Source organism: Mesopusillimonas faecipullorum (genome assembly GCF_020539505.1).
GTDB lineage: Bacteria > Pseudomonadota > Gammaproteobacteria > Burkholderiales > Burkholderiaceae_B > Mesopusillimonas > Mesopusillimonas faecipullorum.
In genome coordinates, this window is record NZ_JACDXW010000004.1 from 170288 (window position 1) to 285630 (window position 115343).

The window sequence follows — 115343 nt, forward strand, 5'->3', positions numbered from 1 at the left end:
GCTGGTATTGAAAAAGCCATCCTGCGGGATGGCTTTTTCTTTGTGGCCTAAGAGCCGCGATATGTTGCAATGCTGGCGTATAATTCTGGCGGCGTGAGGGTTTGCCCGTATGTGGCGGCCCGTAAAATGCTACAATCCTACAGTTTCTTTACCGTTGGGCATTTGGCATGAATCTGCAACAGTACTTCCCCGTTTTGCTGTTCATCGTGGTCGCTGTCGTCATTGGTTTTGTGCTGCTTGCCGCTGGGCGCGTGCTGGGCCCCAACCGGCCTGACGAGCAAAAGCTTTCACCGTACGAATGCGGTTTCGAGGCCTTTGACGATTCCCGTATGAAGTTCGATGTGCGCTACTACTTGGTCGCCATCTTGTTCATTCTGTTCGATCTCGAAATTGCTTTCCTGTTCCCGTGGGCCATCGCCAATGACTCCGTTGGTTTGGTCGGTTTCTGGACTGTTATGGTGTTCCTGGCGGTTCTTGCGGCAGGGTTTTTGTACGAATGGAAGAAGGGCGCGCTCGACTGGGAGTAGCTCCCGCAGTTTCCCTTTCACTCATTGGCGCCTGCGTAAGCGCAGAACGCCTGGCGGTCCGTATGCCTCATGCTGCGGATTCCCGGAAGGCTATAAGGCAATATCATGGCGATTGACGGCATTCTTAAAGAAGGCTTCATTACTACCAGTGCGGATAAATTCCTGAACTGGGCCAAGACGGGCTCTCTTTGGCCCATGACGTTTGGGCTGGCCTGTTGTGCGGTCGAGATGATGCATGCCGGTGCGGCACGCTACGATCTCGACCAGTTTGGAATTATTTTTCGCCCAAGCCCTCGCCAGTCCGATCTGATGATCGTGGCGGGTACCTTGTGCAACAAGATGGCGCCCGCTCTGCGCAAGGTTTACGACCAAATGGCCGAGCCGCGTTGGGTGCTGTCCATGGGCTCCTGTGCAAACGGGGGTGGCTATTACCATTACTCCTATTCGGTCGTGCGTGGTTGTGATCGCATTGTGCCGGTAGACGTCTATGTACCGGGCTGTCCGCCCACCGCCGAAGCCTTGGTGTACGGTCTGCTGCAAATGCAGAACAAGATCCGTCTTACCAATACTATTGCGCGATAGGCGGGTGCGCAACATGCTTTTCCTTACTCCGACCCTGGGGCGTGCATCATGACCCAAACCCAGACGCGGCTTGACAGCCTCGCTTCCCAACTTCAGACCCAGTTCGGCGAGCAGGTGCTGCTTACCGAGGCCTTGGGTGAGCTCACCCTAGAAGTGCCCGTGAGTCGCTGGCTTGAAGCCTGTACGGCCTTGCGTGATTCGCCCGAGTTGTCGTTCGAGCAATGCCTGGATCTATGTGGCGTCGATTACCTGGCCTGGGGACAGCCCCTGCGTCAGAATCTACCATCTCCGTTTCCGCATCGTTTTGCCGTCGTCATTCATTTGATGTCGGTGCGCCATAACTGGCGCTTGCGCGTACGAACCTGGGTAGAAAGCGAAGATTTTCCTGTTCTGCCTTCGCTGCTTGACGTTTGGCCGTCCGTTAATTGGTTCGAGCGCGAAGCCTTCGATATGTATGGCATCGTCTTCGAAGGTCACCCAGACCTGCGCCGTATTCTCACTGACTACGGTTTCATCGGCTACCCCTTCCGCAAAGATTTTCCGCTCTCCGGTAACGTCGAGATGCGTTTTGATCCCGAGCAGAAGCGTGTTGTCTATCAGGCTGTCACCATCGAGCCTCGCGAAATTACGCCGCGCATCGTGCGTGAAGAAGGTTACGGAACAGGGCGTTAGACCATGGCAGAAATCAAGAACTACACCCTCAACTTCGGTCCCCAACACCCAGCCGCCCACGGCGTGCTGCGTTTGGTCCTAGAACTCGACGGCGAAGTCATTCAGCGCGCCGACCCGCATATCGGGCTGTTGCATCGCGGCACCGAAAAGCTTGCCGAGCATAAAACCTTCTTGCAGGCTCTGCCTTACATGGATCGTCTGGACTATGTCTCGATGATGTGTAACGAGCACGCCTATGTCATGGCGGTCGAGAAGCTGCTGGGCCTGGAAGTCCCCCTGCGTGCGCAGTATATCCGTGTCATGTTCGACGAAATCACGCGGATTCTGAACCACCTGATGTCCATAGGTTCGCATGCCCTCGACGTAGGCGCCATGGCAGTGTTTCTGTATGCCTTCCGTGAACGCGAAGACTTGATGGACTGCTACGAGGCGGTTTCGGGCGCGCGTTTGCACGCAGCGTACTACCGTCCGGGTGGCGTTTATCGCGACCTGCCAGACACCATGCCGCAGTACGGCCAGTCCAGCCAATATCGTGGCGCAAAAGAAGTGCGCGCCATGAACGATGCGCGCTCCGGTTCGCTGCTGGATTTCATCGAAGACTTCACCAATCGTTTTCCTAAGTGCGTCGACGAATACGAAACCCTGCTCACGGATAACCGTATCTGGAAACAGCGACTGGTAGGGGTAGGCGTGGTCGATCCCGATCGCGCCAAGGCTTTGGGCTTTACCGGCCCGATGCTGAGAGGTTCCGGCGTGGCCTGGGATTTGCGCAAAATGCAGCCCTACGAGGTATACGATCGCGTCGACTTCGATATCCCTGTCGGCAAAGAGGGTGATTGCTACGACCGCTACTTGGTGCGTATCGCCGAAATGCGCGAAAGCAACCGTATCATCCGTCAGTGCGTGGAGTGGCTGCGTAATAATCCCGGCCCTGTCATCGTTGATAACCACAAGGTTGCGCCGCCTCAACGTGAACGTATGAAGCTGGGCATGGAAGAACTCATCCACCACTTCAAACTGTTCAGCGAAGGCATGCACGTGCCGACCGGTGAGGCCTACGCGGCAGTTGAACATCCCAAGGGTGAATTCGGCATTTACATGATTTCCGACGGTGCCAACAAGCCTTACCGCGTCAAGATTCGCGCTCCAGGCTTTGCTCATCTGCAGTCGCTCGACGAATTGTCTCGTGGCCACATGATTGCCGACGCCGTCACCATCATAGGCACGTTGGATATCGTGTTTGGCGAAATCGACCGCTAGACGGATATCTACACAAGCTACTATCGGACCAAACTATGCTGCTTTCCGAACAAGCGTATCGCAAGATAGAGCGGGAACTCGCCAAGTTCCCGGATGACCAGAGGCAGTCCGCGATCATGGCTGCACTGGCCATTGCGCAGGAAGAAAAAGGGTGGGTGTCCACCGAAGTCATCGAAGACGTGGCCGGCTACATTGGTGTGCCGCCCATCGCGGTGCAAGAGGTCGCCACCTTCTACAACATGTTCGACACACGGGCTGTGGGGCGCTTCAAGATCAGCGTTTGCACAAATCTGCCCTGTGCTTTGCGTGATGGCGTCAAAACCGCCGATCACCTCAAAAACAGGCTGGGTATCGGTTTTCGTGAAACCACGCCTGACGGCCTGTTTTCGCTGGTCGAGGGTGAATGCATGGGGGCTTGCGGAGACTCGCCGGTGTTGTTGGTCAACAACCAGCACATGTGCGTGCGCATGCAGCCCGAGCGCATAGACGCCATGCTCGATGAACTGCGTCAGCACGGAGAATCCGCATGAATACGGCAAGCTTGTTGAACCGGTTTTCCCAGGGCCTGGAGCCCGTGCCTGGTGGTGATGCATCGCGCAGCATGGTCTTGCATGGCCGTCATATCGAACCCCAGATCATGGCGGGTGTAAACGGCGAAAACTGGCGTCTTCAGGATTACGTTGCGCGTGGCGGCTACGAAGCCTTGCGCAAGGTCGTAACCACGATGAAGCCCGAAGACGTCATTGCCGAAGTCAAGGCTTCGGCTTTGCGCGGTCGCGGGGGTGCGGGTTTCCCCACCGGCCTGAAATGGAGCTTCATGCCGCGCGGCTTGCCAGGCCAGAAGTACTTGGTCTGCAACTCTGACGAGGGCGAGCCTGGTACTTTCAAAGATCGTGACATCTTGCGTTTTAATCCGCACATTGTCATCGAAGGCATGGCGATTGCAGCCTACGCCATGGGTATTACCGTGGGCTACAACTACATCCACGGTGAAATCTTCGAGGTCTATGACCGTTTCGAAGAAGCACTCGAAGAGGCGCGTCAAGCGGGCTTTTTGGGCGATGGCATCATGGGTTCGGCATTCGACTTCCAGTTGCATGCTTTTCACGGTTATGGCGCTTATATCTGCGGCGAAGAAACGGCTTTGCTGGAATCGTTGGAAGGCAAGAAAGGCCAGCCCCGATTCAAACCTCCTTTTCCCGCTAGCTTTGGCTTGTACGGCAAGCCCACCACCATCAATAACACCGAGACTTTTGCCGCGGTGCCCTGGATCATTCGTAACGGCGGTCCCGCTTACCTAGAGGTTGGCCTGCCCAACAATGGTGGCACGAAGCTGTTTTCGATCTCGGGTGACGTCGAGTTGCCCGGCAACTACGAAATCCCGCTGGGCACGCCGTTCTCCAAATTGCTGGAACTGGCCGGTGGCGTCAAGGGTGGTCGCAAACTCAAGGCAGTGATTCCAGGCGGCTCCAGTGCCCCGGTCCTGCCCGGCGACATCATGATGCAGTGCACGATGGATTACGACAGTATTTCCAAAGCCGGCTCCATGTTGGGTTCCGGGGCGGTCATCGTCATGGACGAAACGCGTTGCATGGTCAAGTCGCTGCTGCGTTTGTCGTATTTCTATTTCGAAGAAAGCTGCGGTCAGTGCACACCGTGCCGAGAAGGCACGGGCTGGTTGTATCGCATGGTTCACCGCATCGAGAACGGCCAAGGTCGTCTCGAAGATCTGGACGTGCTGGACTCGGTTGCATCGAACATCATGGGGCGTACGATTTGCGCGCTGGGCGATGCGGCTGCCATGCCGGTACGTAGTTTCATCAAGCATTTCCGCGACGAGTTCGCACACCACATCGAGCATAAAAGCTGCGTGGTGCCCACCTATCTGTAGGCTCAGGACAAGCGCATGGTCGAATTAACCATAGACGGCAAAAAAGTCGAGGTCCCCGAAGGCAGCGTGGTGATGCAGGCTGCCCATAAGCTGGGCCTGTATGTGCCGCATTTCTGCTATCACAAGAAGCTTTCCATTGCTGCGAACTGCCGCATGTGCCTGGTCGAGGTGGAGAAGGCGCCCAAGGCCATGCCGGCCTGCGCCACGCCTGTTACCCAGGGCATGGTCGTTCACACCGCATCCGAACGGGCTGTGGCCGCCCAGAAAAGCGTCATGGAGTTTCTGCTGATCAATCACCCATTGGATTGCCCCGTGTGCGACCAGGGTGGCGAGTGTCAGTTGCAAGATTTGGCGGTAGGCTACGGAGACTCCGAATCCCGCTACAAAGAAGAAAAGCGGGTCGTGTTCCATAAGCCCATGGGGCCACTGATCTCCGCCGAAGAAATGCAGCGTTGCATTCATTGCACGCGTTGTGTGCGCTTTGGCCAGGAAATCGGCGGCGTCATGGAATTGGGCATGATCAATCGGGGCGAACATTCCGAGATCACCACCTTTGTTGGCCGTGCGGTTGAGTCTGAACTCTCCGGCAACATGATAGATATCTGTCCGGTGGGGGCACTTACCTCCAAGCCTTTCCGTTTCGATGCGCGTACTTGGGAACTAGCCCGTCGTCGCAGCGTCAGCCCGCATGACAGCCTGGGTGCGAATCTGGTCGTGCAGCTCAAAGACGGCAAAGTGCTGCGTGTAGTGCCCTTCGAGAACGAAGCGGTAAACGAATGCTGGATCAGCGACCGCGATCGTTTTTCCTACACCGGCTTGTACACCGAAGACCGTCTGGCTTCGCCCATGGTGCGTGATGCCAATGGTGCTTGGCGTGAAGCCTCTTGGGCCGATGCCTTGCAGGCTGTCGCCAAAGGCTTGCAGCAGGCCAGCGAGAAACACGGCGCGCAGCAAATCGGTGCCATAGGCAGCCCCACCGCCACGGTTGAAGAGCTGGCTTTGTTGGCTCGCGTGGTGCGAGGCTTGGGCTCCGGCAATGTGGATTTCCGCTTGCGTCAGATCGACCCTAACCTCGAAGATGCGGTTGCGGGTGTGCCATGGTTGGGCATGGACATTGCACAACTCAATCATCTGGATCGCGTGCTGGTCGTTGGTTCCGCCCTGCGTGCTGAACACCCCTTGATGGCTCAGCGTCTGCGTCAGGCCTGCAAACGTGGGGCTCAGCTGTCTTTTGTGGGCAGCTTGGCCGAAGATCCCTTGCTTCCTGTCACTGCGCGTTTGAACGTCGCTCCCGATGCCACGCCAGAAGCCTTGGCTCGCGTGCTCGTGGCCGTGCTTCAGCAGGCGCAGAAACCTGTTCCGGCAGCCTTGGCGCAAGTTCAGGTTGACGATGCCGCACGTGCTATCGCCAGCAGTCTGTCCAGTGGCAAGAAATCGGCCATTTTCATCGGCAATATGGCGATGGCTTTGCCCGAAGCCAGTGCCGTTCTGGCCAACGCCCAGGCATTGGCGCGTGAAACCGGCGCAACACTGGGCTTCCTGACCGCCGGCGGCAATACGGTAGGCGGTTATCTTGCGGGTGCTACGCCCGACCAAGGCAGCCTCAGCGCCGAGCAAATGCTGGCACAAGGTCTGAAAGCCTGCATCGTTTTGCATGCCGAACCCGCGCTTGATTCTGATCACGGTCTGCGTGCCGTTCAAACCCTTAAAGCCGCTGAGTTCAGCGTGGCGCTTACGTCGTACTTCTCGGCGGCTGCCGAGTGGGCCGACGTCATGTTGCCCATTGCGCCTTTCACCGAAACCTCGGGCACGTTTATCAACGCCGAGGGTCGTGCGCAAAGCTTCAAGGGCACGGCCATGCCTTACGGCGATAGCCGTCCCGCATGGAAAGTATTGCGTGTGCTTGGCAACCTGTTGCAGCTGCAAGGTTTCGACGAAGAAACCTCGGAAGCCGTGCGAGATTCGGTGTTGACGGGGGATGTGCGTGAGCGCCTTTCCAACGAAGTGCGAGGCGAAGTTCGCGTACCAGCGCGTGTTTCCCAAGGCCTGCAGCGCGTTGGCGATGTTCCCATTTATCGTAGCGACGCACTGGTGCGTCGCGCCGAGCCATTGCAGCAAACCAATGCCTCTCGCGCACCAAGCGCCGGCATGAACGCCGCTACGTTGGCTGGTCTGTCACTCGAGCCCGGTGCAAGCGTCAAGGTTCGAGGCGGCGACGGCGAGGTCATACTCGCGGCCCATCTTGATCCCACCGTCCCTGACGGTGCCGTGCGTGTTTCAACAGCATTTGCCGAAACCCTCCCGCTGGGCAGCGCGTTCGGGCAGCTTTCGGTGGAGCAAGCCTAATGGACTGGTTGAATCAACTCCAAGTGTTCGGGGCAGGGCTGATTGGTGAGACGGCCTGGTATGTGGTCTGGACCATCATCAAGATTATCTGCGTGGCCGTGCCCATCATTTTGTGTGTGGCCTACCTGACATACTGGGAACGCAAGATGATAGGCTTCATGCACGTGCGGCTCGGTCCCACCCGGGTAGGGCCGCGCGGCTTGCTGCAGCCTTTTGCCGACGTCTTCAAGCTGTTGACCAAAGAAGTCATCGTGCCCGCCGAGTCCAACAAGGTGCTGTTTGTGGTTGCACCTTTGGTGATTCTGATGCCGGCATTGGCAGCCTGGGCAGTCATGCCCTTCAGCCCAGAGCTCGTGCTCTCTAACATCAATGCGGGCTTGCTGTACATCATGACGATCACGTCGGTGGGTGTGTATGGCGTCATCATCGCGGGCTGGGCCTCCAACTCCAAGTATGCTTTGCTGGGCGCCATGCGCGCTTCTGCGCAAGTCATCTCTTACGAGTTGGCAGTGGGCTTTGTGCTTGTTACGGTCTTGCTGGTGTCGGGGTCACTGAATCTGAGTGAAATCGTACTGGGGCAGGGCAGAGGCTTGTTTGCTTCTTACGGCGTAAGCTTCATGTCCTGGAACTGGCTGCCGCTGTTGCCGCTGTTCGTTATTTATGTCGTCTCCATCGTAGCCGAAACCGCTCGCCACCCATTCGACGTCGTCGAGGGTGAGTCCGAGATCGTGGCCGGCCACATGGTTGAGTATTCGGGCTCGGGCTTTACGCTCTTCTTCCTGGCCGAATACATGAACATGATCCTGCTGTCCGCCTTGGCGTCCGTCATGTTTCTGGGTGGCTGGCTGCCGCCTCTGGACGTGGCACCGTTCACCTGGGTGCCTGGCTGGATTTGGATGTTCATCAAGACTTTCGTAGTGGTCTCGATGTTCATATGGTTCCGTGCCACTTTTCCGCGTTACCGCTACGACCAGATCATGCGTCTGGGCTGGAAGGTGTTTATTCCCATCACCGGCGTCTGGCTGGTTCTGGTGGCGATCTGGATGCAGACGCCCTGGAACATCTGGCACTAAGCGTCATAGGGGCAAGATATGGAAGCGATCAAAGATTTTTTTGGCAGTCTCATGTTGTCCGAGATGCTTAAGGGCATGCGGCTGACTGGCAAGTACTTTTTCAAGCGCAAGGTTACCCTGCGCTACCCCCACGAGAAAACGCCGACCTCTCCGCGTTTTCGCGGTTTGCATGCTTTGCGTCGTTATCCCAACGGCGAAGAGCGCTGCATTGCGTGCAAGCTGTGCGAGGCTGTATGCCCAGCCATGGCTATCACCATCGAGTCTCACGAGCGCGAAGACGGTACACGTCGTACCACGCGTTACGACATCGATCTGACCAAGTGCATTTTCTGTGGCTTCTGTGAAGAAAGCTGCCCGGTAGACTCCATCGTGGAAACGCATCTTCACGAATACCACGGCGAGAAGCGCGGCGACCTGTACTACACCAAGGATATGCTGCTGGCCGTGGGCGACCATTACGAAGCGGAAATCGCACAGCGCCGTCAAATCGACGCCCCTTACCGCTGATCACCGGGACTTTCATCCATGACTTTCTCGACCGTCCTGTTTTATCTGTTTGCTGTGGTGCTGGTATATGCCGCTGTGCGCGTCATATTTGCACCCAACCCCATTACTGCTGTATTGCACCTGATCCTGGCGTTTTTCACGGCAGCCATGTCGTGGGTGCTTATCGGCGCCGAGTTCCTGGGGCTGCTGTTGGTGCTGGTATACGTAGGCGCCGTGATGGTGCTGTTCCTGTTCGTCGTCATGATGCTGGATGTGCGCATGGAGTCGCTGCGTGGCGGCTTCAAGGCCTATATGGGTCTAGGCGTGGTGGTGGGCGTCATCATGGTGCTGGAAATGGCTTTTGTCATTGCCAACGCCTGGCTGTCCGCCGGCCCGCAGAAACCTCAAGCCGACGATTTCAACAGCACGCGTGCTTTGGGTGAGCTCATGTACACCCAATACGTTTATGCCGTAGAAATCGGTGCCGTGGTGCTGCTGGTTGGCATGGTGGCAGCCATTGCACTCACCTTGCGCCGTCGCGCCGACGTCAAGCGTGTCAACCCCTCCGACCAAGTACGTGTGCGTGCAAGTGACCGTCTACGGATGGTCAGCATGCCAGCCCAAGAAAAAGTGACGCCGCGTCAGTCCGGCGGTAAGGAGTCAGCATGATGGAACTCTCTCTGGCGCATTATCTCGTTCTTGCGGCCATCCTGTTTGTCATCGGTGTGTTCGGTTTCTTCGTGAATCGACGCAACCTCATCATCCTGCTGATGTCCGTCGAACTCATCCTGCTGTCCGCCAATATCAACTTCGTGGCGTTCTCCAGTTGGTTCGGAGACATATCGGGCCAAGTGTTCGTGTTCTTCATTCTTACAGTAGCAGCTGCCGAAGCCGCCATAGGGTTGGCTATCCTGGTTCTGTTGTTCCGTAACCTGAACACAATCAACGTCGAAGAACTGGATCAGCTCAAGGGTTGATGGGAAACTGATTATGGACGCAACCAGTCTTTACCTGCTCATTGCGCTGGCTCCGTTGGCCGGCGCGCTTATCACCGGCTTGTTCGGTACCGGCTTTCTGGGCCGATTCGTATGCCGCCGCTGTGCACATGTCATTACCATCCTGGGCGTATTGATTTCGCTTGTGGGTTCGGTGGTCGTGCTGTTCCAAGTATTGGGCGGCCAGACTTTCGACGGCAACGTCTACACCTGGAATGCCATCGGCAATATCGAGATCTCTATCGGCTTCTTGATTGACCCCTTGTCGGCGTTGATGATGGTGGTGGTCACCTCGGTGTCGCTGATGGTGCACATCTACACCATAGGCTATATGGCCGACGACCCCGGCTACCAGCGCTTCTTCTCTTATATTTCGCTGTTCACGTTCTCCATGCTGATGCTGGTCATGTCCAACAACATGCTCCAGTTGTTCTTCGGCTGGGAGGCTGTCGGCTTGGTTTCCTACCTGCTGATCGGCTTCTGGTACACCAAGCCCACGGCGATCTTCGCCAACATGAAGGCCTTCCTGATCAACCGCGTGGGTGACTTTGGTTTCATTCTGGGCATCGGTCTGTTGTTCGCCTATGTCGGCAGCATGCACTACGGTGACGTCTTCGCTCAGGCCGATAAACTGGGTGGCATGATTTTCCCGGGTACTGACTGGCAATTGCTGACCGTGGCTTGTATTGCGCTGTTCGTGGGTGCCATGGGTAAGTCGGCGCAGGTGCCTTTGCACAGCTGGTTGCCTGACTCCATGGAAGGCCCCACGCCCATTTCCGCTCTGATTCACGCCGCAACCATGGTGACGGCGGGTATTTTCATGGTGGCGCGCTTTTCGCCGCTCTTCGAATTGTCCTCGACGGCGCTGGCTTTCGTGATCGTCATTGGTGCAATCGGCGCGCTGTTCCTGGGTATCCTGGGTATCATCCAAACCGACATCAAGCGCGTCGTGGCTTACTCCACGCTGTCGCAGTTGGGTTATATGACAGTGGCTTTGGGCGCTTCGGCCTATTCGGTGGCCATTTTCCACCTGATGACGCATGCGTTCTTTAAAGCCTTGCTGTTCTTGGCTGCTGGTTCCGTCATCATAGGCATGCATCACGACCAAGACATCCGCAATATGGGTGGGCTGCGCAAGTACATGCCCATTACCTGGATCACCTTCTTGATAGGCACGCTGGCCTTGGTAGGCACCCCGTTCTTCTCGGGCTTCTATTCCAAAGAGATGGTTATCGAGGCGGCTGGTGCGGCTAATGTGTGGGGTGCAAATTTTGCGTATTACTCCACCCTGATCGGTGTGTTCGTCACCTCGCTGTACTCCTTCCGGGTGTACTTCCTGGTGTTCCATGGCAAGCCGCGTTTCGACGAGCATCCTCAGCATGGTCACGATGCGCACGGCCACGACGACCATCATCACGGCGGTACGCCACACGAGTCGCCATGGGTTGTTACCTTGCCGCTGGTCTTGCTGGCAATTCCATCCATCATCGCCGGTGCCTGGCTGGTCAATCCCTTGCTGTTCGGCGATTACTTCAACGGCATCATCACCGTGCTGCCTCAGCATCCGGCCATGGCCGAGCTGGCTTCGCACTGGCATGGCTGGGTTGCCTACGCCCTGCACGGCTTTGTTACCGTCCCGTTCTGGCTGATGGTGGCAGGTTTGGTCGTGGCTTGGTATTGCTACCTTATCAATCCCAAAGTGCCTGCGGCTGTTCAGCGCAGCCTCTCCGGTGTTAATACCGTGCTCGAAAACAAGTACTACGTCGACTGGGTCAACGAGCAGATCATCTGCCGTGCGGCACGCTGCCTGGGCGTTGGCCTCTGGAAGGGCGGTGACCGCGGCTTGATCGACGGTGTGTTGGTTAACGGCAGCGCACGTGTCGTCGGTTGGGTGGCTGCTGTCAGCCGTCACCTGCAGTCCGGCTACATCTACCACTATGCCTTTGCAATGATTCTGGGCATCTTGGCTTTCCTTACCTTTCTCGTGCTGACGGTGTACTGATGGCTAGCGATATGGCGTCTTCAACTTTCCCCTGGCTGACACTGTCCATCTTCGTGCCCATCGTGGCAGGTTTGTTGGTGCTGGTGTTGGGCCGCGACGATAAACCTGGTTTCACACGGGTGCTGGCCTTGGTCGGTTCCATAGCCGGTTTCTTGGTAACCTTGCCGCTGTACATGGGGTTCAATGCCCAGACTGCGGCGATGCAATTCGAAGAAAAGGCTTCTTGGATAGAGAGCCTGTCCGTCAATTACCACCTGGGCATAGACGGCATCTCGTTGTGGTTTGTGCTGCTGACCGCCTTCATCACCATCATCGTGGTGTTGGCCGGCTGGCAGGTCATCACCAAGCGTGTCGCGCAATACATGGCGGCCTTCCTGATTCTATCGGGGTTGATGGTCGGTGTATTTGCGGCGCTTGACGGCTTGCTGTTTTACATATTCTTCGAAGCCACGCTGATACCGATGTATTTGATCATCGGTGTTTGGGGTGGGCCCAACCGTGTTTATGCGGCCTTCAAGTTTTTCTTGTATACGCTGCTGGGCTCTCTGCTTACCCTGATTGCCTTCATCTATCTCTGGAACGCTTCCGGCGGCTCTTTCGATATCCAGACTTGGCACAAACTGCCGCTGGCGTTCGAACCTCAAGTGCTGATCTTCCTGGCGTTGTTTGCAGCTTTTGCCGTGAAGGTGCCCATGTGGCCGGTGCATACCTGGTTGCCGGACGCCCACGTCGAAGCGCCAACCGGAGGCTCGGTGGTGCTGGCAGCCATCATGCTCAAGCTGGGCGCCTATGGCTTCCTGCGTTTCTCCCTGCCTATTGCCCCCGACGCCTCTCATAGTTTGGCCGGCTTGATGATCGCCTTGTCGCTCATCGCCGTCATCTATATCGGCTTGGTCGCGATCATCCAGGAAGACATGAAAAAGCTGGTGGCCTATTCTTCGGTCGCTCACATGGGTTTCGTCACCCTGGGCTTTTTCCTCTTTAACACGGCCGGTCTCGAAGGCGCCATCGTACAGATGGTTTCTCACGGCTTCGTGTCGGGTGCCATGTTTCTGTGTATAGGCGTGCTGTACGACCGTATGCACACCCGCCGCATCGCCGACTATGGTGGCGTGGTTAACGTCATGCCTCGTTTTGTCACCTTCTTTGTGCTGTTCTCTTTGGCCAACAGCGGTTTGCCGGCGACCAGCGGTTTCGTGGGTGAGTTCACGGTCATCATGGGCGCTGTCGAATACAACTTCTGGATTGGTTTGCTGACCGCGACCGCCTTGATTCTGGGCGCTGCTTATTCGCTCTGGATGCTTAAGCGCGTCGCCTTTGGCGATATCCAGAACGAGGAAGTGCGCTCCATGCCCGACCTCAGCTCGCGCGAGTTCTTTATCCTTTCCGTGATGGCGTTGCTGGTGCTGTACATGGGTATCCATCCCAAGCCATTTACCGATGTCATGCACGTCTCGGTCGAGGCTTTGCTGCAACACGTCTCCATCTCGAAACTGTAAGCCGGAAACACTATGCCTAATCCATTCGACTTCGCACTGGCACTGCCCGAGATACTGCTTTTGGTGTTCGCCGTCGGCGTCTTGCTCATCGATGCGTTTTCCGGCACGGCAAACCGTCGCACGACTTTCGGGCTGACGCTGCTGTCTTTGGCTGTGCTGACAGCAGTCAGCCTGTGGCAATGGAGCGAGGGCGTGCAGGGGAGTACCTTCCATGGTCTGTACGTTGCCGATTCGCTGTCTCATTTCCTCAAGATCACCTCGTATATTGCTGTAGCGGTTACCTTGCTTTATGGCCGAGCCTACGCCGAGCAGCGCGACATGCTTGGCAATGGCGGCGAGTTCTACACCTTGGCGCTGTTTGCATTGCTGGGCCAAATGGTAATGATCTCGGCCAACAACCTGTTGTCGGTATACCTGGGCCTCGAACTCATGTCTCTGGCGCTGTATGCGCTGGTGGCGGTGCGCCGCGATCATCTGCCGGCGGTTGAGTCGGCCATGAAGTACTTCGTACTGGGAAGTCTGGCCTCGGGCGTTATGTTGTACGGTGTGTCCATGTTGTATGGCGCATCGGGTACGCTCGACCTTAGCCTAATGGCACAAGCCATAGAGGCCGGTCAAATCAACGGTTTGGCCATGGCCTTCGGCGTCGTGTTTGTGGTGGCCGGCCTGGCGTTCAAATTGGGTGCGGTACCTTTCCACATGTGGGTTCCCGACGTCTATCAGGGCGCTCCCACGGCTGTCACTTTGGTGGTGGCCGCGGCACCCAAGCTGGCAGCGTTCGCCATGATATTGCGTGTGCTTATCGATGGCCTGAACGGCTTGGCGCTCGAGTGGCAACCCATGCTGCTGATCATGGCGGTGTTGTCGCTGGTCATTGGTAACCTGACTGCCATCATGCAAACCAACTTCAAGCGCATGTTGGCTTATTCCACCATCTCCCATACGGGTTTCGTGCTGTTGGGGTTGTTGGCGGGTGTGGTCGAAGGGCAGGCCGCTGTAAACGAGCAAGCCTATGGCGCTGCGATGTTCTACATGGTCATCTATGTACTGACGACGCTGGCTACTTTTGGCTTGATTCTGCTGCTTAGTGCCAAGGGTTTCGAGTGCGACAAGATTTCCGATCTCAAGGGTCTGAATCAGCGTAATCCCGTGTTGGCCGGTGTCGTGCTGCTGTCCATGTTCTCGCTGGCCGGCATTCCACCCTTGGCTGGTTTTTATGCCAAGCTGGCGGTGTTGCAAGCCTTGATAGAGGCAGGTTATCTCTGGATAGCCGTGGTGGCTGTCATGATGTCCCTGATCGGGGCCTTCTACTACCTGCGCGTTGTCAAAGTGGTCTACTTTGACGAGCCCGAGGGTGAGGTTCGCCCATTGGCCATGGGTATTCTGCCCAGCGGTGTGTTGTCTTTGAATGGTCTGCTGCTCTTGGTGCTTGGGATACTGCCCGGTGGCTTGATGGCTTTGTGCATACAGGCCATCCAACAGTCCTTAGGGTTCTAAGTCCGTGGCGCAAACCCAGGCGGTCTGGCTGCTTATTGGCTTGGCTCTGCTTAGCGCAGGCCTGCCTTTCTGGTTGCAGCGGCCACTGGTTTGCATGCCGTGGAGTCATGCGATAGCGCCGGGCAGGCCCGCTTGGCAGCGTGTCTTTGTGTCGGTTTTGCACTGGGCTGTGCTGGCGCTTTGGGCCTGGATGGCGATGGCCTGGATAGGCCATAGTCTTGCCGCTTCCAGCCTTGCCTTGGCTGCGCGTATTTTGTTGTTGCTGTTGATCTTGGCCGGGCTTTTATTGTGGCCGGGTTATCAGTGGCAATGGCGTGCGCATCCAGCCAAGTCGTTTGTCTCCCGACTGCTGGAAACCATAGTCTTGTATTGCCTCGTGGGCGTCTTGGGCGTGGCATTCGAGACACAGTTAGGCAATCCCTTTCCTCAGGGATGGGAGTTCTACGCTATTACGCTGTGCCTGTATCTGGTGTTGGCGTTTCCCGGTTTCGTTTACCGCTATCTGCTCAGGCATCGACCACGCGCCTGAGCTTGCCGCACTATCAAGTAAGCTTGGCTGCCGCCTAGCCACCCAACAAAAAACCCTCTGACTCCCTTTTGGGGAGCAGAGGGTTTTTGCATGGGCTAACAATTAGCCTTGTTCGGCTTCTTGTTGAGCGTCTACGACGGCCAGAGCAGTCATGTTGACGATGCGGCGTACCGTGGCGCTAGTGGTAAGAATGTGCACGGGCCGGGCTGCGCCCAGCAAGATCGGGCCCATGGCTACCCCATTGCTACCCGTCATCTTCAGCATGTTGTAGGTAACGTTACCGGTATCCAGGTTGGGCGTGATCAGCAGATTGGCGGGGCCGCGCAAGCTGGTATCTGGAAACGCCTTGACGCGGATTTTCTCGGACAGGGCAGCGTCGGCGTGCATTTCGCCGTCGACCTCCAGGTGGGGGGCGCGCTGAGAAATGAGTTCTCTTGCTTGAGCCATTTTGCGGGAAGAGGCTGTGCTGCGGCTTCCGAAGTTGGAGTGCGAGAGCAGCGCGATCTTCGGGGTTACACCGAAGCGCATCATTTCTTGTGCCGCTTGTATGGTCATGTCGGCGATCTGATCGGCATCGGGGTCTTCGTTGACGTGCGTATCGCAGATGAAGAGCGTCTGGTTGGGCAGCATCAAGACATTCATGGCGGCATAGGTATGCGCGCCTTCTTTCAGGCCAATCACTTCTTCGACGTACTTGAGCTGGTTGTCGTAGCGGCTGGCGACGCCGCACAACAAAGCGTCGGCATCACCACGTTGCAGCAACATGACGCCGATAAGCGAGTTGTGCTTGCGGACCATGGCCTTGGCAATTTCGGGCGTAATGCCGTGGCGGGCGCGCAATTTGTAATAGCCGCTCCAGGTTTCGTTGAAGCGATCGTCATCTTCGGGGTCGACGATTTCGAAGTCTTTACCGGCCGTCATGCGCAAGCCGGCACGTTGCATACGCATTTCTATGACGGAAGGGCGGCCCACCAGAATGGGGAAGGCAATTTTTTCATCGACTACAGTTTGCGCAGCACGCAGTACCCGTTCGTCTTCGCCATCGGCGTAAATGACTCGCTTGGGCGCCTGCTTGGCCTGTTTGTACAAGGGGCGCATGAGTTGGCCCGAGTGATACACCATGGCCATGAGCTTTTGCCGGTAGGCCTCGAAGTCTTCTATGGGGCGGCTTGCGACGCCTGAATCCATGGCGGCTTGAGCGACGGCGGGTGCGATTTCGAGGATCAGGCGAGGGTCGAAAGGCTTGGGGATGATGTATTCAGGGCCAAAGCTGAGGTCCTGGCCTGCATAGGCATTGGCGACTTCATCATTTTGTTCCGCTTCGGCCAAGGCGGCGATGGCCCTCACGCAAGCCAGCTTCATTTCTTCGTTGATGACGGTGGCACCGACATCCAGCGCACCGCGGAAGATGAAGGGGAAGCACAGAACGTTATTGACTTGGTTGGGGTAGTCGGAACGGCCTGTGGCGATGACGCAGTCTGGGCGGGCTGCCTTGGCGACTTCGGGGCGGATCTCGGGCTCTGGGTTGGCCAGGGCAAGAATCAATGGCTTGGCCGCCATGCTTTTAACCATATCGGCCGAGAGAACGCCGGGGGCCGAGCAGCCCAGGAAAACGTCGGCGTCACGGCATACGTCGGCCAAGGTGCGCGCTTCTGTTTTTTGAGCGTAGTAGGCCTTGGTGGGCTCCATATTGGCTTCACGGCCTTCCCAGATAACGCCGCGCGAGTCGACAACATAAATGCTTTCGCGGGGCATGCCCAGGCTGACCAGCAAGTTAAGGCAGGCGATGGCTGCCGCACCGGCACCCGAGCACACCAATTTGACTTGCTTGATGTCTTTTCCTACGACTTTCAGGCCATTAAGGATGGCTGCTGAAGAAATAATAGCCGTGCCGTGCTGGTCATCATGGAAGACCGGTATTTTCATGCGTTCGCGCAGCTTCTTTTCTATATAGAAGCATTCTGGCGCTTTGATGTCTTCAAGGTTGACACCGCCCAGTGTGGGCTCCAGGGCAGCAATAATGTCTACCAGTTTGTCAGGATCGTTTTCGGCGAGCTCAATGTCGAAAACATCGATGCCGGCGAATTTCTTGAACAGGCAGCCTTTGCCTTCCATGACAGGTTTGGCCGCGAGTGGCCCGATATTGCCTAGACCAAGTACCGCGGTGCCGTTGGTAATGACGCCTACCAAGTTGGCGCGCGAGGTGTACATGGCAGCTGCGCCATCGCCCCCTTCGTAGATCGCCATGCTGGCTACGGCAACCCCTGGGGAGTAAGCAAGCGAGAGGTCGTCTTGATTGGCAAGCGTTTTGGTGGGCGTGACCGAGATCTTGCCGGGCGTTGGCGACGCATGGTAGTCCAGTGCCAGCTTTGAAAGATCGGCGTTGGCGTTCATGATGGAAAAGGCTCCTGAAACAAACGAATGGCGATTAGAAAAACTGAAATAAAAGAAGAGGGCCGGGCTCGCCTGGCCCGGCTTGCGCGGGGTCCCGGACGGTGTTTGGCAATAGCCGTACAAGCCACATAATCGACAAGTGTAATGCGAAGCGGCGATACATGTTGCTTGTGCGATGCAGCAATTTTTTAGTTGGATAGCCGCTGAGGGATCGCACTCCTTGACAGGAGTCCAGTCGTGCAAAGCTAAGGAATAAGCGGGTTTTGAATAGGGTGTCAGGATTCACCCACGCTTTGACGGTTTTTTACTGAGCTGGGCGGGCTTTACCGTTACATGATTTTTTTTTGTGGGTATACTAGTTGGATACGGCTTTTAGTAAGGCGTACGTTGCCTTCTGCTCCGCTATCCGCTAACCGGTCTGGCCGTGTCGCGGAAGGTTGTCCTGCATCAAAACGAGTGAGACACTCGGTAAGGTGAAGCGTAAAAAATATGTCATCAGAAACTGAACTTCTTTCTACCTCCTATCTGTTTGGTAGCAATGCCCCCTACGTAGAGGAACTCTACGAGTCCTACCTCGAGAACCCAGGCTCCATCCCCGAGCGCTGGCGCGATTATTTCGATCAGCTGCAGCATCAGCCGGCAACCGACGGTCAGGAAACCACGCGTGATCAAGCTCACGCTCCCATCATCGAGTCTTTCGCTCAACGCGCCCGCGCCAATGCTTTCGTTGCCCGTGGTGGCAGCCAGCAGGTCGACCTCAGCGTTGCAAGCAAGCAGGTCTCGGTTCAGTCGCTGATCGCCGCCTACCGTTCGCTAGGCGTACGTGTTGCCGACCTCGACCCCTTAAAGCGCCAAGAGCGTCCGGTCATCCCCGAGCTCGATCCCGCTTTCTACGGCCTGACCGAAGCCGACCTTGATCAGGTTTATTCGGCCACCAATACTTATTTCACCAAAGCCGACACCATGAGCATGCGAGACATGCTCAAGGCTTTGCGCGACACTTATTGCCGCAGCGTCGGCGCCGAGTTCATGCATATCTCCGATCCCGCCGCCAAGCGTTGGATCCAAGAGCGTCTTGAGTCCAGCTCCGGTGTGCCGGCATTCTCGCCAGAACGCAAGCGTCACGTGTTGCAGCAACTCACCGAGGCTGAAGGCCTCGAGCGTTTCCTGCACACCAAGTATGTAGGCCAAAAGCGCTTCTCGCTGGAAGGTGGTGAAAGCTTCATCGCTTCCATGGACGAGCTGGTCAACCATGCCGGCGAAAGCGGTGTACAAGAGATCGTCGTGGGCATGGCCCACCGTGGTCGCTTGAATATGTTGGTCAACATCATGGGCAAGATGCCCGCCGACCTGTTCGCCGAGTTCGAAGGCAAGTATGCCCAAACGCTCACCGACGGCGACGTCAAATATCACAACGGCTTCTCTAGCGATCTTTCCACGCGCGGCGGCCCCGTCCACCTGTCGCTGGCTTTCAACCCTTCGCACCTTGAAATCGTCAACCCTGTGGTCGAGGGCAGCGTGCGCGCTCGCCAAGACCGTCGCGGCGACGAAAACGGCACCGAAGTGCTGCCCGTGCTGGTGCACGGCGATGCGGCTTTCGCCGGCCAAGGCGTGGTCATGGAAACCCTCAATCTGGCCCAGACTCGCGGCTACGGTACGGGCGGTACGGTTCACCTCGTCATCAACAACCAAATTGGTTTTACCACCTCCGACCCTCGCGACACGCGTTCCACGCTGTATTGCACCGACGTCGCCAAGATGATCGAGGCACCGGTGTTCCACGTGAATGGCGACGACCCCGAAGCCGTGGTCTACGTCACCCAACTGGCCCTGGATTATCGTCGTGAATTCCACCACGATGTGGTCGTCGATATCGTCTGCTTCCGCAAACTGGGTCACAACGAGCAAGACACCCCTTCGCTGACTCAGCCTCTGATGTACAAGCGCATTGGCCAGCATCCCGGCACGCGCAAGCTGTACGCCGACAAGCTGGTCGCTCAAGGCATTCTGGCCGAAGGCGAGGCCGACGAGCTCGTCAAGGGCTATCGTCAGTTGATGGAAGACGGTCGCCGCACGGTCGAACCCGTGCTCACCGACTACAAGAACAAGTACGCCACCGACTGGAAGCCTTTCCTGAATGCCAAATGGACAGATCATGCTGACACCGGTGTGCCTCTCGCCGAACTCACTCGTATCGGCGAGCGTCTGACCACCGTACCTGAAAGCTTCACCGTGCATCCACTGGTAGAGCGTCTGCTGAACGACCGCCGTAAAATGGCGCGCGGCGAACAGCGTCTCGATTGGGGTATGGGCGAGCACCTGGGTTTTGCCACCCTGGTGGCTTCGGGCTACACCATCCGCATTACGGGTCAAGACTCCGGTCGTGGTACGTTTACCCACCGCCATGCCGTGTTGCACGATCAAAAGCGCGACCGCTGGAACGACGGTACCTACATTCCGCTGCAGAATGTCTCCGACACCCAGGCTCCGTTTACGGTAATCGACTCGGTGCTCTCCGAAGAAGCCGTGCTGGGTTTTGAATACGGTTATGCAACGGCCGAGCCCAACACGCTTACCATTTGGGAAGCTCAGTTCGGCGACTTCGTCAACGGCGCACAAGTGGTCATTGACCAATTCATCTCGGCCGGCGAAGCCAAGTGGGGCCGTCAGTGTGGTTTGGTCATGATGCTGCCGCACGGTTACGAAGGCCAGGGCCCCGAGCACTCATCGGGTCGCATCGAGCGCTTCTTGCAGCTGTGTGCCGATAACAATATGCAAGTGGTTCAGCCTACGAACGCATCGCAGATCTTCCACGTCTTGCGTCGTCAGATGATCCGTCCTTTCCGCAAGCCGCTGGTGATCTTCACACCTAAGTCGCTGTTGCGCCATAAAGATGCCACTTCGCCCTTGCAAGATTTGGCAGATGGCCATTTCGAGCTGGTGATCGGCGAACAGAACGCCGAGATCAATCCCGCCGAAGTCAAGCGCGTACTGGTATGTTCTGGCCGTGTGTATTACGACTTGCTGAATGCCCGCAACGAAGGCCAGCGTGGCGATGTTGCCATCCTGCGCGTCGAGCAGCTCTATCCTTTCGGCCACAAGGCCTTCCAGGCTGAACTGCAAAAATACCCCAACGCCAAGGAAATCATCTGGGTGCAAGATGAACCTCAGAACCAGGGTCCTTGGTTCTACATCCAGCATCACTTGTACGAGAACATGGCCGAAGGGCAGCGTCTGGGTTATGCCGGTCGTCCCGCGTCGGCTTCTCCCGCCGTCGGCTACATGGCCAAGCACCTTGAACAGCTGCGCAATATGCTGGAGCAGGCCTTCGCGCCTAAGTTCAAGGGCTTTACGCTGCTCAAGTAACCCCTATTCATCACGGAAAACAACATGGCAATCATTGAAGTCCTCGTCCCCCAGCTTTCCGAATCCATTTCGGAAGCCACTTTGCTCACCTGGAAAAAGCAGCCTGGCCAGGCTGTGGAAGTTGACGAGATCCTCATCGAGGTCGAAACCGACAAGGTCGTACTCGAAGTGCCGGCACCTTCTGCGGGTGTCTTGACCGAGATCGTTAAGGCTGACGGCAGCACCGTTACCTCCGGCGAAGTCCTGGCCCGTATTGACTCCGCCGCGCAAGCCAGTGCTGCGCCGGCAGCGGCTGCACCGGTAGCTGAAGCAGCACCTGCAGCTGCCGCGGCGCCCGTTAGCGCATCCGCTGCGGGTGTCGCGTCTCCTGCCGCAGCCAAAATTCTGGCTGAGAAAGGCGTAGATCCTTCCTCCGTCGACGGCTCGGGCCGTGGTGGTCGCGTTACCAAGGCTGACGCCCAGGGCGCAAAGGCTGGTGGCGCCGCTGCCAAGCCTGCCGCACCGGTTGCACCTCCTACGCTCTCGCTCGACGGTCGCCCCGAGCAGCGCGTACCCATGAGCCGCTTGCGTGCCCGTGTTGCCGAGCGTCTGTTGCAGTCTCAACAAGAGAACGCCATCCTGACGACCTTCAACGAGGTCAACATGAAGGCGATCATGGATTTGCGCAACGCCTACAAAGACAAGTTCGAGAAAGAGCACGGCGTCAAGCTGGGCTTCACCTCTTTCTTTGTCAAGGCTGCTGTAGCCGCGCTCAAAAAGTATCCCATCGTCAACGCTTCCGTTGATGGCAAGGACATCATCTATCACGGCTACTTCGATATCGGTATTGCCGTGGGTAGCCCGCGTGGCTTGGTTGTGCCCATCCTGCGTAACGCCGATCAGCTTTCCATCGCTGATATCGAGAAGCAGATCGCCGACTTCGGCGCCCGCGCCCGCGACGGTAAGCTGACGCTCGAAGAGCTCACCGGTGGCACGTTCTCCATCTCCAACGGCGGCGTGTTCGGCTCCATGTTGTCCACCCCCATCATCAACCCACCGCAGTCGGCTATTCTCGGCATTCACGCTACCAAAGAGCGTCCTGTCGTCGAGAACGGTCAGATCGTCATCCGCCCGATGAACTATCTGGCCATGTCCTATGACCACCGCATCATCGACGGCCGTGAAGCTGTGCTGGCGCTGGTAGCCATGAAGGAAGCCCTGGAAGATCCTCAGCGTTTGCTGTTGGATCTGTAAACCGACGCGCCGGTGTGGCGCTGCGCTGACGCTTCATCGCGTGCAAGCACGGATGTTCAGGCGCCGCACCGGGCCGCTGTTCATATTGGGGCAGCGGCCTTTTTATTAGAACTTCAGACGGCTGTCTTCTGGCAGTCGCGCTAAAAGAGTACAAAGTCATGGCTAAACAATTTGACGTAGTAGTAATCGGTGCCGGCCCCGGCGGGTACATCGCCGCCATTCGCGCCGCCCAACTGGGTTTCTCGGTTGCGTGCATAGACGCTTGGTCTAACGCAGAAGGCAAGGCTGCCCCGGGCGGCACCTGCACCAACGTGGGTTGCATCCCCTCCAAGGCGCTGCTGCAGTCGTCCGAGCATTACGAGCAAGCCCAGCACCACTTTGCTGAGCACGGCATCGAGGTCAAAGGCCTGGGTCTTAAGCTCGACACGCTCGTGGGCCGCAAAGACACCGTGGTCAAACAAAACAACGACGGCATTCTCTACCTGTTCAAGAAAAACAAGGTCACGTTCTTCCATGGTACGGGTGCCCTGAATGCGCACGTGGATGGCGGTTGGTCGATTTTGGTGTCCGGCGCCAGCGAAGAAGAGCTCATCGCCAAGCACGTCGTCATCGCTACCGGTTCTTCGCCCCGCGAACTGCCCGGCCTGCCGTTCGATGAAAAACGCGTGCTTTCCAACGCCGGCGCACTCAGCCTGAGTGCTGTGCCCAAGAAACTGGGTGTTATCGGTGCTGGCGTGATCGGCCTGGAACTGGGCAGCGTATGGCGCCGTTTGGGTGCTGAAGTGACCGTGCTCGAAGCCATGCCCGATTTCCTGCCGGCAGCCGACCAGCAAGTCGCCAAAGAAGCCCATAAAGCTTTCACCAAGCAAGGCTTGGCGATCCAAACTGGCGTCAAGATTGGCGAAGCCAAGGCTTCGGCCCGTTCCGTCACGGTGCCTTACACCGATGCTAGCGGTGCAGAGCAAAGCCTGGTTGTCGATCACCTTATCGTGTCTATCGGTCGCGTGCCTCACACCGTAGGCCTGGGTGCCGAAAAAGTCGGCCTCAAGCTGGACGAGCGCGGTTTTATCGCCATTGACGACGACTGCCGTACCAACCTGCCCAATGTCTGGGCCGTTGGCGACGTCGTGCGTGGCCCCATGCTGGCTCACAAGGCCGAAGAAGAGGGCGTTGCCGTGGCAGAACGTATTGCCGGCCAGCACGGTCACGTCAACTACGGCACGATCCCCAGCGTCATCTACACCTCGCCCGAAATCGCTTGGGTGGGTCGCAACGAGCAGCAACTCAAGACCGCAGGCGTCGAGTACAAAGCAGGCAGCTTCCCGTTCTTGGCCAATGGCCGTGCACGTGCCTTGGGTGATACCACCGGTTTCGTCAAAGTGCTGGCTGATGCCAAAACCGACGAAGTCCTGGGTGTACATATCGTTGGCCCGCTGGCATCCGAGTTGATCGCCGAAGCCGTCACCATCATGGAGTTCCGTGGTGCGGCCGAAGATATTGCTCGTATTTGCCATGCCCACCCCACGCTGTCCGAGTCCCTGAAAGAAGCCGCTTTGGCTGTCGACAAACGCAGCTTGAACTTCTAATGAAGGCTGAGCCCACCAAGCCTGCCTTAAGCACGGTACGGCCTGGTGGTGCCAATGTGTAGCCGCGCGCAGCCAATGCTAAGCCTGGCGGCATATTGAAAAGATCGGAGTGCGGAAATAAGGGGCTTCGGCCCCTTTTTCCTTTACTGAAGCAATGAGATGAACGTACGCGAATATTACTTGCAGTCCCTGAGTGAAAAAGGCTATCAGGCCGACAAAGCCCAGATGGCAGCCATAGACAGGTTGCAGCGTTTCTATGATGACTGGGTCACTTACAAACAGGCGCGTTCCTCGCCGTTGCGCAAGCTTTTCCGGCGCCCGGCCATACCCCGAGGGGTGTACATGTGGGGCGGGGTGGGTCGAGGCAAAAGTTTCTTGATGGATGCCTTCTATCAAACCGTGCCGCTCAAGCGCAAAGCACGCTTGCACTTCCATGAGTTCATGCAAGGTGTGCACCGCGAGCTCGAGCAGGTGAAGGGGCAGTCCGACCCCTTGGATGCCGTGGCCCTCAAGGTGGCAAAGCGTTATCGCCTGATCTGCTTCGACGAATTTCACGTTTCCGATATTGCCGATGCCATGATTTTGTATAGGCTGTTGCTCAAACTGTTCGAGCACGGCGTGTCATTCGTGATGACTTCCAACTACGAGCCCTCTAAGCTCTATCCTGACGGCCTGCACAGAGACCGCATAGTTCCAGCCATCAAGCTCATACAGAGCCGCATGGACGTGATGAATGTGGATACCGGGGTTGATTACAGGCGGCGCTCGCTTGAGCAGGTAAGAATGTATTTGACGCCTCTGGGCGATCAAACGCAGAGCGAGCTTCAATCGGCTTTTGATCACTTGTCCGACGGCGCTCCGCGCGAACCGGTGTTAACCGTGCAGAACCGAGAGCTGCGTGCAGTGGCTTTAAGTGGAAGCGTGGTCTGGTTTGACTTCGACACCTTGTGCGGCGGGCCGCGTTCGCAGAATGACTACCTGGAGTTGGCCAGCCGCTTCCACACCGTGATTTTGTCGGATGTACCCCGGATGAAGGCGAGTCAGTCATCCGAGGCGCGGCGCTTCACTTGGCTGATAGATGTGTTTTACGACCATAAGGTCAAGTTGATCATCTCTGCCGAATGCGAGGCCGAGCAGCTTTATACCGAAGGCCAGATGTCCAATGAATTCCATCGCACGGTGTCTCGCATACTAGAGATGCAATCCAAGGAATATCTGGAGGCCGAACGACGGGTGGCTTCTACGCTGTAAAGAAGTGTTCTCGTTTCCTTAAGCGCCGCCGGCCTGCAACTGTTTTCTCACGCCAATACTTGCAAAGGCATGAGCTGATGCTTTTTGGTTATTTGTGAAGCCACCGTTTTGCGGTGACAATTATTTGTTTTTGTAGATCTTTAGTCAGGACAGTTGATGTTGCAGCGCTTCCGGTCGTCGCCGGTAGAGGCTTCCGATGGGAGCGGTTTTTTCCCCTTGCTGGCGGGTGCCACGGTGCGTGGCCGTATGCTGGCTTGTTTGGGGGTGCTGGCGGGTATTTCTTGTACCGGTATGCTGTGCGCGTGGCTGGTGGGTAAGTACGATGCGCCTTTGCTGGCGGCGCCGATAGGGGCCTCGGCCTTATTGCTATTTGTCGTGCCCAGCAGCCCCTTGGCCCAACCCTGGCCCATTATTGGGGGCAATGTGTTGTCCGCGCTAGTGGGCTTGATAAGCGTGGTGCTCATCGAAGACCCCAGCCTGCGAGCGGGGGCGGCAGTGGCCAGTGCCATTCTGATCATGTCCTTGACCCGCGCTTTGCATCCGCCCGGCGGTGCTTGTGCGTTAGCGGCTTCCATGACGGCCATCGTCGGAATCAGCCCGGCTACTTATTTGACCGCTGTCGCGCTGAACTCAACGGTCATTGTCCTGATCGGTATTTTCTTTCATAAATTACGCCGGCAACCTTATCCCCAACGTGTGGCTGCGCCCACGCGTTCGAATGCAGCCGTCGGACGTAGCGCAGCCTTTTTACCTCAAGACTTAGATGTCGCTTTGGCCCGTATGAACCAGGTGTTCGACGTTGATAAGCATGATCTTGAGAGGCTTTTGCAAGAGGTCGCCTTGGCGTCGGCCTCGCGCTCTTATGGCGAGGTCGCGGTGACAGACATCATGTCCAGGGAAGTTGTCTGCCTAGCCCCCGAGACCACGGTGGAGGAGGCCAAGCGCGTACTGCTTGAACAGGGTATTCGAGCGTTGCCGGTTGTTGATGCTGACCGTCGTATCCTGGGGGTCATTGGCTTACGAGAGTTGTCTGCCGATGAGCAAGGGGCGGTCTCGGCGAATATGACTTGGGCGCCCCAGGTAACAGAGTTTGCGGCGCTGCGCGATCTGTTACCGGTTCTCGTGAACGATGGCCATCATGCCGTGATGGTGGTGGATGAGTCAGAAAGGCTGCGCGGCATTGTGACGCAAACAGATTTGCTGGCTGTGCTGGGATATAGATTGGTGAGCGGTCACGTCACCTGACCTGACACTTGAAAAGCACGGAACCTATAAGAAACTCGTGGTCGGATTTGCGATTAAGCAAGCCCGGCCACGGGTTTGATACCTAAGCCTTATGCTTCACAAGAGCTTCGAGCGCGCGACCTATAATGGGCTTTGTTTATGGGTGGCTACGCACGCGCTTGGCTGCTGATCCGATTCGAAGGCTTTTGATGCAGGAAGAAAACAGTGCCAAACACGCCAGCAAAAGAGATGCCCAACGAGCTGCCCGCTCGGGGTAGCAAGGCCTCAAAGACTGCATCCAAGCCTTCCGCACGCGGTGCCAAGCATTATGCCGACATCAAGGCAGCGCCCGATGTTTCTACCCCCGAGGGCCGCCTGAACGAAGCGCCCTTGTTGGGGATGCTGGGTTATCAACTGGCGCAGGCTTCTGTGGTTACCGTGGGAAACTACCAAGAGCTGGTTGGCAACCCCTATGGGTTGCGGGCTGCCGAATACACCATGCTTGCCTTGATCGATGCCAACCCAGGCGTATCGCCGGCACAGTTGGCCAAGGCCTTAAGCTTAAGTGCACCCTATGTCACCGCAGGTCTAGACAAGCTATGCCAAAAGGATTGGGTGGTGCGCGAGGTCAGCACCAAAGATGGTCGCAAGCAGCATGTTTCGACTACCGAACAAGGTAAGGCGGTGGCTACAGAATTGACCAATACGGTGCTTGAAAGTGAGCGTGCGCGTTTCAAGAACCTGACTCAAGCAGAAAAAATGATGCTGGCGGAGCTACTGCGTAAGCTGGCCCATTGTCGAACGCTGATAGGCCTTTAAGCTTAAAGCCCCTTGTGGCGGCGATTCCCGGTGCCTTTGTCATGCAAGGGTGACGCTTTTGCGTTATCTTTGCGGATTCCCTTTGCTGTGCCCTTACCCTGTTTCTCGCATTATGACCACTCGCGTACTCACCGGCATCACCACCTCCGGCACCCCCCATCTTGGTAATTATGCCGGGGCCATACGGCCTTCCATTTTGGCTAGTCGTCAGCTCAATGTTGATGCCTTTTTCTTCATGGCCGACTATCACGCCCTGATCAAATGTGACGACCCCGTACGTGTGGCTAGATCCCGCTTAGAGATCGCAGCAACCTGGATTGCCGCCGGGCTGGATACCGATAAAGTCACCTTCTATCGACAGTCGGATATTCCCGAGATCCCCGAGTTGTGCTGGATGCTCAATTGCGTCACGGGCAAGGGGTTGATGAACCGGGCTCATGCTTATAAAGCGGCAGTGGATCAAAACACTGAAAAGGGCATAGAACCCGACGATGGCGTCACCATGGGTTTGTTCTCTTACCCCGTGCTCATGGCCGCCGACATCCTCATGTTCAACGCGCATAAAGTACCCGTTGGGCGCGACCAGGTGCAGCATCTGGAGATGACGCGAGATATCGCCCAACGCTTCAACCATTTATATGGCGCTGACTTCTTCACCCTGCCCGAAGTGCAACTAGACGACGAAGTCGCCTTGTTGCCTGGGCTGGACGGGCGCAAGATGTCCAAAAGCTACGACAACACCATCCCTTTGTTTGAGGGCGGAGCCAAGGCCACCAAGGCTGCCATCATGCGTATCGTCACCGACTCGCGCCAGCCGGGCGAGCCCAAAGATGCGGAAGGCTCGCACCTGTACACCCTCTATCGGGCGTTTGCCACGGCAGAGCAAAGTCAGGCGTTCAAGGCCGCTCTCGAAGGCGGCATGGGCTGGGGCGATGCCAAGCAAGCCTTGGTAGACCAAATAGAGGCCGAATTGGGCCCGATGCGCGATAAGTATGCAGATTTGATGGCGCATCCCGAGCGTATCGAAGAGATTCTGCAGGCCGGGGCGCATAAGGCACGCCAGGTAGCCACGCCGTTCACGCAACGCTTGCGCGAGGCGGTGGGCTTGCGGTTTGTGGCGGCTACGGCAAGTGGCGATAAAAAAGCGGCTAAGACGGAAAGTGCCAAGCCCAAATTTGTCAGCTTCCGCGACGAAGATGGTCGTTTCCGCTTTCGTCTGGCGGCTTCCAGCTCAGAGTCTGTGTTGGTTTCAGTGGCCTTCGATGATCCTAGGGAGGCTGGGCAGTTACAAAAGCTGCTGGCCGCCGGCCAAGGGCAGGTGCGTGATGCCAAGGTGTATATCGACACCCGCTACGTGGCAGATGCTCAAGTAGAGGAAGACCAAGTGAGGGCGGCGCTTGCTGCTTTGGCAGCCGAGTAAGGCGTCTTTCGGTTTTTGTGTAAAAAGGCGGCGTATGGCCGCCTTTTTTCGTGTGCATGACCCGTCTGCACCGGCTAAACAATGGCTCCAAAACTTGGTTTATAGTGGTTGGGCCTGTTGTATATCGGCCTATCACACCGGAGACACCGTAATGAAAAAACTCACTCTTGCCGCCGCCTGCGCGGCTTTGCTTGCAAGCAGTAGCAGCCTCTGGGCGCAAGAAAAAGAAGCCACTCTTGGTGTGCGGGGCATGGATCACGTTGGCTTTACCGTGCCCGATATCGATCAAGGTGTGAGTTTTTTTCGCGATGTAATAGGTTGCGAAGAGGCCATGCGCTTTGGGCCTTTCCGCGACGATGAGGGTACTTTCATGCAAGACCTTGTCAATGTGCATCCGCGTGCTGTTCTGGAACACATCGCCATGATGCGCTGCGGTGACGGCTCTAACATCGAGCTATTCCAATATAGCGCCCCCGACCAAAAAACCGATATGCCGCGCAACAGCGATTACGGCGGCTTTCATATTGGGTTTTACGTTAAAGACATCAAAGCGGCAGTGGACAAGGCCAAAGCTTTGGGCCTGCAAACATTCATGGGCCCATTTGAGCTGAAGGAAGGCCCCGCCGCTGGCCAGTCGATTACTTATGTGCTGACCCCATGGGGAATGCAGCTGGAGCTGATCAGCTACCCCCAAGGCATGGCCTACGAAAAAGACGCGAAGACCAAACTATGGGCGCCTGATTGAGCAGACCCGGCGCCGTGGCGTCGGTCACATCAGTCACCTGAGGTTCGCCCACGGCGTCAGTACACTGACGCCGTGTATTGATTACGACGCCACTTACTTTTTGAGCTTGGCGAACGCGGCAGCCATTGCCCCCGAGGGTTCGGCTTGGCGTGGCGCGCCACCTCGGTTGCCGCCCCGGCTATTGCCAGACCCAGAGGGTCTAGCCCCGCCTTCGGCAGCGCGGCGCTGCAGGGGCGCGTGGTCGTCCAGGCGCATCGTCAGGCTGATGCGTTTGCGGGCGACGTCGACTTCCTGCACCTTCACCTTCACCGTTTGCCCCACACGCACGACGTCGCGAGGGTCGTCCACAAACTTGCTGGAAAGGGCGGAAATGTGGACGAGGCCGTCTTGATGCACGCCCACGTCAACGAAGGCGCCAAAGTTGGCGACGTTGGTGACCACCCCTTCAAGAATCATGCCTTCATGCAGATCCTTGATGTCGTTTACGCCTTCCTGAAATTGTGCGGTCTTGAATTCAGGGCGCGGGTCGCGACCGGGTTTCTCAAGTTCGGAGAAAATGTCCTTGACGGTGGGCAGGCCAAAGCGCTCATCGGTAAAGTCGGCGGGCGAGAGCCCTTTCAGGCTGTCGTGCTGGCCTATGACTTGCTTAACGTCTGCACCGATTTTCTTCAGGATACGTTCTACTACAGGGTAGGCTTCGGGGTGAACCGCAGACGCGTCCAGCGGGTTGTCACCGTTGGGTACCCGCAAAAAGCCCGCAGCTTGCTCGAAGGTCTTGTCGCCGAATCGGGAAACCTCTTTAAGCGCCTTGCGGTTGGGGAATGCCCCGTTTTGATCGCGCCAAGCAACGATGTTGCGCGCCAGCGTGGCATTCAAGCCCGACACACGGCTAAGCAAGGCCACGGAAGCAGTATTCAAGTCCACGCCCACAGCGTTCACGCAATCTTCGACGACGGCATCAAGCGACCGAGCCAGTTCGCGCTGGTTGACGTCGTGCTGATACTGACCCACACCTATGGCCTTGGGCTCTATCTTGACCAGCTCGGCCAGCGGGTCTTGCAAGCGGCGCGCGATGGATACCGCACCACGCAAGCTGACGTCGAGGTCTGGGAACTCTTGGGCGGCCAGCTCAGAGGCCGAATATACCGAAGCACCGGCTTCGGAAACGATGGCTTTGGTAAGCGACAACTGTGGGAAGGCTTGCATCATATCGCCAGCCAGTTTCTCGGTTTCGCGCGAGGCGGTACCGTTGCCTATGGCCAGCAGCGACACCTTGTGTTTGGTAGCCAGGGCCGCCAGTGTGCGAATAGAACCTTCGTAGTCGCGTCGCGGCTCAAAGGGGTAGATCGTAGCGGTGTCCAGCATTTTGCCCGTGCCATCGATAACGGCGACTTTGACGCCGGTACGGATGCCGGGGTCCAGGCCCATGACCGCCTTATGGCCGGCGGGGGCGGCAAGCAGAAGGTCCTTCAGGTTGGCGGCGAAAACGCGGATGGCTTCGGTCTCGGCATCTTCGCGCAGCTTGCTCAGAAGCTCTGACTCGAACGCAGTGAGAAGCTTGACGCGCCAGGTCCAGCGACACACTTCGGCCAGCCAGCGGTTACGCGGGCTGGCGCTTGCCGAGAAATCAGCGTCTATATTCAACTTGCGGGCTATGCGCTCTACGCAAGGGTGGGGTAACAAGGCTTCGCGTTCTTCGTCTAGGCCCAGACGCAGGTCGAGCACCCCTTGTTGCCTGCCGCGCAACAAAGCAAGTATGCGGTGCGAGGGCAGTGTGCGCAGGGCTTCATTGAAATCGAACCAGTCGCGGAAGTTGGCGCCTTCGGTTTCTTTGCCTTCTACCACCTTGGCATATAGCAAGCCCTGTTTCCACAAGAAATCGCGTAAATCCGCCAGCAAGTCTGCATCTTCGGCGTAACGCTCCGCCAAAATGTCGCGCGCGCCATCCAATGCGCCCTTGGTGTCGTTGATGCCGGCTTCGGCGTTTAGGTAGGCCTGGGCCAGATCGCTGGGGTCTGCCGCCCGTTCTGCCAAGATGGCATCGGCTAGCGGTTCCAGGCCGGCTTCACGAGCGATTTGGGCACGGGTGCGACGCTTGGGTTTGTAAGGTGCATAAAGGTCTTCCAAGCGTTGCTTGCTGTCAGCCTGTTGCAGTTGCGCAGCAAGATCAGGGGTCAACTTACCTTGCTGATCTATGGACACCAAGATGGCATGACGACGTGACTCTAGCTCGCGCACGTAGAGCAAGCGTACTTCCAGGTTGCGTAGTACGGTGTCGTCCAGGCCGCCTGTGACTTCTTTGCGGTAGCGTGCAATGAATGGCACAGTGGCGCCGCCGTCCAGCAGTTCAACTGCGGAAGCAATCTGAGCGGGCCGTGCCCCAAGTTCATCAGCCAGCAGCTTGATGATGCGCACGGGATCTTCAGCTTGAATGAGGGGATTGGTGCTAGCCGCGTTGGCCGGTGTCGTCGTCATGGTTCTACAAAGGTAAGCAATACAAGCGGGGCATTTTGCCACATTGCGGTAGAGCCCATCCGTTTCCGACGGTTATCATTCGGTACTAGGTCCATCAACACAATTCGTAAACGAGGTTGCGTCACGTGCAGCAAGAGCTGGCAGAAGTTTTTTCCGAGCATGGGCCGCTGGCACGTGTCGTGGAGCAGTACCGCCCGCGTGCAGCTCAGGCCGAGCTGGCCGAGGCCGTGCGTCAGGCGCTGCAAACGCATGGCACTTTGGTCGCCGAGGCGGGGACGGGCACTGGTAAAACCTGGGCGTATCTGGTGCCTGCTTTGTTGGGGCAAGGTAAGGCGCTGGTGTCTACGGGTACCCGCACCTTGCAAGACCAGTTGTACTGGCGCGATTTGCCGCGTCTACGAGAAGCCCTGGCATTGCCCGTTAGTATTGCCTTGCTCAAAGGGCGTGGCAACTACGTCTGCCATTACCACCTGGAACGCCTGCAAGAAGACGAGCGCGCCTTGAAGTCGCGAGACGAAATGGTGCAGCTACGCCATATCGTTCGCTTTGCCCAGCAATCCAAATCCGGAGACAAAGCCGAGCTTGCCAGCGTCCCTGAAGACGCCGACATTTGGCATCGGGCCACTTCCACGCGCGAGAACTGCTTGGGCCAAGACTGTCCACGCGTGAAAGATTGCTTCGTCCTTAAAGCGCGCCGCCAAGCCCAAGACGCCGATCTTGTCGTCGTCAATCATGCCTTGTTCATGGCTGATTTGGCACTTCGCGAAGAGGGCGTGACAGATCTGCTGCCTGCCACGAATTTGGTGGTGTTCGATGAGGCTCATCAACTTCCTGCAGTCGCCACTCGTTTTCTGGGCAATAGTTTGTCCACCCATCAGTTGTTGGATGCTTCGCGTATGCTGGAAGCTGCGGGCCTGGCGCAAGCGCGTGGCCTTGCCGATTGGACAAAAATTGCCAAAGGCCTGGAGTCAGCCGCCCGCGCGTTGCGACTTTCCGTTGCCGGCCTCGAGAACATGCCGGGGCGACGTGCCACCTTGCTTATGTTGCCAGAACGCAGTGCGTTCGACGAGGCCGCCGAGGCTTTGGCTAGCAGCCTAGAGGAAGCGGTCGAGCAGTTGACCGAAGTACAAGATAAGCACCCCGATCTGGCGGCGGCTCTGGCGCAATGCAAAACCTGTTTTCAAACGCTGGAGCGTTGGCGGCCTGATGCCCCGGCAGCACGACAGGCTGCTGCTCAAGGTTGGGTGCAATGGGTAGAACTGCTCACGCATGCGGTGCGTCTGCATAGTGCGCCGTTGTCTGTGGCCGAGCTGTTTTCACAGCACCGCCAGGAAGGCCAAGCCTGGGTGTTGACCTCGGCGACCCTATCGGTAAACGGGGACTTCCAACATTTTCTGCAGCAGCTAGGGCTGCAAGATGCCCAGACGGCTCGTTGGGATTCGCCTTTCGATTATGCGGCGCAAGGCCTTTTGTTTGTGCCCGAACGTTTGCCCTTGCCCAATCATCCGCGCTTCTACAATGATTTTGTCGCGACTTTGCTGCCGCTGGCCGCCGTCACCGAGGGGGGCGTACTGGTGCTGTGCACCACGCTGCGTGCGGTTGAGAAAGTGGCGCAGCTCTTGCAAGAGGGCTTCAAAAAACAGGGTGTGCAGCGCACGGTTCTGCAGCAGGGCACAGCCGCCCGCAGCGCTTTGCTCGAACAGTTTCGCAGTCAGCGCGGTACGGTATTGGTGGGTAGCGCCAGCTTTTGGGAAGGCATAGACGTGCCCGGCGAGGCGTTGACGCTGGTGGCGATAGATAAGTTGCCGTTTGCGCCGCCTGACGACCCCGTGCTAGAGGCCAGGCTAGAAGCCTGTCGCCGCGAAGGGGGGAACCCTTTCATGGATTACCAATTGCCCGAAGCCGCGATTACCCTCAAGCAAGGCGCTGGTCGTTTGATACGCACCGAAGCGGATTGGGGGGTCTTGATGGTGGGAGACACCCGCCTGGTAGAAAAACCCTATGGGCGGGTGTTGTGGCGGGGGCTGCCGCCGTTTTCCAGAACACGCCAGCTAGAGCTGGCGCTGGATTTCATTGAGGGGCATCGCCTGCAGGCGACGCCCAGCTTAGAGACTTCAGAACCAGTAGACGGGGTTCCACCAGCTACCTGATTTGTCGTGCAGGCCGTCAGTGTAGTACTTGCTATCGGGGAAGTTGGTGTCTAGCACTCGTTGGGTGTCGTCGCGCAGCTGGGGCATGTCGAGCTTGTCGTAAGACAAATACATAATGTAGAGTGCTTTTTCGGCGATGGGTACGCCTTGAAATTCGGTTAGCACGGTTTGCGCGCGGTTGATGGCGGCCAAGTAAGCATGGCGCTCGTAGTAGTACTGAGCAACATGTACCTCGTGTTGCGCAAGGGTGTCTACCAACCAGGCGGCCCGCTTCTTGGCATCTTCGGTGTAACGGCTGTTGGGGTAGCGCTCGATCAGTTCGCTGAAAGCTTGGTAGGATTCGCGCAGACCTTTGGGGTCACGTTCGCTAGGGTCCTGTTGAGTGATGCTGGAGAACATGGCGCTAGGAGGCGTGAAGGTAATTAGGCCTTTCAGGTACAGCATGTAATCGGTGCCGGCATGGTTGGGATACTGCTGCTGGAAACGGTCAATCGCTGCCAGCGCCTGCTCGGGCTGCTCGTCTTTCCAGTTGACGTAGGCCAGGTCCATGAGCGCTTGTTGGGCGTAGCCGCCAAATGGAAAGCGCGATTCGACGGCCTCTAGGTGAGTACGGGCCGGCGTCCAGTTGCGGTCCGACATTTCGGTGCGGGCTTCTTTATAAAGGCGTTCGGCGCTCCAGCCGGCTGTGGGGTCGTCTGGGGTTTTGGTGCTGCTGCATGCAGACACGACCACGACAGCGGACAACACGGCCAGCATGCGGACGGCGCGCAGCAGACGCGTGAAGACGGAAGAGAAAGCGGTATGGTCGGTCACTTAAATACCCTTGGTGTTAGCATTGCACGGGAGATTATATGATTTGTCGCCATGCTTGACACAAACACTGAAGAAGAAAGCTCTGCCGTGCACGAAGCACAGCTGGCTTTCGAGCTGCCCCTTGACAGCCTACCCGAGCGCCTGGATAAGGTCTTGGCGCGCTTGGTGCCCGAACATTCACGCAGTCGGCTGCAGTCCTGGATAGAAGCCGGCCATGTGCTCGTCAATGGTGTGCCGGCTAAAGTGCGTCAATCAGTCGGGCCTGCCGACCAGCTGTTGGTGTTTCCGCAGCCTGGTCCCGCGCAGTTGGCGTTTCAACCCGAAGCCATTGCCCTGGACATCGTCGCGCAAAGCCCCGATTGGGTGGTCCTGAACAAGCCGGCGGGCCTGGTAACGCATCCGGGGGCGGGAAACTGGAGCGGCACCTTGCTCAACGGCCTGCTGCATCACTTTCCCGAGTTGGCTCATGTGGCCAGAGCCGGCATTGTTCACCGCTTGGATAAAGACACCTCAGGTTTGCTGGTAGTGGCCCGCAACGAAGCCGCTCAAACCTCTTTGGTCAGGCAACTGCAGGCTCGCTCGGTAAAGCGCGAGTACTTGGCCATGGTGCATGGCGAAGTACTCGGCCAGGGTACGATAGACCGCCCTATCGGGCGTGACCCCAGAGTGCCGGTACGTATGACGGTCACCCAGCCTATCGCTGCCAAGCCGGCTATGACTCACTATCAGTGTGTTCGTTCGGGGTTTGTCGGACAGGCACACGTTTCCACCGTGCTTTGCCGACTTGAAACGGGGCGCACCCACCAGATACGTGTGCACCTCCAAGCGTTGGGCCACCCTTTGCTTGGCGACGTTTTGTATGGCGGTCAAAAGCTTGCCGGGGCTGAGCGCCAGATGTTGCATGCGCGACGCTTGGCGTTTGATGACATGGCGACGGGTGAACGTGTCGAGTTTCAGGCTGACCCACCCGGGGATTTCGCCGCAGTCAGTACGGAGATCACATGGACGGATTCGGACGAGCGCCCTTTGAGGTAGTGGAGGGCCCTGCATGGCAGGGCATACGTTACTTTTCTACCACACGTCATGGTGGTGTAAGTTTGGCCCCCTACGATACTTTTAATGTGGGTTTGCACGTTGGAGACGACGAGGTGGCAGTACAAGAGAATCGCGCGCGTGTGGCCAGGGCTGTGCCCAGTCAGCCCGTATGGGTCGAACAAGTGCACGGTACTGCCGTTTTCGAAGCGGATAATGAAAAAGGGCAGAGGCCGCAAGCCGACGCACTGCTGACAGCGCAACCCACTCAAGTGCTCGCCATCATGACGGCGGATTGTCTGCCGGTCGTCCTGGGCGATACCCTGGGACGGGTGGTGGCCGTGGCACATGCCGGCTGGCGTGGGCTGGCGGCCGGTGTGCTGGAAGAAACCTTGATGCGTTTGCGGGCTCGCCTCTCGAGCTCCCAGCCGATCTGGCGCGCCTGGATAGGGCCAGGGATAGGGCGCGAGCACTTCGAGGTAGGCGCAGTGGTACGGCAAGCCTTTGTTGCTGAAGACGAGGCGACAGCAAGCTATTTTCAGCCTAAAGCTGAAGCCGATAAATGGATGGCTGACCTTGCCGGTTTGGCTGAATATCGACTCACGCGTATGGGAGTTGCGCAGGTCTGGCAAAGCCGGCTGTGCACGTACCAGCGAGCCGACTTGTTCTTTTCACATAGGCGGCAACAACCTTGTGGGCGCATGGTTACGGTGGCATGGCGAACGTCCGACCCTAGAGACTACCCTGATTGACAGTAGGGTCGTGACCGGAGACTATTCCTTTCAAGGTTTTACGATTAGGTAGCAAAAAATGAAAGCCCCGCAAGATACAGATTGGCCTATGCCGCTTGGCATTCCGCCCGAGGCACTGGTCGAAATTCAGGCACAATTTTCGCGGGGCTGGCAAAAAGTGCTGGCTGCCGCGCGTGATGGTTCATTGGCTAGCCCTTCCGACCGACGCTTCCGTGCGCAAGCCTGGTCCGCTAACCAGGGGGCCATGTTAATGGCCCATGCCTACTTGCTCTCCGCACATGCCATGCAAAGCATGGTCGAATCTGCCCAAATGCCCGAACCCATGCGCGACCGTATGCGCTTTGGCGTGCAGCAATGGCTAGATGCCTGGGCGCCCAGTAATTTTCTGGCTACCAATCCCGACGCGCTTCAAACGCTACTCGACAGCAAGGGCCAGTCGCTGCTAGACGGCCTTAATAACTTCATGCACGATGTGCAGCAGGGGCGCATGTCCCAAACGGATGAGTCAGGGTTCGAGGTCGGCGGGAACTTGGCCATCACTCCTGGTCAGGTTATCTACGAAAATCACTTGATGCAGGTGATTCAGTACGAGCCGCTCACCCCTACCGTGCATCAACGGCCCTTGCTGATGGTTCCGCCTTGCATCAACAAGTACTACATTCTCGATCTTCAACCCGAGAACTCCTTTGTACGTTACGCCTTGGAATCGGGCTTTCGCGTGTTTTTGGTGTCGTGGCGCAACCCTCTGCCCGACGACGATGACGGCATACTCAGTGCAGGCTGGAGCGATTACCTCAAGGAAGGCGTACTGCAGGCCATAGAGGTTGTGCAAGGTGTGACGCGGCAGCCCAAAATCAATGCTTTGGGTTTTTGTGTCGGTGGCACCTTGCTCTCCAGCGCCTTGGCGCTGGCGCATGCCCAGGGCGATGACCCCGTAGCAAGCCTGACTTTGTTGACGACGCTGCTCGACTTCAAAGACCCGGGCATTCTCGAGGTGTTCATCGACGAACTTCATGTACAGACGCGCGAGCGGCAAATGGGCAAGGGCGGTCTCATGACAGCCCGAGAGCTCGCGACCACCTTCTCATTCCTGCGTCCTAACGAACTAGTCTGGAACTACGTAGTCAGCAACTATCTTAAGGGCGAGGTTCCACCCCCCTTCGATTTGCTTTACTGGAACAGCGACGGCACGAACCTGCCTGGTCCTTTCTTTGCTTGGTACTTGCGTAATGCCTACCTTGAAAATCGGCTCAAAGAGCCGGGCGCCATAGAGATCGATGGTCACCGCCTGAACTTTGGCGTGCTCGATATGCCGGCGTATGTTTATGGCTCTCGCGAAGATCACATCGTGCCATGGCGTTCAGCGTATGCCAGCACCGCTTTGCTGAAAGGGCCCCAAAGGTTCGTTCTGGGGGCTTCGGGTCATATCGCAGGCGTCATCAACCCGCCCAAGTCCGGTCGGCGTTCTTATTGGGCGCACGATGAAATCGCTTATGGTTGCGACCAAATACCGGCAGACCCTCAGCAATGGTTAGAGCAGGCTCAAGAGCACCGTGGTAGTTGGTGGCCAGACTGGGCACAGTGGATGGCCAGCCACTCGGGGCCCAAGCGCAAAGCCGTAAAAACTTGTGGAAATGCCAAGTTTTCGCCGATAGAGGCGGCTCCTGGTCGCTATGCGAAGGTGCGCGCTTTATAAAAACAGATTCGCGGTTTTAGCGTTAAGCCTTGCCAGATATTGTCGGTTCTTAATCAGCGGCAATTGCAACAAGGCGTGGTAGTGGTTCACTTCGGCAGGGGTGGTTGATCTAGTCGATTGCAAATTTTTGGTCAGGCTGTGTTCGCGGCATGATTCGCCTAGGAGAGATGTTTATGAGCAGCAAAGTTGCATATGTAACGGGGGGCATGGGGGGTATCGGAACCGCCATTTGCCGTCGATTGGCTAAAGAAGGCTTCACCGTGGTGGCGGGCTGCGGGCCTAGCCGTAACTACCAGCAATGGCTGGATGAGCAAGCTGCTGAAGGGTTTTCGTTTCATGCATCAGTAGGCAATGTCTCCGACTGGCGTTCCACTCTCGAGGCTTTCGAGAAAGTCAAAGCCGATATTGGGCCGATATCGGTGCTGGTCAACAATGCGGGCATTACACGAGACGGCTTGTTTCGCAAGATGTCCCTGGAGGACTGGAGTGCCGTTATGGACACCAACCTGAACAGTCTTTTCAACGTTACCAAGCAGGTTATCGAAGGGATGGTCGAGCAGCAATGGGGGCGCATCATCAATATCAGCTCGGTCAATGGTCAAAAAGGCCAATTTGGCCAAACCAACTACTCCACGGCCAAAGCCGGCATCCATGGTTTCACCATGGCGCTGGCCCAAGAGGTGGCTAGCAAGGGCGTGACGGTGAATACGATCTCCCCGGGTTATATTGGTACGGAAATGGTACGAGCCATGCGCCCGGAAGTACTCGAAAAAATCGTTGCTACCATTCCTGTTCGACGCTTGGGTACGCCCGAAGAGATTGCCTCAATGGCGGCTTGGTTGGCGTCGGATGACGCAGGCTTTGCTACCGGCGCTGATTTTTCGCTTAACGGTGGCCTGCACATGGGTTAAAGGCAGGGCACCAGGGCCTGCGCTCTTGCTGTTTAAGCGCGCAGCCCGTTTTTCAAACCCTGAATTTCTCGACAACATATGACCCAAGCTCATAATCGCGACGACACTTCCCGTCTGATCAAGAAGTACCCCAACCGTCGTCTATACGACACTCGCACGAGTGCCTACATTACCTTGGCCGACATCAAGCAGCTGGTTTTGGACACCGAAGATTTCGAGGTGGTGGATGCCAAGTCAGGCGAGAATCTGACACGCAGTATTTTGTTGCAGATTATTCTCGAAGAGGAAAGCGGCGGGGTGCCGTTGTTTTCTCCTATTGCGCTGCGTCAGATCATCCGCTTCTATGGTCATTCCATGCAGGGGGTGATGGGCTCCTATCTCGAGAAAAACATCCAGACCTTCATGGAAATTCAGGATCGAGTGGCTGAGCAATCCAAAGGCTTGTATGGCAATCAGTTGGGCCCCGATACCTGGGCGCAGTTCATGTCGGTTCAAGCACCGATGATGCAGAACATGATGAACAATTACATAGACCAGAGCAAAAATCTGTTCGTGCAAATGCAAGATCAAATGCAAGATCAAACCCGCTCGATGTTCTCGGTTTTTCCATTTGGCAAGCCGCCCAACGACGATAAAAAATAAAGCCGTTTGGGCGCCTCTGGCCTTCAATCAGCGTCTGCTCTTCTGAAGGGGCTATGCTCTTGCAGGGCATTCATATACTGCCCCACCGCGGTGGTCTCTCGTTGTAGAAAATCTTGAATGGCCTTGGCGTAGGCTGGATGAGCTATCCAGTGCGCGGAATGTGTGCGTATAGGCATCATTCCGCGTGATAGCTTGTGCTCACCCTGGGCACCGCCTTCAAAGCGCAGTAGACCTTGGGATATGCAATACGCAATAGCCTGCATATAACAGGTTTCGAAATGCAGGCCGGGGACAAATTCCGTGCTACCCCAATAGCGGCCGTATAGCGTTTGCTTATCGCGCAGACTTAGCGCGCAAGCGATGGGCTTCTCGTTGCGCCAGGCTTGCACGATAAAGAGTGCTTCGGGCATATCGCGAAGTAAGCGCTGGAAGAAGTCGAGATTCAAGTAGGGGTGCCTACCGCGCACGAGGTAGGTATCGGCATAACAATGATAAAAGAAAGCCAAGTCAGCCTGGTCAATCTGCTTGCCCTCCAGCCACCTGAACGTGACGCCTGCCTGGGCGACTTTCTTGCTGTCTTGACGAAGTTTTTTACGGGTTTTTTGATTCAGTCGAGACAGGAAATCTTCGAAATCGTGATAGCTCTGATTTTGCCAATGAAACTGTATGTCCTCGCGCATCATGAAGCCGGCCTCATCAAGCGCTTGCCTGTCGGATTCGCAGGGAAACAGTACATGCAATGACGACAAGCCTTGTTGCCGAGTCAGATGCGCAGCGTACTTTGCCAGCAACACGCGATCTTCGTGTGTCGAGGCTAATAATCTTGGGCCTGGGACAGGTGAAAAAGGAATGGCGCTGACGAGTTTCGGGTAGTAGGCCAGGCCGTGGCGTTCGAATGCATGGGCCCACCCATGATCGAAAACGTACTCGCCCTGAGAGTGCGTTTTCAAATACATGGGCATGGCACCGGCCAAACGCCCATCGCGGCGTAGTAGCAAATGGCGGCCATGCCACCCTGTGCTAGGCCCTATGCAGGCACTGGATTGCAAAGCCAGCAAAAAGGCATGTTGCGTAAACGGTTGCTGGCCGCTTAAAGCTTGCCACTCGTTAGGGGGGATGCTAGACAGGTCGTCCGTCAGCTCGAAGGCAATAGTCACGGCATAAAGATAAAGCGAACGGAAGACTGTCTTATAGCATGTTGGGGCTGGGGTTACTTAGGAGAGGTCAGTGCTATCCAGCGGCTGAAGGTATCGGCAAATGTTTTAAGGAATGCACGCGTGTCGGGGCTATGCACCTTGCCATTTTCATCTACAACTTCGGCGGCTTTGCCGATGTAGGCTTCGGGCTGCTGTAAAAGTGGCATATTCAGGAAAACCAAAGCTTGGCGTAGGTGGTGGTTGGCACCAAAAGCGCCAATGGCACCTGGCGACACACTCACGATTGCTGCAGGTTTGCCGTTCCAGATGCTATGGCCGTATGGCCGCGAACCTACGTCAAGCGCGTTCTTGAGCGAGGCAGGGAACGAGCGGTTGTATTCGGGTGTGGCAAATAAGACAGCCTCTACCTCGGCCATTTCTGAGCGAAACCTCGTCCACTGTGGCGGGGGTGTATCGGTGTCCAAGTCGGGGTTGTAAAGCGGTAAGTCACCAATTTCCACGAAGCGGGCCTCAAGCTGCCCCGCACTTTCTTCTATGATGGTCTGCGCAATTGCGCGGGTAAATGAACCCTGGCGCAGGCTACCAACGAGTACGGCAATTTTTCTGGACATACTAGGACTCCTGAGAAAAAAGGTGGACACCAAGGAGAGTCGGGGAAGCGCGGCTCAAAAAGCTTATTATGGTCCAAGACGTGGCTCTACATCTTGAGCTTACTGAGTTGTTTTTACGACTTCGTTAGTGGCAAAGCCCTGCGAAGCTGCGTAATCAAGTAAACGTGTTACGACTGCTTGGTCTGCTTGCTTGTCGCGGGACAAAACCCATAGGTATTGGCGGTCGGGGGTACCCACCAAAGAATACTGGTAATCGCCTTCAGTCTTCATGATCCAGTAGTCGCCCCACACCATAGGAATCCAGGACGTCCAGGCCGGAGCGAACCTGACCTCGAGTTTTGCCGGGTCTGGTGGATTGACTGCCTTTGCCAATCTACCTTGGGCTTGAGCCATCTTGGTCTTACCGTCCGGGGTACGGCACTGATTGGTCACGCTTATCGTATTGTCTGCTTGCAGAACGTAGTCGGCTTGAACGTCCCCTGCGCAGTCCTTTTGAAAGCTATTGGGCAGGCGGGCTTGTTCGTACCAGGTTCCGGCGTAATCCTTAAGATTGATATTCGCCTGTGTAGGAAGTTCGCCGCCAGTGCTGGCGCAACCTGCCAAGGCAGTTAAAAGCGTTGCAAGCAATAATTTTTTCACCAGATGACTCCTGTGCATACTGTTGAAAAATCTTAGCAGTAAATATGACGGCGAAGTCGTTAGCGCTTGTATAGGATGCATGGGCATGCAACAGCGCCAGTTTGGCCGGGTTTTTATGTGTGTTTGTGGTGCTGCAGCAACGTATAAGAAGGCTAGGTCGATAGACGGCTAAATAGGCATTGCGTCAATGGTGTAATGCCAGTGCGTTAGCATTGAGAATTCAGCGAGCTGGCTAAGCTACGAAGAGGCTAAGTAGTTTAAAGTTGGCACGCAGCCCCCTGTAAAACAAGAGGCTGCTACTAAGAGAGGGGCTGAAATGAAAACTGGCCGGACCAAGTTAATGGCCGGCCAGTTTGCAAGTGGTTGCGGGGGCAGGATTTGAACCTACGACCTTCGGGTTATGAGCCCGACGAGCTGCCAGACTGCTCCACCCCGCGTCTGTTCGTTCGTAAAAATGTAATATTAACGCATTTCCAACATTCGTGCAAACTAACGAATCCCCAACTGGGCTTCATACTGTATATAATTGTGATGACAGAAGCAGAGATCATACGTGTCCTGGAAACAGCCTTGTTGTGTGCGGATCAGCCCATGCCCATCACCGAGATGCGCAAGCTGTTCGAAACTGAAGATGTTTCCACTGAAGAAATGCGTCGTTGTCTTGGCGTATTACAACAAGATTGGTCAGGGCGTGGCTTGACGCTCGTCAGCCTTGCCAGCGGGTGGCGGTTTCAAAGCCGCCCCGAGATGCAGCGCTACCTAGAGCGCCTCAACCCCGAGAAACCGCCGCGTTATTCACGCGCCGTGCTGGAGACCCTGGCAATCATTGCTTGGCGCCAGCCGGTTACGCGGGGCGATATCGAAGATATCCGGGGGGTAACGGTATCGTCGCAAATCATCAAAGCTCTTGAAGACAGAGGATGGATAGAAGTGCTGGGGCATAGAGACGCGCCTGGGCGGCCTGCGTTGCTGGGTACGACACGGCACTTTCTTGATGACCTCGGGCTCGCGGCTCTAGACGAATTGCCCGATATAGGGCGTCCCGAGGACGGCCTGCAGGCTCTGGAGGGGCTGGATTTGGCATCGTTTACTTCGCAGGAAGGTGCTGGCGATACCGACGTTGCCGCGGTCCCGGAGGCCGAGTCTTCCGTCGGGGGTGGCATTGTCTTGGGTGATCCAAAGGTCGCTGACAGTGCTTCTGAGCAAAAGGTCATGAGTGGGCAAGCTGAAAGTTCTTCGACCCCAGAGGGTTGGGCTGGCTTGCCTGACGGGATAAACAAAGGCGAGGCCCGCAAGGACGGAGATCTCGATAAGAGTTAAATGGAGTATTGATACCAAATGAGCACAAAAGAGCAGGGTGAGACCGCAGTTGCGCAGGCCGAGCGGGAAAAAAAGCCGACCGCCGGCGGTGCGGCGTCTGAAGACCCTCGCCAGACCGCGCCTAAAGGGCGGGGGCGCAAACTGAGGACTCCCTTCCGGCGGCGTCGTGGGGACGCTGCTGAGCGTGCCGAAGGTGAGCGCAACGAGGGTGCCCCTCCCGAGGCTCAGGTCGAGGTCGAGTCGGCATCTGCGCCGGCGCCGGCTGCTGCGCCCGTTGCCCGTAAGCGAGCCCGGGGTGCTAACGCAGGTAGAAGGCAGCCGGCAGCCAAGGGGCCTGGTGGACAGAAAGATTCCGCCGCCAAAGACGCTGGTTCCTCCAAAGAGGCTGACGAGGCTTTGGGCTACCTGAGCAAGACGGATCGGATAGAGCAGCGTTTAAGTAAGTACCTGAACAGCGAGGCTGTCATGCCTAAGCTGCACAAGGTGTTGGCTGAGGCGGGTGTCGGTTCGCGTCGCGAAATGGAAGAGTTGATCGTGGCGGGCCGTGTGTCGGTCAATGGCGAGCCGGCCCATATTGGGCAGCGTGTTAGCCCTAATGATCAAGTCCGTGTCAACGGAAAGCTGGTTGCGCGTAGCAACAAGTCTCGTCCGCCTCGTGTCATTCTTTATCACAAGCCGGCCGGCGAGATTGTTAGTCACGATGATCCGGCCGGTCGCGCTACGGTCTTTGCGCGCCTGCCCAAAATCAAGAATGCAAAATGGCTTTCGGTGGGGCGGTTAGATCTCAATACAGAAGGGCTGCTGATTCTTACCACCTCCGGTGCCTTGTCTAACCGGCTGATGCATCCTCGCTATGGAGCCGAGCGCGAATACGCTGTGCGTGTGCTGGGCGAATTGGTGCCCGAGCAGCAGGCCAGGTTGCTTGAGGGTATAGAGCTGGAAGATGGGCTTGCCAAATTCGGTTCCTTGGAGTTCCTGGGGGGGGAGGGCAGTAATCGCTGGTATCGCGTGACTCTGCATGAGGGACGCAATCGCGAGGTGCGTCGCATGTTCGAGGCGGCGGGGGTTACGGTCAGTCGGCTCATACGTACCCGCTTCGGGGAAGTCGTGCTTCCGGGTAGTCTGCGTCGCGGTCGCTGGCAAGAGCTCGACGCGCCGATTGTCACGGCGCTGATGGCCCAGTTGGGTCTCATCAATGCGGATGGTGATGAAGAGGGGCATGGGCGCGAACGTCAGCCTTTGTCCAACGAGAATGCCCTGCCGCCTGGTTTCGGCACCATGGAGCGCAACGGTTTGAACGGCGCGCGCATTAGTCGCCGTGGCCGTTTGTCGGGTGGTCGTGCGCCGGCCTCGGCAGGCGGTCATGTATTTCCTTCCGATCCCTTCGGTGTGGGCTTGACGGTCAGTGGTGGCTTGGCCAATGGGCATCCCGAGCAAAAGCCAAAGTCGGGTGGGCGCGGTAAGCGCAAGCCAGGGGGTAAGCCAGAGGCGCAGCAAAATGCTGCGGCGCGCAAAGGCAGGGCTCCGGCGGCTAAGCTTGACAAGCCTGCTGCCAAGACGGGTGCTAAAACCGGGCAAACCAAAGCGCCTCGTAAGCGGTCATCGGCCCGGGGTGATGATTGGCAGCCAAGAGGGGCTTCAGCGCACGAATCCCGGCTGGGCTTTTTGAAGCGCTGATGAGTTGTTCGGCGACCACTGAATGACGTAAGTGGTCGCTGCAACATGATTTTTTGGCCAATTTCTGTTAGAATAGCTGGCTTTACAGCTATATCTGTTTGGCTTTTGGTGTTGCCTTGTTGCCTAGTTTGTGTTTGGCCGGGGCGGTTGCCGGTGCAGGGTCACAGTTAATATAGCGGCACATTTTCGATTGTGTGCGTGGCCTGGCTTTGTAACAGCTGGCTGCGTGCGTGAAAACAGTGGGCTGATGTACAGCCCTTTTTTTTTGAGTGTATGGCTGATCTGCTGACCCTTACCCAAGAGGCCTTATCCGGCATGGGTGTTGAACTTATCGATGTCGAAAAGGCACCGATGGGGTTGTTGCGCATCATCATTGATAGGCCCGAAGGGGTGCGTATCGAAGACTGCGAGCAAGTCTCCAAGCAGTTGTCCCGGGTCTACGAGGTCGAAAACATCGACTACCGGCGCTTGGAAGTCACCTCTCCGGGTGTCGATAGGCCTCTGCGTACAGCGGCCGATTTCCAGAGATTTGCTGGGCACAGGGTGGAAGTGAAGTTGCGGCAAGCGCAGGACAACCAAAAGGTATTTGTCGGCTGTTTGCTTCCCAGTGCTTCATCCGACGAGTCTGCCTCTTCCGAGGCCGATATGCGTTTCCAGATTGCTCTCGAAGACGCGAACGCCAAGCCCACTGATAAGGTGCTGAGCTTCACACATGGTGATATCGATCGGGCGAAATTAAACCCCGTTCTTGATTTCAAGGGTAAAAAGCGATGAGTCGCGAAATTCTTCTATTGGTTGATGCGCTGGCGCGCGAAAAGAACGTAGAACGCGAAGTGGTGTTCGGCGCATTGGAAAATGCGTTGGCCTCTGCTATGAAAAAACGGTTCAAAGAAGACGCCGATATACGCGTCAGCATCGATCGCGAAACCGGCGAGCATGAAGGGTTTCGTCGCTGGTTGGTCGTGCCCGACGAGGCAGGCCTGCAAGAGCCCGATCAGCAGGAGCTTCTCAGCGAGGCTCAGGAAATGGTGCCGGGCATCGAAGTCGATGACTATATTGAAGAGCCTCTCGAACCCGTAGAGTTCGGGCGCATTGGCGCGCAGGCGGCCAAGCAAGCTATTTTGCAGCGTATTCGCGACGCCGAGCGCGAACAAGTGCTTAACGACTTCCTCGATCGCGGCGAAATGATCGTGTCCGGTAGCGTCAAGCGTATCGACAAGGGCGATGCCATTATCGAAACCGGCAAGATCGAAGCACGTCTGCCGCGCGGAGAAATGATCCCCAAAGAAAACATCCGCGTCGGCGACCGGGTGCGCGCCTGGGTGCTTAAGGTGGATCGCGCTGCGCGTGGTCAGCAAATTATTCTGTCCCGTACGGCGCCTGAGTTCATCAAGCAACTGTTTGAGAACGAAGTGCCCGAAATCGAGCAAGGCCTGCTCGAGATCAAGGCTGCGGCTCGTGATGCGGGTGTGCGTGCCAAGATTGCTGTGGTGGCTTACGACAAGCGCATCGACCCCATCGGTACTTGTGTGGGTATGCGTGGCTCGCGTGTCACGGCTGTGCGTAACGAATTGGGCGGCGAGCAAGTCGATATCGTGCTTTGGTCTGATGACCCGGCCGAGTTCGTCATAGGTGCGCTCGCGCCTGCTAGTGTGGAATCCATCGTCGTTGACGAAGATCGCCACGCCATGGACGTCGTGGTTGACTCCGACAACTTGCCTAAAGCTATTGGGTCTCGCGGGCAAAACGTCCGTCTGGCTTCCGAGCTGACGGGTTGGCAGATCAACATCATGACGCCCGAAGAAAACCAGAATCGTCAGGAAGAAGAGCGCTCAGTGCTGCGTCAAACCTTCATGGCGCGTCTGGATGTCGACGAGGAAGTTGCTGACATCCTTATCGATGAAGGCTTCACCGGCCTTGAAGAAATCGCCTATGTGCCTATGCAAGAGCTGCTTGAAATCGAAGCCTTCGACGAAGATACGATTCAAGAGCTTCGGACTCGTGCCCGTAATGCTTTGCTGACGGATGCCATCGTTCAGGAAGAGCGTGTCAAGAATGCTGATCCTGCCTTGTTGGCCCTGGAAGGCATGACGTCCGAGTTGGCGGCTGTTTTGGCCGAACACGATGTCAGCACTTTAGACGAGTTGGCCGAACTGGCCACCGACGAGCTGGCCGCCATGGCACAGCTAGAGCCGGAAGAAGCAAGCGCGCTGATCATGCGTGCCCGTGCGCATTGGTTCGATGATGAGAACTAAGGCGCCCATGAGTCGGCGCCATCTGGATGCGCGCCTATTTGAATTGAAGTTGTAGAGCAAGTTAAGAGAGAGTCGAATGTCGAGTAACACCGTCGCCCAGTTCGCTGAAGAGCTGAAAATGCCTGCCAAGGTGCTGCTGGAACAGCTGCGCGAAGCAGGTGTTGAGATCAGGTCGGTCGACGACCGTGTCACCGACGCTGACAAGGCGAGGCTGCTCGAATCCTTGCGCGCCAATCGTGGCTCGGAAGGCAAGAAAATCACCTTGACGCGTCGCCAGACCTCCGAAATCCGCCAAGAAGACGGGTCGGGGAGGTCGCGTACCATTCAGGTCGAAGTCCGTAAAAAGCGCGTGTTCGTCAAGCGCGATCCAGCCGAGTTGCTGGCCGAGGCCAAAGCTGCCGAAGAAGCTGCTCAGCAAGCGGATGCCGATCTCGAGCATGCGGCTGCCGAAGCTCAAGTCGATGACGTTCAAGACGCTCCCGTCATCGAGGCTCCCGCTGTCGCAGAGCCCGCTCCGGTAGAGCCTGTCGCGCCCGAACCCGCCGAGCAGCCAGTGCCTGTCGCTCAAGAAGAAGCCCCTGTGCCCGAAGTGCCTGTGGTTGAAGCCCAGCCAGAGCCTGTCGTTCAAGAGGCTGCTCCCGAGGCGCAAGCCGAGGTCGAGCCAGTTCAAGCCGAAGCAACGCCCGTGCAGCAAGAGGCCGAGGCGCCAGCCCCAGCTGAAGCCCCCGCTCCTGCCGCGCCTGTTGTCGATCCAGCCGAAATCCAAGCCCAAGAACGCGAGCGCGAGAAAGCGCGTAAAGCAGCCGAGGCCGAAGCCGCCGCTTTGCGTGCGATGTTGAATCGCCCCGGTAAGGTGCTTAAGGCCAGCAGCCCCGAAAAGGCGGCGGCTAAAACAACAGGTACTTTACGCAAGCCAGCCGGCAAGCCCGAAGCAGCCAAGAAAGACGCTGGCAAAACCGCTAGCCCAGCCGTCGAAGTCAAGAAGGTCGTCAAGGGCAGCGATAACCCCGGCGCCTGGACAGAAGATGGGCCACGCAAAAAACCTGCTGCTGGAAAAGGCGGCGCTGACACGGCACGCTCAGACGGCTGGAAAGCCGGCGGCAAGGCGGGTCGAGGTGGTTCGCGCGGTGGCCGTGGCAAGAATCAGCCCGATCGTCGTGAACCTCAGGTCACAGAGTTTATTGCGCGTGAAATCCACGTGCCAGAAACCATCACGGTGGCAGATCTGGCCCACAAAATGTCGGTCAAGGCTGCCGAAGTCATCAAGGTGTTGATGAAGCTTGGTCAAATGGTCACCATCAACCAGGTGCTCGATCAAGAAACCGCCATGATCGTGGTCGAAGAGTTGGGCCACACTGCCATCGCGGCTAAGTTGGACGACCCCGAGGCTTTCCTGGAAAGCGAAGACGCAGCCCAAGCAGAGGCGCTGCCTCGTGCCCCTGTGGTTACTGTCATGGGCCACGTCGACCACGGCAAGACCTCTTTGCTGGATTACATTCGCCGTGCGAAGGTCGCATCGGGCGAAGCAGGCGGTATTACGCAGCATATTGGTGCATACAGCGTCAAAACCGAACGTGGCATGGTCACATTCCTTGATACCCCCGGCCACGAGGCGTTTACCGCCATGCGTGCACGGGGCACCAAGGCTACCGACGTGGTCATTCTGGTGGTGGCATCCGACGACGGTGTCATGCCGCAAACGCGTGAGGCCATTCACCATGCCAAGGCGGCTGGTGTGCCTATGGTCGTTGCCATCAACAAGATAGACAAGCCCGACGCCAATCCCGAGCGCGTCAAGCAAGAGTTGGTCGTCGAAGAGGTCGTGCCCGAAGAATACGGCGGTGATGTGCCTTTCGTACCCGTTTCGGCCAAGACCGGCCAGGGTATAGACGATCTGCTCGAGAACGTGTTGCTGCAAGCCGAAATCCTTGAATTGACGGCAGCGGTCGAAGCGCCGGCCAAGGGCCTGGTGATTGAAGCTCGCCTCGATAAAGGGCGGGGTCCGGTTGCGACAGTGTTGGTACAAAGTGGCACACTCAAACGCGGCGATGCTATCTTGGCAGGTGCCAGCTATGGTCGGGTGCGAGCCATGCTCAACGAGAACGGTAAGCCCGTCTCCGAGGCTGGTCCTTCCATCCCCGTTGAAATTCAGGGTCTCACCGAAGTGCCTGCAGCAGGTGACGAAGTGATTGCCATGCAGGACGAACGCAAGGCACGTGAAATCGCCTTGTTCCGTCAAGGCAAGTTCCGCGACGTCAAGCTGGCACGTCAGCAAGCAGCCAAACTCGAGTCCATGTTCGACAACCTGGGCGAAGGCGTGCAAACCTTGTCGCTCATCGTCAAGACTGATGTGCAGGGTTCGCAAGAGGCCTTGGTGCAGTCGCTGCTTAAGCTTTCCACCGATGAAGTCCGGGTGCAAGTGGTGCATGCGGCAGTGGGCGGCGTGTCCGAAAGCGACGTCAACTTGGCGATTGCTTCCAACGCGGTCATCATTGCCTTTAACGTGCGTGCCGACCAAAGCGCCAAGAAGCTGGCCGAAGGCAACGATATCGACCTGCGCTACTACAACATCATTTACGATGCCATCGACGATGTGCGTAGTGCGATGTCGGGCATGTTGGCCCCCGAGAAGCGCGAGGAAGTCATCGGTATGGTCGACATACGCGAAGTCTTCACGGTGTCGCGTATCGGCAATATTGCAGGGTGTATGGTTACCGATGGTATCGTACGTCGCGATGCGCAGGTGCGTTTGCTGCGCAACCACGTTGTACAATGGACGGGCTCGATCGACTCGCTGCGTCGCTTCAAAGACGACGTCAAGGAAGTCAAATCCGGTTTCGATTGCGGCATTACCCTCAAGGGCAACAACGATATCCAAGTGGGCGACCAACTCGAAGTCTTCGAAGTTCGCGAAATCGCCCGTACGCTATAAATTATGGCTCGTCACAAAACCAGGCCGGCCAGCGGGCGTAACACCCGCTTGGCTGACCAGATTCAAAAAGACCTTGCCCAGCTCATCCAGCGAGAGCTGGATGTCGCGCGCGTAGGTCTGGTAACGCTGACTGGGCTTGAGCTGTCGGCTGATTACGCCCACGCCAAGGTGTATTTCACAGTGCTGGGCGCCGAACCAGAGGCCGCCGCCGCTGCGCTCAACGAGAAAGCCGGTTGGCTGCACTCACTGTTGTTCAAGATGCTGCACATACATACTGTGCCCACCTTGCGTTTCTTTTTCGACGAACAGTTAGCCCGCGGGCTAGAGTTGTCGCAACTGATAGATCAGGCGAATCAGCCTGTGGTCTACGACGCGGCACGGCCCGCCGAACCCGAGGACCCCGACGACCGTGCTTAAGCACGGCTGTCGTTGTGGCTTCCACTTTTTTCCAGAAGAGACTTTACGATGGCTTCCCGACGCGGGCAGGTGCTCGATGGCGTGCTGTTGCTGGACAAACCCGAAGGGCTGTCCAGCAATCACGCCTTACAGCGCGCCAAGCGTGCGCTAGATGCTCGCAAGGCGGGTCATACCGGTACATTGGATCCCTTTGCGACGGGTTTGCTCGTATGCTGTTTGGGGCGTGCGACCAAGATTGCAGGGCTGATGCTAGAGGCCGATAAGGTGTACGAGGCAACGCTGGCCTGGGGAACGGAAACAGATTCCGGAGACCTGACCGGTGAAGTGACAGCGCGCGCCTCTGAAGATTTTTCAGGTATTACGGCTCAGCAGCTGGAAGCCGTGTTGCCTGCATTTAGGGGTGAAATCGAGCAGATTCCACCCATGTATTCGGCGCTCAAACGAGATGGGCGCCCGTTGTATGAGTACGCCCGCCAAGGTATAGAGCTGGAACGTCCGGCGCGGCGCGTGACGCTGTATGAAGTTGAACCGCTGGCTGTTGAACCTATGCAAGCCCGCTTGCGGGTGCATTGCAGCAAAGGGACTTATATTCGCACGCTTGCCCAAGATATTGGGCGCAGCCTGGGGTGCAGGGCGCACCTGACGGCATTGCGACGTACTCGCGTAGGCCCTTTTGACCTGGCAGATGGGGTAGCTTTAGAAGCCCTTCAAGCCATGTCCAACCCCCAAACCGCATTGATCGCCATGGAAGCCTTGCCCGCCGACCTGTGGCCCCTTCCCACCAAACAAAAGGATCAAGTATGACGCGCGCATTGCGTAACGTAGCCATTATCGCCCACGTCGATCATGGCAAGACCACGATGGTTGACCAATTGTTGCGCCAAGCCGGCACGTTCCGAGACAACCAACAGGTGTCCGAGCGTGTCATGGACTCGGGCGACATCGAGAAAGAACGCGGCATTACCATTTTGTCCAAGAACTGTGCCGTCAATTACGAAGGCACCCACATCAATATCATCGACACCCCGGGTCACGCCGACTTCGGTGGCGAGGTTGAGCGCGTATTGTCCATGGTAGACGGTGTGTTGCTGTTGGTGGATGCTGTCGAAGGCCCCATGCCCCAAACGCGTTTCGTTACGCGCAAGGCTCTGGAACTTGGCTTGAAGCCTATCGTCGTGGTCAACAAGGTTGATCGCGGTGGAGCTCGCCCTGATTACGTCGTCAACGCGACTTTCGATCTGTTCGACAAGCTGGGTGCGACTGAAGAGCAGTTGGACTTCCCCGTCGTGTATGCTTCGGGCCTGGGCGGCTTTGCCGGCTTGACAGCCGACGTACGTGAAGGCGATATGCGTCCTTTGTTCGACGCCATTCTCAAGCATGTGCCCCAGCGCGACGATGACCCCAATGGCCCCTTGCAATTGCAGGTGATCTCCATTGATTACAACAGCTATGTGGGCAAGATCGGTATTGGCCGAGTGAACCGTGGCCGTATCAAGACTGGTCAGGATGTCCTGGTTAAGTTCGGCCCCGAGAGCGAGGCTTTCAAGGGTCGTATCAACCAAGTGCAGAAGTTCCAAGGTCTGGAGCGTGTGCAAGTGGCCGAGGCCGAAGCCGGCGACATCGTGCTCATCAATGGTATTGAAGACATCGGTATCGGTTGCACGCTGATGGATCCCTTGGAGCCTGAAGCTTTACCCATGCTGCGCATCGACGAGCCTACTTTGGTCATGAATTTCATGGTCAATACCTCGCCGTTGGCTGGCCGTGAAGGTAAGTTCGTTACGAGCCGCCAATTGCGTGACCGTCTCGACCTCGAGCTTAAATCCAACGTGGCTCTGCGTGTCAACCCCACCGACGACGACACCATTTTCGAAGTGCGTGGCCGCGGCGAGTTGCACCTGACCATTCTGGTCGAAAACATGCGCCGCGAAGGTTATGAGTTGGCGGTTTCCCGCCCGCGCGTGTTGTTCAAAGAGGTAGACGGTGTCAGGCACGAGCCGTTCGAGTTGTTGACCGTCGACGTTGAGGAAACCCACCAGGGCGGCGTGATGGAAGAGCTCGGTCGTCGCAAGGGCGAGCTGCAAGATATGATGCCCGATGGTCGTGGCCGCGTACGTTTGGAATATCGCATTCCCGCCCGTGGTTTGATCGGCTTCCAGAGCGAGTTCATGACTTTGACTCGCGGTACGGGTCTGATGAGCCATATTTTTGATAGCTATGGCCCCATGCTTGATGGCTCCGTAGGCGAGCGCCGTAATGGCGTGCTGATCAGCCAGGATGACGGCGCAGCAGTGGCCTATGCTTTGTGGAAGCTTCAAGATCGTGGCCGTATGTTCGTCAGCCCCGGCGACGCATTGTACGAAGGCATGATCATCGGCATTCATACGCGCGACAATGATCTGGTCGTCAACCCCATCCGCGAGAAAAAGCTGACCAACATTCGTACCACCAGCAAAGACGAGCACATCGACCTCGTCACGCCTATCAGGCTGACGCTGGAGTATGCCGTTGAGTTCATCGACGACGACGAACTGGTTGAAGTGACGCCCAAGTCCATTCGTCTGCGTAAGCGCTTCCTGCTCGAGCACGAGCGTCGCCGCGCGTCCCGCGACGCCAGCTGATCTTCATACCTTGCCCCGACCGTGTGATGCGGTCGGGCGCTGCCCGTAGCGGCATTTTTCCCTTCAAGGTATTTTTTTGCCGAGCTTCTGCTTGGCTGCTCCGCTTTATTCGGAGCCATCCTTACACGCTGCCCATCCTCGGGCAGCACAACCCATCACAAACGAGGTGTAAACCGTTAGTCAGCAACGACTTTTATAGGAGTATGTTTTGACCCAGAGTAAGAGAATCGCAATTTTGGGAGCCGGCCCCAGTGGCTTGGCGCAGCTGAGAGCCTTCGAGGCTGCACGTAAAGCAGGAGTGAAAGACCTCCCCGAAATAGTCTGCTATGAAAAGCAGAACGACATAGGCGGCATGTGGAACTACACATGGCGTACCGGGCTGGATAGAAACGGTGAGCCCGTGCATGGCAGCATGTACCGCTACTTGTGGTCTAACGGACCCAAAGAATGTCTTGAGTTTGCCGATTATTCTTTCGACAAACATTTTGGCCGACCCATACCGTCTTATCCGCCGCGAGAAGTCCTGAAAGACTACATCATGGGGCGCCTGGATAAGCGGGCCATCTTCAACTACATTCGGCTAGAGTGCCCCGCGCGTTGGATTACCTACGATGAACAAAGCGAAAAGTTCACCGTCACGGTAATGAACCACAAGAGCGGTGAGCAAGAAACCGAAGAGTTCGACTACGTGATCGTGGCGACAGGCCACTTCTCTACGCCCAATATGCCTTACTTTGAAGGCTTGGAACAGTTTCCGGGCAGGGTGCTGCACGCCCATGATTTCCGTGACGCCCTGGAGTTTCAGGGCCAGGATCTGCTGCTGGTCGGCGGGAGCTACTCTGCCGAAGACATAGGCACTCAGTGCTACAAATACGGGGCGGGTTCGGTTACCTTGAGCCATCGTGGCGAGCCTATGGGTTTCGACTGGCCGGATGGCATAGAAGAGCGACCTCTTTTGCTGCGTCTGGAAGATAATGTGGGCTACTTTGAAGACGGCAGCAGCAAGCGCTTTGATGCGGTGATCATGTGCACTGGTTACCAGTTCCATTTTCCTTTTCTGCCTGATGAGTTGCGTCTGCAAACGCATAACTGCCTGTATCCCGACAATCTTTACAAAGGCATATTTTTTCAGCCCAACCCCAAATTGATTTATTTGGGTATGCAGGATCAGTACTTCACTTTCAATATGTTCGATGCACAGGCCTGGTACGCAAGAGACGTGATTCTGGGCAGAGTGCAACTGCCGGATGACCAAGCGCGCCTTCAGGATATGCAAGTCTGGCAACAAGAGCACGAAACACTTGCCACGCCGCTGGAGTCCATAGATTTCCAGGCCAAATACATACGTGATCTGGTTTCGCGCACTGACTATCCCGATTTTCCGGTAGAGAAGCAAGCAGAGCTTTTCAAGTCTTGGCTAAAAGACAAAGACGCGAGCATCATGGAGTTTCGCAATATTTCGTATGCCTCGACTTTGACTGGCACGATGGCGGCCAAGCTGCCTAAGCCATGGTTGGAAATCAAGGACGATTCTCTGGAAGGCTTTATGGCACTCAAGTTCATCACGGATTAAGCGTCAAGCTGCTGCTCCCGGGTAAGTTGATGATGCACTTGGCCAAGGTATGTTAAGTGCGAGCACTTGGGTGCAGTAAGCCGAGCAAAACCGCGTAAGCCGATCTTGCGATCAGCTTACGCGGTTTTGTATTACGATGGCGGCTCGCCTCTATGTATGCGCCCCCTCCATGACACGCCCTCCAGAGCTTCCCCAGCACGCCCGCACCGTAGCTACCAAACAGCCCAAACTGACGTCCGTCATGGCGCTTAAGTTGGTCCTGACAGCTGTCTTTTGGGGAGGCTCTTTCATAGCAGGCAAGATCATTGCCGCGTCTTTGCCGCTTATGGCGGCGGCTTTTGGGCGTTTCTTTGTGGCGTCGATATTGTTGGTGGGGGTTGCCTATCATTCTGAAGGCGGCTTACCCCGGCTTAATCGCAAGCAGATTCTGACGACAGCGGCTTTGGGGCTGAGCGGTATTTTTCTCTACAACCTGTTTTTCTTTGGCGCATTGGCACGTATTCCGGCCGGTCGAACGGCCTTGTTCATCGCGCTGAACCCGGTCGTGACCGCGCTGGCGGCACGCCTGGTGCTGGGAGACCATTTGAACGCCAGGCAATGGCTGGGTATAGGCGTGGCCATGCTGGGTTCCGTCATCGTGATCGTAAAAGGCGATTTCGCCGGAGCCTGGCATGACCTTAGCCAGGCGTTTGGTATCGGTGAGATGTTGATCTGCCTGGCGGTGCTGAGTTGGGTGGCCTATACCCTGATATCGCGCACGGCCTTGTCCCTGTCTCCCATTGCTGCTACCACCTACGCATCGTTGTGGGGGCTGCTATTCATGGCGATTGGGGCAGCAGACGATATCTTGTCACTGGACTGGATAGGGCTGGATTGGCAGGTTTGGGTCTCCCTCTTTTATATCGGAGCGTTGGGCACGGTGGCGGCATTCATCTGGTACTACCAGGGCATCAAGGCGGTGGGGCCGGCGAGAACCGCGGTGTTCACCAATCTTGTTCCTATCTCTGCCGTGCTTCTTTCAGCGGTGTTGCTGGATGAGCCCATTCTTATCTCTATGCTGATAGGCGGAGCCTTATCCCTGATCGGTGTTTCCCTCACCAACCGGCGTTAGCGCCGCTTGTTTGTCCCTGTTTTTCCTGTTTTGCGCTAGGGATTAACCCCAGTGATGCGCTGGTGGGATACGCCCGTGCGCTGACGGGATAGTGTGGGCAGTCCTCTCTTTTCATAATCCTTCCTAACGATGCAAGTGAAGCGCATGGATGCGCGGGCGCCTCTGGCATGGGGTGGGCTTGCACCCAACAATCAGGAAGGAGACAGAGATGGAAACGATAAAAGGCAAAGTGGTGATTGTCACTGGCGCGGCAACCTTGATCGGTGCGGCGGTTGCCGAGGAATTCAAAGCGCGAGGGGCGAGCGTGGTGCTGGCTGACATCGACACAGCCGGTGGCCAAGCCGTAGCCGAGCGTTTGGGGAGCGCCGCAACTTTCATTGAAACCGACGTGACTCAGGACGTCAGCATAGAGCGCTGTGTCTCGCAGACGGTTCAGCAATATGGCGGCGTGGATTTTCTCGTCAACCTGGCATGCAGCTATGTCGATGATGGCCTGAACTCCTCAAGGGAAGACTGGCACACCACGTTGGGCGTCAATGTTGTGGGAACCGTCATGATGACGAAAGCGTGTCGGCCACACATGGTGCAGCGCGGCGGTGGCGCCATCGTCAACTTCAGTAGCATCAGTGCCAAAGTCGCCCAGACTGGGCGCTGGTTGTATCCGGTTTCCAAGGCAGCCATTGCCCAGTTGACGCGCAATATGGCGCTGGATCTGGCCGCTGACGGCATTCGTGTGAACTCGGTCTCTCCGGGCTGGACGTGGTCGCGCATCATGAATGAGCTCACGCATGGCGACCGCGCTAAAACCGACAAGGTCGCCGCGCCGTTTCATATGCTGGGGCGAGTGGGCGATCCGAAAGAAGTGGCTCAGAGCGTGGTTTTCCTGTGCTCAGCCCAGGCCTCATTCATTACCGGTGCAGATCTTCCCGTAGATGGGGGTTATAGCGCCTTGGGGCCGGAGCAAGGCGTGCCGGCCATACCGCTGTTATGTGATTAAGCAGACGGCACAGGCGAAAAGCGGCCCCAAGGCCGCACAAGAACATAATCAGACAGGAGACCACATATGAAAATCGCAATCATCGGCGCCGGTTTTGCCGGCCTGGGCACCGCCAAGGTTTTGCGCCAGTTTGGCCATGACGTCACATTGTTCGAGAAAGCACCGGATGTCGGAGGGGTATGGAGTCGCTCACGCCGCTATCCCGGCTTGCGTACCCAGAACAATAAAGGCACCTACCACTTTTCCGATTTTCCCATGCCGTCGTCTTACCCGGAATGGCCGTCGGGCGAGCAGGTACAAGCCTATCTGGCCGACTATGCACGTCACTTTCACTTGAATGAGCATGTGCGGCTGAACACCGAGGTGCTCACTGCCGAACCCGATGCCGACAAGGGCTGGGTGCTGACGCTGCGTGATGTCGTGACGGGTGAAGAGCGGGTTGAGCTCAGCGAGCATTTGATCGTGGCCAACGGCATTTTCAGCGAGCCCTTTATCCCGCCTTATGAGGGCGCGCAGGCTTATCGCGAAGCGGGCGGGGTGCTGTGTGCTACCTCTGAGTTCCACGACTTGGAGCAGGCTCGGGGTAAACACATGCTGGTGGTGGGCTACGGCAAGTCATCTTGCGATGTCGCGGCGGCGGTAGGCGAGGTGGCTGCTTCTACCAAAGTCATTGCGCGAGAGCTGTTGTGGAAGATGCCGCGCAAGATCATGAACGTACTGAACTACAAATACCTCATGCTGACGCGCATGGGTGAGGGCTTGTTTCCTTATATCGAGAACAAGGGCTTTGAGCGCTTTCTGCATGGAGCCGGCTCGGGTGTGCGAGACGGCATGATCAAGTCATTGCAGTCGGTGGCTACCAAGCAATTGCGACTCGAAAAGCTGGGCCTGGTGCCTGAAGGTACATTTGATCGTATTGCCCGCAGTACGGTCAGTTTGGCCACAGACGAACTTTACGACCAAGTAGAGCGTGGTGTGACTGAGGTGGCGCGAGAATGCGAGATCGTGCGGCTGGGCGCACACGAAGGGCGCCCCAGCGCTTGGCTGAGCGACGGTCGTATCGTGCCTGCGGATTACGTCATCTGCGGTACCGGCTTCAAGCAAGTCGTGCCGTTTTTCTCGCAGTCCTTGCAAGATAAATTGACGGACGAAAGAGGTAACTTCCAACTGTACCGCCAGATTCTTCCCTTGCATGTGGCGCGCCTGCACTTCTGCGGCTATAACTCGTCGTTCTATAGCCCACTCAGCGCCGAGGTGGCGGCTTGGTGGATAGCCTACCAGCTTATGGGCGGCATCTCGTTGCCGCCGCTGGCCGAGCGTGAGCAGCGCATACGCAAGCGTTTGCGCTGGATGGAAGCGCGTACCGAAGGCAAGCATGCAAGAGGTACCAACATCATTCCGTTTTCCATGCACAACATTGATGAAATGCTCAATGAGATGGGTATGAACGTATCCAAACTGACGCGTTTCAAGCAATGGTTGTTACCCGCCAGCGCTGCGGACTATCGCAAGGTGAACCAACGTTTGCTGGCCCGTCATGCGGCACGCCAGCCCAGGGCGGGTGCGGGTCTGGCCGGAGGCGATGTACTGAGTGGCTCTTAATGGCCCAAGGTTTGTCCAGGGGTTTCGCCGAACTGTTGCCGATAAGCCTGGCTGAAGTGCCCCAGATGGGTAAAGCCGAAATCCATGGCAACTTGTGTGACCTGGAGAACCTCGTTGGCCTCGCGCGCTTGCAGCAAACGTTCGCGTACACGCTGCAAGCGCACCAGTTTGAGATACGCCATGGGGCTGATGCCCTGATGCTCTTTGAACCCTTTGTATAAGCTGCGTGCGCTGACGGCTGTGTAGGCGGTGAGGTCTTCGATGGTGACGGCTTGATCGCAATGGGCTTGCAGATAGGCCTGCGCTTTTTGTACATGCACAGGGGCTGCAGGGCGTGCGCCGGCGTTCAAGGCCTGGCTGTAGTTGTGCGGCTGGCTGCTAAGGAGTGAGGCTATGAGCAGTTGATCGAACTGCGTAGCCAGCAAGGGAGGCAACTTGCCGCCATGCAGGGCCAAAGTCAGTGCCAAGGTATCGATTAGCTGAGCCCAACCCATGCCTGCCGGAGAGGTGAGCTCCATACCCAGCTTGAATTCGAGCGGGCGCGGCAAGGCATGGCCCAACTGTGCTCCACACATGGACTCAAGTGCGCTGCGGGTGATGCGCACCACGATCTGATCGCATTGGCTAGACCAGTGCATGCTGAGGGGCAGGGAAGGGGTCAGTACCGATGCCAGGCCGGGATGCGAAGCAATGGTTTCGTTACCGCAGCGTATATGCGCGGCGCCTTGCAAGGGCATCTGGACCAGCAGAAAGTCGCCCAAGCAGTCGGGCTCGATAAGCACATCGGCGCCATAGCGCAGACGGTTCAACGACGTGTCGGGGCCTATTGGAGCGTGGTCCATGTGAGTGTCGGGGCGTTGGCGCACGCCTTCGACACGCAGGTGATGAGGTTTGAAGACACGCGCTACCTGGTTGCGGATTTCGTCGAGATCATCCGAGTGGAACAGTGGAAATGCCGAAAGCGGACTACTGGCGTTTGAAATACGGATATCGGGTTGCGGTCGGTTCATGGCAGACTCCGTGAAACGTTACGCACCGATGCTGCCGGGCGAGTTTTTTAGTAAAAAAACTAGGGAAAACTAGAGCATCGAATATGTGTCAATTCAATTATTCAAGTTTAAACTAAGTGCATCCGGCGTCATATAGAGGGAAACCCCTCAGCGCTGCGCACCGCATGTCTGGGCCTAGATGCCAGTATGCATAATATTTCAGAAGGAGAAACCTGATGCAGTCCCCGAACACATTTGTCGATTTGTTGGCCAAAGGCAATTTCAAAGTGGTCGATCTGACTCACACTTTGTCCCCCGACTTTCCTCCGCTGCAACTGCCTCCGCAATTTGGCCAGGTCAGCTCGTTCAAGATTGAGCGTATCTCGCATTATGACGACGCCGGCCCCGCTTGGTACTGGAACAACTTCACCTGTGGTGAGCATACAGGCACCCACTTCGATGCGCCAGCCCACTGGATTTCCGGTAAAGACCACGCGGACAACACGGTAGACACCATTGATCCCGCCAATTTCATCGCCCCTGCCGTGGTGGTAGATGCCACCGAGCAAGTCAGCCAGAACGAAGACTGGGTACTGACGGTCGAGTACCTGCAACAGTGGGAAGCCCAGCACGGTCGCATCCCCGAGGGCAACTGGGTGCTGTTCCGCACGGGCTGGGCCAAGCGCCTAAGCGATCCTGCTTCCTACGTGAATATGCGCGAAGACGGCGCGCATACGCCTGGCCCTAGCGAGGAAGCCGTTGCCTGGCTCATCAAAGAGCGCAATGTGCTGGGTTTCGGCGTTGAAACCATCAACACTGACGCGGGCCAATCTTTCGGATGGTCCACGCCTTATCCTTGCCACACGCTGATGCACGGTGCCAACAAATACGGCCTTCAGTGCCTTAACAACCTTGATCAGTTGCCGCCTACAGGCACGGTCATCGTTGCCGCGCCCCTGAAAATTCAGGGCGGCTCGGGTAGCCCGCTGCGTGTGCTGGCGTTGGTACCCTGAATCCAAGTCGTTTTTCAGCTGGAGAACTAAATGAGTGTGGCTAAGACCCAGGTCGTTGTTGTCGGCAGCGGAATGAATTCGCTGGTGTGTGCGGCGTTGCTTGCCTTAAAAGGCAAAAAAGTGCGCGTGCTCGAACGCAATGACAGGCTTGGGGGGTGCATACGTACCGAAGAGCTCTTCCCAGGCTTCACTCACGAGGTTCTGTCCAGCTGGTATCCGCTATTCATGGGGGGGGCTGCCTACCCCGAACTCAAAGAGGCCTTGGCCAAGCAAGGTGTCGAGTTTCTCTCCAGCGCCTACACCACCGGGGTGGCGACTACCGATGGCCGCTGCTTGGCGCTGAAGCAGGATATCGCCGACGCAGTCGCTCGTATCGAAAAAGTAGCGCCTGGCGACGGCAAGGCTTTTGGCGCCATGGCGGCGCAACTATTCGAGAAAGACGCTGCGCTTACCTTCGGGCTGCTGGGCAACAACCCCTACGACTGGAAACTCGGCAAGCTGTTGTTTTCCGAGTGGCGTAAGCGTGGTACTGACGGCCTTATGGGCTTTGCCTCAGAGTCCCTTGAGAGCTTTCGGCGCTGGTCACAACGTACTTTGTCCTCCGACCTGACGCGCGCCATGATGGCGCCCTGGGTGCTGCATACGGGCTTGGGGCCCGATGACGCCAGCTCTGCCCTGATCGGCAAGCTCACCTTTGCCGCCGTGGTTGCAGGCGGGGCGCCTGTGGTCAAGGGGGGCGGTAGCCAACTGGTTGCGGCGCTTGTGCGCATTATCGAAGCGCATGGGGGCGAGGTGCTGACCAATGTCGATGTGCAACAAATTACCCTTACGGGCGGTCGCGCTACCGGTGTGATCGCAAACGGTGTGGCCTATGGTGCCAGCGAAGCGGTGGTCTGCAATGTAACGCCGCCCCAGTTGTACGGCAGGCTGTTACCGCAAGCGCCCGAAAATGTACGCACCAAAGCCCAGAGTTATGCTTTCGGTCGGGGCTGCATGCAAATTCATTTTGCCCTGAATGGCATGGCGCCTTGGCGTGATCCCGAAATGTTGCAGGTGCCATTGGTCCATTTGGCCGACAGCCTGGAAGGCGTCAGCATGTCGGTGGCCGAGGCCAACAATGGCTTGCTGCCACGTGCGCCCTCGGTGGCCATAGGCCAGCCGGTAGCGGCTGACCCCAGCCGCGCACCGCAGGGCAAGTGGATTTTATGGCTGCAGCTACAAGACATGCCTTCCAGGCTAAAAGGGGATGCCGCCGGAGAAATCAGCGTACCCGAAGACGGGCGCTGGAACGAAACGGTGCGCGAAGCCATGGCCGATCGCGTTCAGGCGCGAGTCGAGAAAGTGCTGCCAGGGCTTTCCGAGCTCATCATAGGTCGCCGTGCTTATTCGCCGGGCGACCTCGAAGCCTTGAACTGCAATCTGGTGGGAGGGGACCCTTATTCGGGTATCTGCTCGCCTGATCAGTTCTTCTGGATGCGCCCCTTTGCGGGTTCAGATGGTGCCCGAGCTCATCGCACGCCATACAAAAACCTGTACCACATTGGTGCATCCACGCACCCCGGCCCTGGCTTGGGCGGGGGCTCGGGCTACTTGGTGGCACAAACCTTGTTGAAAAAACGTTGATACTTATTCGGGCATGCTTGCTTCGGGGCACAGTTGACTGCTGTGCTCTCGGCAAAATGCCTGAATGTGGCGCAGCGCTTCTTCAGGTTCGTCGGTCACGATGATTCTATCGAGATCTTCTTCGACAATCAGCTGCCGGCTGAGTAAGTTGTCGCGCATCCATACCAGCAGGCCCTTCCAGAAGTCGGTGCCCATCAAGATAACCGGAGCAGGCGGTACTTTGCGGGTCTGTAGCAGCGTCAGGACCTCGAACAACTCATCTAAGGTGCCCATGCCGCCCGGAAGCGCGACGTAAGCAGCGCTGTGCATGAAGAACGTAGCCTTGCGAGAAAAGAAATACTCGAAGGCCAGGCGATGCGTCTGGTATGGGTTGCCGTCGCTTTCGTGGGCAAGTTTGATGTTCAAGCCTATGCTTACGCCGCCTGCTTCGTAGGCACCCCTGTTGGCGGCTTCCATGATGCCTGGCCCACCCCCCGCTATCAAAGGTAGGCTTGCGCCGGCCAGCTGACGCCCGAGTTCGGTGGCCATGCTGTAATAGGGGGAGTCAGGCGCTATGCGTGCACTGCCAAAAACGGCAACGCACCAGCCCACGCTTTGCAGCATGTCGGCGGCGTCCTGCATTTCTGACATAATCTGGGGAATTTGCTGCGCGGCGCTTGAACGCACGATCTCATCCATGAAAAAAACCTTGTTGCTTGTTGATGGTTCCAGCTACCTGTATAGGGCCTATCATGCCTTGCCCGACCTGCGTAATGCGCGCGGCGAGCCTACCGGAGCCTTGTATGGTGTCACGTCGATGTTACGGAGGCTGGTGCAAGATTACAAGGCGGACTATGCTGCCTGCGTATTTGATGCCAAGGGTGGAACCTTCCGCGACGATATCTATCCCGAATATAAATCGCATCGTCCGCCCATGCCCGAAGACCTGGCTGCCCAGATCGAGCCCATACATACCATGGTCGAAGCGTTGGGCTGGCCCGTTTTGACGGTTTCGGGCGTCGAGGCCGACGACATCATTGGTACGCTGGCTCAGCGCGCTTCAAATCTGGGTGTTCAAACCATTATCTCCACCGGCGACAAAGATATCGCTCAACTGGTCAACGAGCATGTCAGCCTGGTCAACACCATGAGCGGCGAGAAGCAAGACATTGCCGGGGTGGTTGCCAAGTATGGTGTGCGGCCTGACCAGATCATCGATTATCTGATGCTGATGGGAGATAGCGTCGACAACATACCGGGTGTGGCCAAGGTAGGCCCGAAAACGGCTGCCAAATGGCTGGCGTCTTACGACACCTTGGATAATCTTGTCGCACATGCTGATGAGATCAAAGGGGTAGCGGGTAAAAATTTACGCGAGGCCATCCCCAGCTTCGAGATGACGCGCAAGCTCGTGACCATACGCTGTGACTGTGAAATTCCGTTCATCGGTGCCGGGCTGGACGAGCTTGTCCCGCGTGAGCCCAACGCCACCCAGCTGCTGTATCTGTACGAAAACTACGGCTTTCGTACTTGGCTGCGCGAGATTACCGGCGATGCACAGCGCATCCCCGAGCAAGACGCCCGGGTCACCACAGAAGCGCCGCCCGCCCCGGTTGAAACCCACTATGAAACCGTGCAAACGCGCGCCGCGCTGGATACCTGGCTAAAGAGCATCGAAGGCGCTGATTTGGTGGCGCTTGATACCGAGACCACCTCACTGGACCCTATGCAGGCCCGCCTGGTGGGGCTGTCTTTGGCCGTCGAGCCAGGGCATGCATGCTATATACCCTTGCGCCATCGCGGACCCGACGCGCCCGAGCAACTGCCTTTTGACGAGGTGATGCAGGTGTTGCGCCCCTGGCTCGAAGACGCCAAGGCACGCAAGCTTCTGCACAACGCCAAGTACGATGCTCATGTGTTCCTTAATGAAGACATTGTGTTGCGCGGTATTGCCGAAGACACCATGTTGCAGGCCTATGTGCTTGAGTCGCACAAGCGGGTGAACCTTAACGAGCTGTCGCAGCGTTGGCTGGGGCGTAGTGGGGTTGAATACGAGGCCTTATGTGGCAAGGGGGCCAAGCAAATCGGTTTTGACGAAGTTGATTTGTCGCAGGCGGCCTACTATGCCAGCGAGGATGCCGATCTGACGCTGCAGCTGCATCGTGAATTACGACCCAAAGTGGCTGCCTCCGAAGGGCTGGAACGTATTTATCAGCTGGAAGTACAGGTTTCTGAGGTGCTGACCACCATCGAGCGCAATGGTGTGCGTATCGATGCCAAGGTTCTGCAAGCACAAAGCCACGAGCTGGGCTTGACCATGCAGGCACTTGAGGCCAAGGCACACGAGTTGGCGGGCCAGCCATTCAATCTTAATTCCCCCAAGCAGCTGGGTGAAATACTGTTCGAGCGCATGCAGTTGCCTGTAGTGAGAAAGACGGCGGGTGGGGCGCCCTCCACTGACGAAGATGTTTTGACCAAGCTTGCACAAGATTATCCCTTGCCACAAGTCTTGCTCGAATACCGGGCTTTGGCCAAGCTTAAATCCACCTACACCGATAAGCTGCCACGTATGGTCAACGAGCGTACAGGCAGAGTCCACACACGCTATGCTCAGGCTGCCGTCATCACGGGGCGCTTGGCATCGTCCGACCCCAATCTGCAGAATATTCCTGTGCGTACCGCAGAAGGGCGGCGGGTCAGGGCGGCTTTCATTGCGCCAGAAGGCAAGATACTGTCGGCTGACTATTCTCAAATCGAGTTGCGGGTGATGGCGCACGTGTCTGGCGACGCTAATTTGCAAGGGGCTTTTGCCCGTGGCGAAGATATTCACCGTGCCACGGCCTCCGAAGTGTTTTCCACGCCTTTGTCCGAGGTCACGTCCGAACAGCGCCGCGCCGCCAAGGCGATCAATTTCGGGCTTATCTACGGCATGGGTGAGTTCGGCCTGGCTTCCAATCTGGGTATCACGCGTGATGCGGCCCGCTCTTACATTGATCGCTATTTCATGCGCTATCCGGGCGTGGCTAGCTATATGGAGCGCATCAAGGCGCAGGCGCGTGATCAAGGTTTTGTTGAAACCGTGTTTGGCAGGCGTTTGTGGCTTCCTGATTTGCAGGGCGGCAAGAAGGGGCCACGCCAAGCCGCAGCCGAAAGAGCTGCCATCAACGCCCCTATGCAAGGGACTGCCGCTGACCTGATCAAGATGGCGATGGTGGCCGTGCAACGTTGGCTAGAGGCACAGAACATGAGTGCGCGCTTGGTCATGCAGGTGCACGACGAACTCGTGCTCGAAGCACCGACAGACGAAGTAGACCTGATCAAACGTGAACTACCGGCTTTGATGTGCCAGGTGGCGTCTTTGGACGTGCCTTTGGTCGCCGAGGTGGGCGTGGGCGACAACTGGGAGCAGGCTCATTAGCCGTAGCGCCGTATTGGCTGGCCAAGTGTGCGCTTTGCACATTTTTAGCGATTTTATTGACTGATTTCTCAAGGAAGCACTATGGGTTTTTCATCAATCACGGGGCAGGCTGGGACGACCATTCATACCAGCGCCGAAGGCCTGATCCAGGGGCGTGTGCAGATTCCGACTTTCGACGGAGAAGTCGACGCTTATCACGCCGTGCAAAAAGACAGGCAGGGCGCGCCGGTGATCCTGGTGGTGCAAGAAATTTTCGGTTTGCATGAGCATATTCAGGACGTGTGTCGTCGTTTGGCTCATGCCGGTTACTTTGCAATTGCGGTCGAGCATTACCAGCGGCAAGGCGATCCCAATGCGTATCCCGACGTGCCGACGCTGATCAGCCAATTGGTAAGCAAGGTGCCCGATGAGCAAGTGCTCGCCGATTTGGATGCCGCTGCCGAATGGGCGGGACGGAACGGTGGGGACGCCTCTCGTTTGGGGGTAACGGGTTACTGCTGGGGCGGGCGCATAACTTGGTTATATGCTGCGCATAATCCCGCTTGTAAAGCAGGTGTGGCCTGGTATGGCAAACTGGTGAGTGGCCACGGTGCTATCCAGAAGTACCAACCCATAGATATTGCCGGTAAGCTGCACGCGCCCGTACTAGGCTTGTACGGGGGGCAAGATAACAGTATTCCTATGGCGGATGTCGAACGCATGCAGGGCGAACTCGCTCAAGGTAATGCCGCCTCTCAGGCCAGCCAGATTATTGTGTATCCCCAAGCAGGGCATGCCTTCTACGCCGACTACCGTCCCAGCTATCGTGAGTACGATGCGCAAGAGGGCTGGAGCCGGATGCACGATTGGTTTGCGCGATACCTGTAAGTAAGATTCAAGCAAAAAAGCCTGCCAGGCAGGCTTTTTCGGTAAGTGGTGACTAAGGCGCTGGGCGTTGGCTACGCAGCAAACCTAGCAGCAGGGCCCAAAGTGCCCCCACTATGGCGCCCAACAGCAAGGCCAAGGCAAAGACCCTTTTCTGATTCGGCTCTTCAGGGCTATCGGGGCTTAGCGTTTCACCGTCAATGTCGTACAGCAAAGCCGTATCAGTGGCAGGGTCTATGGCGCGCAGCATGCTCAGGCGAGTTTCTTTTTCGCGCAGATCGCGGATGAAGGGGTCATCGTTCTCGCGGGCCTCCAAGACCTTGAGTTCGGCCCTTAAAGACTGGGGGTTGCGCGAATAAAGTTCACGGCCTTCTGGTGTGGCGTTGAGGGCTTCTGCGTTGGCGATGTGCCCGGACGACTGGGTGGGCTCTTGCGCAGAGGCTTCGGCAATGACTAAGGCCTCACGCAGCTGGGCGATACGATCCTGACGTTGCTTCAGGGCGACCGCGCGTTGAATGGCCATGGAGGAAGCGAGTTCGTTCATGCGCTGAGATACCGCGTGATGCGCTTGAGCCAGCAGGCTGCTTAGCGCTTCAGTTTGAGCAAGGTCCAGAAGCAAGGTCAGATGTCTTTGCGCTTCTTCGGGGCTTGCCGCCAAGATGCGGATTCTGTAAAGATTTTGCCGCTTGGCGTCGGGCTTGACGACCTCGACACGCCAGGCATTGGCGTTGAGTGTGGAAGAGGACAACTGGGTGCTGTCTGGATATTTGAGCGTCGCCCGTACGAATTTCTGTGTGACGCTGTCGGAGAGCAAACGGGCAGAAAAAACGTCGAAAACCTGTTGAGGTGTATAGGGGGCGATGCCTGCGGTAGCGCGCCCGCGGTTCAGGCTCTCCAGACTTGAGGCGGGCGGTGGCGTGACATAAACGCGGATAGCATAACGAGGCTGCGCCAAGAGAAAAAGGTAAGCGGCGGCAATGAGCAGCGCTACGATCACACAGGCAATGACCAGCCGTTTTCCGGCCCATACCATGCGTATTAACTGTAGCAAGTCAAGATCGTCTGATTGCTTTTGAGGCGTCAAGTTGTTCTGCATGGCTTCGAAATGATGTTGTGCCGACCCCGTGAGAGGCCGGCACAGTGGGCGGAAGAAGAGCAGGGCTCAGCGCTGCTGGAGTGCGCGGATGCGGTCTTCTATGGGGGGGTGGGAGGCAAACAAGGCACCCAGGCTGCGTCCCCCGGAGATACCGGCGGCTTCGAAAGTCTTGGGCAATTCGCCGGCGTCTACACCGCCCAGCCGCGCGAGCGCACGAATCATGGGTTCACGTGCGCCCATAAGCTTGGCGGAACCCGCGTCTGCGCGGAACTCGCGTTGACGCGAGAACCAAGCCACGATAATGGAAGCCAGGAGGCCAAAGAGCAATTCACAGACCAGCACGGTAGCGTAATAACCCATGCCTACGCCGTTTTCGTTCTTGAGCACGGCTTTATCTATGAAGTAACCCACTACACGAGCCAGGAAGATGACAAAGGTGTTGACGATGCCTTGTATCAGCGTCAGCGTGACCATGTCGCCATTGGCGATGTGGGCGACCTCGTGACCTAGTACCGCTGCCACCTCTTCTTCGGTCATGCTTTGCAGCAAGCCGGTAGAGACGGCCACCAGCGAATTGTTTTTGGACGCGCCGGTTGCGAAAGCGTTGGGGGCGCCATCGTAGATGGCGACTTCGGGACGGCCTATGCCGGCGCGGTCGGCCAGTTGGTGAACGGTGTTAACCAGCCAGGCTTCACGAGCGTTGGCAGGGCGGTTGGGGTCGATGACCCGGGCGCCAGTACTTTGCTTGGCCATCCATTTGCTGATCAGCAGCGAAATGAAAGAGCCGGTAAAACCAATGATGGCCGAGAAAATCAGTAGCTGGCCAAGATCCATGCCATTAGCGGTCAGGTAGCGACCAACGCCCAGCACATTCATGCTGATACCCAGGACGATCATAACGGCCAGGTTGGTGGCTAGGAACAGAAAAATACGCTTCATTATTTGAGTTTCCTTTGTGCGAACTGTAAGGAGACGACCATTTTATATGGGATAAGCAAGGCGGGTGCGTGAACCCTTGAGTATTAGTCTGCGCTATAGAGGACAGGTTCCCCGCCGGCGCCGCAATATTGGAGATTGAGCTGGCTTATAGTATGGCCTTTCTCGGTGGCGCTTTTTTTTATTTCATCATGCAATCCTTGTGGATGATTCTGGCCTGTGCGGCGTTCTCGCTCATGGGGGCCTCGATCAAGGTTTCGGCAGAGCAAGGCGCCTTGCTTGCGCAAATCGTATTGTTTCGTGCCCTGCCTTCAGTGATTTTGCTTTTGGCTTGGGCGCGGCTGACGGGACGTTCCCCCAAGCCTATCAGCTGGCGCTTGCACATATGGCGTAACGTGGCGGGTATTACCTCCATGTGGCTGGGCTTTTACGCCTTGTCCCATCTGCCTTTGTCCACCGCAGTCAGCCTTAACTACACCTCTCCGCTGTTCATCGCGGGCTGGATGTTGTGGGGGGCGGGTCAGCGAGACTATGTGCGCTTGCTGGCGGTATTGCTAGGGTTTGTCGGTGTGCTGGGCGTGTTGCGCCCGAGTATCGGCGAAGAGCATTTCATTGCCGGCCTTGCGGGCTTGTGCGGCGGGGCGCTGGGTGCTATTGCAATGATGCAGGTGAGACAGATTGGCCGGGCGGGCGAGTCAGAATGGCGCACCGTGCTGATTTTCTCGCTGGCTGGTACGCTGTCAGGCTTATGTGCTGTTTTGGCTCAGGGCTGGGTGAGCCTGAGCTGGGAGGCATGGCTGGGATTAGCCGGGGTGGGGTTATCCGGCATGGTGGGGCAGTTGGCCATGACCCGAGCCTTCGGTGCAGGCTCGGCGCTGCTCACGGCAGCCTTGCAATACCTCACCATCATCTTCGCGGCAGGGTGGGGCAGTTTGTTCTGGGGCGACATGCCCGATGCCGTTGCATGGGCGGGCATGGCGCTCGTTATCAGTTCAGGGCTGCTTTCCACCTGGCGAACCTACACCCAGAGCAAAGCCAAAAGCAAGAACCCAAAAATCAAGCCGGCCCGATCCTGACTGATGCGGGGCCTGCCTGGCGTTACGCCGCCTGCATGCCCATGATGCGGCGGTACCAGGCATGAAAATGCAACATGCCGTCTTCCATCGGCGACTGATAGGGGCCGACTTCACTGACGCCTCGCCGCATCAGGGCTTGGCGCCCGGCATCCATGCGTTCCGCAATTTCGTCGTCTTCTATGGCGGTTTCCATATAGGCGGCGCGCTGCGCAAGCACGAAGTCTCTGTGGTTCTCTGCGATATCTTTGGGGTAATAAAACTCGACCACGTTGATGGTGTGCTGCGGGGTAATGGGGTGCAGAGTCGAAAGCACGGCCACGTGCGGATAAAGCTCTATCATGTGAGTGGGGAAATACACCACCCAAATCGCGCCAAAGTCGGGTGTGCGGCCGCCTCGATAAGTGAGCAGCTGCTTATGCCATTCCTGATACACCGGACTGCCCGGAGAGCCGAGCGCGCGATGCACGCCTACGCGTTGCAAGCTATACCAGTCCGAGAACTCCCAGTCCAGGTCTTCGCAAGTCACAAAGCGCCCAAGTCCAGGATGGAAAGGCCCCACATGGTAGTCTTCCAGATAGACCTCTATAAAGGTTTTCCAGTTGTAGCGGCAATTGTGTACTTCGACGTGATCCAGCACGTAGTCAGACAGGTCGAACTCAGGGCGCTCGAAAAGCGGTGCCAGGTCTTTAGCGGGATCGCGTTGCCCTTCGAAAAGCAAGCCATGGCAGTTTTTCAGTTCGAAGCGTTGCAGATCAAGGCAGGGGGACTGTGCGAATTTTGGCGCGCCCAGCAAACGGCCTTGATTGTTGTATGTCCAGCGATGAATAGGGCAAACAATATTGCCGCCGGTGCGATGCAGTTTGCCGTGCTGGCTAGCCTGTTCGTGGGGGTTAAAGCCCAGAATAAGCGCTTGCCGGTGGCGACAAACATTGGACAGCAACTCTACCCCTTGGGTATTGCGTACCAGCACTCGCCCATTGGATTCCTGGGCCAGCGCGCGCCAATCGCCCGGTTCCGGAACCAGTTTCTCATGCCCGATATAGCGAGCTGATTGCTCGAAAATATGCGCTTTTTCCTGAGCGAAAATGGCTTCGTCGAAATAGTTATCGACAGGCAGTTGTGTACGCGCGGGCGCGAACTGAGCCTCGCGACCAATGTCGGCCATGGTGATCCTCCCCCGCTTCGCAGATGTCAGGCTTGGAACCCGCTGGGTTGAGCCTGCTGAGAAGAAACAGACGGTTGAGCAGAAAGGAGATGGTGAAAGGGCAAGATTGTACCCTAGGGGAGGATTGTTGCTTTCCCGCTCCGGCGATAAGGTGCGGTGTCTTAGGGCAAATATGGCCAGCTTGTTGCCAGATATTCACGCCGATACTTTACAATCGCGGCATGCAACGGGTTCAGATGCATGCAGTGCCCCTGAACGCCATCGCTTCATTTTGTCTGGAACACGCATGAACAAGCCCCTTCCTTTTCCTGAGCAGCAGGCTGGTGCCGGCGAGGCTCAAATGCCGCAGGATTTCGAGACTGCGCTTGCCGAACTCGAATCTTTGGTCGCCCGCATGGAAGACGGCGACCTGCCTCTGGAGCAGTCGTTGGCAGCCTACCAGCACGGAGTCGCGTTGGCGCGCCGTTGCCAGGGTCTGCTGGACAAGGCCGAAGAGCAGGTGAAGGTTTTGCAAGGCAATCTGTTGGAGCCCTATGGGGGCGGCACTGGCGCATCAGATAATTTGAGTGAGCGAGAGTAAGCATGGGGCAGGCAGATTTCCCAAGCTGGCTTGCGCAGCATGTTCAGCGGGTCGAGGCAGCGCTGGAGGGCTGGTTGCCGGCACCTGATGCCGAACCTGTCGTATTGCATCAAGCGATGCGTTACGCCGTGCTGGGCGGCGGTAAGCGTGTGCGTGCGGCCTTGGTGTATGCCGCCGGCGAGGTCTGCATCACGTCTGGGGGCGGCTTGTCGCCGGCGCAGCGCACGGCGCTTGATCGCGCGGCTGCCGCCGTCGAGCTCATTCACGCTTATTCGCTCGTTCACGATGATTTGCCTTGCATGGACGACGACGATTTGCGTCGCGGGCGACCCACCGTACACAAACAGTATGACGAGGCCACCGCTATGCTGGTAGGCGACGCCTTGCAGCCCCAGGCCTTCGAGCTGCTGGCACAAATGCCAATTGCGCCGGCCCTGATCGTGCAGTCGGTAGAGCTGCTGGCGCGTGCTGCCGGCAGCGTCGGCATGGTGGGAGGGCAGTTTGTGGATTGTGTCAGCGTGGGGTTGGCGCTTACCGACGAGCAGTTGCAATCCATGCATGCCATGAAAACAGGCGCAATGCTGCAAGCCAGTATCTTGTTGGGTGGCGTGGTGGCTGGGGCAAGCTCTCAGCAGCGCGGTGCGCTAGAAGATTACGCTGAAGCTGTTGGTATCGCCTTTCAAGTGGCCGATGACATACTCGATGCAGTGGCCGACACCGCCACTTTGGGTAAAACGGCGGGCAAGGACGCCGCCGCAAATAAGCCAACCTACGTTACATTGCTTGGCCTAGAGACGGCGGGGCAACTGCTGGAAGGCCTTAGAAAAGCCGCCCACGAGGCGGTGCGGCCATTGGGGGTTCAAGGGGCGCGTTTGGGGCAGCTGGCTGATTTCATTGCTCAGCGCAATCACTAAGCGCCCCAGGGAGCTTAGTGATCCGCCTTCCGTGTGGGGTCTTTGAGACACTGCCCCCGGCTTCCTTTATCATTACGGGATTGTTCCCGTTCATGTCGTCCATGTCGTTTTCCCTGCTAGAAACCATTCAGTCGCCAGCTGACCTCAAGCCGCTGGAACGTCGTCAGCTTAAACAGCTGGCGCAGGAATTGCGCGCCTTTATCTTGCAATCCGTTTCACGCACGGGGGGGCACTTGTCGTCCAATCTGGGCACGGTAGAGCTCACCGTAGCCTTGCATCGCGTCTTCAATACTCCCGAAGACAGATTGGTATGGGATGTCGGGCATCAATCCTATGCCCACAAGATCCTTACCGGTAGGCGCTTGGATATGGCGACTCTGCGCCAGCAGGGCGGCATTTCAGGCTTTCCCAAGCGTAGCGAGTCGCCTTACGACGCGTTTGGCACCGCGCATTCGTCCACCTCGATATCCGCAGTGCTGGGCATGGCGGTAGCCGCTCGTCAATTGGGTAAGCGCGAGCGTCGTCATGTGGCCGTCATCGGCGATGGCGCCATGACGGCCGGTCAAGCCTTCGAGGCACTGAATAATGCCGGTGTGACCCCTGATATCGATATGCTCGTGATTCTTAACGATAACGATATGTCGATCTCTCCGCCTGTGGGGGCGTTGAACCACTATTTCGCCCGCTTGATGTCGGGTGGGTTCTATGCGGCTGCCAAAAACGTGGGGCGTGCGGTTCTACAGCACGTGCCGCCCGTGCTCGAGTTGGCGCGGCGTTTCGAAGGGCACGCCAAGGGCATGATGGCTCGGCCCGCCACGCTGTTTGAAGAGTTGGGCTTCAATTACGTGGGTCCCATAGACGGCCACGATCTGGACGCGCTCATTCCTACCCTCGAGAATCTGCGCTCATTGGGGGGGCTACAGTTTCTGCATGTGGTCACCCGCAAAGGGCAAGGCTACAAATTAGCCGAGGCCGACCCCGTGCTTTATCATGGGCCCGGCAAGTTTGACCCCGAGGTGGGTATTCAGGCCGCAACTACGCCAGCCAAACAAAGCTTTACCCAGGTATTTGGGCAATGGTTGTGCGATATGGCTCAAGCCGACGAAAAGCTGGTGGGCGTCACGCCTGCCATGCGCGAAGGCAGCGGCATGGTTGAGTTCCATCAGCGCTTTCCCCAGCGTTACTTCGACGTGGGTATCGCCGAGCAGCACGCGGTCACCTTTGCCGCAGGATTGGCGGCAGAAGGGCTGAAGCCCGTGCTGGCTATCTATTCCACTTTCCTGCAAAGAGCTTACGATCAGCTCATCCATGATGTGGCCTTGCAAAATCTGGATGTCACCTTCGCGCTAGATCGCGCGGGTTTGGTTGGCGCCGACGGCGCGACGCATGCGGGTAATTACGACATTGCCTTCTTGCGATGTGTGCCCAACATGGTCGTCGCGACTCCCTCCGACGAGCACGAGGCGCGCCTGTTATTGAACGCCTGTTATCACTACCCCGGCCCGGCTTCCGTACGGTATCCGCGCGGGGCAGGCACCGGGGTCGAGGCCGGCAACTCATTAGCGCCTGTTCCCATTGGTAAGGCCAGAGTGCTGCGGCAGGGTCGGCATTTAGCGATTCTTGGATTCGGTACACGAGTGCCTGAGGCCCTGAAGGCCGCCCAGCGCCTAGATGCCACACTTGTCGACATGCGATTCGTCAAGCCGCTTGATGCCGAGCTCCTAAACGAGCTCGCCGCAGACCACTCGTTTTTTGCCACGGTTGAAGAAGCAGCCGTAATGGGTGGGGCCGGCGGAGCGGTGCAAGAGCATTTCAACAGCCAGGGTATTACTGTGCCATTGCTGCAACTAGGCCTGCCCGATCGATTCATCGATCATGGCGATCAATCGGGTTTGTTGGCCCAGCTGGGGCTAGACGCCAAGGGTATCGAAGCGGCCATATTGCAACGCTTTCCCACCCTGAAAGACCTTGTGCAAAAAGGGGTTTCGCAGCAAGCGGCCTCATGATGGGCCATAATAGCCCTTTAATTTTGTGTTTTTCCGATTGCGGCGTGTGCGTATGCGACACGTTGCCGAGCGCTTATGAATACCATTACCGATAGCGTCGTGGCTATGCCCGACGTGCAAAGCAGCCTGGATACCCGCCACTTGCCCATACAGCGGGTAGGGGTGCGTAGCGTGCGTCATCCTATGCTGATCAGCGGCGGCGAAGGCCAGGCTGCTCTGCCCACCGTTGCCGAATGGGAACTCACGGTAGCACTGCCGGCCCACGAAAAGGGTACACATATGTCCCGGTTCGTGGCCTTGCTAGACGAATACCGTCCTCAAGCCATGACGCCCGCGCTGTTTTGCGATATGGCCGAAAAGATGCTGCCGCTGCTCAACGCCGAGCAAGGTGACCTGACTGCCGTATTTCCGTATTTCATCAACAAGGTGGCGCCTGTTTCAGGAGTTGCCAGCCTGATGGACTACGAAGTCACATGGCTCGCTCGTTCGCAGGTGGGTAAACCCACTGAATTCGAGTTGACTGTCTTGGTGCCTGTTACCAGCTTATGCCCTTGTTCCAAAGCCATCTCCGAGTACGGCGCACATAATCAGCGTTCTCACGTTACAGTCCAAGCCAGCTTTGGTTCGCCCGAGCAGGTCGATATCGTGACGCTGATCCAGCGCATCGAGCAGCAAGCCTCGTGCGAGTTGTGGGGTTTGCTTAAGCGCGGCGACGAAAAATACGTCACTGAACGTGCTTACGACAATCCCAAGTTTGTTGAAGACCTGGTGCGTGATGTGGCGGTGCAAGTGCGCGACTTCCCTGGCGTACAGCAATATCGGGTCGAAGCCGAGAACTTCGAGTCCATTCATAACCATTCCGCCTATGCGGTAGTGGTTGGCCCCTGACACAGGCGGCGGTTTTACGGCGCCCGCACGGATAATGCGGGCGCTTTTCTCGTGTGTTTTGGCAATATGCTAAAATGCCGGGTTTCTTGCTCGACTCGTTGGCAGCTTATTTGCTTGCAAACGGGCGGGCTACCCCCTGAAAGGCCGGGTTGGCTGGCCCTAACAGGGAAATCCACAGGAGTGCATTAATGCGTCATTACGAAATCGTATTCATCGTGCATCCCGACCAAAGCGAGCAAGTGCCCGCCATGGTCGAGCGCTATCAGGCCCTGGTTACGGCCGATGGTGGCAAGGTGCATCGTCTTGAAGACTGGGGCCGCCGTCAACTGGCTTACCCTATCCAGAAACTCGTCAAAGCCCACTACGTCTGCATGAACATCGAATGCAGCCAAGGCGTCCTCGACGAACTCGAACACTCGTTCCGCTACAACGATGCTGTGCTGCGTCACTTGGTCATCAAGGCTGACAAAGCTGAAACCGAACCTTCCATCATGATGAAGTCGGTCGAGCGCGAAGAAGCCCGCAAGGTCAGCGCTGAAGCCAGCACCGAAGCTGAAACGCAAGAGTAATAGTCGGTTGGCATGTCTGGCACGCTTGGCGTGAACCAGCTCAGCCTTACGGCTCAGGTGCTTGAAACCCAGCCCATACGCTATACGCCCGCAGGGCAAGCGGTGCTGGAAATGCGCCTAGAGCACGAGTCGGAAGTCGTTGAAGCAGGGGTGGCCAGACGCGTGTCGCTAACCCTGACGGCCGTAGCCATAGGTGATATTGCCTTGCTATTGGCAGATGTGGCGCTTGGTGCCCCATTAACCATAAAAGGGTTTCTGGCTCCCAAGCGTAAGGGTTCCGACAGGTTGGTGCTGCACATTCAACAGGCGGGGCGTTTGGCTCCGTCCGATGGTTGGGTGGCCTAAGACCCCCGCTTTTCAGGCATGTTGGCAATCATTCGAATGGCGCATGGCCGCAATTGACGGCTGCGCATAGATACAGTTAAGAGGCTTACCATGGCACAGTTCAAAAAACGTAAGGAAAAACGCCGCTTCGGACAACAGAATCCTCTGTTCAAGCGTCGCAAGTTCTGCCGCTTCACGGTGGCTGGCGTCGATCAGATCGATTACAAAGATCTCGACACGCTGCGTGACTTCATCCAAGAAAACGGCAAGATCATTCCTGCCCGTCTGACCGGTACCAAGGCTCACTACCAGCGTCAGCTGGACACCGCCATCAAGCGCGCGCGCTTCCTGGCCCTGTTGCCTTACACCGATAACCACAAGTAATCGAGGGTCCAGTCATGCAAGTCATTCTGCTCGAAAAAGTCGCTAACCTGGGCAATCTGGGCGAAGTCGTCCGTGTCCGTGACGGTTACGCTCGCAATTACCTCATCCCCCAAAAAATTGCTCGCCGTGCTACGCAATCAGCTATCGCTGAATTCGAAGCCCGCCGTGCCGAGCTTGAAAAGCAACAGGCCGAGAAACTGGCTGCTGCTGAAGCGCTGGGTAGCAAACTTGATGCGCAAGTTATCAAGATCTCCCAGAAAGCCGGTGTCGATGGCCGTCTGTTCGGTTCCGTCACGACCATGGACATCGCTGCCGCACTGCTCGAGAACGGTTTTGAAGGTATCGCCAAATCGCAGGTTCGCCTGCCCGACGGCGCCATCAAGGCTGTGGGTGAGTTCCCCGTCCAAGTTGCACTGCACGCCGACGTTGTCGTGGGTGTTACTGTGCAAGTTATCGGCGAGATGGCTTAAGCCTACGCAAGGGCGGCATACGGTTACCTATCAAGTGTGATCAATTCGCCACGCGCATGGTAAATTGGCAGGTGCAAGCCTGCATTACCATGCCGCGTAATTTGCAAGAATGAAGCCGGTTCGTCCGGCTTCATTTTTTTCTTCGTCAGTAAGGCAATCCCAGATGGAACCCATGAAAAACGCCGTCGATCCTTCGATTGAGTATCTGCGTGTCCCGCCGCACTCTATCGAGGCAGAGCAATCGGTGCTTGGCGGCTTGTTGTTGGACAACAGCTCTTGGGATCGCATCACCGATCTGCTAACCGAAGAAGATTTTTACCGTTTCGACCACAAGATCATTTGGCAGCATATTAGCCGGCTGATCGGGCTGGCAAGGCCAGCCGACGTAGTGACGGTGCACGAGTCTCTGTCCAGTGCAGGTAAGGCTGAGGAAACAGGGGGGCTTGCCTACCTGAACGCCTTGGCGCATAACACGCCTTCGGCGGCCAATATCCGTCGCTATGCCGAGATCGTGCGCGAGCGCGCCATGTTACGTAAGCTGGTGTCGGTGGCTGACGAGATCGCCGCCGGCGCGCTCAACCCTCAAGGTAAAGAGGCGCGCCAGCTTCTGGACGAAGCAGAATCCAAAGTCTTTCAGATCGCCCAAGAAGGTGAACGAGGCTCGGCTGGCTTTCAAGATATTCAGCCCCTGTTAACCCAGGTGGTCGAGCGTATCGACGAGCTCTATCACCGCGAAGGGGATTCCGATGTCACGGGCGTTCCAACTGGGTTTGCCGACCTGGACCGCATGACTTCAGGCTTGCAGCCGGGCGATTTGGTTATCGTTGCCGGGCGGCCTTCCATGGGGAAAACTTCGTTTTCGATGAATATCGGCGAACACGTAGCCATCGAGCAGGGGCTGCCGGTCGCAGTGTTCTCCATGGAAATGGGTGCGGTGCAGTTGGCTATGCGTATGGTGGGTTCGGTAGGTATGCTGGACCAGCATCGCATGCGTACCGGCAAGCTTACGGCAGATGACTGGCCCCGTCTCACACACGCAGTGCAACAGGTGCAGCAAGCGCAAATCTATATTGACGAAAGCCCTGCGCTGAGCGCCATGGAGGTGCGTGCGCGTGCGCGTCGCCTGGCGCGTCAATGTGGGCAACTGGGTTTGATTATCATCGACTACTTGCAGCTGATGTCCGGTTCGGGCGGCGAAAACCGAGCCACCGAAATTTCAGAGATCAGCCGTTCGCTCAAAGGTTTGGCCAAGGAGCTCAACTGTCCCTTGATTGCCCTGTCGCAGCTTAACCGCAGTCTTGAGCAAAGGCCCAACAAGCGCCCTGTGATGAGCGACTTGCGTGAGTCTGGTGCTATCGAGCAGGACGCCGACGTTATTCTGTTTATTTATCGCGATGAGGTATACAACCCCGATTCGCCAGACAAAGGGTCGGCTGAGATCATTATCGGTAAGCAGCGTAACGGCCCTATCGGGACAGTACGCCTCACTTTCCAGGGCGCCAGTACGCGTTTCCTGAACTTTACTTCTGCCCTTTAATCGTTACCAGGGCTTTGTTTTGGAGTGTCTGGCTCCGGGCGGCTCCATAGCCAGGCCAATACGCAAGCCATACTAAGCATGGCGAACCCGGTCAACCATGGGCTGAAGGCCGTCAGGTACAGAATGACAGCGCAAAGTGCCATGGAGGCGCTGGCTCCCCATTTGGCACGCCGGCTCACCTTACGCCCATCGGACCAGTTGGCTAAGGAAGGCCCAAACCAACGGTGTTTTGATAGCCAGGCATGAAAGCGGGGCGAACTGCGGGCTGCTGCCCACGCGGCGATCAAGACAAAGACTGTACTGGGCATGCCCGGCAACACAGCGCCGATAAAAGCCAAGCCCAAGCTGATGACGGCCACGGCCAGCCATAGCCCCCGCATAAATCGCGACCTGGCTAAGGAAGGGGTGGGCCGTGGGGGTTGCATAAATAAGAAATAAGTCGCGCTTTATGTAGGACTCAGTCGGCGCGGCGATCCAGCAATAAGGCGAGCTCAAAGGCGGCGCGCAGGGATGAGGGGTCGGCCACCCCGAGGCCGGCAATGTCGTAGGCGGTTCCATGATCGACGCTGGTGCGTACGAATGGTAACCCCACCGTAGTATTGACGCCTTGGTCCAGGCCCAGATACTTGATGGGTATCAGGCCTTGGTCATGGTATTGCGCGACGACGATATCGAATTCGCCTTGGCGAGCCCGCATGAACAAGGTATCGCCCGGCCAGGGCCCAGAGGCGTCTATGCCCTCGTTACGTGCCAGAGCGATGGCAGGGGAAATGGCCTCTTGTTCTTCGTGGCCGAACTTTCCGTCTTCCCCGGCGTGAGGATTCAGGCCCGCTACGGCGACGCGAGGGCTAGCTATACCCAATAGCCTGCAAGCTTCATGAGCCAAACGTATGGTGCGTAACTCCAATGCGGAGGTAATCAAACCAGGAACGCGGGATAGGGCCTCATGTATGGTCACTAAAATGACACGCAGCTCGTCGTTGACCAGCATCATGGCGTAGTCACGAGTGCCGGTTCGTTCGGCCAGAATTTCAGTGTGGCCAGGAAAAGTAATGCCGCCCGCTTGCATGGCGGCTTTGTTTAACGGGGCGGTGACGATGGCGCGTGTCTCTCCGGCCAAAGTGTCGTCTATGGCCTGGCAGAGATACTCGTAGGCGCCTTGCCCTGCTAGCGCATGAACCTTGCCCAGAGGCAACTTGGCGGGCAAGGCCTGCCAGCGGTTGACAACATCTATGCCGTCAGGCTGCAAGCGGGCCTGGGAAACCTCGTTGCAAGCATGTATCTTTAGCTTGCTCTGCCAACCCAAGCGTTCGATTTGCTCTTGCATAACGCCGGCATCGCCATACACGACGGCTGGCCATGGCAGCCCCGCTTCAAACAGCTTGGCGATGATTTCCGGGCCTATGCCCGCCGCATCGCCCATGGTAAGAGCAATGGGTTTGCGACGGGGGCATGCTGCACTCATGGCGTTTTACAGGGCTTCGCTGGCGTAATCCGCCAAGCGCGAGCGTTCGCCGCGCTGAAGCGTGATATGGCCTGCATGAGGCCAACCCTTGAATCGATCGACCACATAAGTCAGGCCCGAGCTGGCTTCGGTCAAGTAGGGCGTATCGATCTGGGCGATATTGCCCAGGCAGACTATCTTGGTGCCGGGCCCGGCGCGCGTCACCAAGGTTTTCATTTGCTTGGGCGTCAGGTTCTGCGCTTCGTCGATAATCAAAAACTTGTTCTGGAAGGTACGGCCGCGCATGAAGTTCAGTGATTTGACCTTGATGCGTGAACGGATGAGGTCCAGAGTGGGGCTTTTGCTCCATTCTTGGTTGCCGGCGTTGGAGGGCGGATTATTCAACGAGCCCGTTTGGCCCGCGTGCAGAACCTCTAGGTTATCTTCCAGGGCACCCATCCAAGGCAGCATTTTTTCTTCCTCGGTACCAGGTAGAAAGCCAATGTCGTCGCCTACAGGCACGGTGGCGCGTGTGATGATGATTTCGTTGTAGCGTTTGGTTTCGAAAGTTTGTGCCAACCCGGCGGCCAGCGCCAAAAGTGTTTTCCCCGTGCCGGCCTGACCCAGCAAAGAAACAAAATCACATTCCGGGTTCATGAGCAGATTCAGTGCGAAGTTTTGTTCGCGATTGCGCGCTGTGACACCCCAAACGCTATTTTTAGCGTGGCTGTGGTCGCGCAGCGTTGCCAACACGGCACTTTTGCCGCTGACTTCCTTAACCTGCGCATACAGCGGCATCTCGCCTTCAAAGTAGACGAATTCGTTGACGATGAAGTCGCCACAAAGAGGCCCTTTGATACGGTAGTACGTGGTGCCTTGCTGCTGCCAGGATTCTATGTCTTTGTCGTGCTTGGCCCAAAAATTGGCAGGTAGCGGCATGACGCCTTCGTATAGAAGGTCGGAATCATCAATGACATGGTCATTGAAGTAGTCTTCCGCGTGCAGCCCCAAAGACAAGGCTTTAAGGCGCATGTTGATGTCTTTTGAAACCAACGCGACTTCGCGGCTTTTATGCTGCGCTTGCAGTGCATGTACGACTTGCAGTATGCGGTTATCGGCCTTGCCTTCGGGGAGCTCGACGGGCAGTTTGGCGTGTAGCGCATTGTGCTGGAAATGCAGATCGCCAAGGGCGTCTTGGTGGCCCAGGGTGTCCAGGGGCAGCCCTTTGTCGATTGAGGTTTGACCACCGACCAGATGATCCATGAAGCGGCTGGCTTGGCGAGCGTTACGAGCGACTTCCGACATGCCTTTCTTAAGATGGTCTAGTTCTTCTAGCACCACCATGGGTAAAAAGATGTCGTGGTTTTCGAATTTGAACAGTGAAGTCGGGTCGTGCAGCAGCACATTGGTGTCCAGCACGAACAGCTTGCGTTTGGCAACCGGCAGCCTGGTGCGCTTGGCGGTGCTTGCCTTGCGTTTGGGCGATACTTGGGCAGCCGCAGCCGGAGCCTCAGTTTCTACCCTGGGCTCGCTACGGCTAGGAGTTTTAGCAGTAGCTGGTATTGCCTTGGGAGGGGGGGCGGAGGCAGGGCTGTCTTCAAGTACAGCCAAGTCTTGGTCCGGGATGCTTAGCAAGGTTCCCATCCGGGTAGGCAATTTGGGTAACGGCATGAAGCGTAACTCCTAGAAATGATCGAAAGGGTGGGCATGCCCCAGCCCTCAAGGCCTTAGCTTATTTGGAAGCCGTGTGCTCGCGCACAGCCTGAAGAACAGTATCGACGTGCCCTGGCACGCGTACGCCCCGCCATTCCTGTATCAGTTTGCCTTGCGTATCGATAAGGAAGGTGCTGCGTTCGATGCCACGCACCTGTTTACCGTACATGTTTTTCATTTTCATGACGCCGAATATTTCGCACAGCGTTTCGTCCGGGTCGGAGATCAAGGCAAAAGGCAGCGCTTGCTTGGCGATAAAGTTTTGGTGTGATTTGATCGAGTCGCGAGAAACGCCAAGAATGCGGCAGCCGCAGGCTTCAAATTCAGCGTGTAGGTCGCGAAAACCCTGGGCTTGCGTCGTGCAGCCTGGTGTGCTGTCTTTAGGATAGAAATACAACACCAACCATTGGCCTCGCAAAGCCTGGGCTGAAACTGGGCCTTCAGTGCTGTCGAGTTGAAAATCAGGGATGATTTGGCCGATAGTGGCTTGCGTCATGCGGAACACTCCAGGGGTAAGAGGGCGGCAACGACTCGCCGCCCTTCGTTCATGAGGATGTTGTAGGTGCGGGCTGCCGCCTGGGTGTCCATGGACTCCACGCCTATGCCCAGCCGATTAAGCGGCTGGATCAATGAGGCGGCCAGAAAACGCTGACGTGCGCCCGTGCCTATGAGCACGATCTGTGGCGCATCAGCAGGCAGAGTAGGCGGCGCGTCGTCGAGGAAGGCCATGGGGTCTGCGGCCCCGGGTTCGGGAATGCCGGCGATCTGTCGCAGCAAGGCCGCGCTGATCTGATCTGATGATGTGACCGGCATGGCATGTATTTCGCCCTCTGGACCAAAATACACGGCATGGCGGTAGGTGACGGCGTTGATTTCTATGTAATCGTCGCCGTAGGCGGTAACTGTATTTAGCGCGGGGTTGGACTCTGTTTGCAGCTGCACATGTAACTCCCAATTTCCGGTTCATCATAGCGCAAAACCCATAACGCTCTAAGGCGTTGCTGCGCTAAAATCAACGCCATGCGAGTATTAGCCATTGAAGACGACATTATCCTGGGCCGTGCCCTGCAAGACTTTTTGGTCGAGCAAGGCTATGCAGTCGACTGGTTGCAGTCAGGCGAGCAAGCCCCTGCGGCTATCAGCAGCCAAGCATACGACGTCGTACTGCTCGACCTGAATTTGCCCGGTATGGATGGCCTAGAGGTTTTACGACGCTTGCGCGCTCAAGGCCAAGACGTTCCAGTGCTCATCCTCACCGCCCGCGATAATCTTGATGATCGTGTTGCAGGCCTTGATGCCGGTGCAGACGATTACGTCGCCAAACCCTTCGAACTACGCGAACTTGCGGCGCGCGTGCGCGCTTTGGCCCGGCGCCGTGCGGGTATTACCCAATCCAATCTTGAAGTCGGCCCATTGTCTTTCGATATGGCCGGACGCGAGGTAAGGGTCGCGGGTCGGCGCTTGGCCTTATCTGTGCGAGAACTCTCCGTGCTCGAAATGCTGATGGCAAAACCGGGCAAAATAGTCACCAAACGCCAGATCGTCAACTCTTTATCAGCCTGGGATGCCGACTTTAGCGAGAATGCGGTAGAGGTCTACGTCTATCGCTTACGCAAACGACTCGAGGGTTCCGGCGCGCTTATTCAAACTGTCAGGGGGTTTGGCTATTTGCTAGAGGTCGAAGACCCTGCCGGCCAAGCCGAGCCAAGTTATGAGCCGGTCCGCGCCTCCTGAGCCCGACACCATGCCAAACCGGGCGGGTGCCTGTCAAACTGCGGCTTGGCCCCCCCCTCGTTCCCTGACACGACACTTGATGCTGCGGCTGGTGCCACCGATTTTGATTTTGGTGGCAATAGATTTAGGTATCACTTGGTTCGTGGTGACCCAAATCAACCTGGACGACTGGTTGTGGCGCGATATCTTCTGGGCCATGTTGATCAGCCAGTTGTTGCTGGTGTCTCTGTTCGCTTGGGTACTCGCCTCAGGTGTGCGCTCTGGCCTGAGGTCCATCAACCGCATTGTCGAAGAAATCAATCTGCGCTCTGTCGACGATTTGCAACCCCTGGAAGTGAATGGTCTGGCGTCAGAGATGGTGCCGGTCGTAGATCACATCAATGGCTTGCTCGGACGGCTGGACGAGGCGGTTCAAGCACAGCGCCGCTTTATCGGACACGCGGCTCACCAGTTGCGCACGCCTCTTAGTGGCTTGAGTCTCGAGTCAGAGCTCATGCTGTCTCGCCCCTTGCCTGACGATGTCCGTCTGCGCGCCGAGCGCATCAAGCAGGCCAGTGACCGCATGATACGTTTGGGCCAGCAACTGCTGGTGCTGGCTCGCGCCGAACCCACCGCGCGTGCGCGCGATAGCTTTGTGCGTTTGGATCTGGCCGACTGGGTGCGTATTGTCGGGGCAGAGTGGGTGCCCCGAGCGCGTGCTGCGCATGTCGAGCTATTGCTTGAGGCACCTGAGCAAGAGGTGGCGATAGACGCCGATCCGGTATTGCTGGAAGCCATGCTGGACAATTTGATTGACAACTCCCTACGCTATGCGCTGGGAGCCACGCGGATAAGGTTAACCGTCCAGACAGCGCCCCCTTCGCTGGTCGTGGAAGATGATGGCATAGGTATTGCACCGGATGAGCAAGTCCGGGTGTTCGAAGCTTTTTATCGAGCTCGATCTTCTGAAAAAGAAGGCTCGGGGCTGGGCTTGGCCATCGTGCGCGAGATCGCCCAGGCCCATGGGGGGTGGTGGAGCCTGCTGAGTCAGCCGCAATGGCAGGGCACGCGAATCACTATCGTGTTTCCGGGGCCGCGCATGGGAACACACTTGAATAGGCAAGAGCAGGGGCATCATGAGCCTTCATCAGCAGGCTGAACAAGCCGGCCATGGCGGGTCTGCGCGACCAGCCTGGGTAGTGGGTGCCCTGGGTATCGTGTTCGGCGATATCGGCACCAGCCCACTCTACACGGTACGTGCAGCATTGGGGCGCTTCGAGACCTTGACTCCCGATCTTGTCCTGGGTGTGTTGTCCCTGTTGTTTTGGATGCTGATCTGGGTGGTCAGTATCAAGTACGTGCTCTTGATGTTGCGCGCGGACAATCGTGGCGAAGGGGGCACTCTGGCGCTGATGGAGCTGGCCTCTCAGGCGCGCGCGCGTGCAGATGCAGGCTCCGGCACCTCACCAGCTCGTGCTTCACGCCGCAGACAGTGCCTGATTGTGCTGGGCCTTGCCGGCGCATGCCTGTTTTATGGCGACACCGTGATCACGCCTGCCATTTCGGTTTTGTCGGCCGTAGAGGGCCTGGCCATACTCTCACCCGATCTTAAGCATTGGGTGGTGCCCGTCGCTGCCGGCTTCATATTGGCGCTATTTAGCATTCAGCGTCGCGGTACAGGCAGTATCGGCCGGTGGTTTGGGCCATTGATGCTAATCTGGTTCGTGTTGATAGGGGGCTTGGGTGCCTGGCGCATCATCGAGCATCCGCAGGTGTTGTGGGCCTTGGACCCACGCTTTGCCCTCAGTTTCATCCAGCACGCACCGTGGCAGGTTTATCTGCTGCTGGGGGCGCTGGTACTAGCATTGACGGGGGCCGAAACCTTATACGCCGACATGGGCCATTTTGGCCGTCGTACCATCAGTCGAGCATGGTTCCTGGTGGCTTTGCCGGGGCTGGCATGCTGTTATCTTGGCCAGGGTGCACTGTTGCTTTCAAGTCCCCAGGCCATAGTGAATCCCTTTTTCTTTCTGGCGCCTCAGTGGGGCACTCTGCCGCTGGTCGTTTTTGCGACGATAGCCAGCATCATCGCTTCGCAGGCCGTCATCTCGGGTGCCTTCTCCGTCACTCGGCAGGCCATTCAGCTGGGTTTTTGGCCAAGAATGATCATCCAACACACATCTGCTCAGGCAGAAGGGCAGGTCTATCTGCCTCGCATCAATCAATGGCTGTGTGTGGCTGTACTGGCGCTGGTCATAGGCTTTGGCTCTTCCGAAGCCTTGACGCACGCCTATGGCTTTGCTGTCACCGGCACCATGCTGGTGACGACGCTGCTGGCTACGCAGGTACTGCCGGCTCGCGTGCCGCCGCGTTGGCGTAAAGCAGTATGGCTGGGCCTGGCTTTGTTCCTGGCATTCGACATTGTGCTGTTTTCAGCCAACTTCTCTAAATTCTTCGATGGCGGGTGGCTGCCTACCATCATTGGCGCTAGCCTGTTGACACTGATGATGACGTGGCGCAATGGACAAGCACAGGTTCACGCCTTGCTTTCCGAGAATCAGCCCGTGCTCAAAGATTTCATGCAAGGTCTGGAGGAATATCCACCTGCCCGTGTGGGCGGAACCGCCATCTACATGAGTCCGTATGCGAACGCCGTGCCGGCGGCATTGCTGCATAACCTGAAGCACAACAAGGTGCTGCACGAACAGACGTTCTTTTTGACCGTATACAGTGCCGGCCAACCTTACGTTGCAAGCCAGAATCGCTATGAACTAGAGCGCCTGAGCAGTAGCAGTTGGCGTGTGTCCGCTCATTGGGGATTCAAACAAGAGCCCGATGTGCCCCAGTTGCTGTCACAAATGGCCCATGAGCACCCAGAGTTGTTGCTGGAGCCCATGAGCACATCCTTTTTCCTTTCACGGCATACGCTGATTGCCTTGCGTAAGCTGCCTTGGTATGCGCGCTGGCGGCGCGCGCTGTACGCTTTCATGGCGCGCAATGCCAGTGGCAGTTCGCGTTTTTACAAGATTGCGCCTAACCGCGTGGTCGAGATGGGGATGCAGCTGGAGTTGTAGGTCAACTTGAGCGTTAAGGCATCACCTTACCCGTGCGTGGCAGGTCGCTGAGCGCGGGGTCGGCAGTTTGAGGCGTGATGATCTGAGTTTGGCCGGGCATGGGCACGGGCTCAGAGGGGATGGGAATTTCGGTGCGTCGCAAAATACCGCCGCCCGATACGCTGCCGTAAGTCTGCGTATTGGCGCCTTGCTGCATATTGCTTAGACATTCGTCACGCAGATGCGACGGCAGATTCTGGCAACGCTGCAAAGCGTTCTGGTTCAGCTCCGAGGCGCCGGTGTCATGCAGTTTGCCTTTACGAGCCGTTTCGTAGGCTGCACCGGCATCTTGGCGACAATTGGCTTTGGCGTCCGGTGTGGCAAGTGTCTCGCAGTTTGCCAGATCTGCTTGGTAGCGTGCGTACCAGGGGTCGTTCGGTGCTGAGTTGCTGCCTTGAGCATGAGCGTGTGAGACTGCCGCAGCCATGATGATGCCGGCTGCCAGGCTGGACAAGGTGTGCAGGGTTCGCATGGTAAACCTCCTGTGAAGGAACATAACACACGACTGACCCCGCTCCGTGCCAAAGGACGCTTCAGTCTTCAGGGACGGGGCGGCGAGGGTCGCGACGTAGACCGGCCTGCATGAGCAGGATGGCCGTGACCGGTGAAACCAAGACCAAAAACATCAGAATCAGGATTTCATGAAGTACCGGTCGTTGAACTTCGGCGGATGCTGCCAGAATAGAGGCGACGATGACAGAGCCGACACCGAGTGTGTTGCCTAAAGTAACGGCGTGCAGGCGGGAATAAAAGCGCTTGAGGCGGATTAAGCCCAGTGAACCTGTAAGCGTCAGGAAGCCACTGATGACCAGTAGCAGACTGCCGGGAATGGTGACCCAGAGAGGGAGTTCGTTCATGGCTGTATAACCTCTCCGTGAAGGAGGAATTTGGCTAAGGCGGCAGAGCTGACAAAACCAAACATACTCATTAACAATGCAATATCGAAATACAAACTTGTGCCAAACAGTACGCCCAATACAAGGACAATGAGCATACCGTTAACGTACATGGTGTCCAAAGCAAGAATGCGGTCTTGGGGGGTGGGGCCCCGCATCAGTTGGAAGGTTGCGAACATGAGTGCCAGTGCATAGCAGCACAGAGCAAAGATGCCCGACCAGTACAACACGGTATTCATTCGAAGATCTCCTTCAGGGGGCGTTCGTAGCGTTGTTGGACGAGATCTATCCAATATTGTTGATCTTTAAGATCAAGTATATGCAAAGTCAGCAAGCCTTTGTCTTCCGAGAAACCGGCCCACACCGTACCCGGCGTATAAGTAATGATGCAAGACAACAAGGCCAGTCCGTGAGGGTCGCGCAGCGAAAGGGGAATACGCATGAAGCCGGGCGTGTGCGACTTGGGCCCTAGCCAGATCAGGCGTGCGACCTGTATGTTAGAGCGAATGATGTCGATGATGACATGGACCAATAAGACAACTAGCACCCAGGGGCGTTTAGGCGTAGCGCGCAGTGGCCGAAGAGGCATTGCCGCCCATGCCAGCAGCAGCGCCAAGATGCCGCCTATGGCAATGTGGCTAGGAGAAACCGAGCGGTTGAGCAGCAGCCAAACAGCCAGCAGAATGCAGGGCAGGACTAGCCAGTAGACAATTTTTTTCATGGGGTGGCCTCCCCAATCTGACGTACGGCGGGCGCACTTGAAACTGCCTCGATGTAGGCTTGCGGGTTATCCAGCAACTGTGCGGTGTCATCCAGGAATTCCATGACGGGTTCGGCCCAGAAGGTCAGCCCTAAACATAGTAACAGTAGAATCCCGACCGGCGCAGCCTCGCTGGGATGCAAGCGTGGCGTGACAATTTCTTCGCCCCAGAACAGACGAATACCGACTCGGGACAGCGCAAGGATGCCGGCCAAGCCCGATATCAGCACGCAGGCCACCAAGGACCATGCAGCCAGGGAAGGTGCATCGGTAGTGGAAGACTGCACTGCTGCCGACAGAATCGTAAACTTGGCCACGAAGCCCGATAGCGGCGGGAGCCCGATGACCAGCAGGGCACAACAGACGAAGGACATGCCCAGGAATGCCATGGCGGCCGGAATCGCAACACCGACCACATCGTCGGAACGATCGGACATGGAGGGATCTTCAAGATCGAAAGCTTCAAGACTGACCGCCAAAACGTCGGCACCGAAACGTCGTGGCCGTTCTACCATCTCGATGAGCAAATAGAAGGCGCCTATCGCCAATACGGAATTGATCAGATAAAAAAGGGCGGGGCCCGTCAGGGTGACACCCGGCATGCCCAGTGCGGCCAGCAAAGTACCCGATGACATGATCACGCAGTAACCAATGAGTCGTTCAGCTTGCTGTGTGGCGACTATGCCTATGGTGCCAAAAAGCAGCGTAGCCAGGCCGACTGCGTACATCCATTCGCCGCCAAAAGCAGCAGGTGCTCCGGTGGGTATCAGCAGGGAGCCCATGCGCAGCAAGGAATAAATCCCCACTTTGGTCATGATGGCGAATAGCGCCGCAACGGGGGCGCAGGCCGAAGCATAGGTACTGGGCAGCCAAAAGTTCAGGGGCCATGCGGCTGCTTTGATAAGAAAGGCAACGCCCAGGATAGCGGCGGCGGCCTCGAAGAGTTGGCGATTCCCCCCCGACAGTGCGCCCGCGCGAGCGGCCAGTTCGGCTATGTTCAAGGTGCCAGTGACGCCGTAGATCATGGCGATGGCAATCAGCAGCAGGAACGAGGCGATAAGGTTGGTGGCAATGTAGTGCAGCCCCGCGCTGACGCGCTGCTCGCCTGAACCATGCAGCATCAGACCATACGAGGCTGCCAGCAAGATCTCGAAAAAGACGAAGAGATTGAAGAGGTCGCCTGTGAGAAAGGCACCGTTCAAGCCCATCAGCAAAAGCTGATACAAGGGTAGGAAGTGGACGCCCGCACGCTCCCAGCGTACCGAGGCATAGGGTAATGCTGCGCATCCCAGAATGGCGGTGAGCACCAGCATGATGGTTGCCAGGCGATCGGCGACCAGGAGAATGCCGAAAGGCGCAAGCCAGTCGCCCAACAAATACACAGCAATATGCAGAGGCCATTGCGAAGCAAAGCCGCCCATGCTGACATAAAGCAGACACAGTGCAATCGCCAGCTGCCCCAAGACTGATACATAGGAGAGCGCCAAACGCGTACGCCTGCGACTGTCTTTTAACAATAGCAATAGTGCGCTGACAATCAGCGGCAGTACTATGGGCAGAACGGGCAGGTGCTGTAGCCAGAAGCTCACAGGTCTGCCTCCCGGCCGTCGACGTGGTCGTTGCCGGACAGACCGCGGGAAGCCAGCAGAACAACCAGGAACAGTGCCGTCGTGGCAAAACCGATAACAATAGCGGTGAGCACCAAGGCTTGGGGCACCGGATCGGTATACATACTGGGATCGATCTCAGTGGCCTGGTCGATGACCGGCGCACCGCCTACACGTATGCTGCCCATGCTGAAAATGAACAAATTGACGGCATAGGAAAGCAGAGTTAAACCCATGATGAACTGAAAAGTACGCGGGCGCAGAATGAGCCAGACGCCCGATGCGCAGAGAATGCCGATGGCAATGGAAAGGACTACTTCCATGCGGGGGCTCCTGATTCTGTGGTTTTGGCAGCGGGTTTACGGCGGAAGCGCAAGGTCTGGTGGCCCAGCGCTACCAGCATCAGCACGGTAGCGCCGATAACCAGCATGTAAACGCCGATGTCGAAGAACAGCACGCTGGATAGGTGCAAGGTGCCGATATAAGGCAGGGCAATATCGTAAATCTGTGCCGTCATCAGAGGGCGGCCTGTCCACCAAGCCCACATACCGGCCCCGCCTGCCAGCAGCAAACCAATGGCTATCCATTTCTGGGGGCGTATGCTTTGCCTGGATTCGACCCAGACCACGCCACCCACTATGTACTGCAGGATGATGGCGGTAGCGAAGATGAGGCCTCCGACGAAACCACCACCGGGCAAATTGTGACCGCGCAGAAGGAAGAACAGTGAGACCATGGCGGCGATAGGCAGCAGCAGCCTGACGAGCACAGCCGGCATGGTCATGGGCTGACGCGGAAGCATGGCTTCGGGATCAGGTTCGGGTTCCGGAGTGTCGGCAGATGGGTTGTTGGCCCCTTGCTGGCGGCGCAGTGGACCGTCTTTGATGCTCTCGGGTGATGGACGGAAGCGTCGCAGCAGGGCATAAACCGTCAGCGCGACGATACCCAGCACGGTAATTTCGCCCAGGGTGTCAAAGCCGCGGAAGTCGACCAAAATGACATTGACGACGTTAGAGCCATGCCCTTCGGGCAAGGCGTTGCGCAAGAAAAACTCGGCAAGGTCGGTGTGCGCGGGTTGGGTGAGTATGCTGTAAGCCAACAGGCTCATGCCGGCGCCGGCGGCGATCGCCACCAGAAGGTCGCGAACGCGGCGAAGTCGGGTGCTGATCGTGGTGACGATATGGCTTTCTTGTGCGGCGATACGCGGGGGCAACCAGCGCAGGCCCAGCAAGATAAGCACTACGGTGACAACCTCGACGGCCAGTTGAGTCAAAGCCAGATCGGGTGCAGACAACCAAGCAAAGGTAAGCGCGGTGATAAGCCCGGCACCGCCGGAGAGCGCCAGTGAAGTCAGGCGATGGTATTTAGCCTGATGCGCCGCGCCGATTGCGCATGCGCAGCCGACTATCCAGAGCATGACGAAAAACAGGTTCACCGTGGTGTGGAACTGCGCATTCAGCCACCCGCCTGAACTGAGCAAAGGCAGCATGGCCACGATAAAAGTCCCCACCACAATGACAATCATCTGTCGTTGCAAGTGCGGAGAAAACAGGCGCTCGTGCAGGAAGTGCGCGGCTGAATCTATCCACTCGAGCAGGGTGTCGAAAGTGTGACGACCATTGAAGCGATAGATGAGCGGTGCCCGGCCGGGTTTCATATGCGGACGGTTATCCAGCACAAAGGTGAGGATGATGCCGCCTACCATGGCCATCAGACTCATACCCAGCGGAAGATTGAAGCCATGCCAGATCTTGAGGTCGTAGTGTGGGGTGTTAACCCCCAGGATAGAGTGGGCGGCTTGTGCCAGAAATGGCCCGAGGGTGTACATGGGCAGGATGCCCACCAGCAGACAGATCAGCACCAGCAAGCCGCTGGGTAGCAACATCCAAAGAGGCGGCTCGTGAGGGGTGCGGGGCAAATCGGTAGCCGGGGGGCCAAAGAACACCTGCATAATGAAACGCAGGGAGTAGGTGACGCTAAAAGCGCTGGCCACCACGGCTAGAAGAGGGAGGACGGAGCTGACGAGTGCGTCGTGGTCTGCCACCACGGCTTCAGCAAAGAACATTTCTTTGGACAGAAAGCCGTTCAATAGCGGCACGCCGGCCATTGAGGCGGCAGCCACCATAGCCAGCGTGGCGGTGATGGGCATGGCTTTGCGTAGCCCTGATAGTCGTCCGAGATCCCGGGTGCCGGTCTCGTGGTCGACAATGCCCGCCGCCATGAACAGCGATGCCTTGAAGGTGGCATGGTTCATCATGTGGAAAATGGCTGCGACCAGGCCCAGTGTGCTGTTAAGGGCCAACATCAAGGTGATCAGCCCCAAATGGCTGATGGTGGAATACGCCAACACGCCTTTCATATCTTGCTGGAAGATAGCGGCGTAGGCCCCCAGCACTAAAGAGCATAGCCCTGCGGCCCCAATAATATAAAACCAGGCATCGGTGCCGGCCAGGACTGGCCAGAATCGCGCCAACAAAAACACACCGGCCTTGACCATGGTGGCCGAGTGCAGGTAGGCGGAGACCGGCGTGGGTGCTGCCATAGCGTTGGGCAGCCAGATATGAAAGGGAAACTGCGCGCTTTTGGTAAGGGCGCCAAGTGCGATCAGTATCAAAATGGCCAGATACCAAGGGTGGGCACGGACCACGTCGCCGGCAGCCAACACTTTGTCCAGGTCATAGCTGCCCACGACATAGCCCAGCATCAGGACTCCGGCCAGCAGGCACAGCCCCCCCGAACCCGTGATGATGAACGACATGCGGGCACCCCGCCGAGCATCGAGCCGGTGGTTCCAATAGGCAATCAGCATGAACGAGGACAGGCTGGTCAGTTCCCAGAACACCACGAGCTGAACCAGATTGCCAGAGAGCACCACGCCCAACATGGCGCCCATAAAAAGCATGAAGAAAGAAAAGAAACGCGGGACCGGGTCTTCGGGAGATAAGTAATATCGTGCATAAAGCACGATAAGCGCCCCCATCACGGTGATCAGCATGGCGAACAGCCAGGCGTAACCGTCCATGCGCAAGCTAAGGTCTATAGGGATGCCGCCCGTGAGCCAAGGGCGCGAGACTTCGATGACTTCACCGCTGGAGATCGCGGGCCATTGCGCGATGGTAAGACCGGCACAGGCAAGGGAAATCAAGCCTGCTAGCCAGGCTTCGGCATTGCGGGCATTAGCCGGCAAGGCAACAGCCAGCAGGCTGCCTAAGAAAGGCAGGGCAAGGATCAGGATGAGCGACATCAGGGGCGGGTGGTATGCGGGAAGTGTTTCGTATTCACGTTCAATGATACGATACTTTACGCGCCACCCCTGTTACATATGGGGGCGGATGCGATTTTTTTTACTCTGTTGCAGCCCTTAAGAAACAATCCGGGCCGTCCTGTTTCATCCCGCTGTTTCCAAGAACACATCCACCCGTCTGGGTGTAACCAATAGGTCTTCCCCCTCGCGCGGGGCCAGTTGTGCGTACTGCTCGCTGGGAATAATCACTTCGATAATGTCGTCGTTGTCGGCGCGGGCCAGCTCTAGTTGCGCCAGCGGCCCGATGGCGTGGGCGTGCAGCAAGCGGGCGACGATGCCCTTGGCGCCAGGCTCGTAGCGCGCTACGTCCAGGTCGTGGGGGCGCACGTAAGCGGTACCGGGGGCATCCTCTACGAGGGCGTGGTCAGGTGCCTGCCATTCAAAGCCGCCGGTATCCAGTACGCCTTGACGCACGCGGCCATGGAAAAGATTGACGTTGCCAAGGAACCCGTAAACGAAGGGCGAAGCGGGGCGGTTGTAAACGTCGTCCGGGGTGCCTAATTGCTCGACACGCCCTTTGTTCATGACGACGATCTGGTCCGCGACTTCCAGGGCTTCTTCTTGGTCGTGGGTCACAAAAATACTGGTCACGTGCAGCTCGTCGTGCAAGCGCCGCAACCAGCGACGCAGTTCTTTGCGAACCTTGGCGTCCAGTGCGCCAAAGGGCTCATCCAATAGCAGTACGCGCGGTTCTACCGCCAGGGCGCGGGCTAGGGCGATGCGTTGGCGCTGGCCGCCCGAAAGGCTGGAAGGGTATTGGTCAGCCAGCCAGTCCAGTTGCACTAAACTGAGCAAGCGCATGACGCGTTCGTGGATTTCGGACTTGCTGGGGCGTTCGCTACGCGGCTTGACGCGTAGCCCGAAAGCAATGTTGTCGAACACTGTCATGTGCTTGAACAGTACATAGTGCTGGAACACAAAACCCACCTGACGTTCGCGTACGTGCTGGCGCGAGGCGTCTTGACCATCAAGCAGAATCTGCCCGCTATCGGCTTGGGCCAAGCCGGCGATAATGCGCAGCAGGGTGGTCTTGCCGCAACCTGAAGGGCCCAACAGCGCTGTCAATTCGCCGTCTGGAAACTGCAGCGAGACGTTGTGCAGGGCGGTGAAATCGCCGAATTGCTTATGGACGTTGCGAACTTCTATGCTCATGCGATGATCCGTTGAATGACTAGATGCTTGGGCCGCTTGCCTGTAAAGGCGGTCAGCCAATAGCTTTGCTTTGCATCATGACATGGACCGCTAATAATAGAAACGAAAGTTATTAAATTTATTTAGATGAAATGGTTATAAAGTGAGGGGCGGTTTTCCGTTTGCGACAGGGGCGGGGGCTTGTTAGCATTACGCTGCGTTGAAAACCAGCGCTGCCGGCCCCTTGTCTAAGTTGCTAAAAGGAATATCCATGCAAGACCTGAGCTCCCCCAATGTCACCCCTGTGGGCGGCGAAGATCCTCGCCTGAAGTCTGCCAAGACTATCACCACAGTCATTTATGCGCTGCAAGCAGCTTCCTTCTTTGTAGGCATTACCGGTTTAGTGGCTATTATCATCAACTACGTCAAGTTGAGCGATGTGCAGGGTACTTGGCTGGCTTCGCACTTTCGCTGGCAAATTCGTACGTTCTGGTTTGGTCTGCTCTGGGGCATCATCGGGGCTTTTACAATATTTCTACTTGTCGGCTACCTGATTCTGCTGGCTAATGCCGTGTGGATTATCTATCGCATTGTCAGAGGTTGGCTCAACTTGGCTGATAACAAGCCTATGTATATTTAAGCCTTCGTTCCCTCTTTCTCCGTCCCGCCCACCGGCATTTCCCTATGCAACCTATTCTTCCTGCTTGGCTTATTACTCGATGGTTGCTGGTTCTGGTCTTGTTGGCGGGCGTTTATTTTTTACGCGGCTTTCTGGTCCCTGTGCTGGCTGCTTTCATCATTTGTCTGGCTAGCTGGCCTATGTACTGGCGCTTGTGGCATCGCGTCGGCAGGCGCAACGCCTTGTCGGCTACCTTGGCCTTGCTCGTGGTGTTGCTGGTGCTCATCATTCCTTTGTCCATGGCACTTACCTTTGCCGTCAAGGAAGCCAGCAGCTTCATAGGTTGGGCGTTGGCTGCCAACAGACACGGGGTTCAAGTGCCCACCTGGATTACCGACCTGCCCATCATGGGCGAATGGGTGGCCGAACACTGGCGCACCTATTTGGGTGAGCCACATGCCCTCGGAGAGCTGGTCGAAGCCGTCAGCGGCGAGCACTTGGGCAATATTTATCGCATGTTGCTGTCAGCGACAGGCAATGTCTTTCAGCTGCTGCTTACGGTGCTGTTCATGTTGATTGTGCTGTTCTTTATGTACAAAGACGGCATGCGCATAGTGGGTCAGCTGGATATCGTCGGCGAGCGTCTGCTGCCCGAGCGTTGGCAACGGTTTTCCCGCATGGTGCCCGCTACTATCAACTCAACCGTAACGGGTATGGGCTTGATTGCGCTGGGCGAGGGGGTGGTGCTTGGGCTGGCATACTGGATAGCCGGCGTGCCTTCCCCTGTGCTGCTCGGGGCTGTGACCGGCTTTATGGCCCTGATACCGGGTGGGGCACCCCTGTCTTTCACATTGGTATCGCTTTACTTGATCGGCTCTGGCGATCTGGTGGCGGGTGTCGGCCTATTTATCTGGGGGACGGTCGAGTTGTTCATTGTAGACAAGACCCTTAGGCCTAGACTGGTGGGCGGCCCGGTCAAGTTGCCGTTTTTACCCACCTTCTTTGGTTTGGTCGGAGGGGTGCAGACCATGGGTTTGGTCGGTTTATTCATAGGGCCGGTTTTGATGGCGCTGCTGGTTGCAATTTGGCGCGAATGGACTTTGCCAGCAGGCGCGGGGCAGGATGCTGTTAGCGTGCCACTTATTAAATGAAGCTGCTTGGGGGGCAGAGCCTTAGCTTGTGGCTTGCCTGCGCTCTGTCCTGGCCAGCCATAACTGCGCCATCAGCACCACTGCCACAATGGGCATCATGTACATATTGATGGCTTCCCAGCCGGCGGTGTTCAGCAAGTGCCCAGAGAAGAACGAAGCGGCAGCAACCGTGCCGAAGACCAGGAAATCATTCACGGCCTGAACTTTGGCGCGTTCGCTAGGCTGATAGCAGTCGGTCACCATTGAAGTGGCGCCGATAAAGCTGAAATTCCAGCCTACGCCCAATAAAATCAGCGAGCCCCAAAAGTGGGTAAGCGCCAGGCCACCCAATGCCAGCATTCCCGATGCGGCAATCAGAATCAGGCCAAAGGCGGTCAAGGCGTTGTTGCCAAAACGCTCTATGAGCTTGCCGGTAAAGAAACTGGGGCCGAACATGGCGAGTACGTGCCACTGTATGCCTAGCGCTGCGGTACCCACACTGTAGCCGCAGCCCACCATCGCCATGGGGGCAGCTGTCATGATGAAACTCATCAACCCGAAAGAGACGACCCCGGCCAGTACAGCCACTGGAAAACGCGGTGTTCGCGCGATTTGCAGCAGCGGTCTTCCGCTCGTGTGGGTATGGGCTGCTGCGGCTGCTCTGGGGATGCGCAATTTGGCTATTAAAGGCAAAGCTAAAAATGCCAAAACCGCCATACTGATGAAGCTGCCGGCGAAGGGGGTGGCGGGTAAGGCCTCGCGTGTCCAGATGACCACCTGGGGCCCTAAGACGGCAGCGATCAGCCCTCCCACCATAATGAGCGAGATCGCGCGTGCACGATGTTCGGGGGTGGCTGTATCGGCGGCGGCAAAGCGGTAACTTTGTACGCAGGCGGCGTAAAAACCGGCCAAGGTGACGCCTAGGCAGAAATAGACGAAGCTATTTTCAAAAATGGCCCAAGCCGCAAGCAAGGCGGAAAGAGCGCCCACCAGGCCGCCCATGAGATACGTGTTACGCCGCCCCCATCTCTTGGCGGCAAAGGCGGTGGGGATGGTCGAAAGCGCCAAACCTAATTGGTAAAGACTGACGGGCAGAGTGGCCAAAGAGGGATTGCTGGACAACATCTGCCCAACCAGCCCGCCTAAAGAAATGATGATGGGGGGCGTCGCCGCGCCCAACGCTTGTGCGGCGACCAGCAGATTCAGATTGCGATTTTGTGGGGGTGAGGCTGGGGTGTGGGCATTCATGAATAAAACTCGTCAGGCGGCAGGCCGCACAAGGCTCTGGCGGCGTTTTCTGGAGCAACAAGTGTATGCCAAGAAGCGGCGAAATCATTTCTTTGGATGTGTGAGACAGATCACCCTCTAATCCCGGTAGCATCAATCTTCTTCATTGAAGGCACGATGACAAGGGCAAGCAGGGCCACTGCAAGCGGCACAAACGACACCCACAACACCGTGTTCCAGTCATAGGCTGCCAGCAGTCCGCCCGAGGCAAAGGAGCCGACCGCCATCGTACCGAAGACGATGAAGTCATTGAGCGATTGCACGCGGGTCTTTTCTTCCGGTCGATGGCATTCGAGCACCAGAGCGGAAGCGCCGATGAAACCGAAGTTCCAGCCCACGCCGAGCAGGACCAGGGTCAGCCAGAAGTGGGCGACATCAATACCCATCAAGCCTACCGCAGCAGACAGGCCCGTCAGCAGCAGACCAATGATCACGACGCGCCCAGCACCAAAGCGTGTTATCAAGTGGCCGGATTGCGTATGTCGCCGATAGATCAGGCAACTGGGTCGATGCGAACGTTCGGGGCTGCATTCACCATGAAAAAGAGAGTCTATCAGCCTATCCATATCAGAAAGAAAAAGGCACGAGAAGCAGCGATGCTGTTCCCCGTGCCTGAGATGATGGCAGACTGCTGGGCAGCCTGCTGTTATGGTTGTAATGCTTAAGCAGCGGCTTAGCTGCCGATCACGCCGCCGTCGTCCTTGGTCACAATAACCGTGGCAGAGCGCGGCATGCCACTACCGTTGGGCCAGTGGCTGTCACCACGCTCACCGGGGTGCTGGATGTTGATGAACAAGGTCTTGCTGTCGGGCGTAAAGGTCAAGCCGGTGACCTCACACTCTTTGGGCCCCACCAGGAAGCGACGGATTTCCTTGGTAACCGGGTCGGCACACAGCATCTGGTTGTTGCCTTGGCCCTCGTAGTCCCCAGCGTTGGAGTATTGCCCGTCCGTCTGTATCCACAGGCGACCGGCTTTGTCGAAACCCAGGCCGTCGGGGCTATTGAAGGTGTTGTCTTTGGTGATGTTGTCCGAGCCGGCGCGACCGCGGGCATCGTCGTCACCGTAAACGTTGGGGTTGCCTGCCAGCACGAAAATATCCCACTCGAAAGTCATGGCGGCAGCGTCGCCACCGGTTTCACGCCAGCGGGCGATGTGACCATAGATGTTTTCGTTGCGTGGGTTGGCAGCATTGCTTTCGGCGCGGCCACTGTTGTTGGTCAGCGTGACGTAGACGTCCCCGTTGCTGGGGTGAACGCTGACCCACTCTGGGCGGTCCATCTTGGTGGCGCCCACTGCGTCGCCGGCCAGACGAGCATAAACCAGGACAGCGGCTTGGTTGGGGAAGCGTGCGTCGGCGCGCAAAGTGGCGTTCTCGTCCTTATCCAGCAAGACCCATTCGCCTTTACCCAGGAAGTCGGCGTCATCCGCCTTGTCTGCGTTGAACTTGGCAACATACAGCTTGCCTTTGTCCAGCAGGCGACTGTTGTCACCACCTTCGACGAATTTGCCCTCGGAGACGAACTTGTAGATGTAGTCGTTGGCCTGGTCGTCGCCGCTGTACACAACGATGCGCTTATCGGCCGTCAGGTTGTAAGCAGCGTTTTCGTGTTTGATGCGGCCCAGGGCTGTGCGTTTTTTGGGAATGGAGTTGGGCGTGAAGGGATCAATTTCTACGATCCAGCCAAAGCGATTGGATTCGTTAGGCTCTTTGACGTAATCGAAACGATCGACCACTTCTTGCCAGCGGTAGCCGGTGCTGGTGGCGGACAAGCCGTAACGCTTTTGAGCGTCGTCCCGCTGGTCGCCGTCGGCGTGGGTGGTGCCGAAGTAGTTGTTGAAGTTCTCTTCACAGGTCAGGTAGGTGCCCCACGGGGTCCAGCCGTTGCCGCAGTTGTTGATAGTACCGAACACCTTGCGACCGGTGGGGTCTGCGTTGGTGCGTACGAGTACGTCGCCGGCTGCAGGGCCCGTCAGTTCCATTTCGGTTTGAGCGGTAATGCGGCGGTTGTAGTTCGAACCCTGGACGATGTCCCACTTGCCATTGCTGCGCTTGATATGAATAACAGAAACGCCGTGGGCATTCATGGACTTATGGGCTTTATCCAAGTCCCAGTCTTCGGGGGAGTGGTTAGGCCCGAACAGCCACTGGTAGGTGCCGCCACCTACTGTCGTACAGTATTCGTGGTTCATGACCAGCAAACCTTCTGTGCTGTCTTCGCCTTCGCCATTTTTGCCGTCGATGGCAAAGTAATGGATGCCGTCATGGTTCTCACCGACTTGTAGCGCCTGTGCCGCAGCATCTTCCGAGCCGTCGCCCTTCCACGCCGGCGCACCCGCCATCAAGGGGGTTCCCCAGGGTACGAACGAAACGGCGCTGTAGCCTTCGGGGACGGTAATGGTGTCCGCTGTACTGATGCCTATGGCCTTGAAGCCGAGCAGGGGCTCAGCAGGGGTGCCGCCGCCATCGCCGCCGTCACCACCGCCAGCGCTGCTGTCGTCGCTACCGCTGCTGCCGCCACAGGCAGCCAGAGGGCCTGCCAGGAAAAGGGCTGCCGATAGGCCCAAACCCTTTTTCAGAAAGCCGCGTCGCTCAGTGGCGCGGGCTACGACGTCTTGAAAATGTTCGTTCTGCGTCAGGTTGGTGGGTAGGTCTTCGCTGTCGATGATATCTTGTTGAGCCATGGAAGCACTCCGTTATGGGTTCAGAAAAACAGGAGCAGTATCGGGGGTCAACGTTGCAGCAGTATGAAAAAACGGGTGGGGAAAGGGCGTTCAAGAAACGCCGCCCTTGGAGCCCGGGCAAATATGCTAAGGTTTTGCGCTTGTAATTTACGCTTGGCGCTGATCTGCAGTGTGCGCAGAACACAAGGGCTGGGAAATTTTTGGAGCTAGGATAATGAATGAGCGCGCAGATGTGCCGCTGGAGCGGCTGGAGGCGCGGGCCATCAGTCTATGTGCCGACGCTCAAGCGGAAACCGGCTTATTCGAGATCGATGGCCAGACTTTTGTGTTCAAACGCGGGCGACCGAAATCTTGGGCGACGGCACGGGCCTGCCTGGCAGCGATAGGCTGTCGCCTTGCGTTTGGCGAGTGGGTGGCCCCAGGGCAATTGCGCACGGGTGGCATACGCCAAGAGGCCGCACGCCTGCGTGAGCTGAGCCGTGAGGGTCGGCGTGTTCCCTTGGTGCTGTTTCAGAACGACGAGTGTTTGGTACTGTCTTATGTAGGTCAGAGCTTCGACGAGATTGTCGAGCATCTCTCGGCTGCAGAAAAAATCACCCTGTTTGAAAGGCTCGCTGATGATCTGGCTGCCTGGCACGTAAAGGGTTGTTGGCACGGCGGGGCGCAGCTTCGCAACGTGACCGAGCAGGCTGACGGCTTTTACCGCATCGACTTCGAAGAGCGTCATGGCTATGCCTTGTCGGTAGCGGCTACTCGGGCGTACGACGTTTTTCTATATTTTGGTGACGCTTTCTCGCATCTGGACGAGAGCGAAGTGCTGCCACAGGGGGGCGCACTGTTGCAACGCTATCTGAACCAGGTGCAAGACCCCTCGCTTGTGCTGATGCTGCGCCGTTTAAGTCGGCTGTTGCGGCCCATGGTATGGCTTTCTAAGCGCTGCCCGAGGCTCACGCGTAAGCGTGATGCCCAGCGCATTGTCAGGGTTGCACGAGTTTTGCAGGCTGTGCTTTAACCCCGTTGCGGCTTACAGCGCGGGGTGGCAACAGTCGAATCAGGCAGTGCCCTTGTTGGACGCTGCGGAAAGCTTCTGCACCGCTTGCCAGATATCGGCGGGGCTATCTGCCACGGCGTCAGCTTGCCAGTCAGGAATTTCCTCGGGGCAGCCGTAGCCGTAGCGAATGGCAATGGTTGGCATGCCTGCCGCCTTGCCGGCGACGATATCGCGAGCGTCATCACCTACATAAAGGCAATCGTGGGGTTCGAAACCGGCTTGTTGTGCCGCATATAACAGGGGAGCAGGATGCGGCTTGGCGTGGCCGGCGGTGTCTCCGCCCACTATGGCTGCGCTTTCTGTTTCGAGGCCCAGGTGTCGAATGATGGGTCTGGCCAGGTATTCCAGCTTATTGGTCACTATGCCCCAGGCGTGGCCATGGTTATGGATGGTGTCCAGTAGTTCGCGTACGCCGGGAAACAGAGCTGCATGTTGATTCATGCAGCTCTCGTAGTCGGCGAGAAACTGAAGGCGGTGAGCCTCGTAGTTAGGGTCTTCGGGCACAAGACCCAGCGCGACGCGCAATAGGCCACGCGCCCCCTGAGAGGCCATAGGACGCAATTGCTCGTAAGGCAAAGGGGGCAGACCCTGACGTTCGCGTTGTTGGTTGGCGGCAAGCGCCAGATCGGGGGCCGTGTCGGCTAATGTGCCATCGAAATCAAACAGTACCAGTTTACGCATGTCGCAGTTTTAAGCCTTTTTCCGGGTCGCCATCAGGTAGTTGACCGAGGTGTCATTGGACAGTGAATAGTGATCAGTAATGGGGTTATACGACATGCCCTTCATGCCATGCACGTCCAGGTTCGACATTCTTGCCGAGGCCGCCAGCTCGCTGGGTTTGATGAAGCTTTCGTATTGATGCGTGCCGCGAGGTAGGAGACGCAAGATGTATTCGGCGCCTACGATGGCAAACAGGAAGGATTTTGGGTTGCGGTTCAGGGTGGAAAAAAACACCCAGCCGCCAGGTTTGACCAACTGCGAGCAGGCACGCACGATAGATGTGGGGTCGGGTACGTGCTCCAGCATTTCCATGCAGGTGACGATATCGAAACTGGCGGGCTGCTGTTGGGCGAGCGTCTCTACACTGATGAGCTGGTAATCAACCGGTACACCTGATTCCAGCCCATGCAAGCGGGCAATCTGCAGCGATTTTTCGGCTAAATCTATACCGGTGACGTGTGCCCCCTGGCGCGCCATGCCTTCGGCCAAAATGCCACCGCCGCATCCTACGTCCAGAACCTGCTTGCCTTGCAGGCCGGCGCTAAGATCCTGTATCCAGGCTTGGCGCAAAGGGTTGATGGCATGCAGGGGCTTGAATTCGCTTTCGGGGTCCCACCAGCGAGAGGCCAGTGCGCTGAACTTGTCGAGCTCAGCCTGATCGACGTTGGAGGGGGCGGCGGAAGTGGGCGAGGTCATGGGGTATTCCTGAAGGCCACGCACAGAGGCGGCTAGCATGGCTTGATGATAAGGCTAGCTGGAATTGTACTAGGCAAAGGCGAGTGCAGGCCAAAAAGCAAAGACCCCGCCGAAGCGGGGCCTTTGAACCGTGACAGCCTGTAATGCTGCAGGCTGTGAAACGAAATTAACGGCGGGTGCCGACGATTTCGATTTCTACGCGACGGTTTTGAGCGCGACCGGCGGCGGTAGCGTTGCTGGCGACGGGGTCAGCTTTGCCCTTGCCTTCGGTGTAGATACGGTTGGGATCGATGCCCTTGCTGACCAAGTAGTCCTTGACCGCAGCTGCACGACGCTTGGACAGGCCCAAGTTGTATTCAACCGTACCGATGGAGTCGGTGTAGCCGACAGCGATAATGGTTTCGAGGTTCAGGTTGGCGGCTTGAGCAGCGACTTGATCCAGCACTTGACGGCCTTCAGGCTTGAGTGTGGACTTGTCGAAGTCGAAGAACGTGTCTGCGTTCAGGACGACTTTGCTGGCTGCAGGAGCGACGACAGGAGCGGGAGCTTGCTGAGCGACGGGCACGCCGTCACACCCGGGGATACCGGTTGCGGGCGTCCAGAAGGCATCGCGCCAGCACAGTTCGTTGGTGCCGTTTTTCCAGACATCACCGTAAGGGTTTTGCCAGTTGTCGACAGTTTGCGCCGAAGCTGCGCCCGCTGCCGAAAAGGCGGCGATGGCAAGCGCCATTGCGAATTTGGAGGGTTTATTCATGTTTCTCCTCGTTGAGCTTGATGCTGGTAGGTGAGCGCAGCGAACCTCCGCCGCTTAAATAAAATCGTGCCCAGTATAGCAATGCCTAGAAGAACAGTAAAAGAGTCCAATGCAAAACAATTTAAACGAATTGCAGTGGCAATACCGCGCTTGGAGTGCTTGCCTTACCGAAAGTTCCGGGCGTTATCAGAGCCCATGATATGGCATTTCGACTCATTTGCATGAGTCACAGAGCCTCGCCATAGGGTTAGGGGGGTATTTATTCTGCTGTGGCAGCGTAAAGCGTTGGTTTTGGGCAACAATGTGTTGGGCGTGGCCCCGGTGATCGGCCAAAGCCGCACTTAGCCCCTGAATCCATGGCAAGTAACTGGAAATGCTAGAATTTCCTATTTGCTTGTGCCGGATGGCTGGGCCCGACTTGGTTTTCCTGTAGGGATATTTAGGGACTCATGGATTCTTTCGCCAAAGAAACACTGCCGATTTCTCTTGAAGAAGAGATGCGCCGCAGTTACCTGGACTACGCCATGAGCGTCATCGTCGGCCGAGCGTTGCCCGATGTGCGCGATGGCCTCAAACCCGTTCATAGGCGTGTGTTGTACGCCATGCACGAGCTCAACAACGACTGGAACCGGCCTTATAAGAAGTCGGCGCGTATTGTCGGTGACGTCATCGGTAAATATCACCCTCATGGCGACCAAGCGGTATACGACACCATTGTGCGTATGGCTCAGGATTTCTCGCTGCGCTATATGTTGGTAGATGGTCAGGGCAACTTTGGCTCAGTCGACGGTGACGGAGCCGCTGCCATGCGGTATACCGAAATCCGTCTTTCCAAAATTGCTCACGAGTTATTGGCTGACATCGACCAGGAAACCGTCGATTTTGCGCCTAACTACGATGGTAGCGAACAAGAGCCCACTTTGCTTCCGGCTCGCCTGCCTAACCTGCTGGTCAACGGCAGTTCGGGCATTGCAGTGGGCATGGCCACGAATATTCCGCCGCATAACCTGGCTGAAGTCATAGAGGGCTGCCTTTACTGTCTGCGTAATCCCGAATGTTCCATAGATGAACTTATCGAACGCATTCCCGCGCCCGATTTTCCTACCGGCGGCATCATTTATGGCATGTCCGGCGTGCGAGAAGGTTATCGCACCGGGCGTGGCCGGGTCATCATGCGGGCAAAGGCTCACTTCGAAGACCTCGAAAAAGGCAATCGTCAGGCCATTGTGGTGGACGCGATTCCCTACCAGGTCAACAAAAAGTCCTTGCAGGAACGCATTGCCGAACTCGTCAACGAAAAGAAAATAGAGGGTATTTCTGATATTCGTGACGAGTCCGACAAAGACGGTATGCGTTTGGTCATCGAGCTCAAGCGCGGCGAGGTTCCCGAGGTCGTACTCAATAACCTCTATAAAAACACGCAGTTGCAAGACACCTTCGGGATGAACCTGGTGGCGCTGGTCGACGGCCAGCCCCGCTTGCTCAACCTGAAGCAAATGATTGAGTACTTCTTGGCGCATCGCCGTGAAGTCGTGACGCGCAGAACGGTTTACAAGTTGCGCAAAGCGCGCGACCGTGGCCACGTGCTGGAAGGCCTGGCTGTGGCGCTGGCCAACATCGATGATTTCATCGCTATCATCAAGGCGGCTCCGACGCCGCCGGTGGCCCGTGAAGAAATCATGTCGCGCTCTTGGGATTCCTCTTTGGTGCGCGAGATGTTGCAACGGGCGGACCAGGGCGTTACGCCGGGTGGTCGTTCGGCCTACCGACCCGAGAGCCTGCTCGAGAGCTATGGCTTGCAAGCCGATGGCATGTACCGCCTCAGCGACGTGCAGGCGCAGGAAATCCTGAACATGCGCCTGCAGCGCCTGACCGGGCTTGAGCAAGACAAAATCATCGGCGAGTATCGTGACGTTATGGCCGAAATCGCTGATTTGCTGGATATTCTGGCCAAGCCTGAACGTATCACCCAGATTATTGGTGACGAGTTGCTGGCTATCAAGGCCGAGTTCAGCACCAATGTCAAAGACACCCGTCGCTCCGAGGTCGAATACAACGCCACCGAACTGGATACCGAAGACCTGATCACGCCCACCGACATGGTGGTCACGCTGTCGCAGGCCGGCTATATCAAGAGCCAGCCTTTGTCCGAGTACCGCTCGCAGCGGCGCGGCGGGCGCGGCAAGCAGGCCACCACGATGAAGGAAAACGACTGGATAGACCAGCTCTTCATCGCCAATACCCACGATTACCTGTTGTGCTTCTCCGATCGCGGGCGTGTCTACTGGCTCAAGGTGTGGGAAGTCCCGCAAGGTTCGCGTAACTCGCGTGGTCGCCCCATCGTCAATATGTTCCCGCTGGTCGACGGCGAGAAGATCACCGTCGTGCTGGCCGTCAAGGCATTCTGCGAAGATCATTACGTGTTCATGGCGACTTCCCGCGGCACCGTCAAGAAAACGCCGCTGTCCGATTTCTCCAATCCGCGCAAGGCAGGCATTATTGCCGTGGCGTTGGACGAGGGCGATTACCTGATCGGCGCTGATCTTACCGATGGCAAGCACGATGTCATGTTGTTCTCCGATGCGGGCAAGGCTGTGCGCTTCGACGAAAACGATGTGCGTCCGATGGGCCGTACGGCACGGGGCGTGCGCGGCATGACCCTCGAAGACAGCCAGCAGGTCATCTCGCTGTTGGTGGCAGAAGTCCAGCCGGAAGGCGAAACCACGGCTGAGCCTGGCGACGAGGCCGTAGGCCGTGTTGCCCCCAGCGTGTTGACCGCCACCGAAAACGGCTTTGGCAAACGCACCGCCATTGCCGAATACACCCGCCATGGTCGTGGCACCAAGGGCATGATCGCCATCCAGACCACCGCTCGTAACGGCAAGGTGGTGGGCGCCGTGCTGGTGCGTCCCAGCGACGAAATCATGCTCATCACCACAGGCGGTGTGCTGGTGCGCACGCGTGTGTCCGAGATCCGTGAAATGGGCCGCGCCACCCAGGGCGTTACCCTCATCAGTGTGGACGACAACAGCACGCTTTCCGGTGTGCGTCGTGTGGTCGAAAGCGATGCCGACGTCGATGACGAAGACATCCTGGAAGATGTGCAGGCCGAAGGCGGCGATGAGTCTCAGGGCGACGCTTCCGAGCAGGAGCCGTCATGAGCAACAGGCCCTGGAATTTTTCGGCGGGCCCTTCGGTCTTGCCGGTAGAGGTGTTGCAGACGGCGGCCCAGGAAATGCTGGATTGGCATGGCAGCGGCATGTCGGTGATGGAAATGAGCCATCGCGGCAAGCAGTTCATGCAGATCTGCTCAGAAGCCGAAGCCGACCTGCGCAGCTTGCTCGGGCTCTCTGATGAGTTTGCCGTGTTGTTCACGACGGGCGGGGCCATCGGCCAGAACGCCATCGTTCCCTTGAACCTCATGGGTCGCAATGGGGCGGGCAAGGCTGATTACATCGTCTCGGGCTCGTGGTCCAAAAAATCCTGGCAAGAGGCCCAGCGCTATGGCGACGCCCAAGTGGCGGCCAGCAGCGGCCAGGCGGTCGAGTTGGATGGCCAGGCCTGCGAAGCCTGGACGTGGTTTCCGGATCCGGCTACCTGGAATGTGCGCGCCGATGCGGCTTATCTGCACTATTGCAGCAATGAAACCATAGGCGGTGTCGAGTTTGCGGATTGGCCCGACATGGCTCAATTGGGCAAGGGCGATGTGCCAGTGGTCGTCGATGCTTCCTCCAATATCCTGTCGCGGCCCATGGATTATTCGCGCATCGGCATGGCCTATGCCGGCGCCCAGAAGAACGCCGGTCCGGCTGGTGTGACGCTGGTGGTGGTGCGCCGTGATCTGCTGGGTCATGCCTTGCCCATCTGCCCCTCGGCTTTCGATTATGCGCAAGTGGCGCAGGCGGGCTCCATGTACAACACGCCGCCCACCTATGCCATCTATGTGGCGGGGCTGGTGTTCCGCTGGCTGCGAGAGCAGGGCGGTGTGGCCGCCATCGAGCAGCGCAATATCGCCAAATCCAAGCTGCTTTACGATTTCATCGATCAGTCGGGTTTTTACGTCAATCGCGTGCATTCGCGCTTCCGTTCGCGCATGAATGTGCCTTTCCAGTTGGTCGACGAGTCCCTGACGGATGCCTTCCTCAAGCAGGCAGGCGAAGCTCAGTTGTTGCAGCTCAAGGGGCACAAGAGCGTAGGCGGCATGCGTGCCTCCATCTACAACGCCTTGCCCCTGCAGGCCGTGCAGGCGCTGGTGGATTTCATGCGTGACTTCGAGAAACGACATGGTTGATGACGCTCTCAAAGCGCAACTGCAGCCGTTGCGCGAGAAAATCGATGCGCTCGATGCCCAGTTGCTTGATCTGCTGAACCAGCGCGCCGCCGTGGCGCTGCAGGTCGGCGAGGTCAAGCATGCTTTCGATGCGGGCGGCCCTGTGCTCAAGCCCGAGCGCGAGGCCAGCCTCGTGCGCCATCTGCAGCAGATCAATGGTGGGCCGTTCCCTTCGGCAGCCATTCCCTCCGTCTGGACGGAAATCGTGTCTGCCTGCCGTGGGCTGGAAAGCCCGCTGACGGTTGCGTATCTTGGGCCGCAGGGGTCTTTCTCCGAGCAGGCTGCTTTCGAGCATTTTGGTCATGCCGTGGTGCCTATGCGCTGCGAGAGTTTTGACGAAATCTTCCGTTCCGTCGAGTCCGGGCAGGCCCAAGTGGGCATGGTGCCTGTCGAAAACTCGACCGAAGGCGCGGTCAGCCGCACGCTGGATCTGCTCCTGAATTCTTCGCTCAAGGTGATGGGCGAGCGCTCGCTGCGCATTCAGCATTGCTTGATGACGCAAAGCGGTACCATGCACGGTGTCACGCGAGTGATGGCGCATCCGCAGGCGCTGGCCCAGTGCCAGGGGTGGTTGGCCAAGCGCTATCCCGATCTGCCCTGGGAGGCTGCGCCCAGCAATTCCGAGGCCGCCCGTCTGGCGGCCCAGGATGCTTCCATTGCCGCCATTGCCGGCGCTTCTGCTGCCGGTGCCTGGGGGTTGCAGTTTGTGGCCGAGGGCATACAGGACGACCCGCACAATCGCACGCGCTTTCTGGCCGTGGGTAAAGATGTGGTCGCACCCAGCGGCAATGACAAGACCAGCCTGATCCTGGCGGTGCCCAACCGTTCCGGCGCTGTCTACGACATGCTGGCGCCGCTGGCCGAGAACGGCGTCTCCATGACGCGCCTGGAGTCTCGGCCTGCGCGTACCGGGCAGTGGGAATACTATTTCTACATCGATATCCTGGGGCATGCCGCTGACGAAGCCGTAGGCCGTGCCGTGGCACAGCTCAAGGCGCGTGCCGCCTTCTTCAAGCTGCTGGGTTCCTATCCGACACAATAGGGGGCAGCATGACGCATTCCTCCTCTGATTTGCAGGGCTCTGCCGCCGGGCAGCCCTTGCTGGATACCGTGGCCATTGTCGGCGTGGGGCTGATCGGTGGTTCGTTTGCCGCTGCCTTGCGCCGTCGTGGCCTGGCAAAACGCATCGTCGGGGCAGGGCGCAGCCGCGCCACCTTGATGCAAGCCAAACAACTGGGGCTGATCGACGAGATCGTCAGTCTGCCAGAGGCGGCGCAGCAAGCCGACCTGATTCTGCTGGCGGCACCGGTCGGTGCCATGATCAACCTGTTCGAGCAATTGTTGCCGACCTTGCGGGCCGACACGCTGATCACTGATGCAGGCAGTACCAAAGAAGACGTTGTCGCGGCAGCTCGCCAGGCCTTGGGTGATCGAGTAGGGCAGTTTGTGCCGGGGCATCCGATTGCGGGTGCCGAGGCCAGCGGCCCGCAGGCTGCGCAGGCGGATCTCTACGAAGGTCGCGTGGTGGTGTTGACGCCGCTGCCCGAAAATTCGCCGCCGCAACGCGAGCGGTTGGAAAATGTCTGGCGCGCTGTGGGCGCTCGCGTTGTGCTGATGTCGGCTCAGGCGCATGATCGCGCCCTGGCGTCGGTCAGCCACGTGCCGCACTTTCTGTCGTCGGTGTACATGCATCAGGTATTGGCTTCCGAGGATGCGGACAGCCGCTTGAGCCTGGCCGGCACAGGCTTTCGCGATTTCACGCGCATTGCGGCGGGTTCCGCCGAAATGTGGCGCGATATCTTTCTGGCCAACCGCGACGCCGTGCTGGCCGAACTTGCGCTGGTGCGAGCAAATTTAGAACAGGCTGAATCGGCTTTGCGTGAGCAGGACGGTCAAAGCTTGTTGCAGTTCCTTGAGCGCGCCGCGGTGGCGCGCCGATTGTGGGGTGGCAGGAGCCAATCATGAAACCGACTTCTACTTCCGCCAATACGCTAGTGCTTTCACGCGCACAACTTGCGCAAGGCGAGATCTCTTTACCGGGATCCAAAAGCATTTCTAATCGCGTGCTGCTGCTTGCGGCGCTGGCAAAAGGGCGCACGCGGCTATCCGGCTTGCTGGATTCCGACGACACGCGCGTCATGCTGGCCGCCTTGCGGCAGCTCGATGTAAAGCTGGAAGACCATGGCGACGGTCGTCTTGATGTCGAAGGCGGCCTCGCGCCAAGCAGCCAGCGTGAATCCATTTTTCTGGGTAATGCCGGTACGGCGTTTCGTCCCTTGACGGCTGCGTTGGCGATGTTGGGCGGCCACTACCATTTACACGGCGTTGCGCGCATGCACGAGCGCCCGATAGGCGACCTGGTGGACGCTTTGGTGGGCATAGGTGCGGATATTCGTTATGCGGGGAACGAGGGGTATCCTCCCTTGGATATTGCATCGGGAAGCATTCGCGGAGGGCAAGCGCTCAAGGTCAAAGGGTCGGTTTCCAGCCAGTTCCTGACTGCCTTGCTGTTGGCCTCCCCGCTGTGCACGGCATCGACCGGGCATCCGCTCATCATCGAGGTTGAGGGCGAGCTCATTTCTAAGCCGTATGTCTTGATTACGCTTAACTTGATGGCTCGTTTTGGGGTCGATGTACAGCGCGAAGGCTGGCATCGATTCATTGTGCCGGCTGCTTCCGCCTATGTGGCGCCGGGCGAGCTCGCCATCGAAGGCGATGCCTCGTCGGCCTCTTATTTCATGGCTTTAGGGGCCATAGGTGGCGGGCCGGTCAAAGTGCGCGGCGTGGGCTCGCGCAGCATTCAGGGCGATATTGCGTTTGCCGACGTATTGCAGCGCATGGGGGCTGTTGTTCAGTGGGAAACGGAATCCGTGCAGGTCAGCGGCGTGCAGGTTGCCAAGGGTGAACGCTTGAAGGCGTTTGACGAAGACTTCAACTTGATTCCCGATGCCGCCATGACGGCGGCGGCGCTGGCCATGTTCGCCGACGGTCCTTGCCTATTGCGCAATATTGCCAGTTGGCGTGTCAAAGAAACTGACCGGATCCACGCCATGCATACCGAACTTGCCCGCTTGGGCGCACAGGTAGAGTCTGGTCCGGACTGGTTGCGGGTGCATCCGATTGCAGATCATGCCTGGCGTGACGCCGCCATCGAAACCTACGATGACCACCGTATGGCCATGTGTTTCTCATTGGCTTCGTTCGGCCCGGCACGCGTGACGATTCTGGATCCGGCGTGCGTGGCCAAGACCTTCCCAGATTATTTCCAAGTTTTCCATTCGCTGATTCAGGAGCAGAGCGCATGAACTCCATACCCGTCATCACCATAGACGGGCCGACAGCCTCGGGTAAGGGCACGATTGCCCAGCATGTGGCAGAGGCACTGGGGTGGCATGTGCTTGATAGCGGCGCCCTATACCGCTTGGCGGCGCTGGCTTGCTTGCGTGCGCAAGTCGACCCGGCAGACCAGCAACAAGTGGCAAAGCAAGCAAGCAATCTGGATGTGCGTTTTGACAGTGCCGGTATCTGGATGCAGGGTCAAAACGTCTCGAACGATATTCGCCAAGAGGCAGTGGGTAACCTGGCCTCGCGTATCGCGGCTCAGCCCCCGCTTCGCGAGGCTTTGCTGGCTCGGCAGCGCGTTTTCCGGCAGGCGCCGGGGCTGGTTGCGGACGGTCGTGACATGGGTACCATCGTTTTCCCAGAAGCCCCCCTGAAAATATTCCTCGATGCCGATGCTGCATCGCGCGCGCAAAGGCGGTGTAAGCAGCTGAAGGAAAAGGGATTTTCTGCTAAAATCGATGAGCTAATTGCAGACATGGAAGCGCGCGATGCGCGTGACCGCAGTCGCAGCCACGCACCTTTGCGTGCCGCCAGCGACGCACACACCATCGACTCTTCGCATATGGGCGTCGAGGAAACGGTCAAGGCAGTGCTCGACCTTTGGTCGAAAACCAGTGCCCGCCATTTCGGTTTGTCATAGCGATCATGCCACTCGTTGTGGGTGGCAATCGTTAGCGGTCGATTTGTCGGGATATTATCCACTCCGCCTGGGGCTTTTTTACTTGGGCGTGTTATTTTCGGCCCCTTAAGGCCAACGGAATCTACGATGTCTTCCAACCAACTCACAGCTGCCGCCGGCGGCGAAAGCTTTGCAGCGCTTTTTGCTGAAAGCATCCAAAACCAGGACATGAAAGCCGGCGAAGTGATTTCCGCCGAAGTCCTGCGCATTGATCACAACTTCATCGTCGTCAATGCAGGCCTCAAGTCCGAAGCCTACATCCCCCTCGAAGAATTCCTCAACGATCAAGGCGAGATCGAGGTCGAAGCCGGTGACTTCGTATCGGTCGCCATTGACTCCCTCGAAAACGGCTACGGCGACACCATTTTGTCGCGTGATCGCGCCAAGCGCCTGTCCGCATGGCTGTCGCTCGAGCAAGCGCTCGAATCCGGCGAGCTGGTCACCGGTACCATTACCGGCAAGGTCAAGGGCGGTCTTACCGTCATGACCAACGCTATCCGTGCATTCTTGCCCGGTTCCCTGGTCGATCTGCGTCCTGTCAAGGACACCACGCCCTACGAGGGCAAGACCATGGAGTTCAAGGTCATCAAGCTCGACCGCAAGCGCAACAACGTTGTGTTGTCGCGTCGTGCCGTGCTCGAAGCCAGCATGGGCGAAGAGCGTCAAAAACTGCTCGAAACCCTGCAAGAAGGCGTGGTTGTCAAGGGCGTTGTCAAGAACATCACCGATTACGGCGCATTCGTCGATCTCGGCGGCATCGATGGCTTGCTGCACATCACCGACATGGCATGGCGCCGTGTCCGTCACCCCTCCGAAGTCCTGCAAGTGGGTCAGGAAATCGAAGCCAAGGTTCTCAAGTTCGACCAAGAGAAAAGCCGCGTCTCGCTGGGCGTCAAGCAATTGGGCGAAGATCCCTGGGTCGGTCTGGCTCGTCGCTACCCCCAAGGCACCCGCCTGTTCGGCAAGGTCACGAACCTTACCGACTACGGTGCATTCGTTGAAGTCGAAGCCGGCATCGAAGGCTTGGTGCACGTCTCCGAAATGGATTGGACCAACAAGAACGTCGATCCGCGCAAGGTTGTCACCCTGGGCGAAGAAGTCGAAGTCATGGTCCTGGAAATCGACGAAGACCGTCGCCGCATCTCGCTGGGCATGAAGCAGTGCCGTGCCAACCCATGGGAAGAGTTCTCCATCAACTTCAAGCGTGGCGACAAAGTCAGCGGCGCCATCAAGTCCATCACCGACTTCGGCGTTTTCGTTGGTCTGCCTGGTGGCATCGATGGTCTGGTGCACCTGTCCGATCTGTCTTGGGCTGATGCCGGCGAAGAAGCCGTTCGCAACTTCAAGAAAGGCGACGAAATCGAAGCCGTGGTTTTGGGTATCGACACCGACAAAGAACGCATCTCGCTGGGCATCAAGCAGCTGGAAGGCGACCCCTTCAACAACTTCGTGGCTACGCATGACAAGGGTGCCGTTGTACCTGGCGTCGTCAAGTCCGTCGAAGCCAAGGGCGCTGTCATCACCCTGTCCCTGGACGTCGAAGGCTACCTGCGTGCCTCCGAAATCTCCAGCGGTCGCGTTGAAGACGCCACCACGGCGCTTAACGTTGGCGACAACGTCGAAGCCATGATCATCCACGTTGATCGCAAGGCGCGTTCCATCCAGTTGTCCATCAAGGCTCGCGACAACGCTGAAACGGCTGACACCATCCAGCGCATGACGGAAGCCAGCGCCTCGTCGGGCACCACCAATCTGGGTGCTTTGCTCAAGGCCAAGCTTAACGAACAGCGCGACGACGGCTGATCGGCGTGACGAAGTCTGAGCTTATCGCGATGCTGGCCAGCCGCTATCCGCAGCTGGCCGTGCGCGATACGGACATTGCGGTCAAAACCGTTCTCGATGCCATGACCCAGGCTTTGGTCAATGGTCAACGCATCGAGATTCGCGGTTTTGGCAGTTTCTCTCTGTCCAAGCGTGCGCCCCGGGTGGGGCGCAACCCCAAGTCCGGCGAAACCGTCATGGTTCCCGGCAAGCAAGTCCCGCATTTCAAGGCTGGCAAAGAACTGCGTGAACGCGTCGATGCCGCGTTCGAAGCCAATAAGGCTGTGTCTACACCTGCTTAACTCAGGTTTGCTGCGGTCTTGGCACTCAGTGTCGCAAAATACCTCCGGCTCAGGTCGGGGGTATTTTTTTATCCTTGCTTTATGCGAGACAGCTATGGCCTTCATGCATAGGCTTTTCAAGATCGCCACCATGGGAGTGATCGGGCCTTGGGCGGCCCCGCTGCACCACCTTGTCATCACAGGCCTCACCGCTCTTGCTGATTCCCTTACAATTGCGGTATTCCCGCTATCTGGAGTCGAATGATGCGTTACGTGATCTGGGCCTTGCGCCTGCTGGTGTTTGTGCTGGTACTGCTTTTTGCCTTAAACAATACAGGCCCGGTAGACGTCACTTTCTACGCCGACTACGTATTGCATCAAGTGCCGCTCATCGTCGTCATGCTGGTCACTTTCATTGTGGGTGCGCTATTTGCGCTCTTGCTCATCCTGCCTTCTGCTTTGCGCCGCCGCCGCGAGGCTTCACGCCTGCGTCGCGAGCTCGAGAAAATGCGGCAACAGGCCAATAAGGTGCTGGGCGATGCGCCTAAGGCCCAGACGCCCGCGCCCGAGGTCGTCGCACCTTTGGCGCCCATGTAAGGCAGCGCTCGCATCATGGATTTTGAAACCTGGTGGCTGATTTTTGTCCCTATCCTATTTGCGTTGGGCTGGGTGGCCGCACGTGTAGACATCAGGCAAATGCTGTCCGAAACGCGCAATTTGCCTGATTCTTATTTCAAAGGGCTTAATTTCATCTTGAATGAAGAGCCTGATCGCGCCATCGATGCTTTTATCGAAGTCGCCAAGCTTGATCCCGAAACCACCGAATTGCACTTTGCCCTGGGCAGCCTGTTTCGGCGCCGTGGCGAAATGGAGCGCGCTATACGAGTGCATCAAAGCTTGCTGGCGCGTTCAGACTTGCCGCAAGCAGAACGAGAGCAAGCCCTGTATGAACTAGCCCACGATTTTCTTAAGGCCGGGATGCTGGATCGGGCAGAGCAAACCTTTCAACAAGTGCTGGAAACCCGCTATGCCGTGTCAGCCGTGCGAGCGCTTATTCGTATTTATGAGTCGGAACACGATTGGCCACGGGCTATTGATGCGGTACGTCGCCTCAGGGGCTTGGTGGATGAGCCTGTTCCGCAGTTGGCGCACTATCAGTGCGAATTGGCACAAGCGGCATTGGCGGTAAAACCGCCTGATATTCAAGAGGCGGTCGCTGCGTTGGATGCGGCCGAGCATGCGGCAAAGAAGCTGGTGGGCGACGGACAGGGTCAAGCGGCGATGACGCGCATTGCCATGTTGCGTGCCGGTGTGGCGCGCATGCAAGGCGAGTACGACGGCGAGCGTGTGTTTCTCGAATCGGTGCTTAGCGGCGCACCTGCCTATTCAGGCTTGGTGGCGGCTCAGTTGTACGAAAACTACCAACGTGGCGGGCAAAGCGCTCAGGGTTTGGCGCTGCTGCGTCAGCATTACCTGCGCCATCCCTCTTTGGATGTCTTCAACGTTGTATTTCGTGGTCTGCGGGAGCAGACTGGTCACGATCAAGCATGGGCGTTTGCGCGCGAAGCACTGCAGGCGCAGCCCTCTTTGCTTGGATTGGATCGTTTGCTCGAAGTCGAGCTGGCGGCTCCCGAAGGCGAGCGGGTGGCGGTGCAGGG

General features: G+C 57.4%; 100 protein-coding genes, 1 tRNA gene and 2 pseudogenes (1 of these 103 cut by a window edge). 72 read left to right on the top strand and 31 right to left on the bottom strand.

Translation table 11 applies throughout. The features are described 5' to 3' along the window. Positions 1 to 167: 167 nt before the first annotated feature. The 15 genes from H0484_RS09130 to H0484_RS09200 all read left to right on the top strand — a co-directional run bounded on the left by H0484_RS09130 (position 168) and on the right by H0484_RS09200 (position 15359). On the top strand, positions 168 to 527 hold the full coding sequence (locus H0484_RS09130) for an NADH-quinone oxidoreductase subunit A (RefSeq protein ID WP_226954268.1): 360 nt from the start codon (positions 168 to 170) through the stop codon (positions 525 to 527). 105 nt (positions 528 to 632) lie between these two features. Next, a complete protein-coding gene (locus H0484_RS09135; RefSeq protein ID WP_226954269.1) occupies positions 633 to 1109 on the top strand; it encodes a NuoB/complex I 20 kDa subunit family protein in 477 nt (158 codons plus the stop codon). Positions 1110 to 1157: 48 nt separating this feature from the next. After that, positions 1158 to 1781, top strand: coding sequence for an NADH-quinone oxidoreductase subunit C (locus tag H0484_RS09140; RefSeq protein ID WP_226954270.1), 624 nt, complete (start codon positions 1158 to 1160; stop codon positions 1779 to 1781). 3 nt (positions 1782 to 1784) lie between these two features. Continuing rightward, on the top strand, positions 1785 to 3041 hold the full coding sequence (locus H0484_RS09145) for an NADH-quinone oxidoreductase subunit D (protein WP_226954271.1): 1257 nt from the start codon (positions 1785 to 1787) through the stop codon (positions 3039 to 3041). A gap of 35 nt (positions 3042 to 3076) precedes the next feature. Beyond that, entirely contained in the window at positions 3077 to 3571 is a 495-nt protein-coding gene (nuoE, locus tag H0484_RS09150; RefSeq protein WP_226954272.1) for an NADH-quinone oxidoreductase subunit NuoE, read from the top strand. Continuing rightward, positions 3568 to 4932: an NADH-quinone oxidoreductase subunit NuoF gene (nuoF, locus tag H0484_RS09155; RefSeq protein WP_226954273.1), complete on the top strand. Its 1365-nt coding sequence runs from the start codon at positions 3568 to 3570 to the stop codon at positions 4930 to 4932. Before nuoE ends, nuoF begins: the two co-directional genes overlap by 4 nt. 15 nt (positions 4933 to 4947) lie before the next feature. Next, on the top strand, positions 4948 to 7278 hold the full coding sequence (gene nuoG / locus H0484_RS09160) for an NADH-quinone oxidoreductase subunit NuoG (protein ID WP_226954274.1): 2331 nt from the start codon (positions 4948 to 4950) through the stop codon (positions 7276 to 7278). Continuing rightward, a complete protein-coding gene (gene nuoH, locus H0484_RS09165) occupies positions 7278 to 8351 on the top strand; it encodes an NADH-quinone oxidoreductase subunit NuoH (protein WP_226954275.1) in 1074 nt (357 codons plus the stop codon). The genes nuoG and nuoH overlap by 1 nt, the downstream gene beginning before the upstream one ends. Before the next feature lie 18 nt (positions 8352 to 8369). Then, on the top strand, positions 8370 to 8858 hold the full coding sequence (gene nuoI, locus H0484_RS09170; protein WP_226954276.1) for an NADH-quinone oxidoreductase subunit NuoI: 489 nt from the start codon (positions 8370 to 8372) through the stop codon (positions 8856 to 8858). An 18-nt stretch (positions 8859 to 8876) separates the two neighbouring features. Further along, positions 8877 to 9506, top strand: coding sequence for an NADH-quinone oxidoreductase subunit J (locus H0484_RS09175; RefSeq protein ID WP_226954277.1), 630 nt, complete (start codon positions 8877 to 8879; stop codon positions 9504 to 9506). Further along, positions 9506 to 9814, top strand: coding sequence for an NADH-quinone oxidoreductase subunit NuoK (nuoK, locus tag H0484_RS09180; protein ID WP_226954441.1), 309 nt, complete (start codon positions 9506 to 9508; stop codon positions 9812 to 9814). The genes H0484_RS09175 and nuoK overlap by 1 nt, the downstream gene beginning before the upstream one ends. 13 nt (positions 9815 to 9827) lie before the next feature. Beyond that, the gene (nuoL, locus tag H0484_RS09185; protein ID WP_255644721.1) at positions 9828 to 11834 is read left to right on the top strand and encodes an NADH-quinone oxidoreductase subunit L; all 2007 of its coding nucleotides are present in this window, start codon (positions 9828 to 9830) and stop codon (positions 11832 to 11834) included. 11 nt (positions 11835 to 11845) lie between these two features. Then, entirely contained in the window at positions 11846 to 13333 is a 1488-nt protein-coding gene (locus H0484_RS09190; protein ID WP_226954278.1) for an NADH-quinone oxidoreductase subunit M, read from the top strand. Positions 13334 to 13345: 12 nt separating this feature from the next. Further along, entirely contained in the window at positions 13346 to 14830 is a 1485-nt protein-coding gene (nuoN, locus tag H0484_RS09195) for an NADH-quinone oxidoreductase subunit NuoN (RefSeq protein WP_226954279.1), read from the top strand. A gap of 196 nt (positions 14831 to 15026) precedes the next feature. Continuing rightward, positions 15027 to 15359: a DUF2818 family protein gene (locus H0484_RS09200; RefSeq protein WP_390624828.1), complete on the top strand. Its 333-nt coding sequence runs from the start codon at positions 15027 to 15029 to the stop codon at positions 15357 to 15359. 102 nt (positions 15360 to 15461) lie between these two features. Here the strand turns inward: H0484_RS09200 and H0484_RS09205 are convergent, their stop codons facing one another. After that, on the bottom strand, positions 15462 to 17753 hold the full coding sequence (locus tag H0484_RS09205) for an NADP-dependent malic enzyme (protein ID WP_226954280.1): 2292 nt from the start codon (positions 17751 to 17753) through the stop codon (positions 15462 to 15464). A gap of 489 nt (positions 17754 to 18242) precedes the next feature. Between H0484_RS09205 and H0484_RS09210 the strand changes: the two genes are divergently transcribed. The 8 genes from H0484_RS09210 (at position 18243) to H0484_RS09245 (ending at position 29397) form a co-directional block, all read left to right on the top strand. Then, on the top strand, positions 18243 to 21119 hold the full coding sequence (locus H0484_RS09210) for a 2-oxoglutarate dehydrogenase E1 component (RefSeq protein WP_226954281.1): 2877 nt from the start codon (positions 18243 to 18245) through the stop codon (positions 21117 to 21119). A gap of 24 nt (positions 21120 to 21143) precedes the next feature. Then, positions 21144 to 22352, top strand: coding sequence for a 2-oxoglutarate dehydrogenase complex dihydrolipoyllysine-residue succinyltransferase (odhB, locus tag H0484_RS09215; RefSeq protein ID WP_226954282.1), 1209 nt, complete (start codon positions 21144 to 21146; stop codon positions 22350 to 22352). 158 nt (positions 22353 to 22510) lie between these two features. Further along, positions 22511 to 23938, top strand: a complete 1428-nt coding sequence (gene lpdA / locus H0484_RS09220) for a dihydrolipoyl dehydrogenase (RefSeq protein ID WP_226954283.1) — start codon at positions 22511 to 22513, stop codon at positions 23936 to 23938. A 159-nt stretch (positions 23939 to 24097) separates the two neighbouring features. After that, positions 24098 to 25189, top strand: a complete 1092-nt coding sequence (gene zapE, locus H0484_RS09225) for a cell division protein ZapE (protein ID WP_226954284.1) — start codon at positions 24098 to 24100, stop codon at positions 25187 to 25189. 156 nt (positions 25190 to 25345) lie between these two features. Beyond that, a complete protein-coding gene (locus H0484_RS09230; RefSeq protein ID WP_226954285.1) occupies positions 25346 to 26434 on the top strand; it encodes an HPP family protein in 1089 nt (362 codons plus the stop codon). 204 nt (positions 26435 to 26638) lie between these two features. Then, positions 26639 to 27232, top strand: coding sequence for a MarR family winged helix-turn-helix transcriptional regulator (locus tag H0484_RS09235; protein ID WP_226954286.1), 594 nt, complete (start codon positions 26639 to 26641; stop codon positions 27230 to 27232). 112 nt (positions 27233 to 27344) lie between these two features. Beyond that, the gene (locus H0484_RS09240) at positions 27345 to 28652 is read left to right on the top strand and encodes a tryptophan--tRNA ligase (RefSeq protein ID WP_226954287.1); all 1308 of its coding nucleotides are present in this window, start codon (positions 27345 to 27347) and stop codon (positions 28650 to 28652) included. 151 nt (positions 28653 to 28803) lie between these two features. Next, positions 28804 to 29397: a VOC family protein gene (locus tag H0484_RS09245; RefSeq protein WP_226954288.1), complete on the top strand. Its 594-nt coding sequence runs from the start codon at positions 28804 to 28806 to the stop codon at positions 29395 to 29397. A gap of 93 nt (positions 29398 to 29490) precedes the next feature. Here H0484_RS09245 and H0484_RS09250 read toward each other — a convergent pair whose 3' ends face one another. Continuing rightward, entirely contained in the window at positions 29491 to 31872 is a 2382-nt protein-coding gene (locus H0484_RS09250) for a Tex family protein (protein WP_226954289.1), read from the bottom strand. Between the two features lie 116 nt (positions 31873 to 31988). On the opposite strand from H0484_RS09250, the gene H0484_RS09255 reads away from it, so the two are divergent. Then, positions 31989 to 34022: an ATP-dependent DNA helicase gene (locus H0484_RS09255; protein WP_390624825.1), complete on the top strand. Its 2034-nt coding sequence runs from the start codon at positions 31989 to 31991 to the stop codon at positions 34020 to 34022. On the opposite strand, the gene H0484_RS09260 is transcribed toward H0484_RS09255, so the two are convergent. Then, positions 33987 to 34778 (bottom strand): outer membrane protein assembly factor BamD, encoded by a 792-nt coding sequence (locus tag H0484_RS09260; RefSeq protein WP_226954444.1) that lies wholly within the window; start codon positions 34776 to 34778, stop codon positions 33987 to 33989. The genes H0484_RS09255 and H0484_RS09260 overlap by 36 nt on opposite strands. Positions 34779 to 34886: 108 nt before the next feature. Between H0484_RS09260 and H0484_RS09265 the strand changes: the two genes are divergently transcribed. The 5 genes from H0484_RS09265 to phaR all read left to right on the top strand — a co-directional run bounded on the left by H0484_RS09265 (position 34887) and on the right by phaR (position 39868). Further along, complete coding sequence (locus tag H0484_RS09265; protein ID WP_226954291.1) at positions 34887 to 35870, top strand: RluA family pseudouridine synthase; 984 nt, start codon at positions 34887 to 34889, stop codon at positions 35868 to 35870. Continuing rightward, positions 35837 to 36619 carry a peptidoglycan editing factor PgeF gene (gene pgeF / locus H0484_RS09270; protein WP_226954292.1) on the top strand — a complete coding sequence of 261 codons (783 nt, stop codon included), beginning with the start codon at positions 35837 to 35839 and terminating at the stop codon, positions 36617 to 36619. The genes H0484_RS09265 and pgeF overlap by 34 nt, the downstream gene beginning before the upstream one ends. Positions 36620 to 36677: 58 nt before the next feature. Further along, positions 36678 to 38315, top strand: coding sequence for a PHA/PHB synthase family protein (locus H0484_RS09275; RefSeq protein ID WP_226954293.1), 1638 nt, complete (start codon positions 36678 to 36680; stop codon positions 38313 to 38315). A gap of 173 nt (positions 38316 to 38488) precedes the next feature. After that, complete coding sequence (phbB, locus tag H0484_RS09280) at positions 38489 to 39226, top strand: acetoacetyl-CoA reductase (protein ID WP_226954294.1); 738 nt, start codon at positions 38489 to 38491, stop codon at positions 39224 to 39226. A 78-nt stretch (positions 39227 to 39304) separates the two neighbouring features. Beyond that, positions 39305 to 39868: a polyhydroxyalkanoate synthesis repressor PhaR gene (gene phaR, locus H0484_RS09285; RefSeq protein ID WP_226954295.1), complete on the top strand. Its 564-nt coding sequence runs from the start codon at positions 39305 to 39307 to the stop codon at positions 39866 to 39868. Positions 39869 to 39891: 23 nt separating this feature from the next. Here the strand turns inward: phaR and H0484_RS09290 are convergent, their stop codons facing one another. The 4 genes from H0484_RS09290 to H0484_RS09305 form a co-directional block, all read right to left on the bottom strand. Continuing rightward, positions 39892 to 41025: a GNAT family N-acetyltransferase gene (locus H0484_RS09290; RefSeq protein WP_226954296.1), complete on the bottom strand. Its 1134-nt coding sequence runs from the start codon at positions 41023 to 41025 to the stop codon at positions 39892 to 39894. Positions 41026 to 41078: 53 nt separating this feature from the next. After that, positions 41079 to 41636 carry an NADPH-dependent FMN reductase gene (locus H0484_RS09295; RefSeq protein WP_226954297.1) on the bottom strand — a complete coding sequence of 186 codons (558 nt, stop codon included), beginning with the start codon at positions 41634 to 41636 and terminating at the stop codon, positions 41079 to 41081. 99 nt (positions 41637 to 41735) lie between these two features. Beyond that, positions 41736 to 42275: a lipocalin family protein gene (locus tag H0484_RS09300; RefSeq protein WP_226954298.1), complete on the bottom strand. Its 540-nt coding sequence runs from the start codon at positions 42273 to 42275 to the stop codon at positions 41736 to 41738. A 360-nt stretch (positions 42276 to 42635) separates the two neighbouring features. Then, a tRNA-Met gene (locus H0484_RS09305) sits at positions 42636 to 42712 on the bottom strand. Between the two features lie 94 nt (positions 42713 to 42806). On the opposite strand from H0484_RS09305, the pseudogene scpB reads away from it, so the two are divergent. From scpB to H0484_RS09365, 12 genes and pseudogenes are all read left to right on the top strand, one after another. After that, positions 42807 to 43523 (top strand): annotated as a pseudogene (gene scpB, locus H0484_RS09310) (SMC-Scp complex subunit ScpB); the annotation flags it as partial. A gap of 90 nt (positions 43524 to 43613) precedes the next feature. Beyond that, complete coding sequence (locus tag H0484_RS09315) at positions 43614 to 45272, top strand: pseudouridine synthase (protein ID WP_226954299.1); 1659 nt, start codon at positions 43614 to 43616, stop codon at positions 45270 to 45272. A 273-nt stretch (positions 45273 to 45545) separates the two neighbouring features. After that, entirely contained in the window at positions 45546 to 46046 is a 501-nt protein-coding gene (gene rimP, locus H0484_RS09320; RefSeq protein WP_226954300.1) for a ribosome maturation factor RimP, read from the top strand. Further along, positions 46043 to 47527 (top strand): transcription termination factor NusA, encoded by a 1485-nt coding sequence (nusA, locus tag H0484_RS09325; RefSeq protein ID WP_226954301.1) that lies wholly within the window; start codon positions 46043 to 46045, stop codon positions 47525 to 47527. The genes rimP and nusA overlap by 4 nt, the downstream gene beginning before the upstream one ends. A 76-nt stretch (positions 47528 to 47603) precedes the next feature. Beyond that, on the top strand, positions 47604 to 50459 hold the full coding sequence (gene infB / locus H0484_RS09330) for a translation initiation factor IF-2 (protein WP_226954302.1): 2856 nt from the start codon (positions 47604 to 47606) through the stop codon (positions 50457 to 50459). Between the two features lie 3 nt (positions 50460 to 50462). Further along, positions 50463 to 50876, top strand: coding sequence for a 30S ribosome-binding factor RbfA (rbfA, locus tag H0484_RS09335; RefSeq protein WP_226954303.1), 414 nt, complete (start codon positions 50463 to 50465; stop codon positions 50874 to 50876). 48 nt (positions 50877 to 50924) lie between these two features. Then, positions 50925 to 51680: a tRNA pseudouridine(55) synthase TruB gene (truB, locus tag H0484_RS09340; RefSeq protein ID WP_226954304.1), complete on the top strand. Its 756-nt coding sequence runs from the start codon at positions 50925 to 50927 to the stop codon at positions 51678 to 51680. After that, positions 51677 to 53497 (top strand): translational GTPase TypA, encoded by a 1821-nt coding sequence (typA, locus tag H0484_RS09345; RefSeq protein ID WP_226954305.1) that lies wholly within the window; start codon positions 51677 to 51679, stop codon positions 53495 to 53497. The genes truB and typA overlap by 4 nt, the downstream gene beginning before the upstream one ends. A 208-nt stretch (positions 53498 to 53705) precedes the next feature. After that, positions 53706 to 55070: an NAD(P)-binding domain-containing protein gene (locus H0484_RS09350; RefSeq protein WP_226954306.1), complete on the top strand. Its 1365-nt coding sequence runs from the start codon at positions 53706 to 53708 to the stop codon at positions 55068 to 55070. A gap of 169 nt (positions 55071 to 55239) precedes the next feature. Next, positions 55240 to 56181 (top strand): DMT family transporter, encoded by a 942-nt coding sequence (locus H0484_RS09355; protein WP_226954307.1) that lies wholly within the window; start codon positions 55240 to 55242, stop codon positions 56179 to 56181. Between the two features lie 208 nt (positions 56182 to 56389). Then, positions 56390 to 57178 carry an SDR family oxidoreductase gene (locus H0484_RS09360; protein ID WP_226954308.1) on the top strand — a complete coding sequence of 263 codons (789 nt, stop codon included), beginning with the start codon at positions 56390 to 56392 and terminating at the stop codon, positions 57176 to 57178. Between the two features lie 66 nt (positions 57179 to 57244). Continuing rightward, positions 57245 to 58780: a flavin-containing monooxygenase gene (locus H0484_RS09365; RefSeq protein WP_226954309.1), complete on the top strand. Its 1536-nt coding sequence runs from the start codon at positions 57245 to 57247 to the stop codon at positions 58778 to 58780. Here the strand turns inward: H0484_RS09365 and H0484_RS09370 are convergent. Beyond that, a complete protein-coding gene (locus H0484_RS09370) occupies positions 58777 to 59790 on the bottom strand; it encodes an AraC family transcriptional regulator (protein WP_226954310.1) in 1014 nt (337 codons plus the stop codon). The two genes, H0484_RS09365 and H0484_RS09370, sit on opposite strands and share 4 nt — an antisense overlap. A gap of 215 nt (positions 59791 to 60005) precedes the next feature. Here H0484_RS09370 and H0484_RS09375 point away from each other — a divergent pair, with 215 nt between their 5' ends. Beyond that, positions 60006 to 60782: a cyclase family protein gene (locus tag H0484_RS09375; protein WP_226954311.1), complete on the top strand. Its 777-nt coding sequence runs from the start codon at positions 60006 to 60008 to the stop codon at positions 60780 to 60782. 30 nt (positions 60783 to 60812) lie between these two features. Then, positions 60813 to 62405, top strand: a complete 1593-nt coding sequence (locus tag H0484_RS09380) for a phytoene desaturase family protein (RefSeq protein ID WP_226954312.1) — start codon at positions 60813 to 60815, stop codon at positions 62403 to 62405. Positions 62406 to 62408: 3 nt separating this feature from the next. Here the strand turns inward: H0484_RS09380 and H0484_RS09385 are convergent, their stop codons facing one another. After that, positions 62409 to 63083: an LOG family protein gene (locus H0484_RS09385; protein ID WP_226954313.1), complete on the bottom strand. Its 675-nt coding sequence runs from the start codon at positions 63081 to 63083 to the stop codon at positions 62409 to 62411. On the opposite strand from H0484_RS09385, the gene polA reads away from it, so the two are divergent. Continuing rightward, positions 63082 to 65802, top strand: coding sequence for a DNA polymerase I (gene polA, locus H0484_RS09390; protein ID WP_226954314.1), 2721 nt, complete (start codon positions 63082 to 63084; stop codon positions 65800 to 65802). The two genes, H0484_RS09385 and polA, sit on opposite strands and share 2 nt — an antisense overlap. 81 nt (positions 65803 to 65883) lie before the next feature. Next, on the top strand, positions 65884 to 66669 hold the full coding sequence (locus H0484_RS09395; protein WP_226954315.1) for a dienelactone hydrolase family protein: 786 nt from the start codon (positions 65884 to 65886) through the stop codon (positions 66667 to 66669). 52 nt (positions 66670 to 66721) lie between these two features. Here the strand turns inward: H0484_RS09395 and H0484_RS09400 are convergent, their stop codons facing one another. Then, positions 66722 to 67762, bottom strand: a complete 1041-nt coding sequence (locus tag H0484_RS09400) for a Wzz/FepE/Etk N-terminal domain-containing protein (protein WP_226954316.1) — start codon at positions 67760 to 67762, stop codon at positions 66722 to 66724. Positions 67763 to 67828: 66 nt separating this feature from the next. Beyond that, positions 67829 to 68701 carry a protease HtpX gene (htpX, locus tag H0484_RS09405; protein ID WP_226954317.1) on the bottom strand — a complete coding sequence of 291 codons (873 nt, stop codon included), beginning with the start codon at positions 68699 to 68701 and terminating at the stop codon, positions 67829 to 67831. Between the two features lie 188 nt (positions 68702 to 68889). Here htpX and H0484_RS09410 point away from each other — a divergent pair, with 188 nt between their 5' ends. Then, positions 68890 to 69774, top strand: coding sequence for a DMT family transporter (locus H0484_RS09410; protein WP_226954318.1), 885 nt, complete (start codon positions 68890 to 68892; stop codon positions 69772 to 69774). Positions 69775 to 69796: 22 nt separating this feature from the next. On the opposite strand, the gene H0484_RS09415 is transcribed toward H0484_RS09410, so the two are convergent. After that, the gene (locus H0484_RS09415) at positions 69797 to 70939 is read right to left on the bottom strand and encodes an aromatic ring-hydroxylating oxygenase subunit alpha (RefSeq protein WP_226954319.1); all 1143 of its coding nucleotides are present in this window, start codon (positions 70937 to 70939) and stop codon (positions 69797 to 69799) included. Positions 70940 to 71225: 286 nt separating this feature from the next. Here H0484_RS09415 and H0484_RS09420 point away from each other — a divergent pair, with 286 nt between their 5' ends. From H0484_RS09420 to H0484_RS09460, 9 genes are all read left to right on the top strand, one after another. Further along, positions 71226 to 71519, top strand: coding sequence for an exodeoxyribonuclease VII small subunit (locus H0484_RS09420; RefSeq protein ID WP_226954320.1), 294 nt, complete (start codon positions 71226 to 71228; stop codon positions 71517 to 71519). A 2-nt stretch (positions 71520 to 71521) separates the two neighbouring features. Next, positions 71522 to 72433, top strand: coding sequence for a polyprenyl synthetase family protein (locus tag H0484_RS09425; protein WP_226954321.1), 912 nt, complete (start codon positions 71522 to 71524; stop codon positions 72431 to 72433). A 101-nt stretch (positions 72434 to 72534) separates the two neighbouring features. Further along, positions 72535 to 74439, top strand: coding sequence for a 1-deoxy-D-xylulose-5-phosphate synthase (dxs, locus tag H0484_RS09430; protein WP_226954322.1), 1905 nt, complete (start codon positions 72535 to 72537; stop codon positions 74437 to 74439). 75 nt (positions 74440 to 74514) lie between these two features. Then, positions 74515 to 75327, top strand: a complete 813-nt coding sequence (gene folE2 / locus H0484_RS09435) for a GTP cyclohydrolase FolE2 (protein ID WP_226954323.1) — start codon at positions 74515 to 74517, stop codon at positions 75325 to 75327. Between the two features lie 188 nt (positions 75328 to 75515). After that, positions 75516 to 75896: a 30S ribosomal protein S6 gene (gene rpsF / locus H0484_RS09440; protein ID WP_226954324.1), complete on the top strand. Its 381-nt coding sequence runs from the start codon at positions 75516 to 75518 to the stop codon at positions 75894 to 75896. Positions 75897 to 75908: 12 nt separating this feature from the next. Further along, on the top strand, positions 75909 to 76241 hold the full coding sequence (gene priB / locus H0484_RS09445) for a primosomal replication protein N (protein ID WP_255644738.1): 333 nt from the start codon (positions 75909 to 75911) through the stop codon (positions 76239 to 76241). A 90-nt stretch (positions 76242 to 76331) separates the two neighbouring features. After that, a complete protein-coding gene (gene rpsR / locus H0484_RS09450; RefSeq protein ID WP_226954325.1) occupies positions 76332 to 76604 on the top strand; it encodes a 30S ribosomal protein S18 in 273 nt (90 codons plus the stop codon). Between the two features lie 14 nt (positions 76605 to 76618). Then, positions 76619 to 77074 (top strand): 50S ribosomal protein L9, encoded by a 456-nt coding sequence (gene rplI / locus H0484_RS09455; RefSeq protein ID WP_226954326.1) that lies wholly within the window; start codon positions 76619 to 76621, stop codon positions 77072 to 77074. Between the two features lie 172 nt (positions 77075 to 77246). Further along, complete coding sequence (locus H0484_RS09460; RefSeq protein WP_226954327.1) at positions 77247 to 78611, top strand: replicative DNA helicase; 1365 nt, start codon at positions 77247 to 77249, stop codon at positions 78609 to 78611. Here H0484_RS09460 and H0484_RS09465 read toward each other — a convergent pair. The 5 genes from H0484_RS09465 to H0484_RS09485 form a co-directional block, all read right to left on the bottom strand. Continuing rightward, complete coding sequence (locus tag H0484_RS09465) at positions 78608 to 78991, bottom strand: YbaN family protein (RefSeq protein WP_226954328.1); 384 nt, start codon at positions 78989 to 78991, stop codon at positions 78608 to 78610. The genes H0484_RS09460 and H0484_RS09465 overlap by 4 nt on opposite strands. 77 nt (positions 78992 to 79068) lie before the next feature. Then, positions 79069 to 80076 carry a 4-hydroxythreonine-4-phosphate dehydrogenase PdxA gene (pdxA, locus tag H0484_RS09470; protein ID WP_226954329.1) on the bottom strand — a complete coding sequence of 336 codons (1008 nt, stop codon included), beginning with the start codon at positions 80074 to 80076 and terminating at the stop codon, positions 79069 to 79071. Positions 80077 to 80082: 6 nt separating this feature from the next. Then, positions 80083 to 81726 carry a PhoH family protein gene (locus H0484_RS09475; protein ID WP_226954330.1) on the bottom strand — a complete coding sequence of 548 codons (1644 nt, stop codon included), beginning with the start codon at positions 81724 to 81726 and terminating at the stop codon, positions 80083 to 80085. A 61-nt stretch (positions 81727 to 81787) separates the two neighbouring features. Further along, positions 81788 to 82264: a peroxiredoxin gene (locus H0484_RS09480; RefSeq protein ID WP_226954331.1), complete on the bottom strand. Its 477-nt coding sequence runs from the start codon at positions 82262 to 82264 to the stop codon at positions 81788 to 81790. Continuing rightward, positions 82261 to 82710, bottom strand: coding sequence for an Mth938-like domain-containing protein (locus H0484_RS09485; protein ID WP_226954332.1), 450 nt, complete (start codon positions 82708 to 82710; stop codon positions 82261 to 82263). The genes H0484_RS09480 and H0484_RS09485 overlap by 4 nt, the downstream gene beginning before the upstream one ends. 78 nt (positions 82711 to 82788) lie before the next feature. On the opposite strand from H0484_RS09485, the gene H0484_RS09490 reads away from it, so the two are divergent. Genes H0484_RS09490 through H0484_RS09500 form a run of 3 tightly spaced genes read left to right on the top strand, consistent with a single transcriptional unit; the run spans position 82789 to position 86555 of the window. Further along, a complete protein-coding gene (locus H0484_RS09490; protein WP_226954333.1) occupies positions 82789 to 83502 on the top strand; it encodes a response regulator transcription factor in 714 nt (237 codons plus the stop codon). Next, a complete protein-coding gene (locus H0484_RS09495) occupies positions 83480 to 84640 on the top strand; it encodes a sensor histidine kinase (protein ID WP_390624826.1) in 1161 nt (386 codons plus the stop codon). Before H0484_RS09490 ends, H0484_RS09495 begins: the two co-directional genes overlap by 23 nt. After that, positions 84618 to 86555, top strand: coding sequence for a potassium transporter Kup (locus H0484_RS09500; RefSeq protein WP_226954334.1), 1938 nt, complete (start codon positions 84618 to 84620; stop codon positions 86553 to 86555). Before H0484_RS09495 ends, H0484_RS09500 begins: the two co-directional genes overlap by 23 nt. 13 nt (positions 86556 to 86568) lie before the next feature. On the opposite strand, the gene H0484_RS09505 is transcribed toward H0484_RS09500, so the two are convergent. From H0484_RS09505 to H0484_RS09540, 8 genes are all read right to left on the bottom strand, one after another. Continuing rightward, a complete protein-coding gene (locus H0484_RS09505) occupies positions 86569 to 87066 on the bottom strand; it encodes a hypothetical protein (protein WP_226954335.1) in 498 nt (165 codons plus the stop codon). A 61-nt stretch (positions 87067 to 87127) separates the two neighbouring features. Further along, positions 87128 to 87451 carry a monovalent cation/H(+) antiporter subunit G gene (gene mnhG, locus H0484_RS09510; RefSeq protein WP_226954336.1) on the bottom strand — a complete coding sequence of 108 codons (324 nt, stop codon included), beginning with the start codon at positions 87449 to 87451 and terminating at the stop codon, positions 87128 to 87130. After that, on the bottom strand, positions 87448 to 87729 hold the full coding sequence (locus H0484_RS09515; RefSeq protein WP_226954337.1) for a K+/H+ antiporter subunit F: 282 nt from the start codon (positions 87727 to 87729) through the stop codon (positions 87448 to 87450). Before H0484_RS09515 ends, mnhG begins: the two co-directional genes overlap by 4 nt. Beyond that, positions 87726 to 88211: a Na+/H+ antiporter subunit E gene (locus tag H0484_RS09520; RefSeq protein ID WP_226954338.1), complete on the bottom strand. Its 486-nt coding sequence runs from the start codon at positions 88209 to 88211 to the stop codon at positions 87726 to 87728. The genes H0484_RS09515 and H0484_RS09520 overlap by 4 nt, the downstream gene beginning before the upstream one ends. Then, complete coding sequence (locus H0484_RS09525; protein ID WP_226954339.1) at positions 88208 to 89839, bottom strand: monovalent cation/H+ antiporter subunit D; 1632 nt, start codon at positions 89837 to 89839, stop codon at positions 88208 to 88210. Before H0484_RS09525 ends, H0484_RS09520 begins: the two co-directional genes overlap by 4 nt. After that, the gene (locus H0484_RS09530) at positions 89836 to 90180 is read right to left on the bottom strand and encodes a Na+/H+ antiporter subunit C (RefSeq protein ID WP_226954340.1); all 345 of its coding nucleotides are present in this window, start codon (positions 90178 to 90180) and stop codon (positions 89836 to 89838) included. Before H0484_RS09530 ends, H0484_RS09525 begins: the two co-directional genes overlap by 4 nt. Continuing rightward, positions 90171 to 93101: a monovalent cation/H+ antiporter subunit A gene (locus tag H0484_RS09535; RefSeq protein ID WP_226954341.1), complete on the bottom strand. Its 2931-nt coding sequence runs from the start codon at positions 93099 to 93101 to the stop codon at positions 90171 to 90173. The genes H0484_RS09530 and H0484_RS09535 overlap by 10 nt, the downstream gene beginning before the upstream one ends. 144 nt (positions 93102 to 93245) lie before the next feature. Continuing rightward, on the bottom strand, positions 93246 to 94313 hold the full coding sequence (locus H0484_RS09540) for a sulfate/molybdate ABC transporter ATP-binding protein (protein WP_226954342.1): 1068 nt from the start codon (positions 94311 to 94313) through the stop codon (positions 93246 to 93248). A gap of 250 nt (positions 94314 to 94563) precedes the next feature. On the opposite strand from H0484_RS09540, the gene H0484_RS09545 reads away from it, so the two are divergent. Together H0484_RS09545 and H0484_RS09550 are read left to right on the top strand one after the other, a co-directional pair. Then, a complete protein-coding gene (locus tag H0484_RS09545; RefSeq protein WP_226954343.1) occupies positions 94564 to 94932 on the top strand; it encodes a DUF4870 family protein in 369 nt (122 codons plus the stop codon). 44 nt (positions 94933 to 94976) lie between these two features. Continuing rightward, positions 94977 to 96062, top strand: coding sequence for an AI-2E family transporter (locus H0484_RS09550; RefSeq protein WP_226954344.1), 1086 nt, complete (start codon positions 94977 to 94979; stop codon positions 96060 to 96062). Between the two features lie 21 nt (positions 96063 to 96083). Here the strand turns inward: H0484_RS09550 and H0484_RS09555 are convergent, their stop codons facing one another. Together H0484_RS09555 and H0484_RS09560 are read right to left on the bottom strand one after the other, a co-directional pair. Further along, positions 96084 to 97289 carry an MFS transporter gene (locus H0484_RS09555; protein WP_226954345.1) on the bottom strand — a complete coding sequence of 402 codons (1206 nt, stop codon included), beginning with the start codon at positions 97287 to 97289 and terminating at the stop codon, positions 96084 to 96086. 110 nt (positions 97290 to 97399) lie between these two features. Continuing rightward, positions 97400 to 97801: pseudogene (locus H0484_RS09560) on the bottom strand (MFS transporter); the annotation flags it as partial. Positions 97802 to 97864: 63 nt separating this feature from the next. Here H0484_RS09560 and H0484_RS15170 point away from each other — a divergent pair. Continuing rightward, positions 97865 to 97993: a hypothetical protein gene (locus H0484_RS15170; protein ID WP_255644800.1), complete on the top strand. Its 129-nt coding sequence runs from the start codon at positions 97865 to 97867 to the stop codon at positions 97991 to 97993. An 8-nt stretch (positions 97994 to 98001) separates the two neighbouring features. Here H0484_RS15170 and H0484_RS09565 read toward each other — a convergent pair whose 3' ends face one another. Continuing rightward, complete coding sequence (locus H0484_RS09565) at positions 98002 to 100011, bottom strand: PhoX family protein (protein ID WP_226954346.1); 2010 nt, start codon at positions 100009 to 100011, stop codon at positions 98002 to 98004. 214 nt (positions 100012 to 100225) lie between these two features. On the opposite strand from H0484_RS09565, the gene H0484_RS09570 reads away from it, so the two are divergent. Beyond that, complete coding sequence (locus H0484_RS09570) at positions 100226 to 101023, top strand: hypothetical protein (protein ID WP_226954347.1); 798 nt, start codon at positions 100226 to 100228, stop codon at positions 101021 to 101023. Between the two features lie 39 nt (positions 101024 to 101062). Here H0484_RS09570 and gph read toward each other — a convergent pair whose 3' ends face one another. The 3 genes from gph to ompA form a co-directional block, all read right to left on the bottom strand. After that, positions 101063 to 101743 (bottom strand): phosphoglycolate phosphatase, encoded by a 681-nt coding sequence (gph, locus tag H0484_RS09575; protein ID WP_226954348.1) that lies wholly within the window; start codon positions 101741 to 101743, stop codon positions 101063 to 101065. 9 nt (positions 101744 to 101752) lie between these two features. Beyond that, positions 101753 to 102478 (bottom strand): bifunctional 2-polyprenyl-6-hydroxyphenol methylase/3-demethylubiquinol 3-O-methyltransferase UbiG, encoded by a 726-nt coding sequence (ubiG, locus tag H0484_RS09580; protein ID WP_226954449.1) that lies wholly within the window; start codon positions 102476 to 102478, stop codon positions 101753 to 101755. A 166-nt stretch (positions 102479 to 102644) separates the two neighbouring features. Next, the gene (gene ompA, locus H0484_RS09585; RefSeq protein ID WP_226954349.1) at positions 102645 to 103232 is read right to left on the bottom strand and encodes an outer membrane protein OmpA; all 588 of its coding nucleotides are present in this window, start codon (positions 103230 to 103232) and stop codon (positions 102645 to 102647) included. A 449-nt stretch (positions 103233 to 103681) separates the two neighbouring features. Between ompA and gyrA the strand changes: the two genes are divergently transcribed. From gyrA to lapB, 10 genes are all read left to right on the top strand, one after another. Then, positions 103682 to 106393: a DNA gyrase subunit A gene (gene gyrA, locus H0484_RS09590; RefSeq protein WP_226954350.1), complete on the top strand. Its 2712-nt coding sequence runs from the start codon at positions 103682 to 103684 to the stop codon at positions 106391 to 106393. Continuing rightward, the gene (gene serC, locus H0484_RS09595; RefSeq protein ID WP_226954351.1) at positions 106390 to 107523 is read left to right on the top strand and encodes a 3-phosphoserine/phosphohydroxythreonine transaminase; all 1134 of its coding nucleotides are present in this window, start codon (positions 106390 to 106392) and stop codon (positions 107521 to 107523) included. The genes gyrA and serC overlap by 4 nt, the downstream gene beginning before the upstream one ends. Then, positions 107516 to 108604: a prephenate dehydratase gene (pheA, locus tag H0484_RS09600; RefSeq protein WP_226954352.1), complete on the top strand. Its 1089-nt coding sequence runs from the start codon at positions 107516 to 107518 to the stop codon at positions 108602 to 108604. Before serC ends, pheA begins: the two co-directional genes overlap by 8 nt. 8 nt (positions 108605 to 108612) lie before the next feature. Beyond that, on the top strand, positions 108613 to 109527 hold the full coding sequence (locus H0484_RS09605; RefSeq protein ID WP_226954353.1) for a prephenate dehydrogenase: 915 nt from the start codon (positions 108613 to 108615) through the stop codon (positions 109525 to 109527). After that, on the top strand, positions 109524 to 110867 hold the full coding sequence (aroA, locus tag H0484_RS09610) for a 3-phosphoshikimate 1-carboxyvinyltransferase (protein ID WP_226954354.1): 1344 nt from the start codon (positions 109524 to 109526) through the stop codon (positions 110865 to 110867). The genes H0484_RS09605 and aroA overlap by 4 nt, the downstream gene beginning before the upstream one ends. Further along, entirely contained in the window at positions 110864 to 111544 is a 681-nt protein-coding gene (gene cmk, locus H0484_RS09615; RefSeq protein ID WP_226954355.1) for a (d)CMP kinase, read from the top strand. Before aroA ends, cmk begins: the two co-directional genes overlap by 4 nt. Before the next feature lie 126 nt (positions 111545 to 111670). Further along, entirely contained in the window at positions 111671 to 113386 is a 1716-nt protein-coding gene (rpsA, locus tag H0484_RS09620; protein WP_226954356.1) for a 30S ribosomal protein S1, read from the top strand. 5 nt (positions 113387 to 113391) lie between these two features. Beyond that, complete coding sequence (locus tag H0484_RS09625) at positions 113392 to 113706, top strand: integration host factor subunit beta (protein WP_315859946.1); 315 nt, start codon at positions 113392 to 113394, stop codon at positions 113704 to 113706. 243 nt (positions 113707 to 113949) lie between these two features. Next, positions 113950 to 114282 (top strand): lipopolysaccharide assembly protein LapA domain-containing protein, encoded by a 333-nt coding sequence (locus H0484_RS09630; protein ID WP_226954450.1) that lies wholly within the window; start codon positions 113950 to 113952, stop codon positions 114280 to 114282. Between the two features lie 15 nt (positions 114283 to 114297). Then, positions 114298 to 115343 carry the 5' portion of a lipopolysaccharide assembly protein LapB gene (gene lapB / locus H0484_RS09635; RefSeq protein WP_226954357.1) on the top strand. The gene runs 175 nt beyond the window's last position, so 1046 of the gene's 1221 nt are visible here — the first part of the coding sequence; its start codon is at positions 114298 to 114300; its stop codon lies beyond the right edge, outside the window.

What these genes read in the sequence shown, in the direction of transcription:
- ubiG (WP_226954449.1), bottom strand. Translation starts at nt 102,478, where the DNA reads ATGACCTCGCCCACTTCCGCCGCCCCCTCCAACGTCGATCAGGCTGAG.
- mnhG (WP_226954336.1), bottom strand. Translation starts at nt 87,451, where the DNA reads ATGAACGAACTCCCTCTCTGGGTCACCATTCCCGGCAGTCTGCTACTG.
- rpsR (WP_226954325.1), top strand. Translation starts at nt 76,332, where the DNA reads ATGGCACAGTTCAAAAAACGTAAGGAAAAACGCCGCTTCGGACAACAG.
- H0484_RS15170 (WP_255644800.1), top strand. Translation starts at nt 97,865, where the DNA reads ATGAAAAAGAGAGTCTATCAGCCTATCCATATCAGAAAGAAAAAGGCA.
- H0484_RS09545 (WP_226954343.1), top strand. Translation starts at nt 94,564, where the DNA reads ATGCAAGACCTGAGCTCCCCCAATGTCACCCCTGTGGGCGGCGAAGAT.
- H0484_RS09245 (WP_226954288.1), top strand. Translation starts at nt 28,804, where the DNA reads ATGAAAAAACTCACTCTTGCCGCCGCCTGCGCGGCTTTGCTTGCAAGC.
- H0484_RS09530 (WP_226954340.1), bottom strand. Translation starts at nt 90,180, where the DNA reads ATGGAAGTAGTCCTTTCCATTGCCATCGGCATTCTCTGCGCATCGGGC.
- nuoL (WP_255644721.1), top strand. Translation starts at nt 9,828, where the DNA reads ATGGACGCAACCAGTCTTTACCTGCTCATTGCGCTGGCTCCGTTGGCC.
- H0484_RS09460 (WP_226954327.1), top strand. Translation starts at nt 77,247, where the DNA reads ATGAAAAACGCCGTCGATCCTTCGATTGAGTATCTGCGTGTCCCGCCG.
- H0484_RS09370 (WP_226954310.1), bottom strand. Translation starts at nt 59,790, where the DNA reads ATGAACCGACCGCAACCCGATATCCGTATTTCAAACGCCAGTAGTCCG.
- rplI (WP_226954326.1), top strand. Translation starts at nt 76,619, where the DNA reads ATGCAAGTCATTCTGCTCGAAAAAGTCGCTAACCTGGGCAATCTGGGC.
- priB (WP_255644738.1), top strand. Translation starts at nt 75,909, where the DNA reads ATGTCTGGCACGCTTGGCGTGAACCAGCTCAGCCTTACGGCTCAGGTG.
- pgeF (WP_226954292.1), top strand. Translation starts at nt 35,837, where the DNA reads ATGGACGGATTCGGACGAGCGCCCTTTGAGGTAGTGGAGGGCCCTGCA.
- H0484_RS09535 (WP_226954341.1), bottom strand. Translation starts at nt 93,101, where the DNA reads ATGTCGCTCATCCTGATCCTTGCCCTGCCTTTCTTAGGCAGCCTGCTG.
- H0484_RS09380 (WP_226954312.1), top strand. Translation starts at nt 60,813, where the DNA reads ATGAGTGTGGCTAAGACCCAGGTCGTTGTTGTCGGCAGCGGAATGAAT.
- H0484_RS09555 (WP_226954345.1), bottom strand. Translation starts at nt 97,289, where the DNA reads ATGAATGCCCACACCCCAGCCTCACCCCCACAAAATCGCAATCTGAAT.
- H0484_RS09550 (WP_226954344.1), top strand. Translation starts at nt 94,977, where the DNA reads ATGCAACCTATTCTTCCTGCTTGGCTTATTACTCGATGGTTGCTGGTT.
- H0484_RS09260 (WP_226954444.1), bottom strand. Translation starts at nt 34,778, where the DNA reads ATGCTGGCCGTGTTGTCCGCTGTCGTGGTCGTGTCTGCATGCAGCAGC.
- H0484_RS09495 (WP_390624826.1), top strand. Translation starts at nt 83,480, where the DNA reads ATGAGCCGGTCCGCGCCTCCTGAGCCCGACACCATGCCAAACCGGGCG.
- htpX (WP_226954317.1), bottom strand. Translation starts at nt 68,701, where the DNA reads ATGAAGCGTATTTTTCTGTTCCTAGCCACCAACCTGGCCGTTATGATC.
- zapE (WP_226954284.1), top strand. Translation starts at nt 24,098, where the DNA reads ATGAACGTACGCGAATATTACTTGCAGTCCCTGAGTGAAAAAGGCTAT.
- H0484_RS09140 (WP_226954270.1), top strand. Translation starts at nt 1,158, where the DNA reads ATGACCCAAACCCAGACGCGGCTTGACAGCCTCGCTTCCCAACTTCAG.
- H0484_RS09465 (WP_226954328.1), bottom strand. Translation starts at nt 78,991, where the DNA reads ATGCGGGGGCTATGGCTGGCCGTGGCCGTCATCAGCTTGGGCTTGGCT.
- H0484_RS09360 (WP_226954308.1), top strand. Translation starts at nt 56,390, where the DNA reads ATGGAAACGATAAAAGGCAAAGTGGTGATTGTCACTGGCGCGGCAACC.
- nuoG (WP_226954274.1), top strand. Translation starts at nt 4,948, where the DNA reads ATGGTCGAATTAACCATAGACGGCAAAAAAGTCGAGGTCCCCGAAGGC.
- cmk (WP_226954355.1), top strand. Translation starts at nt 110,864, where the DNA reads ATGAACTCCATACCCGTCATCACCATAGACGGGCCGACAGCCTCGGGT.
- H0484_RS09490 (WP_226954333.1), top strand. Translation starts at nt 82,789, where the DNA reads ATGCGAGTATTAGCCATTGAAGACGACATTATCCTGGGCCGTGCCCTG.
- H0484_RS09400 (WP_226954316.1), bottom strand. Translation starts at nt 67,762, where the DNA reads ATGCAGAACAACTTGACGCCTCAAAAGCAATCAGACGATCTTGACTTG.
- H0484_RS09500 (WP_226954334.1), top strand. Translation starts at nt 84,618, where the DNA reads ATGAGCCTTCATCAGCAGGCTGAACAAGCCGGCCATGGCGGGTCTGCG.
- phbB (WP_226954294.1), top strand. Translation starts at nt 38,489, where the DNA reads ATGAGCAGCAAAGTTGCATATGTAACGGGGGGCATGGGGGGTATCGGA.
- pheA (WP_226954352.1), top strand. Translation starts at nt 107,516, where the DNA reads ATGGTTGATGACGCTCTCAAAGCGCAACTGCAGCCGTTGCGCGAGAAA.
- H0484_RS09295 (WP_226954297.1), bottom strand. Translation starts at nt 41,636, where the DNA reads ATGTCCAGAAAAATTGCCGTACTCGTTGGTAGCCTGCGCCAGGGTTCA.
- ompA (WP_226954349.1), bottom strand. Translation starts at nt 103,232, where the DNA reads ATGAATAAACCCTCCAAATTCGCAATGGCGCTTGCCATCGCCGCCTTT.
- H0484_RS09425 (WP_226954321.1), top strand. Translation starts at nt 71,522, where the DNA reads ATGGGGCAGGCAGATTTCCCAAGCTGGCTTGCGCAGCATGTTCAGCGG.
- H0484_RS09475 (WP_226954330.1), bottom strand. Translation starts at nt 81,726, where the DNA reads ATGCCGTTACCCAAATTGCCTACCCGGATGGGAACCTTGCTAAGCATC.
- H0484_RS09230 (WP_226954285.1), top strand. Translation starts at nt 25,346, where the DNA reads ATGTTGCAGCGCTTCCGGTCGTCGCCGGTAGAGGCTTCCGATGGGAGC.
- H0484_RS09375 (WP_226954311.1), top strand. Translation starts at nt 60,006, where the DNA reads ATGCAGTCCCCGAACACATTTGTCGATTTGTTGGCCAAAGGCAATTTC.
- nuoK (WP_226954441.1), top strand. Translation starts at nt 9,506, where the DNA reads ATGGAACTCTCTCTGGCGCATTATCTCGTTCTTGCGGCCATCCTGTTT.
- H0484_RS09315 (WP_226954299.1), top strand. Translation starts at nt 43,614, where the DNA reads ATGAGCACAAAAGAGCAGGGTGAGACCGCAGTTGCGCAGGCCGAGCGG.
- dxs (WP_226954322.1), top strand. Translation starts at nt 72,535, where the DNA reads ATGTCGTTTTCCCTGCTAGAAACCATTCAGTCGCCAGCTGACCTCAAG.
- rbfA (WP_226954303.1), top strand. Translation starts at nt 50,463, where the DNA reads ATGGCTCGTCACAAAACCAGGCCGGCCAGCGGGCGTAACACCCGCTTG.
- H0484_RS09190 (WP_226954278.1), top strand. Translation starts at nt 11,846, where the DNA reads ATGGCGTCTTCAACTTTCCCCTGGCTGACACTGTCCATCTTCGTGCCC.
- rpsA (WP_226954356.1), top strand. Translation starts at nt 111,671, where the DNA reads ATGTCTTCCAACCAACTCACAGCTGCCGCCGGCGGCGAAAGCTTTGCA.
- nusA (WP_226954301.1), top strand. Translation starts at nt 46,043, where the DNA reads ATGAGTCGCGAAATTCTTCTATTGGTTGATGCGCTGGCGCGCGAAAAG.
- serC (WP_226954351.1), top strand. Translation starts at nt 106,390, where the DNA reads ATGAGCAACAGGCCCTGGAATTTTTCGGCGGGCCCTTCGGTCTTGCCG.
- H0484_RS09630 (WP_226954450.1), top strand. Translation starts at nt 113,950, where the DNA reads ATGCGTTACGTGATCTGGGCCTTGCGCCTGCTGGTGTTTGTGCTGGTA.
- phaR (WP_226954295.1), top strand. Translation starts at nt 39,305, where the DNA reads ATGACCCAAGCTCATAATCGCGACGACACTTCCCGTCTGATCAAGAAG.
- H0484_RS09565 (WP_226954346.1), bottom strand. Translation starts at nt 100,011, where the DNA reads ATGGCTCAACAAGATATCATCGACAGCGAAGACCTACCCACCAACCTG.
- infB (WP_226954302.1), top strand. Translation starts at nt 47,604, where the DNA reads ATGTCGAGTAACACCGTCGCCCAGTTCGCTGAAGAGCTGAAAATGCCT.
- H0484_RS09210 (WP_226954281.1), top strand. Translation starts at nt 18,243, where the DNA reads ATGTCATCAGAAACTGAACTTCTTTCTACCTCCTATCTGTTTGGTAGC.
- H0484_RS09520 (WP_226954338.1), bottom strand. Translation starts at nt 88,211, where the DNA reads ATGAAAAAAATTGTCTACTGGCTAGTCCTGCCCTGCATTCTGCTGGCT.
- H0484_RS09250 (WP_226954289.1), bottom strand. Translation starts at nt 31,872, where the DNA reads ATGACGACGACACCGGCCAACGCGGCTAGCACCAATCCCCTCATTCAA.
- H0484_RS09130 (WP_226954268.1), top strand. Translation starts at nt 168, where the DNA reads ATGAATCTGCAACAGTACTTCCCCGTTTTGCTGTTCATCGTGGTCGCT.
- H0484_RS09540 (WP_226954342.1), bottom strand. Translation starts at nt 94,313, where the DNA reads ATGAGCATAGAAGTTCGCAACGTCCATAAGCAATTCGGCGATTTCACC.
- aroA (WP_226954354.1), top strand. Translation starts at nt 109,524, where the DNA reads ATGAAACCGACTTCTACTTCCGCCAATACGCTAGTGCTTTCACGCGCA.
- H0484_RS09385 (WP_226954313.1), bottom strand. Translation starts at nt 63,083, where the DNA reads ATGGATGAGATCGTGCGTTCAAGCGCCGCGCAGCAAATTCCCCAGATT.
- H0484_RS09240 (WP_226954287.1), top strand. Translation starts at nt 27,345, where the DNA reads ATGACCACTCGCGTACTCACCGGCATCACCACCTCCGGCACCCCCCAT.
- lpdA (WP_226954283.1), top strand. Translation starts at nt 22,511, where the DNA reads ATGGCTAAACAATTTGACGTAGTAGTAATCGGTGCCGGCCCCGGCGGG.
- H0484_RS09175 (WP_226954277.1), top strand. Translation starts at nt 8,877, where the DNA reads ATGACTTTCTCGACCGTCCTGTTTTATCTGTTTGCTGTGGTGCTGGTA.
- typA (WP_226954305.1), top strand. Translation starts at nt 51,677, where the DNA reads ATGACGCGCGCATTGCGTAACGTAGCCATTATCGCCCACGTCGATCAT.
- gph (WP_226954348.1), bottom strand. Translation starts at nt 101,743, where the DNA reads ATGCGTAAACTGGTACTGTTTGATTTCGATGGCACATTAGCCGACACG.
- H0484_RS09265 (WP_226954291.1), top strand. Translation starts at nt 34,887, where the DNA reads ATGCTTGACACAAACACTGAAGAAGAAAGCTCTGCCGTGCACGAAGCA.
- truB (WP_226954304.1), top strand. Translation starts at nt 50,925, where the DNA reads ATGGCTTCCCGACGCGGGCAGGTGCTCGATGGCGTGCTGTTGCTGGAC.
- polA (WP_226954314.1), top strand. Translation starts at nt 63,082, where the DNA reads ATGAAAAAAACCTTGTTGCTTGTTGATGGTTCCAGCTACCTGTATAGG.
- H0484_RS09200 (WP_390624828.1), top strand. Translation starts at nt 15,027, where the DNA reads ATGGCCTGGATAGGCCATAGTCTTGCCGCTTCCAGCCTTGCCTTGGCT.
- H0484_RS09365 (WP_226954309.1), top strand. Translation starts at nt 57,245, where the DNA reads ATGAAAATCGCAATCATCGGCGCCGGTTTTGCCGGCCTGGGCACCGCC.
- H0484_RS09205 (WP_226954280.1), bottom strand. Translation starts at nt 17,753, where the DNA reads ATGAACGCCAACGCCGATCTTTCAAAGCTGGCACTGGACTACCATGCG.
- H0484_RS09415 (WP_226954319.1), bottom strand. Translation starts at nt 70,939, where the DNA reads ATGGCCGACATTGGTCGCGAGGCTCAGTTCGCGCCCGCGCGTACACAA.
- H0484_RS09275 (WP_226954293.1), top strand. Translation starts at nt 36,678, where the DNA reads ATGAAAGCCCCGCAAGATACAGATTGGCCTATGCCGCTTGGCATTCCG.
- nuoN (WP_226954279.1), top strand. Translation starts at nt 13,346, where the DNA reads ATGCCTAATCCATTCGACTTCGCACTGGCACTGCCCGAGATACTGCTT.
- folE2 (WP_226954323.1), top strand. Translation starts at nt 74,515, where the DNA reads ATGAATACCATTACCGATAGCGTCGTGGCTATGCCCGACGTGCAAAGC.
- H0484_RS09605 (WP_226954353.1), top strand. Translation starts at nt 108,613, where the DNA reads ATGACGCATTCCTCCTCTGATTTGCAGGGCTCTGCCGCCGGGCAGCCC.
- nuoF (WP_226954273.1), top strand. Translation starts at nt 3,568, where the DNA reads ATGAATACGGCAAGCTTGTTGAACCGGTTTTCCCAGGGCCTGGAGCCC.
- rimP (WP_226954300.1), top strand. Translation starts at nt 45,546, where the DNA reads ATGGCTGATCTGCTGACCCTTACCCAAGAGGCCTTATCCGGCATGGGT.
- nuoH (WP_226954275.1), top strand. Translation starts at nt 7,278, where the DNA reads ATGGACTGGTTGAATCAACTCCAAGTGTTCGGGGCAGGGCTGATTGGT.
- pdxA (WP_226954329.1), bottom strand. Translation starts at nt 80,076, where the DNA reads ATGAGTGCAGCATGCCCCCGTCGCAAACCCATTGCTCTTACCATGGGC.
- H0484_RS09505 (WP_226954335.1), bottom strand. Translation starts at nt 87,066, where the DNA reads ATGCGAACCCTGCACACCTTGTCCAGCCTGGCAGCCGGCATCATCATG.
- H0484_RS09355 (WP_226954307.1), top strand. Translation starts at nt 55,240, where the DNA reads ATGACACGCCCTCCAGAGCTTCCCCAGCACGCCCGCACCGTAGCTACC.
- H0484_RS09145 (WP_226954271.1), top strand. Translation starts at nt 1,785, where the DNA reads ATGGCAGAAATCAAGAACTACACCCTCAACTTCGGTCCCCAACACCCA.
- H0484_RS09570 (WP_226954347.1), top strand. Translation starts at nt 100,226, where the DNA reads ATGAATGAGCGCGCAGATGTGCCGCTGGAGCGGCTGGAGGCGCGGGCC.
- H0484_RS09480 (WP_226954331.1), bottom strand. Translation starts at nt 82,264, where the DNA reads ATGACGCAAGCCACTATCGGCCAAATCATCCCTGATTTTCAACTCGAC.
- nuoE (WP_226954272.1), top strand. Translation starts at nt 3,077, where the DNA reads ATGCTGCTTTCCGAACAAGCGTATCGCAAGATAGAGCGGGAACTCGCC.
- gyrA (WP_226954350.1), top strand. Translation starts at nt 103,682, where the DNA reads ATGGATTCTTTCGCCAAAGAAACACTGCCGATTTCTCTTGAAGAAGAG.
- nuoI (WP_226954276.1), top strand. Translation starts at nt 8,370, where the DNA reads ATGGAAGCGATCAAAGATTTTTTTGGCAGTCTCATGTTGTCCGAGATG.
- odhB (WP_226954282.1), top strand. Translation starts at nt 21,144, where the DNA reads ATGGCAATCATTGAAGTCCTCGTCCCCCAGCTTTCCGAATCCATTTCG.
- rpsF (WP_226954324.1), top strand. Translation starts at nt 75,516, where the DNA reads ATGCGTCATTACGAAATCGTATTCATCGTGCATCCCGACCAAAGCGAG.
- H0484_RS09420 (WP_226954320.1), top strand. Translation starts at nt 71,226, where the DNA reads ATGAACAAGCCCCTTCCTTTTCCTGAGCAGCAGGCTGGTGCCGGCGAG.
- H0484_RS09395 (WP_226954315.1), top strand. Translation starts at nt 65,884, where the DNA reads ATGGGTTTTTCATCAATCACGGGGCAGGCTGGGACGACCATTCATACC.
- H0484_RS09410 (WP_226954318.1), top strand. Translation starts at nt 68,890, where the DNA reads ATGCAATCCTTGTGGATGATTCTGGCCTGTGCGGCGTTCTCGCTCATG.
- H0484_RS09515 (WP_226954337.1), bottom strand. Translation starts at nt 87,729, where the DNA reads ATGAATACCGTGTTGTACTGGTCGGGCATCTTTGCTCTGTGCTGCTAT.
- H0484_RS09135 (WP_226954269.1), top strand. Translation starts at nt 633, where the DNA reads ATGGCGATTGACGGCATTCTTAAAGAAGGCTTCATTACTACCAGTGCG.